Source organism: Haloferax elongans ATCC BAA-1513, assembly GCF_000336755.1.
In the GTDB taxonomy this organism is placed as follows: domain Archaea; phylum Halobacteriota; class Halobacteria; order Halobacteriales; family Haloferacaceae; genus Haloferax; species Haloferax elongans.
Map to the genome: position 1 here is coordinate 1 of NZ_AOLK01000021.1, position 113,768 is coordinate 113,768.

Sequence of the window (113,768 nt, forward strand, 5' to 3'; positions counted from 1 at the left end):
GAATCTGGGCTTCGCAAGGGGGCTTAAGTCGTAACAAGGTAGCCGTAGGGGAATCTGCGGCTGGATCACCTCCTAACGACCGAGACCACCCCGATGGGGTGGCTCACTTTCGATCTCCCGAGTTCGACGACGTCCGTTCGGACACCTTAGAACTACTAGGGCTGACACGGGCCCATAGCTCAGTGGTAGAGTGCCTCCTTTGCAAGGAGGATGCCCAGGGTTCGAATCCCTGTGGGTCCATGGTAAGCAGTACTCCACTCCGAAGTAATCGTTCCCCTTAAGTGTGGGAAGACACTCCGGAAGTATGGATACTGACGACTGATGCACCAACCCGCGCAAGCGCGGTTGGGAAGGGTCGAANTGATGAAACCGTGTGTACGTGCAATCCAGGCGTCCACTGGACCCGTTCTCCGGGTCACAGTGACATATATCAACTGGCTACTGTGCCAGCTGGTGGATAGCTCGGCTCGAGAGCCGATGACGGACGTGCCAAGCTGCGATAAGCCTCAGGGACCCGCATGGAGGGAAAGAACTGAGGATCTCCGAATGGGAATCCCCACAGCAATTGCCTAGCGCAATGGGGAACGCTCCGAATTGAAACATCTTAGTAGGAGCAGGAAAAGAAAGCAATCCGCGATGTCGTTAGTAACGGCGAGTGAACGCGATACAGTCCAAACCGAAGCCTTCGGGCAATGTGGTGTACGGACTACCCATAACGGACCTGGACCTTACGTGAAGTCTTCTGGAATGGAGCGTGATACAGGGTGAAAACCCCGTAACGTAAGAGACAGGTCCCGGGGTTGTTCCAGAATAGCGGGGGTTGGATATCCCTCGTGAATTTCGCAGGCATCAACTGCGAAGACTAAATACTCCTCGAGACCGATAGCGAACAAGTAGCGTGAGCGAACGCTGAAAAGCACCCCGAAAAGGGCGGTGCAATAGGGCTTGAAATCAGTTGGCGATAGAGCGACGTGGCATGAAAGGTCGTTCGACGAATGAACTGGGAGCGATCCCGTAGTAAGACTCGAACGAAGCCGATGTTACGTCGTACGTTTTGAAAAACGAACCATGGAGTGCATCTGACTGGCGAGTCTAAGGGGTGAACCCCCGGAGGCATAGGGAAACCGATACGGCCGCAGTCTTTGACCAGGGCCACCGTCTTCAAGGGCGGGGAGCCAACCGGATGCGACCCGAAACCAAGTGATCTACGCCGGAGCAGGGCGAAGCGTGGCGAAAGCTGCGTGGAGGCCCGTTAGAGTTGGTGTCCTACAATACCCTCTCGTGACTCTGGTGTAGGGGTGAAAGGCCCATCGAACTTGGCAACAGCTGGTTCCAACCGAAACATGTCGAAGCATGACCTCTGATGAGATAGTTCGTGAGGTAGAGCGACCGATTGGGAATCCGGACTCCGAGAGGAGTTCGCTTCCCTGTCAAACTCCGAACTTACGAACGTCGTCGACTCAGGGAGTCCGGTGTGCGGGGTAAGCTTGTGCACCGTGAGGGAGACAACCCAGAGTTAGGTTAAGGACCCAAAGTGTGGATTAAGTGCGATTGAAGATTGTCTCGAGCCCTAAACAGCCGGGAGGTGAGCTTAGAAGCAGCTACCCTCTAAGAAAAGCGTAACAGCTTACCGGCCGAGGTTCGAGGCGTCGAAAATGATCGGGGCTCAAATCCACCTCCGAGACCTAACAGCGCCCGTCAGGGCGATCTCGTAGGTTGGCATACTGTTTGGGTGGAAGCACGGGTGAGAACTCGTGTGGACCGAGCAGCAACGAAAATCATGGTCTCAGTAGCAGCGAGAGTCGGGTGTGAACCCCGACGGCCTTACGCGCAAGGGTTCCTCGGCACTGTCAATCAGCCGAGGGTTAGTCGATCCTAAGTCTAACCGTAATTCGAATTAGATGAAAGGGAAACTGGTTAATATTCCAGTACCTTCTTGCAGTGAAAGTCGACGCTTTAGGAAACACCGAGCGGGGCCTTCGCCCCGTCGAATCGTCGAAATCCGTGGAAGCCGTAATGGCACGAAGCGGACGAATGGCGAGACAGGGAAACTCGGCGGTACCTAGAGCCCGTGAAAAGACAAGCAAGAAGCTCGTACCGAGATCCGACACAGGTGCGCTGGCAGAGCAAGCCAAGGCCTGTCGGGATCAACCGACGTTAGGGAATTCGGCAAGTTAGTCCCGTAAGTTCGCGATAAGGGATGCCTGCTCTTGACCGAGCAGGTCGCAGTGACTCGGACGCTCCGACTGTCTAGTAACAACATAGGTGACCGCAAATCCGCAAGGACTCGTACGGTCACTGAATCCTGCCCAGTGCGGGTATCTGAACACCTAGTACAATAGGACGAAGGACCTGTCAACGGCGGGGGTAACTATGACCCTCTTAAGGTAGCGTAGTACCTTGCCGCTTCAGTAGCGGCTTGCATGAATGGATCAACGAGAGCGTCACTGTCCCAACGTTGGGCCCGGTGAACAGTACGTTCCAGTGCGGAGTCTGGAGACCCCCAAGGGGAAGCGAAGACCCTATAGAGCTTTACTGCAGGCTGTCGCTGAGACGTGGTCGCTAATGTGCAGCATAGGTAGGAGCCATTACACAGGTACCCGCGCCAGCGGGCCACCGAGGCAACATTGAAATACTACCCGTTAGTGACTGCGACTCTCACTCCTGGCGGAGGACACCGGTAGCCGGGCAGTTTGACTGGGGCGGTACGCGCTCGAAAAGATATCGAGCGCGCCCAAAGATTTCCTCACGCGAGTCGGAAACTCGTGGAAGAGCGCAAGAGCAAACGGAAGTCTGACAGTGACATTCCCAACGAGTGTCGCTGACGCGAAAGCGTGGTCTAGCGAACCTACGAGGTTCATTCATGGGACCCGTAGATGACAGAAAAGCTACCTTAGGGATAACAGAGTCGTCACCGGCAAGAGCACATATCGACCCGGTGGCTTGCTACCTCGATGTCGGTTCCCTCCATCCTGCCCGTGCAGAAGCGGGCAAGGGTGAGGTTGTTCGCCTATTAAAGGAGGTCGTGAGCTGGGTTTAGACCGTCGTGAGACAGGTCGGCTGCTATCTATTGGGGGTGTGAAGGAACTTGACGTGAACGTTCGTATAGTACGAGAGGAACTACGAATGGGTGCCACTGGTGTACCGGTTGTCCGAGAGGGCAGATGCCGGGCAGCTACGCACCACGGGGTAAGAGCTGAACGCATCTAAGCTCGAAACCCACACGGAAAAGAAGTTCCACTGAGGACACTCGTAGAAGACGAGTTCGATAGACTCGGGGTGTACGCAACGAGGCAACGAGTTGTTAAGCCCGCGAGCACTAACAGTCCAAGCCACATTCATACGCACTGAGACTCGGGAACGGGTCCAGGCGCAAACTGGATTGCACGTACACGCGGAGAGGAGATCAGGCCAGACCGATATTGGTATTGAGGCGGTTCGATTCCGTCAATCGGCATTACGGCGGCCAGAGCGGTGAGGTTCCACCCGTACCCATCCCGAACACGGAAGTTAAGCTCACCTGCGTTCTGGTCAGTACTGGAGTGAGCGATCCTCTGGGAAATCCAGTTCGCCGCCCCTATTCATANGTACCCATCCCGAACACGGAAGTTAAGCTCACCTGCGTTCTGGTCAGTACTGGAGTGAGCGATCCTCTGGGAAATCCAGTTCGCCGCCCCTATTCATACGAAGCCCACTGGACAGTCGTCCAGTGGGCTTTTTTCATTTACAGACGCGAGCGTGTGCACCAGCACACGCGCAGTGAGTCCGTGAGCGGCAGCACTCTCACGAGCGTCCCTGCCCTGGNTTCATTTACAGACGCGAGCGTGTGCACCAGCACACGCGCAGTGAGTCCGTGAGCGGCAGCACTCTCACGAGCGTCCCTGCCCTGGCTACTTGCGGACCAGATAGCTACACCATGAGCAGCAGCACCCGGGTACGCCCCCACGAACACGTGGGGCCCACCCGGTCGGTCGCACGGTCGGACACCGCCCGCCGGGCGGTGAGCGACGGTGACCGACAGCGACGACAAAGGTCACACCGATTCAGCCTCGAATCTGACCTGACGAGCGAAATCGCCAGACGGAAGCCGAATTCAATTCCGTTAAACGGCGTGAAATTCAGCGAAAACCGAGGATAGCGTTTCCCCCTTTTACCGTGGTGGGGTTCTCAGGGGGAGATGTAATGGACAGAATCAAACTCACAACGGTAGCCATGGTCGTCGCGATGGTAGCCGTCGCGATGGTTCCCGCGACGGTCGGTGCAGCGAGTGCCGAGGCGACACTCGATGTCGGTATCGCACAGGATGCCGAGACGGGGAACGCCACGGTGACCGTGACACAGAACGACTCGACTGTCGAGAACGCGACAGTCCTCGTCGAATCGAACGAGAACTACAGTGGAAACGGGACGTACGAGACGGACGCGAACGGGACAGTCGAACTCCCGAACCCGGAAGAGAAGGTGAACGTAACGGTCACTGCGACCGACGGGAACAACAGCACAACTGAATCCGCCACGCTCGTTCCGCTCGAAGCGTCGCTGGACGTGTCGGTCGAGGCAGACGACGCCAACGACACGGTGACGGCGGCCGTCACGCAGTACGGTGAGCCAGTCGAGAACGCGACGGTGCAGGTCAATGGGACCGACTTCGACAACAGCACGTACGAGACGGACGCAAACGGGACCGTCTCATTCGACGAACCGGTAAACGAGACCGACCTGAGCGTCGTCGCCACGTACAACGACCTCACCGCAGAGGCAACGGTCACGGCTGGTGGTGACAACCTTTCGGTCTCCGTATCGCAGGACGAGAATGCGACGGTCACTGTCACGGGCAACTACACCGATGCTGGTGGATACGAGACCGACAGTGACGGAACGGTCGAACTCGCGGCGCCGCTCCAGAACACCACCGTGGACGTTACCGCCGAGTACGACGGCCAGACCGCCGAAACGACGGTGGCGCTGCAGGGTGAAGTCTCGGAAGACGACCCCTTCGGGTCGCTGGTCAGTGCCTTCGTCGACCGCATCCAGGAGATGGGCACCGACGGACCGATGGGACAAGCCGTCTCTGACTTCGTAACTGAGAACAACCCGGGCAACGCCGACGAGAAGCGCCCCGACCACGCGGGCAAGAACAGCGAGGCACCAGGGAACTCGAAGAACGCGTCTGACAAGGACGACAAAGAACGCGGTCCGCCGGAACACGCCAAGAACGGGAAAGGCAAGGCGGACAGCGACTCGGACGACACCTCGACGGAGAGTTCAGCTGACGACGCAGAGGAGGAAGAAGAGAGTGAAGATAACGAAGAGGAAGAAGACAGCGAAGATAACGAGGACGAAGAAGACAGTAAGACCGACGACGGAACGTCTGGCGGTCCACCAGAACACGCTAACAACGACAAGTAACCGGGCATAACGACGGCGGGGCTGGGACGGCCGTTCCACGTCACGACGGATGCAACACACTACTCTAGTCAGAGGCACCCACATGGAGACGGCATCCACACCACTCCGTGGCCGTCCCGCAGCCGCCGGTTCTATTCTTACTCTTCTGTTCGAAGCTTGCGGACGTCCACATCCCCGAGCGAACTGAGTTTCGAGGGTGAAGCGTCGAGCCGTTCGACCGCAAGTTGCGCTCCGCGGACGACGAGTTCGTCGTCGACGCGAGCGGGCGTTCCGCTCGGATACCAAGCAGAGTCATCTGTCGCGGACACCACACCACGGAGTGAGTCTCGAAGCCGACGATGGGCAAAGAGTGTCGAGACGAACGCGAGCGATGCAGCGAAGGTAACCCCGTCGGTGTGGAAGTCGGTGCTCGTCGCCTCTCGACGGGCGGGTTCCAACGCACCAGCGATAGCGAGCGACTGTCGGGCGCTTGCTTCGTCTGTTAGCGCACGAGTGAGTGCGGCGTCCTGCATCTCGCGAATAGCCGACGACGTGTCGGAATCTGTCGTGGTCACAGTACTGGTAGAGTCAGAAGTGGGCTTACTCGGCGTCGAACACCGGTTCACGGAGGTCGTGAGCGACGACGGTCCCGTCGGGTGTGAGCGTGATACGACCGAGGAAGACCGTCTCGTCGACGGGATTGTGCGTAGCGATAGTTCGGAGAACCTGTTCTTGGTCGAGTCGTTCCCACGTGGCGCGCTCGACAAGTCGCTGGAACTCGTCGGGGTCGGTCCAGCCAGAGTCGATGTCGGATGGGACGTTCACCACGAATCGAAGTTCGGTCTCTGTGACGTGGACGCCGACGCCGAAGGTGTCCCCGCGGGCTGGTTCGTCGGCATCGGGCGAACGCTCTGTCGTCGTCTCGTCCCGGTCAGTCATTGTCGGGTGTCGGGGATGTGAGAACAAAGAGCCACCGGACGCGAAGCCACCAGATGCGGAGTCTTGGACGCAGCGTCTCTAAACGCGAAGTCAGGAGAATCGTCGAAACTGAACCGGCATCCTCTGGGGTCGATACCCCGGGGTCGCGTCTACAGAACCACCGTCTAACAGGAGTCTTGAGTGCTAATACCACGCAAACGCCGTCCAACGTCGAACCGTTATTAGCGTTCGAGCCACCAGTCCGACCAACGAATGAGTTACAAGATCGGTCTCGTCGGAAAACCATCCGTCGGGAAATCGAGTTTCTTCAACGCGGCGACGATGAACGACGTTCCGGAGGGGGCGTACCCATTCACGACTATCGACCCATCCATCGGCGAGGCGTACGTCCGCGTCGAGTGTGCAGCCCCCGAATTCGACGAATCGTGCACGCCCTCAGTCGGCTACTGTGACGATGGAATGCGCTACGTTCCCGTCAAACTCGTCGACGTTGCGGGTCTCATCCCTGGTGCCCACGAGGGGAAGGGTCTCGGAAATCAGTTCTTGACTGACCTCAACGAAGCCGACGTACTCGTCCACGTCGTCGACTTCTCCGGTGAGACGGACATCGAAGGCGAGGCCACAGAGGGTCACGACCCCCGCGAAGACATCGACTTCCTCGAAAACGAACTCGACATGTGGTATCTCGGCATTCTGGAGAAAGGAATCGACCGATACCGCTCGGGCTACCACGGCGAAGAGAAGGATATCGAAGTCGACCTCGCAGAGCAGATGTCGGCGTTCAAGACGAACAAAGACGAAATCAAGCAAATCATCCTCGCATTGGACATCGGCCTCGACCCCGACGAGTGGGACGACGAGGACAAAGAGGACCTCGCCCGCGAGATTCGCAAGCGCACGAAGCCAATCATCATCGCGGCGAACAAGATGGACAAGCCAGTCTCCCAAGAGAACTACGAGGAAATCACGTTGGACCCCGACTACGACCACCTGACGTTCGTCCCGACGAGCGCCCACGCCGAGAAGGCACTGAAGAAGGCCGAGGAGGGTGGCGTCGTCGACTACCGCCCCGGCGACAACGACTTCGACATCGTCGGCGACGTGAGCGAGGAACAGGAAGCAGGTCTCGAACAGATTAGAGAGTTCGTCACCGAGTACAGCGGTACGGGCGTCCAGCAGTCTCTCGAAACGGCACTGTTCGACGTCATGGGTGCGATTGCAATCTTCCCGGGAAGCGCGAACGGCAAGTCCGACACGCAGGGCGTCTTCCGTGACTGCTTCATCCTTCCCGAAGGCTCGACGACTGAGGACTTCGCGTACCACCTCCACTCTGACATCGGCGACGGCCTCCTCCACGGTATCGACTGCCACTCCAAACGCCAAATTGGCTCGGACCACGAACTCGACCACCGCGACGTGGTCGAAATCGTCTCGACCAACTGAACGCCCGCAAACATCGGCGGCAACCGCAACACCGTTATGCAATCAGACAAAGGAGCGGATATGGGTGAGGCCGAGGACCGACCAGCATCACTTGATGTTGCAATCGGTGGTCTGGGTGGTGAAGTGACGCTTGCAGATTTATTCCCGCCGTCGTGGGTCGACTCGCACTGCGATGCGACGTCTATCGACGAGTTCGTCGCCGCGAGCGGGTTCGAAGTCACAGACCAGGAATCGTTCGAGTCGATTCCCGACCACGAGTGGAACCGACACGTCGAATCGAACTCGACGTTCGACGACTGGGAGTCGATGCTCTCGGCAGGTGTAGAACACTACGTGAGTGAACGCAGCGAGGACGCCGACGAGGCCGCGGACGCACCAGACGACGAGCAGTCGCCGACGCTGAGCGTCTAGAGACGCGGCTCCACAGCAGACGACGAGTTCTCGAACTTCAGTCGCAGTTAGCTTCCAGACGCATCTTCGACCAGCGACGCGCCACGGTCGAGTGCAGAGTCCCACCAGTCGCACGCTTTCGCATCCGCCACCGACGACGGTGCTTGCGGGTCGTCGGGGCGGGCGCGAAGGTCGCGTGCCCACCACTCCACGTCGTGCCACGTGTCGTGTTTGTAGCCCACCGCATCGAACCGGCCGACGCGCTCGAAGCCCATCGACTCGTGAAACGCGATGCTAGCGGGGTTGGGTGTCGTAATCACGGCGTAGGCGGTGACGTAGCCTTGTCGTTCGAGAATCTCGAAGAGCGCCGTGTACAGACCGCGGGCGATACCTCGACGCTGGTACTCTGGGTCGACGTAGACTGACGCCTCGACCGCCCACTGATACGCATCCCGTTCGCGAACCGGACCGGCATAGGCGTAGCCGACGACGCTCCCGTCGAGTTCGCACACGAGCCATGGGTGGTGCGTCTTTTGTCGGAGTTTCGTCCGCAAGTCCTCGACAGTCGGTGAGTCGTAGGCGAAGGTAATCGCTGTCTCGTCGACGAACGGCGCGTAGATGTCTCGAATCGCAGGAAGGTCGGACTCCGTGGCGGCGCGGAGAAGAACTGCCATACTGCTGGTGTCGCGGGCGGACAGAAAGAAGCGACGGTGGCGGCTGGTTTGGCGGCCGTGTGCCCCCGGACAGTCACTCAGTCGTCGCCGATCGCGTCGGCATACTCGCGGGCCTGCTGGCGGATTCGGTCGGCGTTGGCGTGGACGTGTTCACCGTCGTCGTAGAGCACGTCGCCGTCGACCATGGTGAACACCACGTCGTCGCCGTGGGCAGAAAAGACGAGGTGAGAGAGTACGTCATGGAGGGGTGTCGCACGCGTCAGGTCGGTGGTGAGACCGACGATATCGGCTTTCCAGCCAGCGCGGAGTGCGCCGACACGGTCGAACCCGGCGGCGTTGGCTCCGTTTATCGTCGCCATCTGGAAGATGGTCGCGGCGGGCGTACTCGTCGGGTCGAGCGAGTCGACTTTCTGGAGGAGGCTCGCCTGCCGCATCTCCGTGAAGGGGTCGAGCGTGTTGTTACACGGTGGGCCGTCGTTACCGAGTGCGACGTTGATACCGCGGTCGAGGTAGTCGCGAATCGGTGCGATACCCGAGGCGAGTTTCATGTTCGACGACGGGCAGTAGGTGACGTGCGTCCCAGTCTCTGCGAGTACCTCGCGTTCGGAGTCGTCAGTGTGGACGCAGTGGGCGAGCACCACGTCGTCACCGGTTAGCCCCACTTCATCCAGCCAGTGAATATTTCGCATTCCCGTCTCGTCCTCGACGGTGGCAACTTCGTCTCGGTTCTCGCTCGCGTGGGTGTGGATACGGACGCCGTCGTAGGTGTCGGCGAGTTCTCGCGCCCCGCGGAGACAGTCTTCGGAACACGTGACGGCGAAGCGCGGTGTGACCGCATACTGGAGTCGCCCATCGAAGGTGTCGTGATAGCGTCGGATGAGCGCCTCCGTTTCGGCGAGTGCATCGTCGGTGTCTTCTTGGAGGCCGTCGGGGGAGTTCGAGTCCATGAGCACTTTCCCGAGTCGGCCGCGGATACCCATCTCACCCGCCGCTTCGAAGGCTTCGTCGGCGTGGCGGACGGACAAGTGGTCGACGACGCCGGTCGTTCCCGACTCGATACATTCGAGATAGCCGAGTTCCGCTGCGACGCGCATTCCGTCGGCGTCGAGCCCTGCTTCCATCGGGAGCACGTGGTCGAACAGCCAATCGAGCAGTGCAGTGTCGTCAGCAATTCCGCGACCGAGCGACTGGACCGAGTGAACGTGGCCGCCGACGAGCCCCGGTGCGACGATATCGAGTTCCCGGCGCTCGTGGTCTGGGTACGTCTCGACGAGCGTCTCCCGCTCGCCGACTGCGACGATACGGTCGCCCTCGGTGACGACTGCCCCGTCTTCGATGATAGTGGTCGCGTCCGCAACGACCGTTCCCGCGAGTAACATCCTCGTTCGGGTAGTAGAGCGAGGGGGAAATAGGTAGGGAATCGGCTCTGTCAGGGAGGAGCCTCGCTGGTCAGGTGCCGGTATCTTCCGTCAGGAATTCGAACCACGGTCGCTTGGCTCCCTGATTCGAATCCCTTCCTCCGCACTGTTGGAACCAGACACCGCTCGCTGTCGCTCGCGGGTCAGTGTTGGGAAAAGTGCTCCGTCAGGGATTCGAACCCTGGTCATCACCGTGAGAGGGTGATATGATTGGCCGGACTACACCAACAGAGCACGTTGGTACATACACTGTTATCGCGCGGTTTCGTAAAAGGTTGTCGCTTCAAATCGGCCGTGACACCCCCTGCCGTGTTGCGATTAGACGACTTTTACCCCCTCGCGATACACCGCTTCGACGGCCCGCCACGCGCTCGCGTCTTCGCTCGGGTCGGCGTCGAGGACGACTAAATCGGCCACGTACCCCTCGGCGACTTTCCCGACATCGTCGAGGCCGACCAAGTCGGCACCGTTGACTGTCGCGGCTTCCAGCGCCTCGGCGGGCGAGAGCCCGTATTCGACCATCAGTTCCATCTCGCGGAGGGCGTTCTGCCCGTGGTCGTTGAAGGGCGTTCCGGCGTCGGTCCCCATCGCGATTGTCACGCCCGCGTCGAGCGCGTGCTCCCACGCAACTTCGAAGCGTTCAGCGGCGTCTTCGGCCTTCGCGACAGCTTCTTCGGGGATTCCAGCCTCGACGCCCGCCTCGACGATTTCCCGGACGGCGGAAGCAGTCGGCACCCAGTAGGTGTCGTTCTCGACGAGCAGGGTCGCCGCCTCCTCGTCCATGAACATCCCGTGTTCGATGCTGGTGATACCGGCGCGAGCGGCGTTCTTGATGCCCGTCTCCCCGTGGGCGTGCGCGGCAGTCGGGATGCCTTTCGCGCTCGCTGCCTCGACGATTGCGCGCATCTCCACTTCGGTGAGTTCTGGCGCGCCGGTGATTGCACCCTCCGTGAGGACGCCGCCAGTCGCCATGCACTTCACCACGTCAGCACCGCGTTTGAGTTGCTCACGGGCCGCCTTTCGGACTTCGTCGGGGCCGTCCGCTTCGCGGCCGAACCAGTGGCCGTGGCCACCGGTCATGACGATATTTTCACCAGCAGCGTGGATTCGCGGGCCGTCAAGTTCGCCCGCGGCGACGGCGGCTTTCGCACTCGTTGCAACGTCACCCGGTGCACCGAGGTCGCGGACTGTCGTCACACCCGCAGCGAGTGTGTGTCGTAAGTTGGCGGCCGCGCGGTAGCAAGCACGCTCGGGTGGTTCGTGCTGGTAGTCTGCGACATCCGGTCGTCCGTCCATCATCAGGTGGACGTGTGCGTCTACGAGGCCGGGGGCGACGAACAGTCCCGTCACGTCTCGTTCCTCCCCATCGACCCGGTCGCCGACCGATTCGATTCTGCCGGTCGTCTCGTCGACGACGACGTTCGACTTTCGCACCCCATCTACGTCGACGACGGTCGCGCCGGTGAGTGTGAACATACCACTCATCACCCGTGCGACGATGTAAATACGAGGGTGTCGGCGAGTTGAGGTGAGAAGACGGTCGGGCGTGACTCAGGGAGAGACGACGTCGCCGACGACAACCTCGTCGCCGACGGCGAGCGTGTCGCCCCACGAGGAGTCCGGGACGCTCGTATTGACCATGAGACGGAAGTCGTGGTCGAACCAGTCGCCACCGGACCACTCGGGAAGCGTCTCGCGGCGGCGCGTCATGAACGTCGTTCGGAAGTCAGGGGTTTCCGCACCGGTATCCGGGTCGCGTGTCGGAACGACACAGCGCTGACAGGGGTTGACTCCTCGGAACGACACGTCTCCGACCTCGAATTCGACGGTCGTCTCACGAGTGTCGAACAGGTGGTCCTCCCAGAACGGGTCGGGTGCGTCGAGTTCGAGATTCGGGCGAAGGCGCCGGCGCATCTCGTCGGTATCGACGCCCTCGAACCACGACGCGACTGTTTCGATAGTCGCAGTCGAGATGACTGTCGGACCCGTTGCAGAGGTGTCGTCGGGGAATCCACCGGCCGTGTCGCGTCGGAGTTCGACGTCGTATCCGAAGTACGACGAGAGCCAACCGTCGGCCTCGTCGATGTGGCCGCGGTAGTCATCCAGCCCGGGCGCAGAGAGGTGAACCGTCCGGTCGTCGAGGTCGACCGAACTCCGAATTCGGTGGATTGCACGCTCTCGCTTCCCGTTGACGTAGTTTCCGTCGGCGTCGAAGATGGCGTACTCGCGGTCGCCACCGAGACCGCCGTTTTCGACGACGTCGGCGGTCTCGACGAACTCCGGGTCGAGTGACTTCACCGGGTAGACGGCGATTCGGTCGAGGGTCACACCGTGTGTCGTCTGTGACTGTCTAGCGGCGTCGTTCCCGTCCGTCATTTACTCCTCGTCAGGCTGCTCGTCTTCGTGCTCGTCGGCGACTTCGGCGAACACTTCGGCGACGTGCTCCGCAGAGACCGTCTCGTAGCCGTCTGCAGAGACCGTCGCGACGTCCAGTTCCTCGGCGGTCAGTTCTGAGTCAGACTCCGCGAGCGCCTGCAGCGCGAGAACGAGCCCGTCTTCGAGTGAGAGGTCGTCAGAGTAGTTGTCTTCGAGGACGGCCTGCACGTCTTCTCGGTGGCCGCCGATAGCGACCGCGCGCCACTCGTGAGGCGTTCCCGAGGGGTCGGTCGCGAACAGACGCGGTTTGTCGTCGTACCCACCGATGAGAAGGGAGGCACCGTACGGGCGCGTGCCGCCGTACTGCGTGCTCTCCTGTATGTTGTCGGTGATGGCCTTCGAGAGCGACTCGACGCTCATCGGCTCGCCGTAGCGGAGGCGCTCTGTCTGTGCCGTCTCACGGGCGAAATCGACGAGCTTGCGGGCGTCTGCGACGTGGCCAGCGCTGGCGGCTCCGAGCCCCTCGTCGATTTTGTGGAGTTTCTCGATGCTCCCTGCTTCCAGAAGCGGCGAACGGGCAGAGCGCCGAGCGGCGAGCACGACACCGTCTTTCGTCCGGACGCCGACGACGGGCGCGCCGCGTTTGACGGCTTCGCGGGCGTACTCGACCTGATAGATACGGCCGTCGGGGGAGAAAAGCGACGTCCCACGGTCGTACGCCTGTTTGTCGTTTCGGTTCATCGAAGAACCACCACTCGCACAGCGGCAACGTTCGTCATTACCCCGTGGTCCGTTCCCGAGGCGGAAAAAGCCTCCACACGCGGCAGGGGTGTGGGGTTCACGCGTCTGCGATTACTTCTCGACGACTGGAGCGTCGGGTGCGTTGGTTTTCACGCTCTGTATCCCCTGTTTGGCCTTCTGTTTCGATGCGTACCCCTCGCCCGAGTCGCCGAGGATGTTCCCGTTGTCGTGGACGAGTCGCCAGCGATACTTCTCTTCTGCGTCGACGTAGACTTCGAATCGAGCACCCATACCGACCCGTACGCCGTCCTCGGATATATGTTGTATGTCTGTCACCGTTCTGGTGACAGGGTGGTGTGCAATGGGCGTGAGAAAAGGCCGAGAGTTCGAATCGTCCTCATCCAGCAGACTATCTTGTATTCACGCGTGTGAAGTCCTGTAGAGCGGACATGCTCTTATCGTTCGAGTGCCGATAACCGAACGTATGAGCACCCGAGGGGAGAAACACTTCGAAGACACTGACGTACAGACCCGATTCGACTTCAAGAAAGAACAAAAATCGGCCTTCGAGGCTGAGAAGGGTCTGACAGCGGAGACGGTCAGAGTCATCTCCGAAGACAAAGGCGAGCCAGAATGGATGCTGGAGCGGCGTCTCCGCGCCCTCGAGCAGTTCCAGAAGATGCCGATGCCGAGTGGCTGGCCCGGCCAACCGGACCTCTCTGAGGTGGACGTGAACGCCATCATCCCGTACATCCGCCCCGACGTGGAGACACGGGGTGGCGTCCGCGACTGGCGAGACCTGCCGGACGACATCAAGGACACCTTCGACAAACTCGGTATCCCGGAAGCCGAGAAGAACGCGCTCTCTGGTGTCGGCGCGCAGTACGAGTCCGAAATCGTCTACCAGAACATGCGCGAGCAGTGGGAAGAAAAGGGCGTCATCTTCATGGACATGGACAAGGCCGTCCGCGAACATCCCGACATCGTCGAGGAGTACTTCATGACGAAGTGCGTTCCTCCGAGCGACAACAAGTTCGCCGCGCTTCACGGTGCCATCTGGTCTGGCGGCTCGTTCGTCTACGTTCCAGAGGGCGTCACTGTCGATATGCCCGTACAGGCGTACTTCCGCATGAACTCCGCGGGAATGGGGCAGTTCGAACACACGCTCATCGTCGCCGAGAAGGGCTCCGAAGTCCACTACATCGAGGGCTGTTCCGCACCCAAGTACGCCGTGTTCAACCTCCACTCCGGTTGTGTGGAGGTGTTCGTCGGCGAGGACGCACACGTGCAGTACTCGACCGTCCAGAACTGGTCGAAAAACACCTACAACCTCAACACCAAGCGCGCGCTCGTCGACAAAGGCGGCCGTATGGAATGGATTTCGGGGTCGATGGGCTCGAAAGTGACGATGCTCTACCCCGCGACGATTCTCAAGGGTCGCGGTGCCTCCGACAACCACATCACCATCGCCTTCGCCAGCGAAGGCCAGAATATCGACACCGGCGCGAAGGTCTACCACAACGCTCCCGAGACGAAGTCGACCATCGTTTCGAAGTCTATCTCCCGGAAGGGCGGCCGGACCAACTACCGCGGACTCGTCCGTATCGCACAGGGCGCGACCAACTCGTCGTGTTCCGTCGAGTGTGACGCACTGATGTTCGACAACGACTCGCTGTCGGATACGATGCCCCACATCGAAATCAACGAAAACCGGGTCGACGTCGCTCACGAGGCGACCGTCGGGAAAATCGGCGACGAGGACGTGTTCTACCTCCAGTCACGCGGTCTCGACGACGACGAGGCGAAGCAACTCATCGTATCGGGCTTTATCGAACCCATCACGAAAGAACTCCCAATCGAGTACGCAGTCGAACTCAACCGACTGGTCGAACTCGAAATGGAAGGCAGCCTCGGCTAGTCCGCCAACAGCACACCCCTCTCTTATCGGGCTTCGCACCGTCTAGGTAGCCATGTCCGCCACGTCGTACCCGGCGACCGCGGTACTCGCAGCGCTGTTCGTCGGTCTCGTCGTCGGCGCTGGTGCAGTCGCGTTCGCCACGCCAGCCGAACAGGTCGTGTCACCGACATCGTCAATCGCGGCCGCGACGGGATGCCTCGAAGCGGGTGAATCCGCGCCGACCTCGTGGGTCGGTCGCGCACCGGCAGGCGACCGGACGACGTTCGTATTCAACCGCACGTTCACTCACGACGCACCGAGCCTTCGAATCGAAGGTTCGGTCGAAGAACAGGCGGACGGCGTCTACGTCTATCGACTCACGACGAGTCCAGACGAAGACGGAGAGAAGACACCCAGCGAGGACTGCACCCCGAGAACGAATATGGATGCGGTCGCGTCGATTCCGAGCGACTACGAGTCGTTCACGGTAACGTTCGACGGCGAGGAGATGGTGACAATCGAGAACGACGGGTCGAACCCCCTCTTCAGAACGCTCGAAGGGTGAACGCGGGCGGAAAGATGCTGCCGCGTGTTATGCCTGCGGCCGTTTAAACACGAGCGCCGTCTGTCCACTTCCCGCACCCGCTCCGCGTGAGTCGGAGATGGTATCGACGAGTTCCCAGCCGTCGCCACCCAGCGAGTTCAGTGCGTCCTCCATCGGACCGGTGTCGCCGCTGAACAGGCCACCGTCGCTCGTTCGGATGATTTTGTACTCCCACTCGGTGTCGGTCGAATCTGTCATCGTTCGTCCTCTGTCCCGTCTCGGCGCTCGTATTCCACGAACGAAAATTCGTCGCGGTCGTCGCGGTCGGTTTCGGTCCACTCCTCGCTGTCCCACTCGGGGAAGTGCGTATCCCCTTCGTAGGCGGCATCGAGTTCGGTGAGGACGAGTTTCGACGCACGGTCGAAAAACTGCTCGTAGACGGTCGCTCCGCCGACGACGTAGACCGTCTCGACGCCCATCTTGGCCGCGGCGTGTTCCGCAGCGGCGACAGCCTCGTCCAGCGACGTGACCGTCTCCGCACCGTCCGGGAGGTCGATATCACGGCTCGTCAGGACGATGCTGTGGCGACCGGGCAGCGGGCCGTCTATCTGCCGAGCGATGCTCTCGTAGGTCGTCCGCCCCATGACGACTGGATGGCTCATCGTCGTCTGCTTGAAGTGCTTCATGTCCTCGGGGAGGTACCACGGCATGTCGTCGTCGCGGCCGATGACGCCGTTTGCGGCGACAGCGGCGACGAGGACGAACTGTGGGCTTCCCTCGGCAGTGCCACCCCCGGTAGCCGCACCCGTCATTCGGCCACCGCGAAGCGAATCCCCTCCGCCGGGTCGTAGTCACGGAGGACGATATCGTCGAACGTCAGGTCCGACAGCGGCACGTCGGCCACGTCGAGCGTCGGGCGCTCACGAGGTTCGCGCGAGGCCTGCAGGAGCAGCCCCGGCACGTGGTCGTAGTGTTCTTCGCCCTCGGCTTCCTCGGGCGCGGCGTCGAGAAGCCACTCGCGCACGTCGAGGTACTCTGCTCGCGACTCGACGTTCGCGAGCCGAGACTGGAGTTCGTCGAGATTGTCGCCGTACCACGCGCCGCGCTCGCCGGTCCCGCAGTAGACGTGTGCATCGACGATTGTGTGGGCGAACTTCCCGAGTTCGAATCCCTTGCGCTGGGCGACGATTTGGGCGAGAATCGCATACGCCGCGATATTGAACGGGATACCGAGCGCGATGTCGCCCGAACGCTGCGTCAGGTGGACGTTGAGCCGGTCGCCCTGCACGTTGAAGACGAACGTGTAGTGACACGGCGGAAGCGTCGAGACGGCGGCGTTCGCGGGGTGCCACGCGTTGATAATCATCCGACGGGAGTTGGGGTTCTCGTCGAGCGTATCGAGGACGTACGCGAGTTGGTCGAAGGTCCCTTCGTCGTTCATCCAGCGGTGGCTCTCGTCGGGCCACGCCTCGCCCGGCAAGCCGTCTTCCGGCACGGGGTAGCGTCGCCAGAAGCGCCCGTAGGCCGTGTCGAGGTGGCCCTCGTCGTCGGCCCACGCGTCCCAGATACCCGTCTCCTCGCGGAGGTTCCGAATGTGCTCTTCGCCGGAGAGATACCACAGGAGTTCGTGGATAAGCGAGTTCCAGCGGAACCCCGAGAGGTCCTTCGTCGTGAGAAGCGGGAAGCCCTTCTGGAGGTCCACTTCGTAGTGCTTCGAGAACCCGGAGATGGTGTCTACGCCCGTCCGATTGGGCTTGTACTGGCCGGTGCCGAGAACGTCCGTGACGAGGTCGAGGTATTGGCGCATTGGTAGGTGTCGGGGATGGCCAGAAACTGGCCACGTTGTGGTTGTCGTGAGTCGCGCGCCCACCTACAAAATCGAAACGGTGTGGGAAACATGAAAGACCCCACTCGCCCTACCCTGCCCTATGATTCGAAACCTCGCGCAGGGAGTGCAAGCCTTCACGAGTAACGTGTTCCTTGTCGAAGGCGAGACGACAGCACTCGTCGATACCGGTGCCAACTTCGATATCGTTCCCAAAATACGCGAGGTAACTGACAGTCTCGATACAGTCTACCTCACTCACACCCACCCGGACCACATCGGCAACGTCGACGCCGTTCGCGACGCGTTCGACGTCGAAACGTGGGGTTACGACACCGGCTACAACGCGGTCGACAACAGAATCGAAGACCGCGAGCGCGTCCAAATCGGCGACGACGTGTATCAGGCGGTCCACACGCCGGGGCACAAAAACGACCATCTCTGTTTCTACTCCCAGGGGTCTGGAATCTGCTTCGCGGGCGACCTCGTGTTCGCAAACGGCGCGTTCGGCCGCACCGACCTCGCGGAAGGCGACCGCGAGCGACTCGTCGAGAGCATCGACACACTGCGCGAAGTTGTCGGCGACGACCTCTCCGAGATTCACGTCGGCCACGGGCCGAGCATCGTCACGCGACCGCAGGACGACCTCGAACTCGCGGCGAAAGCGGCGCGAATGAGCCAGTAGCCACGTTCACTACCGGCGAGTGCCGCCCGTTATCGACTCGTGTACCCGCCGTCGACAGTCAGCGCCTCGCCCGTCGTGAACGACGCACCCTCCGAGCAGAGCCACACGACCGCTGACGCAATCTCGTCTACGTCCCCGAGGCGGTTCATCGGGTGCATTGCCTCGATTCCCTTGCGGGCTTCTGGGTCGTCGAGACCACCTTCCGAGAGGAGCGGCGTGTCGATAAAGCCGGGACAGACCGCGTTGACCCGGACGCCTTTCTGGGCGTACTCCATGGCCGCGGTCTTCGTCAACCCGAGCAGGCCGTGCTTGGCGGTGACGTAGGCACTGGCGTTCTCGAAGCCGACGCGCCCGAGAATCGACGCCATGTTGACCACGACGCCGCCGTCGCCGTCGAGCATCGCGGGAATCTCGTGCCTCATCGACCGCCAGACGCCGTGGAGATTCACGTCGATGACCTGCTCCCACTCGTCGAACGAGAGGTCCGCGGTCGGCTTTTGCGCTCCGCCGATGCCCGCGTTGTTGCAGGCGAAGTCGAGTCGTCCGTACTCCGAGACGGCCGTCTCGACCATGGCAGCCACCGCGTCCTCGTCTGTCACGTCCGTTTTGACGAACGTCGCCTGCCCACCTGCTTCTTCGATGTGCGAGACAGTCTCTTCGCCGCCCTCGATGTCGACGTCGGAGACGACGACACTCGCCCCCTCCCGTGCGAACGCTTCTGCGGTCGCTCGGCCAATCCCCGAGCCAGCACCGGTCACCACTGCTACCTTGTTGTCGAACTGAGCCATCGTCGGTAGAAAAGACACTCGCTTGATGAATAACCGTTCGCGAAAATCTCACTTCGAGAGAATGGGGTAACGAGAGTCGAGAGAACGGGCGACTGGACCGTGGTAGTGCGTTACTCTTCGTCTTCTTCGGGAATGACGTCCGGGTGGAGACCGAAGTACCCCGGTTCGTCGCCGCGTGGGTCGTTGATGACGAAGTCCGACTCGTTGGCGATAATCCACGGAATCGTCCACTCGACGAGCCGGTCTTCCGTCTCATCGTCGAGGTCGGTCGTCGGGTCGAGTCCCTGCAGCATCCGTGCAATCTCGGGAACTGTGTACATGTAGTCGGCGTCGAGAACGTCGACCGGGTCGTACAGAAGGTACCCATACAGCGCGTCGAAGTCGTCTTTCGGCTTCGGCATACACGTCGCTTCTCGGTCGACGGGGAAAATCCCGCCGACCCATCTTTCCGGTATGTTATCATATGGTTTATAAGACAACCTTTATCACACGATACGAGAGACTCGGAGGTAATGAGCGATGCAGCCTCCCGATTCGTCGAAGTCTTCCGGGAATTCGGCGGGGATGCGCTTCGGGACGTTTGGGTCTTCGACCGGAACGGGCACCAACCACTATACCTCAGGGACGACATCGAGTCGGCGATTTCCGACATCGACGTCTCCCACCTCGTCGACAACGAGCGATTTGGGTATATCACCCGGGACACCTACGAAGCACTCTACTACGCAGATTACAGCTACACCATCCGCGGCTTCGACGCGTTCGAGCAGTTCCGGACGTTCGTCGGCGACACGCCTGTCGGTGTGTTCGCGGGCTTCGACGTGACCGACACTGGACGAAACTTCGCGGCGCTGAACGACCGTATTCAGGATATCGCGGACGACCTCGACGTCGAGGAACTTCTCGAAGACTGAACCAGCGTCACGACTCGGAGTAGCAGACAGCAGGTAGCGTAGCGACGAACACGACGGCGCTTCGCGTCCGGTGCGAGCAGTCGAAAGAAATATCGGGGTTTTCTGGGCGTTACTCGAAGAGTTCGACGGCCTGCTCGTAGCGGGAAGCAGGTTCGTCCCAGTCGACGACCTCGAAGAACGCGGAGACGAAGTCACCGCGGGCCGGGCCGTAGTCGTGGTAGTAGGAGTGTTCCCAGACGTCGAGCGCCAGAATCGGGTGCGAGCCCCAGAGTGCGCCCTGGTCGTGCTTGTCGACGACGACGTTCCGAAGCTGGTTCGAGAACGAGTCGTACACCAGCAGTGCCCAGCCGCCAGCNGTGCGAGCCCCAGAGTGCGCCCTGGTCGTGCTTGTCGACGACGACGTTCCGAAGCTGGTTCGAGAACGAGTCGTACACCAGCAGTGCCCAGCCGCCAGCGGCACCCGCTGCGGCTTCGAATTCACCCTTCCAGGCTTCGTAGGAACCGAAGTCCTCCGCGATGCGGTCCGCGAGTGCGCCTTCCGGCTCGTCGCCACCCTCTGGGGACATGTTCTGCCAGAAGAGGTCGTGGAGAATGTGTCCACAGCCGTTGTGGGTGACATTGCGAAGTGCGCCAGCGGACGAGCCGAACTCGCCAGCCTCGCGGTTCGCTTCGAGCGTCTCTTCGGCGGCGTTCCAGCCGTTGACGTAGCCCTGATGGTGGGTGTCGTGATGCCACGTCAGCACCTGCTCGGAAATGTGTGGTTCAAGCGCGTCGTACTCGTACGGAAGCGGGTCGAGTTCGTANGGTGGGTGTCGTGATGCCACGTCAGCACCTGCTCGGAAATGTGTGGTTCAAGCGCGTCGTACTCGTACGGAAGCGGGTCGAGTTCGTAGCTCATAATGTATAACCTCCGTACTTTGGGTGGGACGGAAACATGTTAAATCTTGAGGAGTGGTGTGGTACCACAAGACACGGTCACACGGTCGCAGTCCGGTGATTTTTCGACTTTCGAGAAATAATTTCCACTCCGATTTTGGGGTCGATTACCTGTTCTTGTCAGCCCTCGAACGGAGTCGTTCGCCGCTCGTATTCGATTTCCCGTGCGACTCGATTGGCGACGTCGGCACCGAACTCGCGTTCGACCACGTGCAGCGACAAGTCGAGCCCGGAGGTGACGCCGCCAGCAGTGAGTACGTCACCGTCGTCGACGACGCGGGCCGAGACCACGTCGGCATCGGTGGCTCGGAGGTCGTCCAGCGCGTCGCCGTGTGCCACTGCTGGTCGTCCGTCGAGAATGCCAGCGCGAGAGAGTAGCATCCCGCCGGTACAGACGCCAGCGACGGTCGCCCCCGATTCGTGAAGCGCCGCAATCGCCTCTGGAATGTCGCCTTTCTCGGCTTCGGCCCACGCACTCTGTTCGGCACGGGAGTTCCACCCGCCGCCGGGGACGACGAGAAGGTCTGGGTCGTCTGCGTCGGGGTCGAGAACCCCATCGACGCCGACGCGCATCCCGTGGCTCGCGGTGACTGTGTCGCGGTCGTCGAGCGCGACGAGTCTCGCCGTGCAGTCCGCACCGAATGCGCCGGCGTTCTGGAACACTTCGAACGGGGCGACAGCGTCGAGTTCGTCGAAGCCGTCGTAGAGGAGAATCGAGACGTGCATACCTCGGCAATCGGTTCGAACCGAGTTAGCCGTTCGTGCTGCGGCGATGGTAGTTCCCCGCGTTGTGACGACGGTCTACTCAGTCGTCGCCGCGTGCGGTCTCGAACATCGAAAGCGCCATCTCTCGTCGGTCGGCGTGGTCCACGATTGGGTCCGGGTAGTCGGGTGCAACCCGGTTTCGTTCCGTCTCGCTCAACTCGTGCCACTCGTGGATGGCGTTCGCGCTTGCCTCCCGCAGCTCGGGGACGTACTGCTTGATGTACTCGGCGTCCGGGTCGTAGCGCTCGCCCTGCGTCATCGGGTTGAAGATACGGAAGTACGGCTGGGCGTCGGTCCCCGTCGAGGCGGCCCACTGCCACCCGCCGTTGTCGTTTGCAGTGTCGTGGTCCGAGAGATACTCCCGGAAGTGCGCGTAGCCGTGTCGCCAGTCGCACAGCAGGTCCTTCGTCAGGAACGACGCGACAATCATCCGAACGCGGTTGTGCATGTACGCCTCTTCTCGAAGTTGACGCATCCCGGCGTCGACGATAGGGTAGCCGGTGTGTCCCGATTTCCACGCCGCCAGCTCCTCGGGGTCGTCGCGCCACTGGATGTCGTGTTCGTACTCTTTGTAGTTCTCGGAGACGACGTTCGGGTTGAACCACAGGACGTGGCTGTAGAACTCGCGCCACGCGAGTTGCGATTGGAACTCCTCGACCGACTCGTCGCGATCGCCACCCACGCCTTCTCGGGCGGCCGCTGTCTTCGCGAGCACCTCACGGACGCCAATCGTCCCGAACTTGAGGTCCGTCGAGAGGCGCGATGTCCCACCGCGTGCGGGAAAGTCCCGGTCGTCGGCGTAGCGGTAGATGTCGTCTTCACAGAAGTCAGCCAGTCGCGCTCGTGCCGCCTCGGTTCCCGCGGAAATCACGTCGGCGTCCGGGGCGTCGAACCCGAGGTCAGAAAGCGTCGGTAGCGACCCGACCGTGACGTTCTCGACCGACGAGACGGCCGATTCGAGCGTCTCTGCGTCGGCGAGGTCGGTCGCGTCAGGGTCAGGAAACGGGTCTGGTTTGTCGCGGTCGCGCCACTTCTTCCAGAAGTAGGTGTACACCGAGTAAGGGTCGCCCGCGTTCGTCGTGATACTGCCCGGCGGGAAGATAATCGCGTCGTGGACTGTCTCGCGGTCGATTCCCGCCTCGTCGAGTGCGAGCTCCACGGCCTGGTCCCGCTCTTTGGCGAGTCCCGAGTAATCGACGTTCCAGACGACGCGCTCGGAACCGAGCGCCTCGGCAACGGCGGGGACGAGAGACCGGGGGTCGCCACGAGCGACGAGGAGGTCACTTCCCCGACCCCGATACGACGCCCGGAGTTCGGCGAGCGCGTCGAGCATGTATCGGACCCGAGGCGCCCCCGCGTGTTCGAGAACTGCGTCGTCGAACACGAACAGCGGAGCGACGACGTCCTCGTCCTCCGCGGCGGCTGTCGCGAGTCCGCGATTGTCGGCCGTTCGCAGGTCCCGCCGGTGCCAGTGCAGTTGCATATCCGCGCCTCAGGACGGACTGCACCTGAATGTGTCGGCGGTCGTGGTGGTATGCAGTTCCAAACGCGAAAAATGGTGGCCTACTCGGTGTGAGACAGTGCGTATCTGTCGAGGTAGTGACTCGGTACTCAGATGGTATCTTCTCAGAATACCTATGCAGTCTGACATTCGTACCTAATAGTACGTTATCTCCCGATTTCAGGGAACACCGCACGTTTATATTCTGGATATCTGGTGTACGCTGTCCATACCTATACGGCTACAGAACCTCGTAGCTGACATGTCCGGGCGTCAGCATTCTGTGGAACTGGACGTTCTCCAGCCCCCGCTCCGGGCGGCCGAATTAATTCCGCTCGTGGTCCTCGCGTTCCTCTGTGGGGTTCTCGGGTGGCTCGTCTGGGAACCGCTCGGAGTGTTCCTCGGCGTTCTCCCACCGGCCGTCGTCTTCGGGTTTGCGTACCAAGATAGTCGGAAATCAGCCCCACCGGGACTCCCTGCACCCGACTCGACGACACCACTCGCACTCGATGGCCGCGTCGACCTCACCGCGTCCCTTCGCGCTGCCAACGTGTTCTCCGCAGAGTCTTCGGAGACGCCGTCGCTATCGGAGCAGTTCCGGTCGAAGTGGCGAACGAACATGGTCGAGATGGACGACCGTGAACACGACGTAGACGCGCTGGCTGACTTGCTCGGCGTCTCTCACTCGCGTGTCGAACTCGTCTGGGACGAACGCGGATTGGTCGCTCGTCTCGACGACGGTGAAATCGGCCGCTGGACGTCCCGTGCCGCGTTCGTCGCCGACTTGACGGCCGTCACGACGTTCCGCCGACAGTACCCCGCGTGGTGGCGACTCTCCACACCGGACCGAAACCGCGTCCTCGGGGCGCTCAGGCTCAGTCTACAGCAGTGCCCGACGTGTGATGGCGACGTGTTCGTCGAGAAGGTACGGACGAACGGCACCACGTACCGTGTCACGGCGACCTGCCGAGGATGTGACGCTGAACTGTTCGACGCCGAGATGTCGGGCTCGGATAGCGGGGTCTCGGAGACCGAACCGAACAGAGGCCCGGCACAGAACCCGTCGAGCTGAGTTCCTACGGCAGCGGGTCGATGCTCTCTCGCCGCCCGTCGAGTACCGAAAACGAGTCGCCGCGTCGACGTTCGAGCCATCGTAACAGCCGCTCGGCCCACGCTAACTTTCGCGCTTTCTCCGGGCCGACAGTCGGGTCGTCGAAGTCCCAGCCAGCAAATCGCAGTTCGTCGGCACCGAGTTCGTCGGCGATGAACGCCGCACGGTCGCCGTCAGTAAACCCACCCCAGTTGACGACTGGACCGACTGGCTCGGCCTGCGTCGTCGCGAGGACGTGGTCCGCGTCGAACTTCGGCACCCACTCGCGAAGGGTCGGGATGTTATCGCCGTGGGCGGCGACAGCCACGGGCGTCCCGGCCTCGGTCAGTTCGACCGCAGTCTCGGGGTTTTTGTCCACGTCGGTCACCATCAAATCGAGGTCGAAGCCTGCCTCGCGCACCACGTCGGCGGCGGTCGAGGCGGCGACGACGATGTCAGCACCCTCGAGTCGGTCGAGGTCGTCGGCGAGTCCCGGTGCTGCACCGCAGATAACGACGGTTTGACCGGCCCAGCTCAGTCGGCCGCGGTCGAACGGAGTTGCGAGAGATGCGAGAACGTCGCGGGCGCGCTCGTCGCCGTCGCGGTCGTAGCCGAGGTCGTCAAGAATCAACTGGTAGACCGGGTTCCACGTGGTGAATTTCATCGCTGTCGCTCGGGTGTGTACGTCATAGCTGTGGCTCAGGAGTGTAACTGTATGGGCCGGAATGGCACTCGTGTACCCCTACCCGCGTGCCCTTCCGGCGTCCACAGGACCGTTTTAGAGTCGGATGGTATAAGTTTTCTCTTAGTCGAACGGTCAGCGTCGGACGAGGGTCTGACGATTGGACGATTCAGGTCGCGTGTGACGCCCTGCGTCGGCATCGTCCTGCCGGCCAGTATCGTCTCGTCCCGCTTGGGTGAGAACCGTCTCGTCAGTGCACATGAGGCCTATTGAGTGTTCATAGCAACCACTTAGTAACTATCTGGTCTGCTTGAAAGCAAGTTGGCGTCTGTGGGCTGACGCCACGAATCCTCATGACTGGCGATGGACTCCCAACGGTACTCACCGTCGACGACGAGCCTTCCTTGACAGCGCTCTACGAAGCGTGGTTACGGGACGAGTACAGTGTGTACACCGCCACGTGTGGCGATGACGCGCTTCAGCTCGTCGAAACACATGACGTCGACATCGTCATGCTCGACCGAGAGATGCCCGGCCGAAGCGGAGAGGCCGTCCTTGAGGAACTCCGTGCTCGCGGCTACGACTGCCCGGTCGTGATGGTCACTGGTGTCGAACCCGACGTGGACATCATCGAGATGCCGTTCGACGATTATCTCGTGAAACCGGTCGGGCGCGAAGGGCTCATTTCGACCGTCCAGAACCTACTCACTCGGCAGTCGTACGACGAGCACGTCCGCGAGTTCTTCGCGTTGGCCCGGAAGAAAGCCGTGCTCGAAGCGGCCTGTGACGGCAGTTCACTCTCTCTGTCGGACGAATTCACCGAACTGAAAGCCGAGTACCGTGCCGCCCGCCGGCGTGCTGACGCCGCCCGTGACGACCTTCTCACCGAGGAACTCGGCGAGGTAGTACTGCACCACTGATGACGACGCGTGGAACCGTCTGGTGATGAAATCGCGTTTCCTTCCCCGGTTCGTGAGACAGCGGTACGCTGTCAAATTCGTTCTCGTCCTCGGCGTCGTGGCGTTCGCGATTGCGCTCGTCGGCGGGTACTCGTACGTCCACGCCAACGACGTCATCGGCGACGAGACGCGGACAGAGATGGTTGCGGACGCAGAGATTCAAGCACAGAACCTCGACGAGTGGCTCACTCGAATGGAGGTGCAGATGCGTTCGCTCTCGGAGTCTGCGGCCTTCCAATCGGGCGACGAGCGTGATATCAGTCTCTATCTCTGGTCGGTGGTCGAACGCGACAGCGACATCGACGCGGCCTACTATATCGACACGAGAAACGAGACCGTCATCACGGGGACTGGAAGCGCCAGTATCGCCTCGGCCGAGTCGGTGACGAAGTTCTATGGCCGACAGGAGTTCACTGCGCTGGCGCAACGAACGCAGGGTGACGTGGTCATTTCCGACCCGTTCCGTCCCTCGCCGGACGCCGCGCCGGTCATTCTCTTTGCGACGGCAATCCCATCCGAACCGAACCGCGCGGTCATCGCCGTTGCGAACCTCGAATCGCTCTCTAAAGCACACCTCCACGACAACGCCGACGGTCGGTTCGTCGTCGTCGACCCCGAGGGAACCGTCGTCCTCGCCGAAGACGAATCACGGATACTGAGTTCCGACAGTTTGGACGGGGCACAGTACGGTGACACCTCGGGGTACCTCTCGGGCGTGTCGCTCCAAGAGACGTCGACCGAGGTCGGCTATGCTCACCTCGACGCACACGCGTGGGTCGTCACGTCTCGCGTCCCGACGGACTCGGCCTACGCGCTCCGGACAGACATCCTCACGCAGATTCTCGCGACCCTGTTGGTCGTCGGCATCGGTGCGGGCGTCATCGCCGCCACCATCGGTCGTGACACCGTCGACGCGGTGCAGACGCTGGCTGCCAAAGCGACTGCACTCCGCGACGGTAACCTGGACGTCCCCATTGAGCGCGACCGAGAAGACGAGTTCGGCGACCTCTACGAGGCGTTCGACGTGATGCGAACGTCGCTTCGAGACCAGATTGTCGAGGCTGAGCGAGCGCGACGAGAGGCGGAAGACGCCAGAGAAGAGGCATGGGCCGAAAAGGAGGCCTCCGAGCGTCGCCGCCGACATCTCGAACGAACTGCCGAGACCTACGCGCAGGTGATGCAGGCCTGCGCCGACGGCGACCTCACGGAACGAATCGACCCTGACGACGAAAGCGAGGCGATGGCGGTCGTCGGCCGGTCGTTCAACGAGATGATGGACGAAGTCGAGGCGCGCAACGAGCAACTGAAGACCGTCTCACACGTGCTCTCGCACGACCTTCGAAACCCACTCAACGTCGCAATCGGGCGCGGAGAACTCCTCGAAGAAGACGCCGCGAACGACCACGTCGGCCCGCTTTTGGAGTCGCTCGACAGAATCGACGCCATCATCGACGACGCGCTGGTTCTCGCGCTGCAAAGTCGGGTCGAGGACACGCTTCCGGTGACGTTACACGACGTCGCCCAGCGGGCGTGGTCGCACGTCGATACCAAGGACGCGACACTCACCGTCGACGAATCGCTTCGATTCGCGGCCGACCCGAACCTCGCCGGCCACGTCTTCGAGAACCTCTTTCGGAACGCGGTCGACCACGGTGGTCACGACGTGAGTGTCCGAATCGGGGCGCTCTCTGAGACGCACGGCTTCTACGTCGAAGACGACGGTCCCGGAATCGACCCTGCGGACCGAGACGAAGTTCTCGAACCGGGCTACACGACCAACCGTGCCAACGGTGGCACCGGATTCGGCCTCCCAATCGTCGTCCAGGTGGCCGACGCCCACGGCTGGACCATCAGCATCGAGACGGCTACTGACGGTGGCGCGCGCTTCGAGTTCACCGACGTGGCCGACGTCGAAGCGAACGTCGGGAGCGCAGCCACCACCGTATGACCGCATTGCATTCAGCAATCGGACGTGACACCTTCGCCCGCCAAAAATGACCGACTCGACACCCACAGACCCCTCGACACGATGCACAGCGTACGTCAATCGCCGGACAGCCCTCGGAACGCTCGGGTCGCTCGGACTCTCCGCACTCACGGGCTGTCTCGGTGGCGAAGCGAGCAGTTCCCCAAATCAGTCCACGACGACCGCGACGACCGCGACCCCAGAGAACCTCTCTGGACGCATCCGAATTGCCGGAAGTAGCACTGTCTACCCGCTGACGCTCGCCGTCGGTAACGCGTTCATGAAGAAGCACCCCGAAGTCACCGTCTCGGTCACATCGACCGGGACCGGCGGCGGATTTGCGGACTTCTTCTGCTCGGACCGAACCGCCATCAACGACGCGAGTCGAGCAATCGCCGACGACGAAGTCGCCGCGTGCGAGCGCGCAGGTGTCGAGCCGATTGGCTTCCAAATCGCTATCGACGCCATCACGGTCGTCGTCAACCCCGATGCCGACTGGGTGGACTGCGTCACACTGGACGAACTCGCCGACATCTGGGGCGTCGGCGGTGCGACGACGTGGAGTGACGTCCGACCGGAGTGGCCGGACGAACCGCTTGACCTCTACGGCCCGACGACCGCCTCGGGAACGTTCGATTACTTCGGTGAGACTGTCCTCGGGCCCGACACCGACCAGCGGACCGACCACGAGACGACAGAGCAGGACAACGTCATCGCCCGGAACGTCAGCAACTCCACGTACTCGATGGGATACTTCGGACTCGCGTACTTCCTCCAGAACAAGGACGCGGTGCGAGCGGTCTCCATCGACGAGGGTTCGGGGTGCGTGTCGCCGTCGCCGGACCACGCCAAGAGCGATACGTACGGAGCGCTCTCTCGGCCGCTGTACATCTACGTCGCCGCGGACGAACTTTCACGCCCCGAAGTCGCCGCGTTCGTTCGATACTACCTTCAACAGTCCATGACGACGGTCCCCGCGGACGTCGGGTACGTCCCCGTGACCGAGCGAATGGCCACGGCGAACCTCGACACGCTCGATGGGTTCCTCTCGAAGTCGTGACCGGCATCACGCTCTTTTTATCCGTTGCTCGGTAACGCTGGCTTATGGCGAAGGTCAGCGTTGGACTCCGAGGATGGCGATTCGAGGAGTCAGAGATATTCTCTGAAGAGGGTGAGTTCAAACCGCTCGACGAGATTCCCGAAGACGCCCGCGAGCGTCTCGTTCGACTCGTGAATCTCGTCGAAGAACCGTGCGACGCCTGCTATCTCGTCCACGGCGACGAGGAGATTCAACAGTGTCGGCAGGCGGCTATCGTCTACGGCGAACCCGGCGAGGAGGTCCTCCTGTGTTCCCAACACGAACCGGACTTCCTCTATTGGTTCCGCGAGGAAGGCGGCCGCGAACTGGCGGGCGACGATATCTTCGCAGACGCCTTCCACGAGTGGTTCGTAGACGACGGCCGCGCCCCCGAGGGCTACGCAGGCATCGACCACGTCGAAACCGACCCCGACGACCTCCCGTCGCCGCCGGACGCGTCCGAGATTCAGCGTCGTCTCGAAGAGGGCTTCGAGGGCGAACGAATCAACCTGCGTGATTACGGCCCGCAGGACGACGATTCGACTCCCCTCGAGGAAGGCGACCTCGACGATATCGACCTCGACACCGACTACCCGACCAAATGAGCGACGACGCAGCCTCGACCCCGACGGCTGGCGACGACTCGGACCACGAGTTCGTCGTCGTCGTGGTCGAACCCGAGACGCCCGGCAACGTCGGTACCATCGCTCGGGCGATGAAGAACTTCGGTATCTACGACCTCCGTCTCGTCAATCCGCCGCCGTTGGACCCCGACGGAGAAGCCTATGGGTTCGCCGGACACGCCCGCGAAGACGTGCTTCCGAACGCGACCGAGACGACCTTAGAGGAGGTCGTCGAGGAGTTCCACACCATCGGAACGACCGCCGTCTCTCACGAGGACTCCACCCGACACGTCCGCTACCCGTTCAAGACGCCCGCCGAAGTCGCCGACTCATTGGAGTCGGTACAGACCAAGACGGCACTCGTCTTCGGCCGCGAGGGGACCGGCCTCGACAACGAGGAACTCGGGATGCTCGACGAGGTGTGCTGTATCCCGGCTGACCACCGCTACCCCGTCTTGAACCTTGGACAGGCGGCGACCATCCTCATGTACGAACTCCGTCGCTTCACCGTCGACGAGATACAACTCCCCGACGTGGAGCGAGAGCGTGCTTCCGAGGCCGAAATCGACGTCGTCTACCGGTTCTTCGACGACCTGCTCGACGCCATCGACTACCGGGAACACAAGCGCGAGAAGACGTCGCAGATGATGCGACGACTCGTCGGCCGCGCGCACCCGACAGAGCGCGAGGCGGCCACGCTCACGGGTGTCCTTCGCCGCGCCGCAGAACACGTTCGGAATCCCGAGCGCTTCCGCGACGACGACTGACCTCGCTCCGGATTACTCCGATTCTCGGCGGACGAACATCACGAGGCCGACGAACGAACAGACCTTCTCCACCTCGCCTGACTCGCGCTCTGCGTAGGTCGTCGTCCGAATCTCGGCGAGTCCGCGGTCGTCCGTCTCGGGCGTCAGCTCTAGCACTTCGTTCTCGATAGTGAGCGTGTCGCCAGGATAGACCGGTTTCCACCAGCGGAGTTCGTCAACGCCCTTCGCGCCGAGAGCCGCGGAGTCGTTGAGGAAGCCGTCCACGAGGAGGCGCATCGTCATTGCGGTCGTGTGCCACCCGCTGGCGATGACGCCGCCGTACATCGACTCGGCTTCCGCCCGCTCGGGGTCGGTGTGGAACCACTGCGGGTCGTACTGCTCGGCGAACTCCAGAATCTCGTCTCTGGAAACGTCGTAGTCGCCGAATTCGTAGATATCGCCGACCGTGAGGTCTTCGAAGAATCGCATATGACTCGCTTCGGACGGCAGTGTCGAGAAAGTAGCGGTGTGTCGAGAACCCCAACGCCCGACAACTGTTTGCGACATGCGCTCGTAGGTAGTCCCGAGATGGCCTCGCCCGCAGGTCGCTCGCGCTTCCAGATGGTTCTGGTGGGAGTGACCGTCCTCGTGTTTTATCTCACGCTCAGCGCCCTCAGCGCCTTTGCAGTGGTGACGCTGTGGCGACTCCGCCCTGACCCCGTGACGGGTGCGCTGGTCGGCGTCGGCATCGCGGTCGTACTCGGCTATCTGAGTTTCCGCTTCGGGACGGTACGACTTCTCAGTCAACTCGACGCCCGTGACCTCTCGCCGATGGAGGCACCCAGTGTCTATCGCCTCCGCGACCGCTTGTCTGAACAGATGGGAATCACGCCGCCGTCACTGAAACTGGCGCACTTTGCGGCCCCGAACGCGATGGCGCTCGACCCAGTCGGCCGCGACGTGGTCGTCCTTGACGCGGCGCTGTTTCGATTGCTCGACGGCAACGAGTTCGAGGCGCTGTTGGCGCACGAACTCGCGCACCTCGAACGAAAAGACAGCCTCGTCCAGTCGCTCGTCGCAAGCATCATCCAGACTGCCGTGGGCGTCGGGTTCTTCGTCGTCTCACCAGTGACGTTCCTAACGACCGGTATCGCGCTCGGGACCGCGTGGATTCGCGGAACGCCACGCGAATGGGACAAGACGATTCCGGGGCGGTTCCGACGACTCCTCGATACGTTCGTCGGTGCGTTCGGCTTCGGCCTGACAGTTCTCGTTCGCTTGCAGGCACGCAAGCGCGAATTCGCCGCCGACGCCAGAGCCGCGGAGGTGACAGGTAAGCCGCTTGCCCTCGCGTCGGCGCTGCGGAAACTGGAACGCGCATCCCGACCGAAATGGGGCATGTCGCCGCTGTGGGTCTACGGCGAAGTCGAGGTCGACGACCCCGTGTCGGACCTCCTTTCGACCCACCCCGCGACCGACGAGCGCGTAGAGCGCCTGCAAGAGATGGCCGACGAGTCGATGACGCACATCGAGGTGGAGTAACGTGCCCGGAACGCCCGACCCTGTGCTCGGTAGTCAGCTACTGACGTACACCCTCGCATCAGTCACCAGTCTCGTGTTGGTCGCCGTGGTGTATGCAACCCGGAGACGAATCGCCCGCAGTTGGGTACCGCTGGCACTGCTCGGGTTCGGGTATGCCACCGTGACGCTCTCGGTCTGGGCAGTTGCCCGGCTTGCGACCGATGCGCTTCCCTCTGGAATCATCGAAGACCCCCTTTCGGCGGCCGGGTTCATCGCGTTCTCGTTCGCGGTGCTCGCCGGGTTCGTCGTCGTTGCGGCCGGGTTGTACGCGCGTCGTGGTCTCCTCGTGCCGCTCGTCGGTCTGTTCGGCTTCACCGAACTCGTCTGGTGGTCGTTTCTGCACGTTCGCGGCGAGACCGACGCACTCGGGATGTTTGCCCTATTCGGGCCGGTGCTCGTCGTTGCCCTCCTCCTCGCGGCCGTTTTCGAGTACGTCGCTCGGACGCTCTGGAATCGGGCGACTCGCGGTGGCGACCGCTCGATGACGTGAGAACGCAGCAAAAAGGACGACTGCGCGGCCCCGGCGTTAGGATCGCTTTTGAATCTCTTCGCGGAGCACGTCGCTCACGACGCCACCGTCGGCCTTGCCGCGGAGTGCGCCCATTGCTTCGCCCATGAGGGCGGAGAACGCGCCCATGCCTTGTTCTTCGACCTGTCCGGCGTTACGCTCGACGACTTCCGCGATTGCCTCGCGGACTTCGTCTTCGGAGACGCCCGAGAGTCCGGCCGCTTCGACCGCTTCTTCGGCCGTGTGGTCCGGGTTGTCGGCGATAGTTTCGAGGACTTCGTTGACGCCCTCTTTCGCGAGGTCGCCGTCTTCGACGAGATGCATGACGGCGAGCAGGTGGTCGTCGGTGATGTTCTCGACCGCGACGTCGTCGCGGCGGAGTTCGGTGAGCGTCGATTCGAGGAGCCCCGCCGCGAACGTCGCGTCGATGCCCTCGTCGACCGCCTGCTCGAACAGCGGCATCTTGCGGCCGTAGGCCACTTGGTCGGCGAGTCCCGCGTCGAGACCGAACTCGTCCTGATAGCGGTCGACCTTCTCGGTGAGGAGTTCGGGCGTCTCCACGTCGCTGGGGTCGAGGTCGACCGGGATGACGTCCGTCTCGGGGTACATCCGGGCCGCGCCGGGAAGCGGGCGAAGGTAGCGCGTCGTGCCGTCGTCGTTGGCACCGCGGGTCTCTTCGGGGACTTCCTCGATTGCGACTTCGGCGCGGTCGGCCACCGCCTCGATGGCGAGGTCGGCCGTTTCGGGGTCGTCGGCGACGATTGCGACTGCGTCTTCGGGACCGGCATCGACTGCCTCGCGGAGCGCGTCGACTTCGTCCTCGGTGACGCCGTAGGCGGGGAGTTCGTCGGTGTGGAAGATGCCACCCGCGCCGTGGCGCTTGGCGTGGTCGGAGAACTCGGTTCCGAGGCGGCGGTCGGGCTGGAGTTCGCGGCCGACGAGGCCATCGAAGCCAGCGAGACGAACGCCCATGACCTTCCCACCGGAGTCGAGCGCGCCGCGGATGACGCCGGAGTCGGAGTCCTCGAACACGTCAGTCACGTCGGTCACGTCGCCGACGGCGGCCTCACGAGACCGCAGTTCGTCGCGAATCTCGATGAGTTCGGCCTGTCGGCCGACTTCGAAGCGGACGATTTCGTCGATTTGGTCGAGGGCCTGTACACCCTTGATTTCGACGCGTGCGCCCTCTTCGATGGAGACGTTGACGTCCTGGCGGATGGTGCCGAGGCCGCGCTTTACTTTACCGGTAGAGCGCAGGAACATCCCGATGGTCTCGGCCGCCTCGCGTGCCTGCTCGGGCGAGGAGATGTCCGGGCCGGTTCCGATTTCGACGAGCGGGATGCCGAGGCGGTCGAGACTGAAGAGGACGCCGTCGTCGCGCTCTTCGATGCGCTGGGCGGACTCCTCTTCGAGCATGATGTCGACGATAGAGACTGGACCCTCGCTCGTCTCGATTTCCCCGTCCTGCGCGACGAGCGTGGTGCGCTGGAAGCCGGAGGTGTTCGAGCCGTCGATGACGAGTTTGCGCATCACGTGCGCTTGGTCGACCACCTGCATGTCGAGCAGTTCGGCGATTTGCATCGCCACGGTTCGCGCCTCGACGTCGAGTTCGTGCGGCGGTTCGTCGTCTTCTTCGACCAGACAGGTCGTGTCGTAGGCGAGGTACTCGAACTCGCGGTCGACACGGCTCTCTTCGAGGGCAGCTTCGTCGAGTTCGCCGAGTTCACTCTTCGTCGGGTGGAGGAAGCGCGTGAACGTCCGTTCCGCTTCGTCGGGCTCGCGAAGTGCCGTCGGACAGCTACAGAACAGCTTCGTCGCAGTGTCGAGTTGCTGGTGAATCTCCAGCCCCGCGACGAGTCCGAGGTCCTCGTAGTCGTACTCGCTCATTGGTACTCCCTGTGACCGCGGGACTAAAAAAGGAATCAGTCTGCCGTCAGAGACGGCGAAGTCCCTGACCTATGCCCTCGACTTGCTCACACTCTGGGCAAATATATGTCCAACCATCGTTTGTCGCTCTCCCCTCCGCGAAGACGGCCCCACAACCTCGACATTCCAACATGTCTCGCCCATGGGCCCGCTGCTGTTGCAGTCCGGGCATATCTCTATAGACGTAGAATTAAGGCTTGAAAATACCGATTTCCGCGATTTCCTGTGAAAATCTTGTTCGATGACGATTGTCACGGCAGCGCTGTGTAGTGATTGTTGGCCAAATACAGAGTAAATCTAACGTCGTTCAGATTCGTATTTGTCCTCTACTCCAGGCATGCTAACCACTAACATAGTGGTTTATGGCGTTCCTAAAATATCAAAAAGTTAGAATTTAATCTATTGAGTTCTCAGTCGTCGCCGAGAATACCCGGGTGGGTCATCTTCTCGGGGTCGAGAACCTCGTCGGCTTCCGCTTCCGTGAGGTAGCCTTCGTCGATGGCGACCTGTCGGACCGTCTTGCCTTCGGCGAGTGCCCGTTTCGCGACCTTAGAGGCCTTGTCGTAGCCGATAGCCGGGTTGAGGGCCGTCGCGAGCGCCATGGACTGTTCGACCTGCTCTGCGCAGTGTTCCTCGTTGGCTTCGAGTTTGGCGACGAAGCGCTCGGCGAACACTTCCGAGGAGTTCGCGAGGAGTTTCGCCGATTCGAGGAAGTTGTGCGCGAGCACGGGCTTGTAGAGGTTAAGGTCGATTTGACCCTCGGCAGCACCGGCGGCGACGGCGGCGTCGTTGCCGACGACCTGCTTGTGGACCTGATTGACCGCTTCGGCGACGACCGGGTTGATTTTGCCGGGCATGATGGACGACCCGGGCTGGTTTTCCGGCTGTTCGAGTTCGCCGAGACCGTTGCGTGGGCCGGAGGCGAGCAGGCGGAGGTCGTTGGCAATCTTGTTGAGCGAGCCAGCGACAGTGCGGAGTGCACCGTGTGCCTCGGACATCGCGTCGTGTGCGGCCTGCGCCTCGAAGTGGTTGTCGGCTTCGCGGAACTCGACGCCGGTCTCTTCGGACATGTACTCAGCCGCCTTCGCGGGGAACTCGGGGTGCGTGTTCAGTCCCGTCCCGACGGCGGTGCCGCCGAGTGCGAGTTCGCCGAGGTGGTCGCGGACGTTCTTCACGCGCTTGATACCCTTCTCGACCTGCGTGCGGTAGCCGCCGAACTCCTGTCCGAGACGGACGGGAGTCGCGTCCTGCAGGTGCGTGCGGCCGGTCTTGACGACGCCGTCGAACTCGTCTTCCTTGTCGGCGAGCGCGTCGGCGAGCGTCTCCAGTGCGGGGATGAGGTCTTTCTCGACCGCTTCGAGCGCCGAGACGTGCATCGCGGTCGGGATGACGTCGTTCGAAGACTGGCCGAAGTTGACGTGGTCGTTCGGGTGGACGGCGCGGTCGCCGATTTCCTTGCCCATGATTTCGGCGGCGCGGTTGGCGATGACCTCGTTTACGTTCATGTTCGACGAGGTGCCCGAGCCGGTCTGGAAGACGTCGACCGGGAACTGGTCGTCGAGTTCGCCCGCGATGACTTCGTCGGCGGCAGCGACGACCGCCTCGGCGACGTCCTCGTCGATCATGCCGAGGTCACGGTTCGCCTGCGCGGCGGCCTTCTTGACGACGCCCAGTGCGCGCACGAAGCGTCGCCCGAACGTGATTCCCGAGATGGGGAAGTTCTCGACCGCGCGCTGGGTCTGTGCGCCCCAGTACGCGTCGACCGGTACCTCCATCTCCCCGAGACTGTCCTGCTCGATACGGAACTCGTCGTTACCCATGCGTGGGCGGTCTGCGCGGCGTCAGGTAAAATCCATTGGTCTGTGCCGTTCGTTCACACGAAATCTGAGAATTTACTAATATCTGAATAATTATTTATTCTTGGTGTATCTTGGCGCTGTCTGACGGTTTCACTGACTAATATTAATTACTCATGAAAATTTACTCAGTTCCGAATTACAAATTAGAAAGATTTAAGTAGCCGAATCTAAACCGTATGTGTAGAGCTGTCACGGTTCAAAAATCATGACTGATACACCAGACACAGACGGACTCTCTCGACGCACGTATCTGAAAGTAGCAGGAGGAGCGGGCAGTGCAGCGCTTCTGGCCGGGTGTACCGGCGGTGGAAACGACGATTCGGACGCCGAGGCAACCGATTCGGACGGCGGAAGTTCCGGTGACTCGGAGACGACAGAAAGCGGCGGCGAGGGAAGTTCCGGTGGCAACGCACTCGAAGTGCAGCACTGGTGGACCGGCGGCGACGGTGGTGCCGCCATCCAGGCGCTCTTCGAGGGCTTCAAAGAGAAGTATCCGGACATCGAAGTGACGGAGAACCCGGTGGCTGGCGGGGCCGGACAGAACCTCCACGCAGTCATCAAAAAGCGCATCCTCAACAACGACCCGCCGAGTTCGTGGCAGGCGTGGCCGGGTGCGAACCTGCAGCCGTACACGGACGCCGACAAGCTGGCCGACATCGAAGAGTCGGTGTGGGGCCACAACGACATGAAGAACGCCTACCTCGACGGGCCGAAGAAGGCAGCCAAGCCCGCAGGGGAGTTCGTCACGGTCCCCCTCAACATCCACCGGCTGAACAACCTCTTCTACAACGTCGAAGTCGTCGAAGACGCCGGTGTCGACCCAGCGAGCATCGACTCGCCGAGCGCACTCGTCGATGCCATGGCGAAAGTCGAAGAAGCCGGCTACGTCGGCATGGCCCAGCAGACGAAGTCTGCATGGTCCACCGGCCAGCTCTGGGCGCAGGTGCTCCTTGGCGAGTTCGGTGCGGACGTGTACGCCGACGTGACGGCGGGTAACGTCGAAGCGAACGCCGAGGCAGTCAAAGAGTCGCTCAAAATCGTGAAGCAGTACTCCGAGTACTACCCGAACGACGCCGGGTCCATCTCGTGGCAGGACGCCAACTCGAAGGTCATCGAGGGCGACGCGGCGTTCTTCCACCAGGGCGACTGGGCTGCGGGGATGTACCGCGGACAGGACGGCTTCGAGTACGAGACTCACTGGAACCAGGTTCCCTTCCCGGGGACGAAGGGCGTCTACGCGCTCAACATGGACTCGTTCCCCTTCCCGGCGAACAACCCGTCCCCCGAGGCGACCAAGAAGTTCCTCCGCTACGTCGGCTCCGTCGACGCGCAAAAGCGGTTCAACCCCAAGAAGGGCTCTATCCCGCCGCGCACCGACGTTCCGAAGGACGCCTTCGGTCCGTTCCTGCAGAGCCAGATGGACGACTTCGCGAACTCCGACGCCCAGCCGCTGTCGATTCAGCACGGACTCGCTGTCAGCCCCGACGCGCTCACCGGATTCGGTGACGCCATGTCGTCGTTCATCTCCGGCTACGACGTTGAGTCGGCCTACGCCGACCTGAAGGCGGCGTTCGAATAGGCGACTTCCTCCCTTTCCACTTTCATCATGTCACTCAACACCCTCAAGCGACTCCTAGGCCGCGACGGCAGCGGGGGGAGTGGGACTGGCCCTCTCCCCGACGATATCGCGTCGCTCCGGGGCGGCATCCAGTCGGCGGTGTCGTCGCTCCGCGAGAGCGAGGCGGTTCGCTCCGCGCCGTTCTGGCTCCCGCCGTTCCTGCTGATGGGCTTTTTCGTCTACGGCGCTATCGGCTGGAACGTCATCATCTCCTTTACCGACTTCGCGGGGCTGCAACTGCCGACGTACGACCCCACGGCGTTCGACCTGGAGATGTACCGTCGCGCCCTCTCTGACGGCCAGTTCTGGCTCGCGACGCGGAACACGTTCGTGCTCCTCGTCTCGTTTACGGGACTCTCGCTGGCCGGTGGCCTCGGACTCGCCATCCTCGTCGACCGGGGCATTCGCTTCGAGAACTGGTTCCGAACCATCTACCTGCTGCCGTTCAGCCTGTCGTTCGTCGTGACGGCGGTGTTCTGGCGGTGGATGTACAACTTCGATTCGGGCGTCATCAACGTCTTCCTTCGGGGAATCGGCCTCGATTTCCTCGCGTCGAAGTGGCTCGCTGGCGGCGTCGAACTGGGCGCGCTCAGTGCGATTCCGCTCGTTCCCGAGACGCTGCAGTTCAAGCTCTTCGCCGTCATCTTCGCGCTGCTCTGGCAGTTCAGCGGCTACGCGATGGTCGTGTATCTCGCTGGATTGCGGGCGATTCCCGACGACCAGTACGAGGCCGCGCGGGTCGACGGCGCATCGACGGTGCGGATGTACCGCCGGGTCATTCTCCCGCAACTTCGCGCGTCGACCGTGAGCGCCGCCGTCGTCCTGATGGTGTTCGCGCTCAAGGCGTTCGACTTCCTGTACGTGATGTTCGGGAACAACCCCGGCCCCACGGCAGACATCCTCTCGACGATGATGTACCGACAGGCGTTCGCCGCGAACGAGTGGGCCTACGGCTCTGCTATCGCCGTGGTCCTGTTCCTCGTGGCGCTGGCGGTGGTCGCACCATACCTCTACGGTGAGTACCGGCGGGGTGAACTATGAGCGTCCGCGACGACATCGCCGACCAACTCGGTGTCGACCTCGAAGGGTTCGACCCGATTCGAGTCGTCCTTTACGGGACGCTCGTCGGCCTCGTGGCGTTCTACCTCTCGCCCCTCGAATCGGGGCTGATGACCGCGCTGAAGACCGAAGCCGAGTTCGCCACGTCGCCACCGTTCGTGCCGCCGACGGCGGACGGCTTCACGCTCGAACCCTTCAGCGTCGCCATCGACACGCTCGCGTCGGCCATCCTGAACAGTATCATGCTCGCGGTTCCGGCGACGATTCTGTCGGCCCTGCTCGGGAGCTTCGCGGCCTACGGCCTCACGAACTTCGAGTGGCGCGGCCAACTCGGCGTCGTCACGCTGTTCATCGCGGGTATCTTCATCCCGTACCAGGCCGTGCTGATTCCGCTGTCGCGGCTCTGGGCTATCGTGAACACGAAGGAGTTGCTCGCGCCCATCCTCGACATCACGCTGTTCTCGGTGCAGGTGCCCGTCCTCGGAACGGTCGAACTCGCGACGCACCCGCACTACGCGAGCATCATCAACCTCATCATCACCCACGCGGCGTACGGGATTCCCATCACGACGCTCCTGTTCCGGAGCTACTACAAGAAGCTCTCGACGGAGATGCTGGAGGCGGCACGCCTCGATGGCGCGAGCGCCTTTACGGTCTACCGCCGTATCGTGCTCCCGCTTTCGACGCCGATGTTCGCGGTGACGCTCATCTACCAGTTCACGCAGATTTGGAACGACCTGCTGTTCGCGCTGGTCATCATCCCCTCGGGGTCCGGCCCCGCGGCGGTGGCGACCATCGCGCTCAACGAACTGACGGGTGGCATCATCCAGACGTTCAACACGCAGATGGCCGGTGCCTTCGTCGCCGCCCTGCCGACGTTGCTCGTCTACATCCTGTTCGGCGACAAGTTCGCCAAGGGGGTCGCAGGCGAAGCATGAACGCCGCGTCCACCCACTCCAGCGTAGCACCGCAGACGACCACCACGACACCAACACAGACCCATGGCTGACCTCACACTCGACCACGTATCGAAGTTCTTCGACGACGACGGCTCGAAGGTTGTCGCCGTCGACGACGCCTCGGTGACTATCGAAGACGGGGAATTCCTCGTCCTCGTCGGTCCCTCGGGGTGTGGCAAGTCCACGACGCTCCGAATGATTGCCGGCTTAGAGACCGTCTCCGAGGGGCAGATTCGCCTCGGCGACGACCGCATGGACAACAAACCGCCCCGCGACCGGGACATCGCGATGGTGTTCCAGTCGTACGCGCTCTACCCGCACATGTCGGTTCGGGGCAACATGCGATTCGGCCTCGAAGAATCGACCGACATGGCCGACGGCGAAATCGACTCGCTCGTCGAAGAGACCGCCGAAATGCTCGGTATTGACGACCTCCTCGGTCGCAAGCCCGGCGAACTCTCCGGCGGGCAGCAACAGCGCGTCGCCCTCGGCCGCGCCATCGTCCGCGATCCCGAAGTGTTCCTGATGGACGAGCCGCTGTCGAACCTCGACGCGAAACTCCGTTCGCAGATGCGGACGGAACTCCAGCGCCTGCAGGAAGACCTCGGCGTCACCACTGTCTACGTCACCCACGACCAGACGGAGGCGATGACGATGGGCGACCGAATCGCCATCCTCAACGACGGCGAACTCCAGCAGGTCGCCACGCCGCTGGAAGCCTACCACCGCCCGGCGAACCGCTTCGTCGCGGGCTTTATCGGCGAACCGTCGATGAACTTCTTCCAGATGGAAGTCCACGGCGACACCCTCGCCGACGACTCGTTCACCTACTCGCTGTCGCCCGAGTCGGAGGATGCCGTCTCGGGAAGCGAGCACGTGACGCTCGGTATTCGCCCGGAAGACGTGGAACTCGTCGCCGACGGCAGCGCCGACCACACCTACGAGACGACCGTGGACGTTGTCGAACCGATGGGCAACGAAAACGCCGTCTACCTCGACTTTGGCGACGAATCCCGCTTCGTCGCGACTGTCGGTGGGATGCGCCGTGTTGAGGCGGGTGAGACCGTCTACGCCCACATTCCCGAAGACGCCGTTCACCTGTTCGACGCGTCCAGCGGTGACGCACTCAAAAACCGGTCGCTGGAGTCTGTCGAGTTAGCGGAACCTGAACCGCAGGCGTAGACGCTCGGGTCGAACGCTTCTTTTCGAGGCCGGGGGCGGGTTTACGGCAAGAAGACGAGGACCATGCCAGCCATACTCAACGCTGCTGCGAGAACCGCGCCCCACACTGTCCACGTGGGAAGAGTCTCTGGCCTGCTCCCGGTCGCAAGCTGATACCCGGTCGAGACGACGAGTCCGACCCCGGCGACGACGAACAGCCCGGCACTGATGCTCATCGACCCACCACGGAGCGTTTGGAGACCGTTAACTGCGAGACTCACGCCGACGATACTCATCGCCACCTGATGCAGTACAACTCTGTCCACGAGTGACACCTGACACCCTCGTGTCAATATTCTTGTGTTCGCCCGTCCTACAGACTCACTCCTACGGACTCACTCCTCTCGTGCCTCGTACTCCTCGGGCGTGTAGGTCTTCAGTTCCATCGCGTGGATGTCCGTCGTCATGTGGTCGCCGAGGGCGTCGTAGACGAGTTGGTGCTGCTGGACCAGTGGCTTTCCTTCGAACGCGGGCGAGATGACGACGGCGGCGTAGTGGTCGTCTTCGTGATTCTCGTCGTAACTCCGCGGGCGAGAGACAGTCGCGTCGGCGTCTTCGATGTTCGACTCGATGAGTTCCTCGATGTCTGCGATATCCATACGCGTATTCGGGGCGGGCGGCGGCAAAAAGCGTCCGGGAACGTCGGTCGCGTTGCCGACCCATCGTGGCACCGAAAACGCACTCCGCCTCGTTTGTTTAGTGATATTATATGTGAGAAAATAGCGTGTGTGTTTCGAGACAGTCTATCGACCGATATGTTCCCACATTTTCGCTTTTAATAATCACAGCAGGACACTTATCGCGCCGACGCCGGTGCATCATCTCATGCAACGCTCACGTCAACTGGACCGACTGTTACCGTCGACAGTTCGGGACAGTTTTCTGCGGAAACTCGCACTCGGCTTCGCGGTGACGGTCCTCGTCGTGGCCGTCGCAGGCGGGGTGACATATCTCACAGTCTCGGACGAACTAACAGAAAACAGACAGGCAGAACTGAAGGCCACGGCCGGTCAGCAGGCCGAGCAGACTCAAAGTTGGTTCCGCGAGCGCGCCCAGTCGGCGCGGATGCTCTCGCAGTACGAAATTCTCTGGAACGGTGACCACGACGAGATATCCCAGTTCTTCACCAAAGAGCGCTCGAAACTCCCCGACGACGTCCACGCGATTCACTTCGTCAACACCGAGACGAATACGGTCGTCGCAAGTTCGTCGAAGGTCCGCCGCGGCGGCAGCGCGATTCCGAACGACGTGGACTTCGTCACCGGGTCGCTGACCGTCGGGGACCACGACCCAACCGCGACGACCGAGGTGTACGAACGCCCCGGAACCAAACTCGTCTCGTTCGTGAGCGCCGTGCCGGGCCTCGCAGACCGCGCAATCGTCGTCGAAGCCGACATCACGGGCCTCACGCAGTCGTTCGAGACGCCCGCCGAAGGGAGTTTCACGTCGCTCGTCTCGACGAACGGCGCGGTCGAAGCCGGAACTGGCTCGCTCGCGGGCGACGACTACCCGGCGTCGGAATTTGAAATCCTCGCGGCCGCCTTCGAAGGCAACCGCGGCGTGAAGACCGTCGCAGCGAACAGCGTCATCGACGAGCGCCACCTCGTCGCCTATGCCCCCGCCGGCGACCACATGGCCGTCCTCGTCCACGTCCCCACAGCGAGCGCGTACTCGCTCGGCCGAACCGTCGGGCTTCTCGTCGCCGCACTCGTCTTTGTCTCGGTCGTCACACTCGCCGGCTTGGGTGCGGTCGTCAACGCGAACACCGCAAAACCGCTCGAACAGCTCTCCGGGCGCGTCGACCGGCTCCGCGATGGCGACCTCGATGTCGACCTCCCGACGTGGCGAACCGACGAACTCGGGGCTGTCGTCGCTGGCATCGACCAACTCCGGACCGACCTCGCCGAGCAGCGCGCTGACGCCGAGGATTACGGCGAGCGAATCAGTCGCGCCGCCGACGGTGACCTTTCGGTTCGACTGCCGACCGACTCGACCAGCCAAGACATGCGCGTCGTCGCCGAATCGTACAATGAGATGATGGAGGCGGTCGAATCGACCGTGGACTCGGTCGCCGAGTTCGGTACCGAAGTCACGGCCCGCAGCAACGACGTGGCGCAGGCGACCGCCGAAGTCAGAGATGCCGCCGACCAAGTTGCGCGCTCGGTCGAGCAGATTTCGAGTGGGGCCGAAGAGCAGACCGACAACCTCGTCGCACTCTCCGGTGAGATGGACGAACTCTCGGCGTCGGTCGAGCAGGTCGCGGCCTCCGCGGGCGACCTCGCGGCGCTTTCGGCCGAGACCGCAGACCGAACCGAGACTGGTATCGACGCCGCCTCCGCCGCCCTCGACGGGATGGACGACATCCGCGACGAGACGGCCAAGACGGTCGAAGAGGTCGAAGCTCTCGACGAGCGCCTCGCCGAAATCGAATCTATCTCCGACGTTATCTCCGGTCTCGCCGAGCAGACGAACATCCTCGCACTCAACGCCTCTATCGAGGCGGCACGGGCGGGCGAAGCGGGCGAAGGCTTCGCCGTCGTCTCCGAGGAGGTCAAGCAACTCGCCGAGGAGAGCCAAGAGTACGCCGCGACGATTGCGGAACTCGTCTCTGACCTCCAAGACCAGCGGGCCGTCGTCGTCGAGCGTATCGACCAGATGCGGGAACGCGTGACCGACGAGTCCGAGGCGGTCGAAGAGGCGATTTCGTCGCTCGACGGCGTCGTCGACCGCGTCGAAGAGACACACCACAGTGTCGCCGAAATCGACAACGCGACGGACCAGCAGGCCGAAACTACACAGGAAGTACTCGGGATGGCAGACGAAGTCGCCAGCATCGGCGAGGAGACGACGAGCGAGGCCGAAAGCGTCTCCGCGGCCGTCGAAGAGCAGGCCGCCAGATTGCAAGAAGTCGCCGGGGTCGCAACCGACCTCGTCGAGAGCGCGGCCGACCTCGACGACGCGCTTGCACAGTTCGACGTGGATGCGTCGGTTGGTGGCGCCGAACTGGACGCGTCGGTCGGTGACTCCGAACTGGATGCGTCCGTCGGTGAGACAGAACGCTCGATAACTGACGAGACCGAGGAACCTGTCGACGCGCCGCCAGCGGCAGACGACTAACTCATTCCCACCACTCTCGTTTCTTGCTTCTCGCTTCTCGATTCGTCTCGCGAGCGTCGGCTTCGCTCCTCGGTACGGAGGTTTTTATTGGATGCCGCCTCAGCACGACCTGTGACAGACGGGACGACTCCGCTCTCGGCCGCACTCCACGACGCCGAGCGCGTGCTGGAGGACGAACACGACCGACTCATCACCGTCGTCGGGCAGTGCGCAGACGCCGTCGCCGCCGAGTGGGACGGCGACTCGGTGACCGACCGTGACAGCGTCGTGCCGCCGTTCGCCCGGGCACTCGATGGGTCGGGTGCGCTGTCGAGACTCCCGCGTGCGCTCGCAGACGCGGTGACTGCGGCAGGCCGACCGATGCCAGCGCCGCCCGTCGCGGCCCCGCCGTACGTGGCCGTGACTGGAGAGGGCGTCGTGTTGCGGGCGACGGTCGGCGACGAGCGACTGGTGATTCGTCTCCGAACCTTCGATGTCGTTCCGGGTGACCCGACACGCTACGTCAGACGGGATGGCGTGTCGGTCGAACTCGAAGCACACTGACGGTCGCCGTCGAAACGGTCGCCTCGTCCCCGGTGCTCGTTGGTCGGTTGCGTTGTCTCCTCGTGCAATTACGGAAGTGCGAGGAGAAAGCCCCGTCCTTTAGGGCGGGGATGAATCCGACATAATTCTCCACAACCAACGTTCGATTGCAGGGTTGGATATTCCACACTGTGTAATCCATACGTTCAAGTAACTACTCTAACATAGGTTACGTATGGCGAAACAGGCCGTCACCCGCACCTACACTGCTTCCATACGGAACCAGCAACAGGTGTCAGACGACCTTGATTCGCTCGGGTTCTCAGCCTCGAAACTCTGGAACGTCGGACGGTGGACGTGTGACCGCGTATGGTCTGAGATAGGTCACATTCCCGGTCATAACGAACTCACCTCGTACCTGAAGTCGCACGAACGCTACGATGACCTGCATTCTCAGTCAAGTCAGCAAGTCCTTCAAGAACTCGCTGAAGCGTTCAACGGCTGGTACACAAAACGACGCAACGGAGACACGAGGGCAAACCCACCGAAGTACCGCAAACACAACGACGAACACCCCCGTTCAACGGTCACGTTCAAAGCCGCCGGATTCAAACTCGACACCAAGTACGAGAGAGTCCGCCTCAGCAAAGGCTCCAACCTCAAGGACTACTGGTCGGACTTCATCCTCTGCGAGTACCAGACTCGCCCCGACGTTGACCTCTCCACCGTAGAGAGCGTCCAACAGGTTCGAGCGGTTTGGACTGGTGACGAGTGGGAACTGCACTTCGTCTGTAAGGTCGAAATCGAGGTTGCTGAATCTCCCGGTGAGAAGACCGTGGGTGTTGACCTCGGTATCAACAACTTTGCCGCGCTCGCCTACGAAGACGGTCACAGCGAACTGTACCCGCTCAACTGCTTGAAACAGGACGACTACTACTTCAGCAAGCGAATTGCTCGGTGTGACGACTCGGACTCAGAGCAAGCCAATCGGTTGAACCAGAAGAAGTCGGCTCGCCGCACTCACTACTTCCACACCCTCTCCAAGCACATCGTTGAACGGTGTGTGGGCGAGGGTGTTGGAACGATTGTGGTGGGCAACCTCTCCGGCATCCGCGAGGACGAGGAGAACGACGAGTCGGAGAATTGGGGCAAGCACGGCAACCTTGACTTGCACTCGTGGGCGTTCGACCGCTTCACCTCGATGCTTGAGTACAAAGCCGAGATGGAAGGCATCGTGGTGGAACGGGTGTCTGAGAGAGACACATCCAAATCGTGTTCGTGTTGTGGCCGGAAGCGTGACGCGAACCGTGTTGAACGCGGGTTGTACGTCTGTGATGGGTGCGGGATGGTGGCGAACGCTGACGTGAATGGTGCTGAGAACATTCGACAGAAAGTATCTCCGAGTCTCGCCTGTGATGGGGGAGATAGGAGTAACGGCTGGTTGGCACAGCCTTCGACGTACCTGTTCGATTCAGAGAGCGGATGCTTCGCACCGCGAGAACAGGCAACGTCGTAAACCACAATATCCCAACAGCGGTCGGGAATCCTCGCGCTTCAGCGCGGGGAGGATGTCAAATCTGGTAGCGACGAACGTCGTCTCGCGGTGGGGCCTGTGACTGCCCGGTCATCTCCTCGTAGGTCATCCCCGAGAGGTACTCGTCGTAGGTGACGTCGTAGCCCTGCCGGAGGTGGAAGTCCAGTTGGCCACGGTCGAGCGACGACTGAAAGAGGACGTGAATCGCTCGCCGAACGAGTTCGTCGGTGTCTTCGGGGTCGAACAGCGCGACGAGCATGGCGAGTTCGTGGCGCGTCTCACGGTCCAGCGACACGTCGAGGTCGCTGCCGAGGTCGCTGTAGGCATCTTGCACGTCGTCGGAGAGTTCGTCGAGCGTCATCGCCCGTGGATGGGGTAGTCACGGCCATACGAGTTTCGACCGAGCTGACGGCGTGCCGACACGCATTCGCGGACCGAATTTGGTAGAGAGTCGAAAGAGAGTTTGTAGTGACTTAATCCAGAGTGTGGTGAGATGTTAAAAAAGTAATATCCCCGGACAACGGCTCCTTTCACTCGACGATGACGACTCACAGCACACGACGGCGATTCCTCGTCGCGGCAGGCGTCGGCGGAGCCACGCTTCTCGCAGGATGTACCGGGACCACCGATGGCGGCAGTGGCGGCGACGGTGACGATACCATGGCCGACGAGACGACGATGGAACCGACGACCGAGATGGACTCGGGCGATGGGATGGCAACTGACCCGATGTCGGCACCGCGAGCGACGATAGACCGGTTCAGTGAGGCCGCCGGGACACTGATGGTCCGGACCGACGAGAACGGCCTGCCCGGACCCGACGAAGCAATCGACTTCGACCAGGGACCGTTTATCACGCAGGGACTCGGCCCCGACGGCTCGGTCGTTCGATACTACAACTTCGACGTCCAAACGACCACCCCTGCTCCAATCTACGTCCTCTTCCGTGAGGGCGAAGACACGCCCGTCTCCGGGCAACTCAACGTCATCGACGCGATTCCGGGTGACGAGGGCTACAACGACTTCTGGCAGGTCCACAAAGTGACCGTCCCCGACGAGTACGTTGCCAACACCGTGACTAGTCTGGCAGATATCGGTGACGCCGGATACGAGACCGAAGCGACCGAGATGCTCGTCAATTGCCCAGTCGTTCCCGACGGTTCCACGGCGTCCATGCGCTACGACGACGGCGACGCAGGGCTCGTCGAGGGCTGGTACAAAGGCGAAGTCGTCTCCTACTTCCAGTTCACTGAGGCACCGCTCAGTGTGAGCGACGGAAGCGTCCCACTCTCACCAATCTACGTCGCGTTCAACGTGAACCCCGGCGAGGACGGCGGCGGTCCCGCGTCTGGTTTCATGACCGAGGAAGGAAGCGACCAGACTCACAACGTCGTGGCCACGGTCCCGGGCGACCAAGGTTACTCCCCGCTGTGGTTCGTGAACATCTACGACAACGCCGAGTTCGGTAGCGTCTCCGACCTCGATTCGGCCACCGACGCGGAACAGCTCGCCTCCGGGGCAGCCACGGTCAACTGTCCGGTCGTCTCGGTTGAATAAGAGACAACACCGGAGCCCCCAGTCAGGCAGCCATCATCGCCACGGCTAAACGCACCCCGTCCTAAGCCGGGTCGATGAGCGACGAGGAGTCCGCACTCCCATCGGACCTCGACCGAGAGGCGGTCCGCACGGCGCTGGTCGAGTGGTACGAAGACGACCACCGCGACTTCCCGTGGCGGCGGACCGAAGACGCTTACGAGATTCTCGTCTCGGAGGTGATGAGCCAGCAGACGCAACTCGGCCGCGTGGTCGAGGCGTGGGAGGCATTCCTCGACGAGTGGCCGACGGTACAGGACCTCGCAGCGACCGACCGCGCCGACGTGGTCGCGTTCTGGACGAGTCACAGCCTTGGCTACAACAACCGTGCGAAATACCTTCACGAGGCGGCCCAACAGGTCCGAGACGACTACGACGGCGCGTTTCCAGAGTCGCCCGACGAACTCTCCGAACTCATGGGTGTCGGCCCGTACACCGCCAACGCAGTCGCTTCGTTCGCGTTCAACAACGGGGATGCTGTCGTGGATACCAACGTCAAACGCGTGCTTCACCGCGCGTTTGCAGTCCCGGACGACGACTCGGTGTTCGAGGTGGCTGCCACAGAACTGATGCCCGATGGGAAATCGAGAGTCTGGAACAACGCCATCATGGAACTCGGTGGCGTCGCCTGCGGGAAGACGCCGACATGCGATGAATCGGGCTGCCCGTGGCGACGCTTCTGTCACGCCTACGAGACGGGCGACTTCACCGCGCCCGACGTGCCGACTCAGCCGAGTTTCGAAGGAAGTAGACGCCAGTTCCGCGGGCGAGTCGTCCGCGTTCTCGGCGAGTACGACGAGTTGACGCTGGACGAACTCGGGCCGCGTGTCCGAGTCGACTACGGCGGCGACCACGGACGCGACTGGCTTCGGGGACTTCTCGAAGACCTCTCGGACGACGGCCTCGTGGACTTCGAAGACGGCGACAGTGGAGCCGTCGCATCACTGAAGCGGTAATTGCTGTTCAGTTTCCTTCTGGTCGGTTACGATTCGAGTTCGGGGGAGTCGGGAAGGAGTCTCACCGTTTCTGAGTAGCGGCGGTTGCAACTAATTTTTGACAACCAGATTGAATACGGTCACTGACAACTTATTAATATGGACCCATTCGGTGACGGAGCGCTCGACAATCAGTGGGAAGACGAACTCTCGATTGTCGAATATGCGCTACAGATTACTGACACCGTCATCTGGGTGTGGGACCTCGAATCGGACGCTATCTCCCTGTACCCTCCGTCACAGACGACGTTCGGAGATATCAGTGATTTCACCGAGCTTCTTCGCCACATCCATTCCGCAGACCAGTCTGAGGTCATCGGTGCGTTAGAGACGGCACTCGGAGAGACGGGAACCTACTTGACCGAATTTCGCCTCGTCAGGGACGAAGTTTGTTGGGTTCGGGCGAAGGGAGTCGTCGAATACGACGATTCTGGGACGCCAACACGAGTGGTTGGTGTCAGTAAGGACGTGACCGACCGAGTGCAGCGAGAGCAAGCGTTCACCCGTCTCGGCGAACACGTCGAAGAAGCGGAGACGATTTCCGATATCGGTGGGTGGGAACTGGACCTCGAAACGAACGAACTACTCTGGACTGACGGGGCGCGGCGGATACACGATGTTCCCCCCGAATACGAACCGTCACTGAGCGAGGCGCTCGAGTTTTACCATCCGAACGACAGACCGATTCTTGAACAGGCAATCGAGGACTGCCGAGAGTATGGAGAACCGTACAACGTCGAAATTCGGTTGATTACTGCCGAGGGACGCGAGCGCTGGGTCAACTGCCGAGGGGAACGAACCCAACGCGGAGACAGCAAGATTCTCCGAGGTGTGATTCGCGACGTCACCGAGTGGAAGATTCGCGACCAACGCCTCATGGTGTTGAATCGCATCCTCAGACACAACATTCGGAATTCACTCGGGGTCGTGATGGGGAACGCCGATTTACTTCGCGAGGACCTCGACACGCTCGAACAGAACGACGAACTCCCAGTCGAGGAGGTGCCGTTCTCCGTCGCCGAGGCACAGTCTCGCGCGTCGAAGATTAAACGAAACGCGGAACAGCTGGCCGAGATTGCAGAGCGAGCACGTCGGTTGAGTCGCATCCTCGAACGTAATCCGCCCATGAATGACGTGCCAGTATGGCCCTTGGTAAATCGGGTTGCTTCGGCGTTCGAAGCCCAGTACCCGACTGCGTCGGTTCGGGTCGAGGGACGTGACGTTAGCGTTCGTGGGGACACAGAGTCACTCAAACTGGCACTCAACGAACTCCTCGAAAACGCAATACACCACACCCAAAAGCCGTGCCAAGACGTTGGAATCACGATTTCGAAAGAGACGGCAGACCGCGTCGAAATCACCGTGGCAGACACTGGGCCGGGGATACCCACCGTAGAACAGGAGGTCCTCGAGAAAGGCTTCGAGGAGCCGTTGATGCACGGCCACGGAATGGGTCTTTGGATGGTCAACTGGTTGCTCGTGAGATTGGGCGGGAGTATCTCCATCGAAGAGAACGACCCGACGGGAACCGTCGTGACGCTCACACTTCCGGCGGCACCGAGTAGTTGAGAAGCCAACTGCTAACGCCGTACCCTGGGTGCAACCCAGTCGTAATCAAAGCGTAACCTAAACGAAACCCGCTTGTAACTTGCTTGTAACCCGGTTATAACCCAATTGTAACTCGCTTGCAGTCCACTGATGTCTCACCTGCGACCTCGTCGTAACCTGACCTACGGGACCTTCAGATACGCGTCACCCGCCGCTTGTCGCGTTGCGAGTTCACCGACGCCCGATGGAACGACGACCACGTCGTCCACAACCGACGCCGAGTCGATATCTCGATTCTGAAGCGAGTTCCGACAGACACAACAGCGAACACCGTCTTCGAGCAGTCCCTCGACTCTATCGCGGACGGGCGTTCCCTCGACGAGGAGGTGAACTGCGTCGCCGTTCGCGACGAACGTGACGGTCTCTGTCTCGACTGTCTCGTCGGCGAGGAGGTTCTGCGCGTTCGAGAGCGCGTGTTTCCAGTCGTGGACGTCGCCGCTGGACACGTGAAAAATGACGTTCATAGGCTCCATTCGTCGGCCAGCGGCGTCTCTGTTGCGCCCGTGCGGTGATGCGCCACATGCCGACGCCGTTTTTATCCCGCCACTGCTGGCACATAGTATGACGCAGACACACGTGGTCGCCATCGCTGGCAGCCTCCGAGACCACAGTTACACTCGTTTCGCCCTCCAGTACGCCCTCGACGGTGCCGAATCCGCGGGTGCGACGACCGAACTCGTGGATCTCCGCGAGTTCGACCTCCCGCCGCTGAACGCCGACCTCGACGAGCAGGGCGACTCGGCCGAACTCATTCGCATCGTCGACGAGGCGGACGCCGTCATCCTCGGCACGCCCGTCTACCACGGGTCGTACTCCGGCGTCCTCAAGAACGCCCTCGACTACTGCGGATTCGACGAATTCAGTGAGAAGACCGTCGGCGTCCTCGCCGTCGCCGGGGGGTCGTTCCCGGTCACGGCGCTCGAACATCTGCGTTCTGTCTGCCGCGCGCTGAACGCGTGGGTGCTCCCGCACCAAGCCGCCGTCCCGCGCGTCTCGTCGGCGTTCGACGGCGACGAACTCCTCGACGAGAACCTCGTCGAGCGCGTCGAGCGACTGGGTCGTGACGCGGTCAACTACGCGAACATCGAACCCGAGCCAGCGACGTTCGAGAGCACGGAAAACGTCGGCGGCGACGACTAACACTGAGCGCTGGCAGCGGCGACTAACACTGAGAACGTCGGCAGCGACGACGAAAAAGAAGCGACAGGGCGCAGACGAGGACTATCCCTGCACGTCGGTGCCGTCACCGAAGAAGGTGTTGTCGTTGCGGAGCGTCGTGTTGTTGTAGGTCGAATTACCGTCGCGGATGCCCACGCCGCCCGCGGGAACCTCGAACAGGTTGTCTTCGATTGTCGTACTCGACCCGAAGAGTTCGAGCTGGGCGTACGGCGCGCCGGAGATGTCCGTCAGGAACATGTTCCGAGCGATTTCGCCGCCGTCGGCCTCGAAGCCCATCGTAAGCTTGCTCGTGCTGTCGATTTCGCCGCCGAAGTAGTTGTCGACGAACGTGATGTTCTGACTCTGTGTTCCGCCGGATGCGGCACCGTTGATGTAGGCCATGAGGCTCGGTGCGCCGTCGAAGACGTTCCTCGAAACCTCGATATCGCTGTAGTCGCCGGGTTGGAGCGTCCCGAGGTTGTTGCCACCGTTCCCGATGAGGCGGTTACAGATGATGGAGATGTCGGACAGCGTCGCCGCAATGTCCAGTGCACCCTGCGTCGAGGACAGTCCGTCGATGGTGAACCCTTCGACCGTCACGTCAGAACTCGTGACGTTGACAACGACGTTCGGGGCCCCACCCGGTTCGGTGCTCCCGTCGCCGACGATTTTCGTGTACTCAGCGCCGTTCTTCGAGAGGAGTGTGAGCGGCTTGTCGATGACGAGGTCGCCAGTGTACGTCCCGTTCCGCACCTCGATGACGTCGCCCGAAGACGCGGCGTCGATGGCCGCCTGAATCGAATCACCGCTCGTGACGACGGTGTCTGCACTCCAGACTGGCCGCTCTTCGATATCGACGATGACGTCGAACTCGGCTCTGTCGCCTTGGGCGTCGTTGCCGAGGTCGGGCACCATCCAGTCGATGTACATGGTTGCGGTGGAACCGGCACGGAGGATGCTGCCAGTCATCCGCGAGAGGTCGTCGAGCACCGACAGTGGTGCCGGGCCGACCCCCGGAACCTTCACGCCGTTTTGTATCACACCGACTTCGACCCAGACGTACTGGTCGAGTTCTCCGGGGTTGCTCGTATCTCCCGACTCCGACTCGGGATTCGCACCTTCGAAGTTCTCGACGTTCTCGATGCCAAAGCCGAGTTTCCCGTGTGTCGACCCGGTATTGCTCAGCGTGGCCGTTCCGCTTCCAGAGGACCCGGAGCCAGCCGAACTGATGTTGATAGTCTCCGAGACACTGTTTTGGCCGTCGACCTTCAGGTTCAGCGTGCCGGCCGTAATCGTGTTGTCGGCACTGGATTCTGTGTCACTCAGCAACGCGTACGTTCCTGTCCCGAGCGCACCTGCCGCGAGCCCGATGCCCGCCATCCCACCGAGGAGGGTCCGCCGAGAGAGGGTGATGTTGTCGTCTGTCATTGTTGTACTCCATCGCGGCGCTCATCTCGGCAACCGCGACCGTGTGTTCCGTGACCGTGTCACCGGATTGTTATGAACTGGAAGAATTTCACAAATCCTCAGGTAACGTTCGAGTAGGTGTCTGCAAACTTCAGCGCCGGACGAACGACGTCACCGAGACACTGTCTGTGAGTTAAGCTGTTCGTACTGCGGAGACGGTCGCCACAGATGAACAATCGTTTTGACCCTCCTCGTCTCCCTGTCGTAGTATGCACGCCATCACGCAAAGCGGGTGGATCGAAGTCATCTCGGGGTCGATGTTTTCGGGGAAGACGGAGGAGTTGCTCCGACGACTCCGCCGGGCGGAAATCGCCGGACAGGAAGTCGCCGTGTTCAAGCCCGAACTTGACGACCGATACGGGGAGACGACCGTTGGGTCACACGTCGGTCGGTCGTGGGATGCGAGCGTCGTCCCGTCCGAGGGCGACGGCATCTGGGAGATTCACGAGCAACTGAACGGCGAAGACGTCGTCGCTATCGACGAGGCAAACTTCTTTTCGACCGAGTTGGTGGCTGTCTGCGAGCAGTTGGCTGCGGACGGAAAGCGCGTCCTCATTTCGGGTACAGACCAGACGTTCCGGGGCGAACCGTTCGAACCACTCCCACAGTTGATGGCGCTCGCGGAGTACGTCGACAAACTACAGGCGATTTGCACCGTTTGCGGTGAGCCCGCGACGCGCAACCAGCGACTTATCGACGGCGAACCCGCCCACGTCGACGACCCGACTATCCTCGTCGGTGCCGAGGAGTCCTACGAGGCACGGTGCCGGAACTGTCATACGCTCCGGCGGAACTAGAGGCTAGTGTGACTACTTGGGTCGAAGTCCCTGCAGAGGGACGTGAACGTGGTGTCGTCGGCCTCCTCAACGCGTGGGTCGCCGTGCTCGCCCGTCCCCGGAAGTTCTTCCAAGACGGTGTCGCACCCGGCGACCAAGCCCCGGGACTGGTCTTTGCGATTGCCGTCGCGCTCGTCTATCAGGGACTGCAGTTCGTGCTCTCCCCGTCGACGATTCCGGCCATCGAGGGTGGGGCCGCCGTCTCGGCTATCGTCGCACTCCTCGTCGTCGCGCTCTTCGTCGCACCGCTGCTTCTCCACCTCACCGCGGCCATTCAGACGGCGCTTCTCATTCCACTTCTCTCTCGCCGGGCGGGTGTGAGCGAGACGGTACAGGTCATCGCCTACGCTGCCGCACCCTGCGCGCTGGCGGGAATCCCAGTTCCGGCCGTGCAGACAGTATGTGCACTCTACGGTGCGGGGCTTCTCGCGATTGGTATCAGTGTGGTACACCAAACGTCGCTTTCGAAGGCACTTCTCGCAACTGCTGTCCCGTCCGGCGTGGTGTTTGGATACGCGTTCGGCGGGTTTCGGGCACTTTCAGCCCTTCTCGACGGCGTTTTGGTCCTCTGAACGTCTCGATTCGCTCTTCGAACGACCCGGATACGCGCGTATGTATCTCCCGAGCGTTTTTCGACAATCGTTTTAGTAAGGGGTTGTTTGCTCAACGCAATGGATTGGATTACGCACGAGGAGGACGTCTGGTTCGAGTTCCGGGGCAATAGCCCCCACCAGCTCGTCCCCGGTCGATTTTACAAAGGCACCGTCGACGGCTACGCCGACTTCGGTGTCTTCGTCGACCTCGCAGCCAATGTCACTGGTTTACTGCACCGTAGCGAACTCGACCGCCGCCTCGAAACGCTCGATTGGGAGCCCGGCGACGACGTGTTCGTTCAGGTGAAGAACGTCCGCGACAACGGTAACGTCGACCTCGCGTGGTCGATTCGCGAGACCGAGTCTGAGTTCCGCGGCGCTCGCATCCACGACCCCGACGGCGACGCCGACGGCCAGCCCGTCGAAAGCGAGCGCGACGACAGCGGCCCGAAGCCCATCAAGAAGCGCCCGCAGTCGGGCAACCGGACGCGACCCGCTGGCGCAACCTCCGAAAGCAAGACGGCAACCGAATCTGAGGCGTCCGAAGCCGACGCTTCTGAAGCCGCCGAGGCCGAGACCTCCGAAACTGCCGACGTCGAAGCGGCCACCGACGATTCGACCACCGACGAACCGGTCGACGAAGACAGTACGCCCACCGCTGCTGACGTGGTCGGCACCGTCGCAGCAACCGAGACGGCCGAGCAGGAAGCAGCCACGGAAGCCGCCGAGGCCGAACCCGAAGAAGCCGAAGCAGCCGAAGTGGAACGCGAGCGCACTGTCCTCGAAGACATCGACGACCACGTCGGCGAAGACGTTCGCGTCGAAGGCGAAATCGTCAGTGTCCGCCAGACCGGCGGCCCGACCGTCTTCGAACTCCGTGACGAGACGGCTGTCGCCGACTGCGCCGCCTTCGTCGAAGCGGGCGTCCGCGCCTACCCCGAAGTCGACGTTGGCGACTTCGTCCGCATCGACGGTGAGGTCGAACGCCGCCGCGGCGAACTCCAAATCGAGACCGAAGACCTGCACGTCTTCGACGCAAACGAGGCCGAGACGGTACAGCAGCGTCTGGCTGACGCCCTCTCCGACGAGGCGCGCCCGGACGCCGTCGCACCGCTCGCGTCCCACGAACCGGTCGCCGCCGTCGGCAAGTCGCTGCTCGACGCTGCCGAAGCGATTCGCCGCGCTGTCCTCGAATCGCGCCCCATCGTCGTTCGCCATACGGCCACCGCAGACGGCTACGTCGCCGGTGCCGCCGTCGAGCGCGCCGTGCTCCCCCTCATTCGCTCGGAGCACCCACGCGACGACGCCGAGTACCACTACTTCACTCGCCGTCCGCTCGAAGAGGCCGTCTACGGCATGGACGCCGCGACGAACGACGTCTCGCGCATGCTCGAAGACCGCGACCGTCACGACGAGAAGCTCCCGCTCGTGCTCCTTCTCGGCGCGGGTTCGACGAGTGAGTCCCTCGACGGACTCGGTCTTCTCGGTGTCTACGGTGCCGAGCGCGTCGTCGTCGACGCCGCACCCGCAGACGAGGAAGTCGCAGGCGAAGTTGACGTGCTCGTCAACCCTGCCCGCGAAGGCTCCGACGCGAACGACCTCTCGGTCGGCGCACTCGCCTCGACGCTCGCCGTCGCCGTCAACGAAGACGTCCGCGACGACGTGTCGCATCTCCCCGCAGTGAGCTACTGGGAGCACTGCCCCGAGCAGTACCTCGACCTCGCCGCCGACCACGGCTTCGACGCCGACCGCGTCCGCGAACTCCGCGAAGCGGTCGCCCTCGAAGCGTACTACCAGTCGTACCAGGACAAGCGCGAACTCATCGCCGACCTGCTGTTCGACGCCGACGAGGGCCTCGCCGGACACGTCTCCGAGCAGTTCCGCATCAAGCTCGAAGACGAAGTCGAGACGGCGCAGGCGAACATCGAATTCCGCGACGTGGAGGACATCTCCGCCGCGGTCCTCGACGCCGACGCCTACAGCCACCGATTCGACTTCCCGCCGACGAGCCTCCTCGCCGACGAACTCCACCGCCGCAACCGCGAGGGTGACAAGTTCGTGACGGTCGTTCTCGGCACCGACGAACTCTACGTTCGCAGCACGGGTCATCTCAACCTCCGCGCCGTCGTCGAGGCGGCCGCCGAGAAGGCCCCCGCAGCAGGCCTCGCCGCCGCGGGCATCCGCGAAGGCCGCATCGAGTTCCTGACCGGCGCGCGCGACGAGGCGCTCGAAGCCGTCCTCGCCGCCGCTGCCGACCAGTTCTAAGCGACAATCCAGACTCCTCCTCGTTCGTTCTCGACGGAGGACCGCGACTTCGACACTCGCGAGCGACACGCTTATCCACGAAACGACCCGATTCGCGCCCATGAGCCGTCACCACGTCGCCACCCGGGAGGTGTGTCCGTGAGCGCCGAAACCGAAACCGAGTCCGAGGCGTTCGAGCGGACCTGCGAGGCGCTCGTCGAGCGTATCCTCGCGGGCGAAATCGACCGCGACGACCTCGAATCGGCGAAGCTCGACGCCTGTTCGGAACACTCCTCACCGAAGGTACCGAAGAACGCCGAGATTCTGCAATACGCTCCGAAGGACCGCCGCGAAGAGGTCAAAGAAGTCGTCCGCCGAAAGCCCGTCCGAACCGCCTCGGGCGTCTCGCCGGTCGCAATCATGACCTCGCCGCACATGTGCCCGCACGGGAAGTGTCTCTACTGTCCCGGTGGCCCCGCCAGCGAGTTCTCGTCGTCGCAGTCGTACACCGGCCACGAACCCGCGGCCGCCCGCGGCGTCCAGAACGACTACGATCCCTACGGGCAGGTCACGCTCCGTCTCGAACAACTCCGACACATCGGCCATCCGGTCGATAAGGTCGAACTCATCCTCATGGGCGGGACGATGACCGCGCGAAGCCACGACTACCAGGAGTGGTTCGTCAAGCGCGCGCTCGAAGCGATGAACGACTACAACCTCGACAAAGAGCCGGAACCCGCCGAGGACCAGTCGTTCGCGCCCGACCCGGAGGATGTCGAGTTCAAGTACGTCGAGGACGTTATCGCCGAAAACGAGACGGCCGACATTCGCAACATCGGGACGACCTTCGAGACGAAGCCCGACTGGTGTGACCCCGAGCAAATCGACCGGATGCTCGATTTGGGCGCGACGAAGGTCGAAGTCGGCGTCCAGACGACTTACGAACGCATCAACCGCGAGATGCACCGCGGCCACGGCGTCCAAGCGTCTATCGACGCCAACCGTCGCCTGCGCGATTCGGCGTTCAAGGTCGGCTTCCACATGATGCCCGGCCAGCCTGGGATGACCAAAGAGATGTGTATCGAGGACTTCCGCCAACTGTTCGAGAACTCGGACTGGCGGCCGGACTACCTCAAAATCTATCCGACGCTCGTCGTCCGCGACACCATCACCTACGACATGTGGCGGCGCGACGAGTACGACCCGCTGGACAACGAGGAGGCCGCCGAAGTCGTCTCCGAGGTCATGGGCATGATTCCGAAGTACACCCGACTCCAGCGCGTCCAGCGCGACATCCCTGCGGACTTCATCGACGCCGGTGTCTGGAAGTCCAACCTTCGGCAACTTGCCGCCCAGCGCGCCGAAGAGAAAGGCATCGTCACGCGCGACATCCGCGCCCGAGAAGTCGGGATGAACGAGGCCGACCCCGACCCAGAGCGCGTCGAACTCGACGTGATGACCTACGAGGTTGCGGGCGGGACGGAACACTTCATCTCGTTCGAGGACCCCGTCGAGGACCTCCTCATCGGCTTCTGTCGTCTTCGGTTCCCCGGCAACCCGGTTCGCCGCGAACTCCAGAACTCGGCGCTCGTCCGTGAACTCCACGTCTATGGGTCCGAGGTCGGAATTGGCGGCGAGGGCGACTGGCAGCACAAAGGCTACGGTCGCAAACTGCTCGCCCACGCCGAAGAACTCGCCCGGGACGCTGGCTTCGACAAGATTTCGGTCATCTCCGGTATCGGCGTCCGGCAGTACTACAGGCAGAAGCTTGGGTACTATCAGGACGGTCCATACGTGTCGAAGCGGCTGTAAGGTGCCGAATCGGTTGTAGAGTCGGGCGGTTTTTTCCTCCAGGTTTTGCGGGACGAGCGAAGCGAGTCACGGAAAAAGTGGGACTGGTAGCTGTTCTCTCAACTTCGATTTCAGCAGTTGTAATTCACGCCACAACCGTGAGGGGTCGGGCCTCCCCTTGTTCTCACCGTTGATTCTCCTCCGCCACGCTTTTCATTTTCTCGCCCAAGTAGACGGTAGTATGGCTGAGCCGCTGGGGGCGGGCGGGGGCATCGTATCGTGGGTCGAGAACCTTCGGTCCACGCTGGCGCAGTTCGTCTCGACCGAGGAACGAATCGGCATCTCTGCGGCGATAGTGACATTGGCGCTGGGGCTGGCGCTGTATCTCGCCCCGCGAGTCGTCTCGCGGGCGGCCACGGAGCTCCACGACCGGGTGCTCGAACATCCGAGAGTCCCCGACGCGGTCTACGACGTGGCGTGGATGTTCCCGGCGACGGTACTCGTCAGGACGCTCCAACTCACCATCTTCGTCGGTGTCGGACTCGCGCTGTTGCTGCTTTGGGGCTACGACGCCGCAGCACTCACTGTTGCGGCCATCATCGCGAGGGCACTTCCGAACGTCGCCAAGCTCGCGACGACGGCCTTCCTCCTCGGCGGTGCGTTCATCGGCACGAACGTCCTCGAAGACAGACTCGAATCCTATGCGAACTCGGTCGACCACATCAACGCCCACCAGCAGGGCATCGTCTTCCGTGTGTTGCAGGTCGTGGTCCTCCTCGCAGCCGGGATGGCGACCCTCACAGTTTGGCAGTTCGAACTCGACGGCCTCCTCGTCGGTGCCGGGTTCCTCGGCATCGTCGTCGGTATGGCCGCCCGTCAGACGCTCGGCTCGCTCATCGCGGGTTTCGTCCTCATGTTCTCGCGCCCGTTCGAACTCGGCGACTGGGTGGAAATCGACGACGCCGAGGGTATCGTCACCGACATCACCATCATCAACACGCGGTTGAGCAACGCCGACGGCGAGACGGTGGTGTTCCCGAACGACCGCGTGACGAACGCGAAGATTACTAATCGAACGAAGCGAAACCGGCTTCGACTCAGGCTGAACGTCGGTATCGACTACGAAGCCGACATCGAGCGGGCCGAGGAAATCGCGAAAAACGCGCTCACGGACCTCCAGTTCGTCGAATCGGTGCCGGAACCGCAGGTGATGCCGACGACGTTCGGCGACTCGTCTATCGGTCTCCAGGTTCTCTTTTGGATTACGAACCCCTCGGCACCGCGCCGGATGCGCGCCAAGGCCGAGGTACTCAGAGGTGTCAAGACGGCGTTCGACCGCGAGGGTATCAAGATTCCATACCCGCAGCGAGAACTGCTCGCTCGCGAAGAGGCGTCGGGGTTCAAAATTCGGGGAGAAGGGCCGAAGACGGAACCGATGGAGTCGCAGTCGATGTCGTCTCGTCCGAACGACTGACTGTCTCACTCGGCGTCGAACTGCCCGTTTTACTCCGCGTCGAACTGGTCGAGGTTCTGGGCGAGGGCGTCGGCAGCCGCGCGCTGCTCGTCGGTCACCTCGACGATATCCTCTGAGATGTTGGTTATCTGCTGTGCACCGCTGTTAACGTCTTCGAGCGTCGCCGTGACGGCCTCGACGGCGTCGGCCTGGTCGTCGGCCGCCCGCGAGAGTTCGGTGATGCCATCGGTGGCCTCCGCGACGTCTTCGGTCGCGTCGCTCAGCGAATCGACCGTCTCAGACATCGCTTCGTCGGCTTCGAGAACGTCTTCGTGGGTCTCTTCGACGAGGTCGACCGTCTTCGTCGCGCGCTCTTGGATAGCGGTGATTCGGTCAGCGATGCGCTCGGTGTGGGATTGCGTCTCGTCGGCGAGCGATTTCACCTCGCCAGCGACGACGGCGAAGCCTTCGCCTGCTTCGCCTGCGCGGGCGGCCTCGATGTTGGCGTTGAGCGCGAGGATGTTCGTCCGGTCGGCGATGTCGGAGATGACGGCTGCGACTTCCTCGATTTCGGCCATCTCGTCTTCGAGGTCTGCGACAGTGTCGACGAGGTTGTCGCTCCGCCGTTTCACTTCGTCGGTGACCTGCTGGGTCTCCTTGGTCGATTCGAGTGACGATTCGATGTTGTTGCGGGCGCGTGAGGACGCTTGTGCGACCTCGGTCGAACTTGCCGCGACCTCTTCCATCGTCGCGCTGAACGACTCCATCTCGTCGCGAACAGAGGAGACTTCAGCCCGCTGTTCGTCGGCCTGCGATGCAATCTCTTTGGCAGCGGACTCGGCGCTGGTGACGTTCGACGTGAGTTGGGTGGCGTGGACCTCCACGTCGCCGACGAGGCGTTCGAACCGGTCTGCCATCTCGTTGACTTCGTCGAGGATGCGCAGGAGTTCGTCGTCGACGTGCTGTGCTGCGTCGAGGTCGTAATCGACCCGTTTACCTAAGTTCCCCTCACCGAGTGCGATGAGCGTTTCCGTCACTTCTGAGACGAGGTTCTGGAGTGCTTCCCGTCGTCGAAGCTGCTCACTCTCGTCTTGGACCACTTCGACGACTGCATCGAGGTCTCCGTCGTCGTCGAAGATTGGGATTGCCTTGAACGAAATGTGGATCGTCTCTCCGGCCCCATTTTCCATCGTTCGCTCGTCGGTGTAGACGATACCCGCAGGCGTGTCTTTGCGAACGACATCGTATTCCTCGTCGGCACTTCTCGGGGTGTCGAACACCTTTCCTGCGAGCGTCTTGGCGACTCCGTCGTCCTCGTACGTGACAGTTTTAGCGGCCTCAGATTCCGGGGCTCCGATAACGTCTTCTCTCGGTATCTGGAGAACCGCGGACGCCGTCTCGTTCCACTCGGTGACGATTCCATCACCATCGAGAACGAATATCGGCATCGGTAATGCATCCAGAACGGTGTTTCTTTCTGACCCCGAGTCGTCATCGCGTCCTTGCGATTCAGAACTCGAAACTGCCCCCACGACGAGTGACGAGAGCGCACTAAGCATGCTTCAGTCACGTGTGACCGACAGTATATAGATAGCTCTCCAATTATCAGAACTAATTTTTCAAAGATATTGGCTTATTGTCACCTATCTGCAGAGACGGTCCACTCAGAGTTCTTTCGCCATCTTCACGTGCGGGATTCCGGCCTCGTCGAACACGTCACTGGTGGTTTCGTAGTCAAGCCCGTGGTAGAACCCCTCCGCTGACGTCTGGCCGTGGAGGACGAGTTTGTCGAACCCCTGATTTTCGGCTTCGATTTCGAGTGCCTCCATCAATCGGCGTCCCCAGCCTTCGCCGCGAACTGATTCGAGAACGGCGACTCGTTCGACCTTCCCGACGCCTGCTTCTGCTTCGCGGAGGCGCGCCGCACCGACTGGCTCACCGTCTCGGTAGCCGACGAAGTGAATCGCATCGGCATCTGGCTCGTCGTACTCGTCCCACTCCAGTTCCTCGTCGACTCCCTGTTCGTCGACGAAGACGGTCTTTCGGACCGAGAACGCGTCTTCGAGTTCGTCGGCGGTGGTCGCGACGCGGACTGCTGTGTCGCTCATACCCGGTGCTTCTTCGGGTGACTACCTGACCGTTGCGGAGGGACCAGACTCACCACCGTCACCTAACGCCCACCCCAAGCGGTAGACGAGAGTCCCCACGGCGAGCGTGAGAAGCACCCAGCTGACGAGGAGTATCATCATGAAGCCCGGTCCGAACCCACCGATAGGGAGCATCGGCATAACGAACATGGTCGGTGCGGCAACGATTGCAAGGGCAAGCAGGCGTGTTCCTCTGTCTCGCCGCGCAGCGTACCCAAACGGGAGGAACAGCGTCACAATCACTCCGAACGAAAGGCTGCTCGGAACGGGCCAGAGTTCGGAGACGGGAGTCGCAATCGAGACGGCCGCCGCAACGACAACTGGCGGACCGACGGTCGCGGCGACGAGACGCCGGAACGTGAACACCTCCGGGCGTCGCAGAGCGATGGCACCAAGCGCAACGAATTGGAGACCGAGGGTCCACGAAACCGCGCTAAGTCCACCACTAAACATCCCGAGGGCGACGAGACCGGCTATCCACACGATTCCGAGTCCCGCGACGATGGCAGCAAGCGTCCGGCAGGAATCGACAGTCGCGTCGCGTCGGCGCGTGTAACGCTGGACAGCAAGAACGCCGAAAAGCATCAGAAGCGTTGGAACGAGGGCGCTATACAACAGGTCAGAGAGGAGGTACGGAGCCGAGTCTGCGGCGATACTGGCGTAGGCGGCGGCCTGCGTTCCGAGACCGTTGTTGGGTCCGAACGCGAGGTACGTCGTGTAGTCGATAGGCTGGTAGTCCCCGTCTTCTGTGCTCCACGTCGCTGTCCCGTTTTCTGTGTCCGCCCCCGGTGGGTCGTTGACGAGAACGGTTCCTTCGGGACCGCTGACAGTGAACCGGTCGGCGTCGACGTAGACGTGTCGTGTGTCCCCGTCGGCGTTGAAGTAGTCCACGAGGAGCACGTTGCCGTAGCCTCGAGACGTCATCTCGGGAACGTCGAACGTGACGACGACGGTCTGGCCGTCCATCTGCATCGAGAGGTTCCGGGGGTCGTCCACGAACTGCCGGTGGCCGTCGAAGCTCTCTCGAACCACACTTTCGAGGAGGGCCGGATCGTCTCGGAATGTCGCTGCGGCTGTCTCGTCTATGACGGTTCGAGCCGTCCAGTGGCCGGTTCCCGACTCGTCGACTCGAACGTGCAGGTTGCTCGACTCGACGGTGAGGTTCACACCGGCATCGTAGGCAGCTCCACTGAAGGAGTCGCTACAGACGCCGCAGACCGGAACTGGTGGTCGACCAGCGGTTGCCGGCCCAACAACCGCCGGAAGGACGGCGCTGACGACGAGGAGGGCGAGAAAGATTCGGCGGGGGGTCATCTACCCGAAACGTTTCGGTTGGTCTACAAGTGTTTTCTCCCTTTCGCGAACCTGCCGAAACGACATCCCTTTTCCCTCGCCGCGAAAAGGCGAGTCCATGGACCCGAAGCGGGAACTCACGAGCGTCGACCTCGCGGCCCTCGTCACCGAACTAAACCGGTACGAGGGAGCGAAAGTCGACAAGGCATACCTCTACGGGGACGACCTGCTTCGCCTCAAGATGCGGGATTTCGACCGCGGGCGACTCGAACTCCTCGTCGAAGTGGGCGACATCAAGCGCGCCCACCTCGCCGCACAGGAACACGTCCCCGACGCACCCGGGCGACCGCCGAACTTCGCGATGATGCTTCGGAACCGCCTCAGCGGAGCCGACTTCGCGGGCGTCGAGCAGTACGACTTCGACCGTATCCTCACGTTCACGTTCGAACGCGGCGACGAAAACACGAAAATCGTCGTCGAACTGTTCGGACAGGGGAACATCTCCGTCCTCGACGAGACGGGCGAAGTCGTCCGCAGTCTGGAGACCGTTCGTCTCAAGTCGCGGACGGTTGCCCCCGGCGCGCAGTACGAGTACCCCGCCTCTCGACTCGACCCGCTTTCGGTCAGCCGCGACGCGCTCGGCCGAAACATGGACGAGTCCGACACCGACATCGTTCGGACGCTCGCCACCCAGCTCAACCTCGGCGGTCTGTACGCCGAAGAGCTGTGTACACGTGCGGGCGTCGACAAGACGCTCGACATTTCGGACGCGACCGACGAGGACTACGACGCCGTCTTCGANTGAAGAGCTGTGTACACGTGCGGGCGTCGACAAGACGCTCGACATTTCGGACGCGACCGACGAGGACTACGACGCCGTCTTCGACGCCATCGTCGACCTCCGCGAGCAGGTTCGCGCCGGTGAGTTCGAACCCCGTCTTTACCTCGACGACGACGAAAACGTCGTGGACGTGACGCCCTTCCCGCTTCGCGAACACCAGAACGAAGGGCTCGACGAGGAAGCCTACGACTCGTTCAACGAGGCGCTCGACGAGTACTTCTTCCGTCTCGACCTCACCGCCGACGAGCAACAGGACGTCGGGTCGAACCGCCCGGACTTCGAGGCACAAATCGCCAAACAAGAGCGCATCATCGAGCAGCAGGAAGGCGCTATCGAGGGCTTCGACGAGCGCGCGGCCGCCGAGCGCGAGCGCGCCGAACTGCTCTACGCCAACTATGACCTCGTCGACGACGTCCTCTCGACGGTTCGAGACGCGCGCGAGGAAGGCGTCCCGTGGGACGACATCGCCGACAAACTCGACGCCGGTGCCGAACAGGGAATCCCGGCCGCCGAAGCGGTGACAAACGTCGATGGCGCGGAGGGAACCGTCACCATCGAACTCGACGACTCTACTATCACCCTCGATGTGTCGATGGGGGTCGAAAAGAACGCCGACCGCCTCTACACCGAGGCCAAGCGCATCCAAGAGAAGAAAGAGGGTGCGCTCGCGGCCATCGAAGACACCCGCGAGGAATTGGAGGAGGTAAAGCGCCGCCGCGACGAGTGGGAGGCGGACGACGACGAAGACGACGCGGAAGACGAGGAGGAGCAAGAAGAGACAGACTGGCTCTCGTTGCAGTCGGTCCCAGTCAAATCGACCGAGCAGTGGTACGAACAGTTCCGGTGGTTCCACACCTCGGACGGCTACCTCGTCGTCGGCGGGCGCAACGCCGACCAAAACGAGGCGCTCGTCAAGAAGTACATGGACAAACACGACCGGTTCTTCCACACGCAGGCGCGTGGGGGGCCAGTCACGCTGTTGAAGGCGACCGGACCGAGCGAAGCCGCGAAGGAAGTCGACTTCCCCGAGTCGTCGCTACAAGAGGCCGCACAGTTCGCTGTCTCGTACTCCTCTATTTGGAAAGACGGCCGCTTCGCCGACGACGCGTACATGGTCGAACCGTCGCAGGTGTCGAAGACGCCCGAGTCGGGCGAGTACATCGAAAAGGGGAGCTTCGTCATCCGCGGCGACCGAACCTACTACAACGACGTTGCGGCCGAAGTCGCTGTTGGCATCCAGTGCGAACCCGAGACGCGAGTCGTGGGCGGACCACCGTCAGCCATCGAGACGTGCGCCGAGACGATGCTCAGACTCAAACCGGGACAGTATGCCCAAAACGACGCCGCGAAGATGTGCTACCGACGACTGCGCGAACACTTCGCCGACACGTCGTTCATCCGGAAAGTCGCATCCCCCGACCTCATCCAGGAATTCCTGCCGCCGGGCGGAAGCGACATCGTTGACGACTGAGACGGCCGCAGACGGCGGACCGGCGCCGTCGTTCAGGCGTAATTGACAATTATATCTCGGAATCTGGTACAACATTATATACTTTCTCGTCGTAACGTTCCCCCGAGCGCATGCAATAGCCCAGCAGAGCAGTCGGTACAAGACTGGCAACGCCAGCGCAGTCGCGAGAGACTGGCTTAGACAGTCGATATCAGACTCGTGGGTGGGTGGCGGCGCTTGGTGATTACCGATGCTATCAGAATCCATCAATTATCCGCGTAACGATGACGGCTGGGTCAAAACAGTCCTCATCGGCGGAGTCCTCGGCTTGTTGAGCTTCCTCATCGTCCCGACGTTCGTCGTCATCGGATATCTCCTCCGAGTTATTCGTGCGACGATGCACGGCGACGAAGAACCACCCGTATTCGACGAATGGGGTGACATGACGATAGACGGCCTGAAAGGGTTCGCTATCGCACTCGTCTACGGGCTTATCCCCGCCATCATCGCCGGTGTCTTCGGCTTCGCGGGCATCATGGGCGCAGTCGCCGGTAACGGCTCGCAGACGGCAGGTATCTTCGGGGGCATCGTCGCCCTCGTCGGCCTCCTGGTCGCGTTCGTTCTCGGGCTCTTCGCCGCCTACGTCATCCCGGCGGCGCTGTCGAACTACGCTGAGACCGGCCGCATCGGTTCGGCGTTCGACTTCGGGACGCTCCGGCCAATCCTGATGTCTGGAAAGTACGCGACGGCGTGGCTCATGGCCTTCGCCGTCCTGTTCGCGGCGTCCTTGGCCCTCAGCGTGCTGAACGTCATCCCGCTCTTGGGACAGTTGGCCAGCTTCCTGCTCGGCCCGTTCGTGACGTTCTACGCCGCGGTGGCCGCCTACTACATCATCGGCACGACGTGGGGCGAACTCCACGACGTCGAGATGGTGGACGAAGGCGAGACCCCTGGCGAGCAACCAGCCGTCTGAGCTACCGACCTGATTTTCTTTTGCGACGGAATATCTAAGCCGATAGGGACACGACTCCACGACGTCATGCTCTCCGACGCGCTGTGGTTTCTCAAACGAAGCGACGACTGGCTTGCGACGACAATCATCGGTGCAATCCTCTCACTTCTCTCGGTCCTGATTCTCCCCGGAATCGTCCTGCAGGGGTACTACGTGAGAACCATGCAGGCCGCCACTCGTGGCGACGAGTCGGCACCCTCGTTCACTGACTGGGGTGGGCTGTTCGTGGATGGCTTGAAACTGTTCGCCGTGACGTTCGTGTGGTCGCTCCTCGCTATCATTCCCTCGGTCGCCTTATTCGCCATCGTGGGTGCCGGGTCAGTCGCCGTCTCGGAAGCGGCGTCAGCCCCTGGCGCAGCACCGAGTACGGCGGGAAGCCTCGGTCTCGGAATCGTCGGACTGGTTGGTATGCTGCTCGTCACCGGACTCTCGCTTCTCGTCAGCTACCTCGTCCCCGCCGCAGGGGCAAACTTCGCTATCAACGGCTCGCTCCGTGCCGGGTTCGACGTTCGGACGATTCTCAAAGGCGCGCTCACCAGTGAGTACGCCATCGCGTGGGTTCTCGCAATCGTCGTCGCTATCGTGCTCGGAATGGTTGGCAGCGTTCTCGCAATCATCCTCGTCGGCTTGCTCGTCCTGTTCTACGCGCAGGTCACGACGTACTATCTCTGGGCACGCGGCTTTGCGGACGGCGTCGGCACGCAATCTGACTGGTAACCCGCGATAGCAGGACTCTTTTCTGTTCCGCGACGACGCGACATATATGCGCATTTCGAGCCGCGGTCGGGGCGAAGAGGGGCGCGAGCGAATCACGCTCGTCCCCGAGAACGTCGACGACCTCTGGCACCTCTCGTACGTCCTCGAACCGGGCGATTTGGTCTCCGGCGACACGACTCGCCGCATCCAGCGCGACGACGACCAGATGCGTGACACCGGCGGCGAGCGCGAACACCTCCACGTCACTATCGAAGTCGAAGACATCGAGTTCGCGCGCTTCGCCAATCGCCTCCGCGTCGGCGGCGTCATCACCTCGTGTTCCCGCGAGGACCAACTCGGCCACCACCACACGCTCAACGTCGAAGAACGCGCCGAGATAACCATCGAGAAGCACTTCAAAGCCGACCAAATCGACCGCATCGAGACGGCCGAAGAAGCCGCCGAGAACCCCGACGTGGCTATCGCGACAGTCGAGGAAGGAGCAGCATACATCCACACCGTCGCCCAGTACGGAACCGAGGAGTACGCCTCGCTCACCAAACCGACCGGGAAGGGCGAGTACGCCCGCCCCCGCTCAGAGTTGTTCGACGAACTCGGCTCTGCACTCTCACATCTCGACGTGGACGCGATTATCCTCGCCGGGCCCGGATTCACGAAAAACGACGCGATGGATTACTTCGAGGACAACCACCCCGAAGTCGCAGAGACCATCGTCACCACCGTCGACACCGCGGGCGTCGGTGACCGCGGCGTCCACGAAGTGCTCAAACGCGGCGCTGTCGACGACGTGCAGAAACAGACGCGAATCGCTGAAGAGGCGAACCTTATCGACCAGTTGATGGAGAACATCTCGACGGGCGCGAAAGCCGCCTACGGGGTCGACCAGGTTGCTGAAGCCTCCGACTACGGAGCCATCGAGCACCTGCTGCTTCTCGATTCGCGCCTCCGTGCCGAACGACAAGGCGAAGGCGACTGGGATATCGACGTGAACGACATCATCGACTCGGTCGAGCAGAAAGGCGGCGAGGTGACGGTCTTCTCCGCCGAGTTCCAACCTGGCGAGCAACTGAAGAACCTCGGCGGCATCGCCGCGATTCTCCGGTACCGACTGCAGTAGTCGCGTTCGCGTTCACGTTCGCTTGAGTAATCGTTTAGCCCTCGAAGCCCAAGTCCTAGCGTGGCTTGGGGTACGATACCAAAGACCATAAAACGGGTCGATAGGTGGCTCGACCAGGTGTTTTTCGCCGCCTGGGAAGTGTCGGTACTGGTCATCCCGACACTCTGGATGCTCTTGGCCGCGACGCCCCACGAGGCGGTTTCGCTGTCGGGGCTGACGGCCCTCGGAGTGAGTTCGCTGGCGGTCGGTACCTTCAGGGGTGAGTACGTCTCGACTGGGTCGTGGCCGCGGCCCGGCCACCTCTCCACGCTCCCTGTCCGCTCAGCCTACTACAGCCTCGTGGTCGGCGGAACCTCGCTCCTCGGCGCGGCCGCACAGGTCGAGTTCGGAGCGTTTTGGCTCGGTATTCTCGTGCCCACCGTGGTCGCAACCGGGTCGCTGTCGCTTCTTCCTGCTGTCGTCGATACTGTCGAGCGCATCGCGAGAGCATCAGTGTGAGGCAGTTTACTGATTCCTTGCTGGCGGCCCCAACGAACTACGAGACGAGAGATATAGCATCGGTACTGCGACAGCGGGATGCTATTTTTTGAATCTGTCAAAAAGACACAAAGATTATTGCATACTAGTCAAAATCTGGATCGCATATGACAACGAAAGTGGTCAAACATTCTGAAATAGCGTGCACTGATGGGAGAATCCGATGAGGCGAAAAGCCATCCTCAGAGACGGAGTTCTCGTTCCATCGTTGCTCGTAGCTGTCGGCTTCGCTCTCAGCATTCTGGGAGTCCTGCCGTTCGAATTGTTCCTGCTTATCGCACTCGGCGTCGGAGTGCTCTGTACTGCGCTCGTGTTCGGCGCGGAGTCGCACGTACAAACTGCGGCGTACAGCGCCACAGTCGGTGGAAACAGCGACCCATCGAAATACGAGGAGGAGCCAGTGAGATGGGTCCGATTCGGGCTGGCTATGGCCGGACTCTCCGGGTTGAGCGTCGTCTTACTCGCCGTTCTCGCGCAACTGTAGCGCCGCTCCGACCCGGAGCGCGAGACCGAGGCACAGCACGGTTCCGACGAGTGCTGAAACGAACGTCCCCACGTAGGGGTCGAGGCCGGGAACCGTGTAGTCCGGCAGGAGCCCCGGATTGAGAGACAGCGCCGCCGCGGACGCGCCGGTCATCTCCGCCGCAACGTCGAGCGGTTCGGCGTAGCCGACCTGCGATGCAGCCCACGCAAAGACGGGTGTGGCGGCGACAAGTGCGCCGATGACAGCGAGCGGTCTTCGATTCGAGTCGTCGGCCGCGAACGAGCGCACGCTCATGCGGCGACGCCTCCCTCGACTGTCTCGGAGTCGACTGCGTCGAGTCGGTCGACGAGTCGAACGCCGACGAGTGTGAGGAGTGCCTCACCGACGCCGAGAACTGCGTGACCGCCAGCCATGACCGTCACGACCGAAATCAGCTCAGAGCCAAAGGCGGGCGACAGACCGAGTTGGATGCCCGCCGCGAGGGCGGCGAGGGTGATGCTCGCCCAGCCAGCGAGGACGATTGCACCGGACTCGTGGTACGCAGAAGCGACCCGGTAGACTGCGTAGCCGCCGAACACCTGTACGATCGCCATGTTCCAGACGTTCGCACCGAGTGCGAGCACGCCACCGTCGGCGAAGACGAGCGCCTGAACCGCGACGACGAGCGCGACAGAGAGCGCCCCGAGGTACGGGCCGAGCACGATAGCCGCCAGCGCACCACCGACGAAGTGGGCGCTCACGCCGCCGGGAAGCGGCCAGTTGAGCATCTGCGCCGCGAAGATGCTCGCGGTGACCATTCCGAACAACTGCGTTTGCCGCGGAGTCACGGTTCCGCGAAGTTTTCGAGCTGCGTAGGCGAGGACGCCTCCCGACGCGATGATGAACGCCACCGCCATCCATGGATGAAGAAATCCGTCTGGTGTGTGCATGTCTGGCCCACGTTTGGAACCTGATTTAAAAGGTGTTTTCTTCTGTGAGACTTCTGCCCACTGTTCTTCGCCCAGCGTTCGCTCCTCCCTACTCGTCAGCCGCACCACTCCAGGCGTCGTTTGCTACTCTCCGGTGAGTGACTCGCTCGCGGGTGAGAACTCGATTGTCGTTCCGAGTCCGTCCTCGGCGGCTTTCTCGTACAGCAGGTACGCGGCAGCGACCGTCTCGATTCCCGTGCCGCCGCTGTCGAAGACGGTAATCTCGTCGTCGTCGGTTCGGCCCGTGGCCCGGCCGGAGACGACCTCGCCCAGTTCGGCGTGGATGTGGTCCTCGTCGACGACGCCCGCGTCCATGGCGGCGAGGAACGACCCCGCGTCCATCGTCGCTCGCTCTCGCAGGTCGGGGACGTACGTCGCGCGTTCGATGGTCGTCGCGTCGAGTTCGCGCTTGTCGGGGTGGTACTGCCCCATTGCGGTGACGTGCGTCCCGGGTTCGAGCAAGTCGCCATCGAAGACCGATTCGCTCGCGGTGGTCGCGGTGATGACGATGTCCGCGCCCTCGACCGCGGCGGCGCTGGAGGCGACGGCGGCGACGCTGGCGTCGAGTCGGCGGTCCATCTCTCCGGCGAACGACTCGCGGCTCTCTTTGGTCGGCGAGTACACCCACACAGAATCGAGGTCGCGGACGGCGGCGACTGCTCGCAACTGGCCGCGGGCCTGCGCGCCGCTTCCGATGAGTGCGACTGAGGTGGCGTCATCGCGGGCGAGCGCATCGACCGCGACTCCGCCCGCCGCGCCGGTCTTGAACGGGTTCATGCTCGCGCCATCGAGGAGGGCGAGCGGTTCGCCGGAGTCGGCGTCGAAAAGCGGCGTCATGAACCACGCGTCTTCCGCGCCGAAGCCGGCAGAGTACATGTAACCCCCCATCGCGCCCGTTTCGGGGAGGACTGCGGCGTAGGTGGTAAACATCCCCGGCGGGTCGCGGTTGAGAAGCTTCGTTCGCGGTTCGGCGGGAGCGCCCTCACCGCGTTGTCGATACCCTTCGCGGACAGCGTCGACGTATTCGGCAGGCGTCGCCAGGCCGTTCACGTCGTCGCTCGTGAGGAACAATGTCTCTGTCATGTTTGGCGAGACGTGGCCTGCGGCCAAAACCCTGCGGGCCGACCCGGTGGTCGGTCAGCACGGCCTGTGAAATTAGTCTGCGTCGAGAACAGCGGGACCGGATTCCGCGCGACTCGCGCGAGCGGTGTGGCTTGCGTGGTCGGAGTGTCGTCGGACTGGGGCGGGCGCGGACGGACCATTCACGAAGAGGGCGTGGCCAGTCAGCAGCGCTGCGACACCAGCGGCCATCGGAACTGCCGCGGTCAGCTGTAAGCCAACCACGACGAGGGAGCCGGTGATTCCAACGAGCGCGAGTGGGATGAGCCCAAGAATGTAGTCGTAATATCCGGTCATAATATACACTAACATACGGATGTAAGTGGTATAATTCTTTCCCATAGATGACTGATATTCCATTCGTGACTTCGACATCACATTCTCATAACTTATGAGAAAATAATCGGCAGACATCGTCGGGGTGAATTACTGATGAGAATATCAGATTCTGATATACCCCGGTCGTGAACGCTCCTCGAACACCCAATTGATGGTTCTATGACTTTCTCACACGCACCCAGTCGCAGTGTTGCGTGAGTTCCTCGTCGCGCGAACCGTCTGTCACTCGAACTCCCTCCCGCTCACACTCTCTGCGCGCAGTCTGCCGCGACTCCACATGATTATCCGTGTCGGACTCGTGCGAGAGCGTGTGAATCGCAACGACCGCGCAATCGTCGCACTGGTGATGCTCGCTCACGGGATGGTCCACACCTACGAACTGTCGATTCCCATCTTCGTCTCCATCTGGCTCAGCGAGTACACCACCGTCGAACTCGGTCTTGCAGCCGTTCCGGTCACGACTGCGTCGCTCGGCGTGATGGTCGGTCTCGGCTTCGCGCTGTTCGGCCTCGGCGCACTCCCCGGCGGCGTCCTCGTCGACCGCGTGGGCTCGAAACGCCTCATCGTCGCATGTCTCGCCGGAATGTCAGCCTCGTTTGTTCTCCTCGCGGCAGCCCCGAATCTCGTCGTCGTCGCACTCGCCCTCATCCTCTGGGGTGCTGCGGCGAGCGTCTACCACCCCGCGGGTCTCCGACTCATCAGTACCGGCGTCGAAGAACGCGGCACTGGATTCGCCTATCACGGCATCGCCGGCAACCTCGGAATCGGCTTCGGGCCGTTTCTGACGGCACTGTTGTTGCTGTTTTTCGACTGGCAACTCGTCGCGGGCGTCCTCGCAATACCGGCGCTCGTCGCGGCCGTGTTCGCGACCCGCGCCGACTTCGAAGAACAGGCGGCTGTCACGGCTGCTGACGGCGGAGCTGGAACCTCGGCCGACAAGTCTTCGACTGGCGTCTCATCGCTCGGTGAGTTCTTCACCGAGTCGAGAGCCCTCTTCGCGAGCGGGTTCGCGCTCGTCTTCGCGGTGGTGATGTTCTCCGGGCTGTACTACCGCGGCGTGACGACGTTCCTCCCGGACCTCATCGACAGCGTGCTCGACATCGACCCGGTTCCGCTCTCTGCGCTTCTCCCCACCGCACTCGTTCCCGGGTCGGCCGCCGGCGCACCCACACTCGAACTGGAACTGTACGTGTACGCCGGACTTCTCACTATCGGCGTCGTCGGCCAGTACGTCGGCGGCAAGCTCACCGACCGTATTCCCACCGAGCGCGGGCTCGTCGTCGGGTTCGCTGCGCTCGCAGTCGTCGCCGTCGCCTTCCTGCCCGTCGCGAGCCTCGGCGTCGCCCCACTGCTCGCAATCTGTGCGCTCCTTGGGTTCTTCCTGTTCATGGTTCAGCCGTTCTATCAGGCCACGGTCGCCGAATACACGCCCGCGGGCCTCCGCGGTCTCTCGTACGGGTTTACCTACCTCGGTGTGTTCGGCGTGGGCGCACTCGGTGGTGCAATCGCCGGGTTCGTCCTCGACGTTGCGAACTCGACGACGCTCTTTTTGGTCCTCGCTGGGTTCGCGGCGGCCGCGTCGCTGCTCGGTGTGACGTTGTTGCGGAAGCGGGCCACACCCGCGTGAAGCGGGGGGCCGAGAAGGCGATTGTTCGGACGAGTGTTTTCAGACGATGCGGAAGTAGATGGTGCGCCAGAGACTGATGGCGACCGTCCCGAAGACGAGCATGACGCCGATGAAAATCGGTTCTGCGCCGCCTTCGAAGAGGGGCGTCCATCGAATCACCGCGCCGAGGACGGCTGCGATAAGCCACGAGCGAATCGCAAGCGGGACGGCCGACTTCGCCGATTCGGCGGCACCCGGCGAGTACGCACCCAGAATCGGGGCGATGAGTGCCCACGCGATGATGAACGGAACGGAAGTGAGCACCCAGCCGACTGGGTCAGTCGAGAGGTACGACACACCGTTGTGCTGAATCACGCCGACGGTCACGAGGAGGAAGATGGCGAGGATGTCGCCCACGGCGAGTGGTAACGCCCCGGCATCGAGTCGCTCCTCAAGGAAGGACGTCGAGGTTGCCATACGCGACGATACGTGGCACCCCTAATGGCTCTCCCGCTTTTTCCCGACGACCGTGTACTCGAAACCTGTGTCGAGCACGGCAGCTTCGAACTCCGCGCCGTCGAGTCGCCCGGCGAGTTCGTTCGGGCTGACAAACGACGACCCGAATCCGATAGCTCGCTCTGCGAACGCGAGTCCGCGGCCTCGAATCGTCTCGGGATTGAACTCCCGAACCGCAAACACCCCACCGGGCGCGAGGACGCGATAGACTTCTTCGACCACCGTTTGCTGGTCCGGCATGTGGTGAAAGGCGTCCACGACAGTCACCGCGTCTACGGAGTCGTCGGCGAAGGGGAGCGAGCGAGCATCGCCACGGACGCAGTCGAGACCGCGACTCCGTGCCCGAGCGAGCATCTCCTCTGACAGGTCGAAGACGACCCGTTCCGGCACGTCGAGTGCGAGTGTCGCGCGCCCCGACCCGCCGCCGATGTCGACGACGCGCTCGACCGGGCGAGACGCTCTGTCGAGCGCGAAATCGAGGGGTTCTGCGTCGGCGGCTGGCATCACGAGGTCGTACAGGGGAGCGAACCTGTCGAAAAACCGGATGTCGCCGGGACCGTGCATGGTTGCTCGTGGGTCGCCGTCGGCAAGGTTCTTGCGCGTCGCGCCCTCTCGACAGGTATGGACTTCGTCATCCTCGGGTGGCCCGAGGACGGTCCCCGACTCCGCCTCGACTACCGCCGGTTCTCGTATGCGGGCAAGTTCACGCCACCGAAGACGGGAAAGGCGGTCATCCGCGGCCCCGACGAGGAGCTTCCGCCGCTCGACGACGACCGACCCGCACCCTCGGGTGGCCCCGACTCGGTCGGTCCGCTCGCTGAGGATGTCGTCGCGGCGGTCGCGTTCAACGAAGACCGGACCGACCCGACGACGCTTTGGTTTCGGTACGTCACCGTCAGACACGACAGACGGGGCGAAGGCCTCGGTCCCGAGTTGCTTCGGAAGACCGCCGCGGCGGCAGCGGAACGCGGGTACGAGACGGTTCGAATCGCGACGAACAACCCCTTCGCGTACGAGGCGTGCCACAAAGCCGGGTTCGCGTTTACCGGCCGCGAGACGGGACTCGCCGAACTCGTGTTGGAGCGCCCCGCCGGAGAACCTGCCTCGGTCTCACGAGAGCAGTATCAGTCGGGACTCGACCGCTACCGCGCCCGCGACCTCGGGGAAGACGAATCGGCGTTTCTCGCGGCACGTGACGGTGCTGCCCCACCAGCCGTCGGGAGTCGGTAAACTCGCACGATTCAAACCCCCGGCTCCCGAAGGCCGAGCAAATGGGAAACGCAGACCTTCGAACGCTCGCCGCTCTCTCTGAGGTGTCGTTCGACGAGGTTGCCGGGAGCGTCGTCGCCGTGGACGCCCACAACTGGCTGTATCGCTATCTCACGACGACGGTCAAGTGGACGAACTCCGAGAAGTACACCACGAGCGAGGGCGAGGAAGTCGCGAACCTCGTCGGCATCGTTCAGGGGCTCCCCAAGTTCTTCGAACACGACCTGACGCCAGTGTTCGTCTTCGACGGCGGCGTCACGGAGATGAAAGACGACGAGGTCGCAAAGCGCCGCGAACAGCGCGAGAAGGCCGAAGCACGTCTCGAAGAGGCTCGTGAAGCCGGTGATGCGGTCGAAGCCGCCCGGATGGAAGCCCGCACGCAACGACTCACAGACACGATTCAGGAGACGAGTCGCGAACTCCTCCGCCTCCTCGACGTGCCGGTGGTCGAAGCCCCCGCCGAGGGCGAGGCACAAGCGTCCTACATGGCCCGCAAGGGCGACGCCGACTACGTCGGCAGCGAGGACTACGACACGCTCCTGTTTGGTGCGCCCTACACGCTCCGCCAACTCACGAGCAAGGGCAACCCCGAGTTGATGGACCTCGACGCGACCCTCGATAAACACGACATCACGTGGGAGCAACTGGTCGATATTGCCATGCTTTGCGGCACCGACTTCAACGAGGGAATCTCGGGCGTCGGCCCGAAAACCGCGGTAAAGGAAGTCAAGAAACATGGTGACCTCTGGGCTGTCCTCGAAGCCCGCGGCGACAGCATCCCGAACGCCGACCGGGTCCGTGAGTTTTTCCTCGACCCGCCGGTCACAGACGAATACGACTACGACATCGACATCGACCCCGACGTGGCCGCGGCCCGCGAGTACGTCACCGAGACGTGGGAGGTCGACCCCGACGAGGTTCGGCGGGGATTCGAGCGCATCGAAGACTCGGTCGTCCAGACGGGACTGGACCGCTGGACGTAGGGCTGGAATCACCTCGAACGTAACGACAAGACAACACGTTTAGGCCGGTCGATTTCGACTGCTGTCGTATGTCCCCGGACGATATCCCGTCCCCCTCCACTGAGAACTCCTCCACTGGCGACCCTTCCGACGATTCGTCCCCTTCGGGCGATTCGCCACCTGACAACGATTCTTCCTCTCCCGACGACACCCCACTCGTCCATTCACGCCGACAATTCCTCGGCCTCCTCGGCGGCGGGAGCGCAGTGTTCGCTGGTATGAGTTGGTTCGCCCCGACGTGGCTCCCGGACCCCATCACCGACCAGTTCGTGATTCACTATCCCGAACCCCCAGCACACGTCTGGCGACCCGACATGTCCGACGAGCACGCGGACAAGGCGGTCGCCCGACTCGAACAGATTGTCGAACAGGCACAAACGCTGAAAGAGCGGGGCGACCCCGACTCGATTCCGAGACGGCTACAGATGCATCTCCGCCAAGGTGACCCCACTGGCGGGTGGTTAGAGTCAGCTAAATCGGCGTCGAACACACACGAACGACTGTCCTACGCCACCATCGGCATGATGTTTGCGGGCGAAACCGTCGGTGCTGCGAAGGCCGTCCTCGACGAAGTCGACCCCGAGGAACTCGTCGAACGTGGCAAGCGTATTCAGTCGCGCGCCGAAGACGTGCTCGATTCCTTCAGCGACTACGCTGTCTCGGACCCGACGCGGGACCTCGCGTACCTCTATTTCGTCGAGCAGAGCCTCGCGTCCGCTCGATTCCAGTCGCGTCACTGGGAGCGATTCGTCGGTGAGAACGACTACACGAACGACGCAATCGCGGATACGTACGCCTCGTATCTGCAAGCTGAACAGCACCTCGACGACGCTCGATACTACCGCGAGCTGTACCGCGAGAACCTCGGCGACCAGACGGAACCGTTCGCCGACGCACTTGCAACGTCGCTGACGACACTCACCCAGTCGATAGCGGCGCTGCCGTCACACGTAGAGATGCGCGAACGAGTCGAAGACGAGCGCGACCTCGACCAGCAGACACCGTACGGCGCGGCCCGCTGGGAACTGCTTTCGATATGTTTCGACGGTGATTATCAGTTCAACTACGGTCCTGACGGTCATCGCCACGGACACACCGTGCAGCGCCTCGTCGAGACGGCCAACGCACTCCTTGGCCGACGCGCCCACGAGTTTGCACTCGACGAACTCGACGTAGACCCGGACGACACCAATTACGACTCCGGTCGAACGTTCCGAGCGAAACGACGCGCGGTTCGTCAGTTCAACTCGGTCAGAAAGACGTACGATTCGCCGTTCGCGGGAGTTCTGGCTCAGGATGCCGCAGAGCTGATTCACGCTGGTGAACTCGGAATCGACATGGCTGACGGGACGTTCCCGATGTGGCGGAATCGCGTGGAATCGGCGACCTACTATCTCGCCAGTGAAGGGCAGATGCGCGCCTTCGACGAGGTCTTCCAGAGCATTTTCGATGGCTCGTGACGACTCGGTCAACTTGCGACAGCGACTATCTTCTGTACGGAGTTGACCACTGTCCAACACGTTTAGGCCGGTTCGTTTGGAAATCAGGTGTATGTCCCCCGACGACTCTCCCTCCACTCCTTCCGACAGTCCTTCCGATTCCACTCCCTCTGACGACCCTTCTCCCTCCGACGGCTCCTCATCACTCCTTTCGCGCCGACAGCTCCTCGGCCTCGTCGGTGGCGGGAGCGCAGCGTTCGCTGGAGTGAGTTGGTTCGCTCCCTCGTGGCTCCCAGACCCGGTGACAGACACGCTAACGACGCTGTACCCGGACCCATCGAGTAACTACGTCTGGCGGCCGCCCGTCAGTGACAACCACGCCGACGAGGCAGTGGCCGAACTGGAGGAGGCAGTCAAACAGGCGAACGAGTTGCGCTCGCGTATCGACATCGACTCAGTCCACGAGGACCTCAAATTCTACCTCCGTGCCGACCCAGCGGGTGGGCATCTCCAATCCGCAAAAAGCGACCGTAACAACCGGGATAAACTCCACCACGCGACGACAGGCATCCAGTACACGGGCAAGTCAATCGGTGCCGCGAAGGTCGTCCTCGACGAGGCTGACCCCGAAGCGGTCGTCCAGCGTGGCCGCGACCTCCGCCAATCAGCAGACGACATTGCCAACTCCATCTCCGAGTACCGCGTCTCCGATGCGGGCCGCGACCTCGCGTACCTCTACGCAATCGAGCGACGACTCATGTTCGCCCGGCTGGAGTCGCATCAGGGTGGAATCTTCACCGGCGGCACGGCCGACGCCGACGAGTACGACGCCCACGACATCGCAGGTACCTGGGGGTCGCACCTCCAAGCGAAGCAGTACATCCGAACCGCCCGACACTACCGAGACCAGTACCAATCGAACCTCGGAAGCCAACCCGCGTCGCATCGGAGCCGTATCCGAAACGCCCTCGACGACTTTCTGGCCGAAATCGAGAAGTATCCGACCCGCGGAGAAATGCGCACCACCGTCGAAGAGGAACTCGACGACGACGACCGTTCCCCCTACGGCGTGGCCAGATGGGAGTTGTACATGCTCTGTTTCGACAACGACTTCCGCGTGTTCGAAAACAGTCTCGACCGTGACTTGCTCGCGCTTCGAGCCGTGGGCACCGGCGACGCCTTCCTCAAACGTCGGGCATACGACTTCGTGCTCTCCGAACTCGACGTGGACCCGGACGACACTGGCTATGATTCCAGCCGGTCGTTCCGTGCGAAACGCCGGGCGATGCGCCAGTTTCGAACGACCACCGACGAGTACGATTCGAACTTCGCGGGCGTCGTCGCAAGCGAGGCGGCGAGCCTTATTCGCGGTGGCGACGTCGGCCTCGAAATGGGAGACGGGCCACTGTGGCGGGAACGCGTCGACTCGTCTGTGTACTCACTCGTCGCCGAAGGGATGCTCCGCAATCTCGGCGAGGTCGTCGACCCGCTCACGTGATTCTGCGCAGTCGTCTCCCAATCCACCGCGCGATTTGAAGTTCCCAACAGCTTAGTAATCGATGCTCCTGAACCCCTTTGCATGTCTCCCAGCGATGCGTCTTCTCTCTCCTCTGATGACTGGTCTGTTCTCTCGCGTCGCCGTCTCCTCGGTCTTCTCGGTGGTGGCAGTGCAGCACTCGCTGGTCTCGGGTCGTTCGCGCCGACGTGGCTTCCGGACCCCATCACCGACTCCCTCACGACTGTTTTCCCCGGTCCAGAGACCAACCACGTCTGGCGGCCGCCCATTAGTGACGGCCACGTAGACGAGGCGGTCGCAGCGCTGGAAGTCGCCGTCGAACGGGCGCAGGACTTACACTCCCGCCTCGACCCCGACGAAATCGACGACCCGGACCTCCGAGCATTCGTCACCGACGCCCCATCGGACCGAGTCGTCGAATCGGTCACAGACGAACAGCACAACTGGGAACGGCTCGTTTCGGCTACGCACAGGATAAAGTACGTCGGTGAGGCGATTGGTTATGCGAAGTTCGCACTCGGTGAGGAGGACCCAGACGCGCTCTTCGAACGCGGCCGCGAACTTCGGCAGGGCTGGGAAACCATCGCCGATTCCATCTCAGCGTATCGAGTCTCCGACGCGGGCCGTGACCTCGGATACCTCTCCGCTATCGAACGTCAACTCTCTTCTGCCTATTTCACGGCTCACTGGAACGAGGGCCACGACAGTGACGAGGGGTCCGAACCGATGAGCGAGTACACCCACCACGACATCGCCGTGGCGTGGGGGGCGCACTTGCAGACGGAGCAACGCCTCAGGAACGCCAGACGGTATCGAGCACAGTACCGGGTGAACCTCGGCGACGACACCCGCTCTGTCCGTGACCGACTCCACGCTGCCCTTCAAGACATGCTGGCGGAGATAGAACAGTATCCGATTCAGAGCGAGTTGGTGGCACAACTGCGCGAAGAGTTTGGCGACGGCGAAGACACTCCGTACGCGGTCGCCAGATGGTAACTGTTCAGGCTGTGTTTCACTCATACGTTCCCTGTTTTCACCGACGACTTCCGGAAGGACCTGCTCGCATTCCGCGCGGTAAGGGTCGGACAGGGATTGCTCGCCCGGCGTGCACACGAGTTCGCGCTCTCGGAACTCGACGTAGACCCGGGCGACACCGGCTACGACTCCGGCCGAACGTTCCGCACAAAACGCCGGGCAGTGAGCCAGTTTCGAAAGAGTCGGAACGAGTACGATTCGAACGTCGCGGGCGTCGTTGCCAGCGAGGCGGCGAGTCGAATCCACACCGGTGACAGCCGACTCGACGACTCTCCAACGTGGCGAGACCGACTTCGGTCCGCAACGACCTTTCTCGTCGCCGAAGGGATGCTCCGCAATCTCGGCGACGTGGTCGAGCCACTCGAACAGGGCTGAAAAAGCAGAGAAGAACCGGCCGTCGGCTTACGACACGTCCTCGATAGCGTCGAGGAGCATGTTCGCGCCGATGTCGATTTCGCGCTCGGTCACGTCGAGCGGCGGGAGGATGCGGAGCACGTCGTAGCCACAGGCGAGCGTCAGGAGTCCGCGCTTGAGGGCGGCTTCCTGCACGTCGTCGCGGCGCTCTTTGGTGTCGAATTCGACGGCGAGGAGGAGGCCCTTGCCGCGCACGTCGGTGACGGTTTCGGGGGCATCGTCTCGAATCGTCTCTTTGAACTGGCGGCCGCGGACGACGGCGTTGTCCAGCAGGTTGTAGTCCTCGATTGCTTCGAGGGTGAACACGCCCTGCATCGACGAGAGGATGTCACCCGCACCCCACGTCGACGAGAGGCGACTCTTCTCCGACGGGAAGACATCCGAGTTCGAGATGGTCGCACCCACGCGGAGACCCTTCGCGCCGGTGATGACGTCGGGTTCCATCGGGTAGTGGTCCGACCCCCACATCTCGCCGGTGCGGCCCACACCGGTCTGAATCTCGTCGGCGATGAGTGTCAGGTCGTAGTCGTCGACGACGGCGGCGAGTTCGTCGGCGAATCTGTCGGAGGGGAAGCGGTAGCCGCCTTCGCCCTGAATCGGCTCGACGATGATGTAAGAGACTTCGTCGGCATCGACGTTGCCTTTCTTGGGGTGGAGCTTCTTCCGAAGCGCCGACATCGTCGATTCGGGGTCGGGGAAGAAGCCACACGTACACGTCCCGTCGCCGCACGACTGGTCGGAGCAGAACGGCACGTCGAAGACACCCGAAATCTCGGGGTAATCGCGGCGGTAGACGGACTTCGAGCGGTTGAGCGAGAGCGCGCCGAGCGTCCGGCCGTGGAAGGCACCGTCGAAGGTGATGCCGTACTTCTGACCGCCGGAGTTGTCGTAGCAAATCTTGATGGCGTTCTCGACGGCCTCCGCGCCGGAGTTCGAGAGGAAGACCGTATCCATCCCGTAGTGGCTCGTGATGTCCGTCAGTTTGTCCATCAGTGCGGAGGGACCGGGGATGTCTTCCTCACCGGGGTCGGACCCGTCGCTGACGTAGAAGTCCTGGCCCGCGATTTTGATGGGGTCGACGAGGTCGAACTCCTCCATGCGGTCCATAATCTTCGGGTTGTTGTACCCGAGGGGTGCGGCGGCAACGTGACTAGTGAAATCGAGGAGGACGTTCCCATCGACGTCGGTACAAAACGGCCCTTCGGCCTCCGAAGTGATGTCCCAGACGAAGTCGTAGACGTACGTACTCGGTGCAGCATTCGATTGGTGGTAGTCGGCCCACTCTCGGGCGCGTTTGCCCGGCATCGACTCGACGTGTGGTTCCACCGTCTCTCGATCCATGCGCCTCGGTACGAACACCCATGTGTTAAGATATTCGTTATCAATAGGGCAAAATCAGCGGGAGGTCGTCGCTGTCGGTTGGTTTCAACATGGGGTCTCTCGGAGCATACGACCGAGAAGACTTGGCTAAAAAACTACGTGTCGGGCGCACGATAGGCTTTTGGCCGTTCCGTGTTCGTGATTGGGTATGGCTCTCCGTGACATCGAACGTTCCCGCATGATGTGGTGGGTCCTTGCCCTTCTCCTCGCCGGCGCGCTCACCTACGTCACCTACTCGTTCGTGGGGACGTTCGTCTTTGGACTCTTCATCTACTACGCGACGCGTCCCATCTACCGTCGGATTCGTCGCCGTGTCGGGCCACCGAGTCTCGCGGCGGCAGTCGCACTGTTCGCACTCGCACTCCCTGCATTGGGGCTCGTCGTCTACGCGGCGACGATTGCGCTTCGTGAGTTCTTGAAGTTCGCCGACCAGGTTGCGGCCGACGACATCGGATTCGACCCCGCGGCGTACGGTATCGACCCGAAACTGCTCGAAAGCATCGCCAGTCCGCAGGCGCTTTTGGAGTACGAATTCGAGTCGCTTCTCACGCCCGAGGCGGCCCTCTCGGTCTTTGACTCGCTCAGTGTCGCCGCCAACACGTTCGCGTTCCTCGGCGTCGGCGCGATTCACCTCTTCGTCATGATTGCACTCGCGTTCTACCTCCTCCGCGACGACCACAAACTCAGTCGCTGGGGACGGTCGATGTTCGGTGACGACAGCGGTATTCTCGAAGCGTACGTGCGCGCGGTCGACCGCGACTTCAACAATATCTTCTTCGGCAACATCCTCAACGCGGTGCTCACCGGAACCATCGGTGTCATCGCCTACTCGTTGCTGAACGTCGCCGCACCGGCAGGCGTCAACATCCCCGCACCAGCACTCGTGGGATTGCTCGCGGGCGTTGCCAGTCTCATTCCCGTCGTCGGGATGAAACTCGTCTACATTCCTGTTGCGGGGTATATGGGACTGCAGTCCGCACTCGTCAACCCACCGGGGCTCTGGTTCGTCGTCCTCTTTGCGGCCGTCTCGTTCGTCATCGTGGATACGATTCCAGACCTCGTTCTCAGACCGTACGTCTCGGGGCGGAGTCTTCACGTCGGGGCAGTCATGATTGCGTACACGTTCGGCCCATTGCTGTTCGGGTGGTACGGCATCTTCCTCATGCCGATGATACTCGTGTTGCTCGTGAACTTTAGCCGTCTCGTGCTGCCTGAACTGCTCGCTGGCAAGCCGATTCGACCGTACATGGTTGACCCCGCGTACCTCATTGAGTCGCACACAGTCGAACCAACTGCCGGCGATGACGCTGCTAGCGATGACTCGGACGATGTGGCAGAGACAGAACGTGAAAACGCCGATGAGACACCTGCAGACGTCGCAGACTCGCGTCGCGACGACGACGGGCGACCGAGTCGGGACTCTCGGTCCCCGTCAGACACGAGTCTCGACGGCTGACGGCCTCAGGCTTCGAAGTCTTCCGGGATGTAGTCGGCTTCCCACTCGCTGCGGGCCTGTATCTCGCGACGACCGCGACGGGTGAGTGTGTAGTAGTTCGTTCGGCGGTCGATCTGTCCTTTGTCTACGAGACCCTTCTCGACGAGCGTGTCGAGGTTCGGGTACAGGCGACCGTGGTGAATCTCCTTCTCGTAGTATGCTTCGAGTTCTTCTTTTATGGCGAGGCCGTGGGGCTCTTCGAGACCCGCGATGACATACAGCAGGTCTCGCTGGAATCCTGTCAGGTCGTACATCGGTAAATTCGAGATGTATGTTACTGTCTGATTCAAATAAGCATGTCGGCATTGACTCGGAATTGGCGGGATATGCGGCCAGATTCACCGGAATAAAACTGTTCCGCTAGTGTTATTGGATTTACTAGTTCGCATCTATCGTCTTCTCGTCAGTCGGATATGTTCACGTTCGGATGACTTTGAGATTCGCAAGCATAGTCCTTCAATTGCTGGCGCCCGCGAGTGAGAGAACAGGGTCGATTCCAGTCACTGTCTGGGAGGGGTTCTGGTCACTGTCGGCACTCACAGAGCCGAGTACGAGCCACGACTCAGACAGACTCGTGAATCCCGACTTCGAGCGACTGCTCTGTCGGCCCGTGGGCGCGACGAACGTCCCTGTGAGTCGTTGTGTCGTGTGTACCTACTACAATACCAGTAGCTCAGAACAGACTGATTTCGTCGAGAAGGAAAGCACGCCGTGCCGAAAACCGGCACGGCGCGCCGCCCTGAATTGGTCCCCGCTGACGCTTCGGCCCTCCAAAGCGAAGCGTCACTTTCGGGTACTGTTCCGTTTTACTTAAACATAACGACGCATGCCAGTCAATGACAACGCGACGAAACATATTCGCTCGTGGTATCTATTCTGCCGAATCACAAATTGTCAGTAATTTACATGTGTTCTTCTTCGAGGACCCATCCGAGGGCCCGTTTGTAGTGAGACATAAGCTTCCGAACTCCCTCGTGTCGCATCTCTTCGGATTCGAGTTCTTCTTTCAGGAACTCGTACTGCTCTCGGACCTCCGATTCACTTCGCATACTCCCTTCCTGGGACGCCACGTGTATGTCAGTTTCCCTCTTTTTTCACACAACTGTCGTTGCCGCTGTCCGCCGGTTTTGCTCGCTCCTCCGAGTGACATGTTCGCATAGGTGTAGAAATAGTAATCATTATAGATTGTCAGTTCAATTGTCAGCCGTATGTTCCTCCTCCCCGCCATCCTCCTCGGAAGCCTCCTCGGGACGGGCGGCCTTCTCATCGCATACGACCCGACACCACTGTGTGACTTCCGGGACTTCGCACGTGGACCCGAGCCTCTCGACCAGCATGGACTCTTTCTCTGGCGATGTAGCGGTCTCGCGATTGCTGCCGTCGGTCTCTGTCTTTCGACTCTCGCACTCCTCGCCTGAGTGTCGCCGTGTTTTTGCGGTCCCGGGACGAACTTGGACGCATGGAGATTCGTGGAGAGCGAGAATGCAAATCCTGCGGCCGGCAGTGGTCGTACTTCGAGACCGGGAGCGTGTCGTGTCCGTCCTGCGGGGGCATGAAAAGCGTCGGTGTCGGCGACAGAAAGCGTCACACGTCGTCGCCCGAGACACTCGATTTGTCTCCGCACCGAACCGCGGTCAGCGACACCACGATTCGCGACGCTGCGCCGGAGTTGAAAGCCGACCTTCGAGACTACATTCGCCAAGTTGGCTTCATTCACGGTGGAGAACTGCGTCCGTTAGACGACGAAACGCTCGTCGCGTACGAACTCCTCCACGCTGTCGACGTTGTCGCGCGGTCAAACCGACCGACCGACGACGAACAGTTGTACGTGCTCGACTTACTCCGCGGAGCCGACACGGGCGACCGCCCGGCTCCCGGTGAGGTTCCTGACTCGCTGGCCGACGCCCGGGGACTCGCGTACGCCGACGCCGTAGACGACTACCGCCGCGACCTCTCGGTGTGGCTGGACGACCACCCGAACACTGAGGTTCGAACGACGCTCGGCACGCTCTCGAACTACGTCAAGCGAGCGGAGGCACTCGACGGTGCGATGCCACTCGACGAGTCTGAGACACTGGTGCTCGCGACGCGCGACATCTACACGAGCATCGTCGACGACGACCTTGACGCGCTGGCCTCGGCCCGCGACCGACTCGCATCGCTACTCTGACAGCCGGAGTGCGCAACTCCCTACACACCTGTTCACCGAACGTTTTTGCCACCGGCCGACCCTCTCCCGACGATGACTGCCGGATTCGACATCCACGAGGTTCGGCACCGCGTGAAGATGCTCCGCGACACCGGAGACACGATGCTCGTCGAGAACCGGGAAGCGGTCGCCTGCCCCGCGTGTGGAGACCCTTTCTCGCGGTTGCTCATCTCCGAAAAGCCAGCACACAGCTTCGACCCCGACCCGGGGACGAGGCTCTGTGTCCGGCGCGAGGACGGGCGACTGCTCGTCTCGACACACGAGTGAGCACGCGAGAAACGCAGCCCGGAACCACCCGTCTTCGGTGTCCAGAATCAGACGTACCGGTGCTCAGAACTAGCCGTCCCAGTGTCCAGCATCAGCTGTCTCGGAGAAACGAAAGCAGCCCGCGGTCGAGTGTGTCCTCGGGAAGCGTCTCGAACCACGACACGTCGGTTATCGACTCGTCTTCGAGCCCCGGGTCGTCGGTGAGGGTTCCGCTGACGGTCGCGTCGTAGATTGCGAACCGGAAGCTCACCGCGTCGCCGTCGTAGCAAAGTCGCTGTTCTGTCACCACTCGAAGCGACCCCACGTCCGCATCGAGACCAGTCTCTTCGGCCAGTTCGCGGACGAGCGCCTCCCGTCTGGTCTCGCCGGACTCGACACCGCCACCGGGGAGTAGCCACTGGCCGTCCTGCCGAACGAGAAGCACCGACCCACGTTGCTCACAGAGCGCGCCGACGCCCCATTCGAGCCCGTCGTCGATTCGTTCGCGGGCGCTCTCGAAGCCCTCGGCGTCGAGGTCGTGGCGATTCTGTCGCCTGATGACGCCGTCTTCGTCTCTCGTCCACTCACCTTCGATTTCGGTGGACACGTCTCTGACTCTCGCGTGTTCAGGGAAGGTCGACGTCGACGTCGGCGGATTCGGCGGCCGCTTTCACCGTGTTCCACAGGAGCATCGCGCGCGTCATCGGACCGACGCCGCCGGGAACGGGCGTGATGGCGCTCGCCTTCTCTTTCGCGGAGTCGAAGTCGACGTCGCCGACGAGTTCGTAGCCCTTCTCGTTGTCCGCATCGACGCGGTTGACGCCCACGTCGATGACGACGACGCCATCAGAGAGCATGTCGCCAGTGACGAGTTCGGGGACGCCCGTGGCGGCGACGACGATGTCGGCCTCGCGGGTCTTCTCGGCGAGGTCCGTCGTGCGAGAGTGACAGACTGTGACCGTGGCGTTTCCGCCCTTGGCCTTCTGGATGAGCAGGTTCGCCATCGGCTTGCCGACGATGTCGGAGCGACCGACGACGACCACGTCGGCACCCTCCGTCTCCACGTCCACAGCGTCGAGGAGCTTCTGGACGCCGTGGGGCGTACAGGGCTTGAAGCGGGCGTCACCTGCGACGAGTCGGCCGACGTTCTCGGGGTGGAAGCCGTCGACGTCCTTCGCGGGGTCGATGCGGCGGAGAACAGTCCGGTCGTCGACGTGGTCCGGCACGGGCATCTGGACGAGGATGCCGTGAACGTCGTCGTCCGCGTTCAGGTCGTCGACGAGCGAGTAGAGTTCGTCGGCGGGCGTCTCGGGGTCGAGTTCGTAGTCGAACGCCTCGATGCCGACTTCCTCGCAGTCGCGCTGTTTCATCGCGACGTACGTCTCGCTCGCGGGGTCCTCGCTCATCAGCACCGTGGCGAGACCCGGCGTTACACCGGCGTCCGCGAGAGTGTCGATGGCGTCGGTCAGGTCGGACCGAATCTCCTCGGCGACCTCGTTGCCGTCGATGATGGTCGTCATTGATGCAGACACCGTGCCCCGCGCATTTCAAAGATTCGGAATCGTGCGTATTCTGCGTTTCAAAATGGAGTAAATATACACGAGTGTGAGTATCTTGGCCAGTTCTCACCCGCCGAACAACAGGTTCACGGCAGCCACGGCGACCCCGGCCAACCCCATTCGGAGACCGGCGACGTACCATCGCTGGTCGGAAATCGACCCCATGTACGCCCCGAAGGTGAAGAGAATCGCCGTACCGAGCGCCACGGACGCCACTGTTGCAGTCAGCATCGTAAACACCGACCCGACGGCGAGAAACGGGAGCAGTGGGACGAGGATACTGACGAGAGGCCCCAGACCGCTCGCGGTGGCGTTGATAGCTCTCGCGGCCGTCTTGTCTGCTTCGACCGCCGTCCCGCTGAGGTCGGTCAACATCGCGTCTTCGATGCGTCCGAGTTCGGCTAGCTTCTCTGCTCGCTCTATCTCCCAGACGCTCCAGACGCCCGAAGTCGTGAGACCGACGGCGGCACCGAGACCGATTTTGACGACTGTCGTTCCGTCTGAGACGCCGGTGAGGAACGCACCGATGACGAGACCGATGCACGTCAGGGCACCGTCGAAGCCGTTCGAGACGAGATACCGTCGGGAGATTGCCTTGACGCGCTCTTGCCGAAGCAAGACGACGAGTCGGCGTGGCGTCACGGCGGCAACCAGTCCTGCGGTTGGTCGCGCGGTTCGACCATCTCTTCGCCAGCGACGACTTCGTCGATGGAGTGGACCGTCCCACCGAGACTTTCGATTCGTCGTTCGACTTCCTCGTCGTCGATAGCCTCGCCCTCGACGACGAGCCTGATGTTCTGCACCTCGCGGTCGGTTTCCAGAAGTGACGCGTTCACCCCGACGACGCCCGAGGCGGACGAGACTTGGCGGGCGAACTCAACCGTCGATGGCGAGTGCGGTTTCAACACGTCGAGGACGAGACGGCGAATCGGTGCCATTGTGTGCCGAGGATACGCTCCGGCGAGTAATAGTGTTATTCAGCGGAGGATTTCCCTCGGTTCAGCACTCAGCACCCTCGAACGAACTCGGCTCCGAACCCTGTCGCTCCGCGCGGACCGCGCCCGTTTCGAGGTTCACGAGCATCGCTTGCCCGCCGTAGCCGTGGGCCTGGTCGTGCCCGCGGACGACGACGCACGTCGTTCCCTCGGGAATCGAGATGGTCTCAGAGCGCGTGAACTCTTTCGTTCCGTGGGCGTGCAGGAGTTCGCGCTTCCCGAGTTCAGTTCCGTCGAGCGATTCGACAACCCACCAGTTCGCGTAGCCACTCTCTCCATCATCGTCGTGCAAGAGTGTCACCGAGAAGCGATAGTCGCCGCCCACCCGCTCGAATTCGACGCCCATCACGTTGGCCTCGCGGAGGTCGAGGTCGTCAGCGTCGGTGTCTGCTTGTCCTCCACCGGTGTCTGTGCGCCCGCCGTCTGTGACTGCTGTCGTGGTCTCGTCGGTCATGGTCCCGTCTCCACCCTCACTTGGTGACACACACCCAGCCAGCGCGGCGAGGGAACCAGCGAGCGCGCTGAGGAGTCTGCGCCTGCGCATTGGGTACTGAACGTACGCACCGACGTATCAAAAAGACGGGTCGGTACGTCGAGGCGGACGCACGACTCGTCAGGGTGTGAAAAAGAATCGAGAATGGGGACTAGCGCTTACTCGTACAGCGGGTGGTCGTCGCAGAGTTCCTGCACGCGCTCGGAGACCTCGGCGAGCACGTCCTCGTCGTCGTGGTTGTTGACGACTTTCACGATGAGTTCGCCGACTTCGCGGGTCTCTTCTTCGCCGAAGCCGCGAGTCGTGAGACCGGGCGTGCCCGCGCGGATGCCACTCGGGTTGAACGCCGAGCGCGTCTCGCCGGGGACGGTGTTCGCGTTGAGGACGATACCCGTCGATTCAAGGGCGTCTTCTGCGTCGCCACCGGTGAGGTCCGGGTGGGAGTCGCGCAGGTCGACGAGGACGAGGTGCGTGTCGGTGCCGCCGGAGACGACGGTGAGACCGTGGTCCTGGAACGTCTCAGCGAGGACTTTCGCGTTGTCGACGACCTGTTGGGCGTACTCCTCGAATTCGGGCTGGAGCGCCTCTTCGAAGCCGACCGCTTTGCCGGCGATGTTGTGCATGAGGGGGCCGCCCTGCCCGCCGGGGAAGACGGCGGAGTCGATGTCGGAGGCGTATTCGTCTTTGCACATGATGATGCCACCGCGACCGGCGCGGATGGTCTTGTGCGTCGAACCGGTGACGAAGTCGGCGATGCCGACCGGCGACGGGTGGACGCCTGCGGCGACGAGGCCCGTGATGTGGGCGATGTCGGCGAGGTGCAGCGCGTCGACGGAGTCGGCGACGTCCTGAATCGTCTCCCACTCGACGGCGCGCGGGTACGCGGAGTAGCCGGAGACGATGATGTCCGGTTCGAACTCCTCGGCCTTTTCAGCCAACTGGTCGTAGTCGATGTAGCCCGTCTCGGCGTCGACTTCGTACTGCTCGACGTCGTAGAGCTTGCCCGTGAAGTTCGCGGGGTGACCGTGGCTCAGGTGGCCGCCGTGGGTCAAGTCGAGCGAGAGAATCTTGTCGCCCGGTTCGAGCATGGCGAGGTAGACGCCCATGTTCGCCTGCGTGCCGGAGTGCGGCTGGACGTTGACGTGTTCTGCGCCCCAGAGTTCTGTGGCGCGCTCGATAGCGAGGTTCTCGACCTCGTCGGCGTACTCACAGCCAGCGTAGTAGCGCTTGCCGGGATAGCCTTCTGCGTACTTGTTCGTCAGGGCACTCCCCTGCGCTTCGAGGACCGCTTTGCTGACGTGGTTCTCGGACGCAATCATCGCGAGCGTGTCGCGTTGGCGTTCGACCTCGCCTTCGAGGGCATCTGCCACTGCGGGGTCGACGTCGCGGACGTGGCTGTAGTCCATGTTGTAGTATCAATCACAATCAGCGCATAAATGTGTCCTCTTTGGCCACGCTTTCCGGTGTCGTATTACAAGTATGTGCACAAATTAGGCGTCCAAACCGTGTCACACATGCACGAACAAGCCGAACTGCCCTGCTTACCTTTCGGTCCGGGACGGCGTTCGAGACGGGACGATTTCCCGCTGTTCGACCTCCTTTTCTCTGTGGTCTGTTCCGCTGCGTTCACCTTCTCGGACAGTGGTTTTCGCCCTCTTAACTAGACGTAAAATTTCTGAATCGGTTTGCTCAATTCTCCCAAGAGATAGTTGTTACAATGCGATAACTGAGACGTTCCGATAGTACGGTTACGTTAATATTAAATATATTACCCGCGATATTGAGTATATGGCTATTCGTTCTAATCTGCTCGCAGAGGGGGTAGAGGATATCATATCCTCTGTCCTCTCTTCGACGGCAGACGAGGTCCTCGTGGTAAACCCAACCGCCGAGGTTATCGAAGGGCTCGTCACTGTGGCGACGAGTCTCGAAGACGGCGACCACCCGACGATTCGACTCGTCGCAGACGAACCCGTCCTGAAAGACGTCATGGACGACTTCATCGTCGCGTCGAACGCTGCCGACCTCATCGTCGCGGAGACGCTCTCGCTTCGGACCGCACAGGACGACGTCGAAAACACACTGTTCGTCACGCCGAACTCGGTCGTCGCGCTCGTCGGCGCGGGCGGCAAAGTCGCCGGACTCGTCACCGACGACGAGTCGTTCGTCGAGACGGCGTTCGAAGCACACCAGGAACGCTGGGAGGATGCCCCGGAATTCAAGCTTCGGACGCCGGCGCTCTCGCGTGTCCGCGAAACCCTCGCCGAAGACATCAACGAAGAGACGTTGACGGACTTCGACGCTGTGCTCGGTTCGCTGTCGTCGGCCCGTGGCGACGGCGACGGCCTCGACGAAGTGACCATCTCGCTTCTCGTCGCCGCCCGCAACAACGTCCTGCTCTACGACATCTCGAAGTGGGGCGAAGACGTCGGTATCGCGAGCAAGGCGACGTTCTCTCGCACGAAGACCAAACTCGAAGACACCGGTCTCATCGACACCGAGAAAGTCCCCATCGACGTGGGTCGTCCGCGCCTGCGCCTGAAACTCGGCGACGACCGACTCGCCGACGCGGAAAACGACGAACTCGCGGGCATCGCACAGGAACTGCTCGAAGCCTAACCGGCTGTCGAGACCCGCCGCTTTTTCTCCTCGCCGTCCCTCGTCGCGGGCATGAACATCGGACTCGTCGGGAGCGGTCCCGCCGCCGAGTCGATTCGCGCCGCGTGTGCCGACATCGACGCCTCGGTCACCGAGACAGACGCAGATGCGCTCGACGACTTCGACCTCGGGTTCGTCGTCGCACCGACTGGCCACGACGCGTTTGCTGCGGCAGACGCGACCGCAGAACGGTGGTTGGCAGTCGAAGTCGGTGGCGTCGGTGGGCACGCAGTCCCCGAACTCGACGCTGCGGTGTCGGCATTCGACCCCGCCAGTGGCGGCTTCGACGACCTTCGTGCTCGCGTCGCATCGACCACTGAGTCGAGCGGCCGCCCATCGGGCGGTAGAGCAGCGGTTCGCCTCGCCGGTGCTATCGCCGGTCGCCGCGGTGTGTCGCTTCTCTCGGGCGATGACATCGCGGGCACCGTGGTCGAAGTGCCCGGGCGCGAGCGCTCGTTCTTGCCCACTCCGTCTCCGACCGACCGGGACCGGGCTCTCAGACGCGACTTCCGGGCGGTCGAGCTGGACGACGCGCTCTCGCGGGCGGAGTTGGCCGTCGACGACAGACTCGGCATCGTCACGCAGGTCGGCGAGCGAGAGTCGTTCCCAATTCCGTACTACGTCGCGCAGACCGCCGACACGACGACCTATAGCGACACCCGTGCGGCGGAGTTCGCTGGCGGCGCTGCCGCCGGGTGGGACGAAGCGTACATGAAGGCGCTGGGCGAGGCGCTCGAACGCTACGCTGCGGGCGTCTATCGCGCGAGCGAGTTCACGGTCGCACCCGCTTCGTCGCAACCGGGTGCCGTCGCGCCGAGTCGCTTCGTTCGTCCCGACTCCTATCGCGACCCCGACCCAGGCGAGTCGATTCAGTGGGTTGCGGGCGAGCACCTCGAAACGGGTGACCGCGTTTCGCTCCCCGCAGAGTTTGTCCACTACCCGCCGCCGACAGAGCGTCACAAGCCGTCGATTACGACGGGGCTCGGACTCGGAAACTCCGGGACGGAGGCACTGCTCTCTGGACTCTACGAGACTATCGAGCGCGACGCGACGATGCTCGCGTGGTACTCGACGTTCGAGCCACTCGGACTCGACGTCGACGACGAGGCGTTCGAGACGCTCTCTGCACGGGCCCGTTCCGAGGACTTGGACGTGACTGCACTGCTCGTGACACAGGACATCGACGTGCCTGTCGTCGCTGTCGCAGTCCACCGCGACGACGAGTGGCCGAAGTTCGCCATGGGGTCGGGCGCAAGTCTCGACCCGAATGACGCCGCGCGGTCCGCACTCGCCGAGGCGATTCAGAACTGGACCGAACTCCGTGGGATGGGCCCCGAGCAGGCGGCAAAGCAGGGTGGCGCAATTGGAACGTACGCCGACTTCCCAGAGCCTGCACAGGACTTCGTCTCGCCGGACGCGACGATTCCCGCGTCGTCGGTGGGTCCAGATGCGGTTCCAACAGGGGAAGACGAACTCGACGCAGTGGTCGAACGCGTGACCGACGCCGGTCTCGACGCCTACGCGGCACGCATCACGCCGCGAGACGTGGAGCAGTTAGGATTCGAAGCCGTGCGGGTGCTGGTACCGGAAGCGCAACCGCTGTTCATCGGCGAGCCCTACTTCGCCGAGCGTGCCGAGTCCGTCCCGCGCGACCTCGGCTTCGAACCACAGTTGGACCGCGAGTTCCACCCGTTCCCGTAGAAAACAGTCGCTCACTGAAAATGGGCTGACAGCCAGCACACGACTCCTCGCGCGGCGGTGTGCCGGACACCCGCTGGCCGCCGCGCGGTAACAGTCACATCGTGGTCGGTCTGGCTGCGGATTCGTATATGAATCTCCGGGGCAGAAAGCGAAAGCCGAGATGGTGCGTGTGGTCGAGAAAAGAGTCGGCTACCGTTTAGACGCCGAACGTCGCACGGAGCATGTCACGCGTTCCGGGCCCGAGGCCGACCGCGAGGACGGCGATGAGCAACAAGATTGCGTAGCGCGGACTCTCCTCGAATATCTGTTCGTCGAACACCCAGATGACTGCCGTGGCGGCGACGAGTTTGACGAGCAGGAACGGCCACGCGTCACCGGTGATGGCGAGAACTGAATCGGGAAGCGTCGAGGCGGTGATATCGACGACCGCTTGATTGACCGGGTGTTTGGGGATGAGGTTGTTGCCAGCGCCGATTGCGGTCATCCAGTTGAGGCCGACCACGTTGGCGACGCCGTCGACAGCGTGGCCCCAGAGGACCATGAGCCCGATTTTTCCGGTCCCCTTGTTCACGTCGGGTGCGAAGCGCTCGATAAGCCACCACGCTGCGGCGGCGGCGACGGTCGACCCGAGGAGGATGACGACCAGAACCTGCGGGTAGAACGTCGCACCCTGCGAACCGGTCAGGCCGGCCCACAGGAGGTACGCGAGACTGACCGCGAGAACTGCGACACCCGCACCGAACAGGGGTTTCACGTAGTCGTCGATGAGGCCCGAGCGTTCGGCGGTGACGCTGCCGACGACCGCGACGAGCGTGATTGCGAAGACGGTCACGTAGATGACCGGGCTGATGATGAGCGTGTTCACGGGGTAGGTGATGAGGGCGTCGGCCACGCCGGGGGTGTCGTTCGCGTCCTCGATGACGCGGAACGCGCCGCCGAAGAACATGAACGGGACGAGCGAGAAGAAAAACCGCGGGTCGTCGCCGATGTCGAGGCGGCGAAGGAGGAAGACGACACCCGTGAGTGCGATGATGAGCGTCACCATGTAGCCGACTTCCGAGACGAGCGTGTAGCCGGGGTATGCGACGGGTTCGACGGCGGCCGCACAGGCCGATGCGCTATCGAGGTACTGTGTGATGCCCTCAGCGCGGGTGGCACATACTGCCGAGTTCGCGTCTGCCTGTACTGGGCCCCAGAAGTAGTGCCAAATGAAGCCGTCGTAGACGACGCGAGGGAACGCGAGCGACCCGCCGACGAGTGCGACGAGGATGGCCACGACACCGACGCCCCAGAGGCGCTCGGGGTCGAGACCGGTTCGCTCTGCTACCGTTGCCATAGCCAAATCCCCGACGCCGGGACTGTTTAGGGTTCCGGTCTTTCGCACGCGCGGCGCACTGGCCACGGAACCCCGCTCGTGGCTTCAGCCTTCGTCGTCGGGGTCCTGAATCGGCAAGACGGGGTCGTCGTACTCGGTTCCGAGGATGACCATCGTCTGCGACCGAGAAAAGCCCTTGAGCTCTGCGACGTGGTCGAACATGAGTTCGCGAAGCGCGTCGGTGTCCTCGGCGTAGATTCGGAGAATCACGTCCCACTCACCGGTCGTCAGGTGAATCTCTTGGACGCCCTCGATATCGCGGAGTTGCTGAAGCGCCTCCTTTTCGTGGCCTTGTTTGACGCGAAAGCCCACTAGCGCCGAGGTACCGAGGCCGACTTCCCGAGCGTCCACACTCGCGTGGTAGCCCTCGATGACGCCGGCGTCTTCCATTCGACCGACTCGGTCGTGGACCGTCGCGCTCGACATGTCGATTTGGCGGGCAATTTCACTGAACGGAGTCCGTGCATCCTCCATCAAGATACGGAGAATTGCCCGGTCCGTATCGTCGAGTTCCATGCCACCCCTTTCACGGGGGGCCAACTTCCCCCTTGCGGATGTGATACATTAAGACGTCAACGAAATGACGATGGTCGTTCGCTATGATTCTATCTCACGTGCCGCATCGAGCAGCGTGTCGTGGATGTGGCCGTTCGACGCGACGAGTCCCTGTGAGTCGTGTCGCCACTCGTTGCCTTCGAGGTCGGTGACAGTGCCGCCAGCCATTCGGACGAGGTGGACGCCAGCGACGGAGTCCCACGGGTTCGCCTGCTTGTTCGTGACGACGCCGTCGAGCGCACCGTCGGCGAGGAACGAGAGTACGACTTGCATGCTTCCGTAGCGTCGGATGTCGCCGAATCGGGTGACGAGCGCCTCTGTCGCCGCCGCGTACTCGTCGCGGGCGTCGAAGTCCCACCAGAAGGTCGGACAGACAGTACACGTCTCGGGGTCGTTGCGTTGACTCACGGAAATCTGTTGGCCGTTTCTGTAGGCACGCTCACTGTCGGCGGCGTAGAGGTCTTCCATCGCAGGCAAGGAGTTCGCCGCCGCAACCGGTTCGCCGTCCAGCACTGCCGCGACGGATGTGGCCCAAACCGGGACATTTCGGACGAAGTTGTTCGTCCCGTCGATAGGGTCGACAATCCACGACGCGCCGCTGTCTGGGACTTCCTTCAGCTCGTCTTCTTCCTCGCCGACGATGGCATCGTCGGGGTATGCCCCACGAATTCGTTCGACGACCCGTTTCTGGGCGTCGCGGTCGGCTTGGGTGACGACGTCCGTCTTTCCTCCCTTCTTCTCTACGTCGATACCCGTACGGAACGCTCGGCGGGCGACTGCGCCGCCGTCGCGCGCTGCTCGTTGTGCTCGGTCTGCGCGAGCATCGAAATCGTCCATGGAGGAGACAGTGACGGGAAGCCGCCTATATCCACCGACCGATGTCCGACTGCGCCCACCGACCCCATCGCCTGCGACCATCGAACCTGACGCAAGCCTCCCGTACTTCTCCCATGCTTAACAGGCTCGCCAGTCTATCTTTGCTTCGTGAGCAACACCGCTGACCTCCCAGCGTCCGTCCGAGAGCCCCTCGCGACAGCACTCCACGAGGCGCGGGACGCAGTCAGGAGTGGGGACGTCGAGACTGCGTACGACCGGCTGAATACGGTCTCGCGAATCCTCCGAGCCAAGGTTCCACCGGGGATGACCCACGACCGATTGGTCCACGGGGTTGCGGCGGTCGAACGAACCGCCGCGGACGAACCGCTCGTGGCGTCGGAGTACCTCCGAGCGATGAAATCGATAGTCGAAACGGCAGAGGAATAGTCGTAGCCGCAATTCAAACGTCGCAGTGGTCACTCGGGAGCCGAAACGCTGGGAGTCGAGACGTTCGTCGTCGTGTACGAACGCGCCGCTCGCGGTGTAGAAATCGAAGAACGCCAGAAATCGCAATTAGAACCCGGACGGAAGACGTTTTCCACAACCCTCACGGCCTTTTTCGGCTTGCGCCGACTTCCCGAACTCCGATTTCTCGTGGTCCGGTACTTGGCCTTCCTGCCACTCGCTTGCAGAGTGGATAACGGGGCTGATTCGGTTCTTCTTCGACACTTTGACCTCGTCTTCCTATTACGAAAGACTCGGTGTTCGTGCCGATTCCATTCCTCCCCATCTGGCGATGGGTACCATCGTCGATGCCTTTCACACCGCCCGATAGATTCGGTTTGGTCATCCGGTGCGTCCTTGCGCTTCCGGCAACCTTACAGTAGGGCGAGTAACATAATGAATATTTCTGATAAACTCTGGTACGTCGCGTCCGATTGAAACTCGTCCGTGCGTGAATGTCGCTCGTTGGAGGGTAGTTGCGGTGTGTCTACTGACTATCCTGTGGGCTCTCATCCTCGTTATGTTGGCTGATTTTCACCAGAAACGTGGTCTGTTCGGTTGGTGCTTCGAACACCTAGCGAGCGTCACGAACACCGGTAGAAGAGCGAGGGGAGGTATTTGAACCACGGTCTTTACGCTCCCTGATTCAACTCCCTCTGGACACACATGGCACTCGTCACGTTGTTTCTCGGCACAAGTGCGAGGGGAGGGATTTGAACCCACGGACCCCTACGGGAGCGGATCTTGAGTCCGCCGCTTTTTCCTAACTTAGCTACCCTCGCGCGTATGGAAGTTGGTCCGGGTGGCCGCTAAAACGTTGCGAATCGTCAGACGACGGTTCCGACCATCTGGACGACGACCATCCCCCCGGCCAAAATGCCACCAACGCCCGCGAGACCGCTGCCCTCGAACGCTGTTAGGCGGGGTCCCACGCACACGACGCGCCGGTGGTGAGTTCCTCCTCCGTGAAAAGCCCGCGGCGGAGAGAGCCGTCACCGATGGAGTTACCGGACCACACGTCGGTAGTACCCGTATGGACGAACACACCCGCGACCCGAGTGTTGCCCCGCCGCTCGGGAACCCCACGGGGTGGAACGAAGATATTCGGATGTGGGACCACGCGACCCTCCGCAAAGCCGTCGAACACGGTGTCAGATTGTTCAACGCCGGTGACTTCCACGAGAGCCACGACTGCTTCGAAATCGAGTGGTACAACTACGGCGCGGGTACCACCGAAAGCGCGTTCCTCCACGGAATGGTGCAGGTCGCAGCGGGCGCGTACAAGCACTTCGACTTCGAAGATGACGCGGGGATGCGGTCGCTCTTCGGGACGTCGCTGGACTACCTTCGAGGGACGCCCAGTGACTTCTACGGCGTGGACGTAGACGACGTTCGAGAGACGCTTCGAACCGCGCTCGACGACCCGACCGTCCTCCACGGGTGGCAGATTAGCATCGATGGCCAACTGGCGACTGCGTACCCGGCAGACTACGAATATGTCGAGGAACTCGACCACTGAGGTGGTACCGACACCGAATTCATTTTCCCCGACACTTGAGGGTGAATTTCCCGTATCACAGAATGTAAAACTCCATTAGCCTCCGGTTCTTGAACCCAGCAATGCGTATCTACGAACTCGGTGACGGCACCCCGGACGTGTCTGTAATCGGGTCGATTCACGGCGACGAGCCGTGTGGCGCACGAGCAATCGAGCGACTCGTCGCCGAGGACCCCGATGTCGAACGTCCGGTGAAGTTCATCATCGCGAACGAAGAAGCACTCGACGCTGACGTTCGGTATCTCGACGACGACCTCAATCGCGCGTTCCCGGGCGACCCGAACGCGGACTCTCACGAGCGACGCCTTGCCCACGACCTCGGACGCGAAGTTCGCGGGACGACTGCTTTCTCTATCCACTCTACACAGTCGTACGCCGACCCCTTCGCAATCGTCGACACCGTCGATGCCATCTCCCGGTCGATTCTCCCGCACCTCCCAGTCGACGTGGTCGTCGAGACGAACAACTTCGCAGAGGGGCGACTCATCGAACACGCCCACACCGTCGAGGTCGAAGCCGGACTACAGAAGTCAGACGAGGCGGCCAAGAACGCCTACTGGCTCATCCGCGCGTTCCTCACGGCGACGAACGTGCTCCCCGCGCCCGCTGTCGCGAGTGACGGCGGAAACGATGGTGGCGACGGCGACGAGGCTTCCGACAGCCCAGTTTCGAGAGACGACCGTCTCCGACTCGGAGCCCCGGAAGAAAACAGCCTCGAGGTCTACCGTCTCCTCGAGATGATTCCGAAACCCGCCGCCAAAGAGTACGAAGTGCTCGCAACGAACTTCGAACCCGTCGAAGGCGGGCAGCCGTTCGCCCGCGCCGACGGCGAGACGTTCGTCGCCGACCGCGACTTCTATCCGATTTTGCTCTCTGCGTACGGCTACGCCGACATCTTCGGGTACGCCGGTGAGAAGGTCGGAACGCTCCCGTAGGCAACGTTTCGCTCTCGTCTCGACTGAGCGTTTTGGGGTCTCTCAGTCGAGAATTTTCCTCGCCGCTTCTTCGACCGACGCGACACGCTCCGGTGGCTCTTCGGGACCGTCGGTTCCGACGTGGAACGCCTCCCAGCCAGCGTTGCGCGCGCCCACGATGTCTTCGTCGTACGTGTCACCGACGTAGACGTAGTTGGCTGCCGAAAGCGACTCCTCGGCAGTCCTGAAGATAGCTGGGTCTGGTTTTCGGGCGGCCACGTCGGGGTCGTTCGACACCACGACGGCGTCCACAATCTCGTCGAGTCCATGCGCTTCGAGCTTGGCGTGCTGCATCTCCAGTGCCCCGTTCGTGAGAATGCCGGTCGGTCGCGCCGCCGCGACGCGACTGACTGCCTCGTGGGTGGCGTCTGGAACCGTCGTCGCCGCGAGTTCTGCCTCGTGGTATCGGGAGACGAGTTCTGCTGGCTCGGCGTCCACGTCAAACTCCTTGACGACGGCCTCGAACCCTGCGCGGTAAGGTGTCGTCGAAAGGTGGTCGAACGCGTGGAGGAGACCCTCTACGTACTGTTCGTACGCGCCGTCGGGAGCGTTCGGAAGCGCTCGCTCGAAGATAGTCTCGAAGTCGTCGGTGTACTGCAAGAGGGTCAAATCGAGGTCGAAGAAGACGGCAGTCGTCATACACGACGCGTCTGCACCGTGGCGTGTAAATGCTCTGTTGTTCCCGGTTGGTCTGTGCTGCTCACTCGTCGGTCTGTCCCCTTACTCGTCGGTCTGTCCCCTTACTCGTCGGCCGCCTCGAACTCGACGAGCGTCAGGTTCCGGTCGAGGTAGCAGTTGTCGTGCGGCGGGTCGCCGACGACCTCGGCGATGCGGTACTCCTGGTCGAATTCTGCCCCGTCGGGGACGCAGTACTGGTGGCTGGGGCACTCGGTGTGAGGACACGGCCCCTGTAGACTGGCCTTGCTTCCGGCGTAGGCTCCCTTCGACGGGACGTTTGCCCGGACGGGAGCGGGTTCGACTTCGACGGCGCGAACGCCGACATCGTGGGCGGCGCAGTCGAGAACCTGCGTGTTCTCCCGCACGTCGACGACGCGGTAGCGAACCCCTTCAGTGAGGTTGAGACACTGCCGGCGGTACGGACACCCTTCGCACGCGCTCGACTCCCCTTGATAGACGAACTCGGTCCCCGTGTCCGCGAGGCGAGTGCCGATGAGTGTGACAGCGGTCATAGTGTGTGATTCATTCGCGGGGTGATTAAGGCTCTCGTCCGGTCAGTTCGTCGAGCTTCTCGAAGTACTCCTCGCGCGGAAGTTGGTAGGCAGCCCGGTAATCGACCTCTCCGTCGGCGAATCGGCGTGCGATGTCTTCCGCGCCGTCGAGCGCCGCCTCGCGAGAGTCGAACTCTTCGGCGACGGCCTCGATTTGCGGCTCTAAGAAGAGGACGGCGTGCCACGTCTCGGTCGAAATCTGTGACGCACCGGGGCGATTCGCCCGCGACCCGTTCGACACGAAGATAGTCGGGAGACACTCCGAAGGGAACTCCTCGCCGTCGAACACGTCGGGGCGATACGCGAGAATCCGCCGTCCCTCGTGTTCGTCGTTCCAGAGCGTCCACCCGTCGGGCAGGTCGGTCATACAGGCGCTATTCGCTCAGTATCCTAAGCCTTCTCGCTCTGTCGAAGCCTGTCAGCGAAACACGGAGTCACCCCACTCATCGGCATCGTTCTCATCAGTCACCAGTCACTATGGCAACAGAAAAGGGCCCCTTGACGCGGCGAATGTGGACTTCCCTAGCGATTCGTTGGCAGAAGAACCTAGCAGAGTGCGAGAAAGTGCATGATATTCCTGATTTGGTGCTTCCCAGACAACAAAGTAACACCAATAACGACCAGAAAATCACGACATGAACGTTTGCTGATTCGATTAATGGGTCTGCCAGCGAACTGAATCGCCGATTAAACCGACATACATCGCACGAATGAAGGGTCACCATTTGTGGTATGAATATGGGATCACCCATATTCGAGACACTTCAGTTACTCATCTCGGAGAAAGCGTTATATGCTAACGTCTCTCAGTATTAATCAGTCTCGGTCACTGGACCGAGCGAATCGCACCGCGCATCCTCACCCGTAGATTCTGTCGCCCGTCGTCGCCCCGTCGTGAGCGCGGAGCGGTGGCGGTGCCCCAACAACCCCGTCCCCGTAGTCCACGGCTACGTGTCGTCGAAGGCGTTGGGGTGTCGTCTGCGACCCGTATACCGGGCGCGTCGCCATTGGACCGTCTTTGAACGGTTGGTCCGTCGAGGCTCCACGAACAATGACCGGCGAAATAGAAACACTCGCAGACCTGAGCAAACACTACAAAGACTCCGTCCCCTCGGACCTCCGCGAGGCGAAGAGTTTCCAGTGGTACCTCGAAGAGGTCTACGACGATCCAAAGATCGCTCGCAACGCCCACCAACGCGTGGCGGACATGTTCGACTTCTACGGCACCCGTTACGACGAAGACGCGGGCGTCGTGGAGTACCTCATGGCCTCCGAAGACCCGCTCCACGATGGAGAAAACGTCTTCTACGGCCGCGAAGTGCACGAGTCGATACACGAGTTCGTCAACAAGGTGAAATCCGGGGCTCGCGGCCTTGGCCCCGAAAAACGCATCAAACTCCTCCTCGGCCCCGTCGGCTCCGGGAAGTCACACTTCGACTGGATCTCGCGACGGTACTTCGAGGACTACACGATGCGCGACGAGGGACGCATGTACACCTTCAGGTGGTCGAACCTCGGCGACGTCATCCGTGACCAGGACCCTGCCGACGACGTGGTCCAGTCGCCGATGAACCAAGACCCGCTCGTGTTGCTCCCCCAAGAGCAGCGCGACATGGTCATCGAACAACTCAACGAGAACCTCGACGCACCGTACACCATTCGGAACGACCAGGCGCTCGACCCCGCCTCGGAGTTCTACATGGACCGTCTCTTGGGACACTACGACGACGACCTCGAAGAAGTCGTCGAGAACCACATCGAAATCATCCGCCTCGTCGCCTCCGAGAACAAACGGCAGTGCGTCGAGACGTTCGAACCCAAAGACAAGAAGAACCAAGACGAGACCGAACTGACCGGCGACGTCAACTACTCGAAACTCGCGGTGTACGGCGAATCCGACCCGCGGGCGTTCGACTACTCCGGGGCGTTCTGTAACGCCAACCGGGGTATCTTCTCCGGCGAGGAGCTGCTGAAACTCCAGCGTGAGTTCCTCTACGACTTCCTGCACGCGTCGCAGGAACAGACGATTAAGCCGAAGAACAACCCGCGAATCGACATCGACCAGGTCATCGTCGGCCGGACGAACATGCCGGAGTACAGAGAGAAGAAGGGCGACGAGAAGATGGAGGCGTTCAACGACCGGACGAAACGCATCGACTTCCCGTACGTCCTCGAATACGAACAGGAAGCCGAAATCTACCGGAAGATGCTCCGCAACGCGGACGTGCCCGACATCCACGTCGAGCCGCACACCCTGGAGATGTCCGGCCTGTTCGGCGTCCTCACGCGCATCGTCGAACCCGACTCCGACGGCATCACGCTCGTCCAGAAGGCGAAGGCCTACAACGGCGAGTTGGACGACGGCGACGACATCGACGTGCGCAAACTGCGCGAAGAAGGCGAGTCGAAAGCTGACATCGGTGAGGGCATGGACGGCGTCTCCGCGCGGTTCATCGGCGACGAAATCGCCGAGGCAATCATGGATTCGACCCATCGCGGTCGCTCCTACCTCTCGGCGCTCTCGTCGTTCACTCACCTCGGTGAGAACCTCGAAGGTCACGGGTCGATACCCGAAGAGAACCTCGAACGCTACCACCGCTACCTCGAAATGGTTCGCGAGGAGTACAAAGAGCGCGCCATCGAAGACGTTCGGCACGCACTCGCGTACGACCTCGACGAGATTCGCCGACAGGGCGAGAAGTACATGGACCACGTCATGGCCTACATCGACGACGCGACGGTCGAAGACGAACTGACCGGCCGCGACCAGGACCCAGACGAGAAGTTCCTCCGGGCGGTCGAAGAGAAACTCAACATCCCCGAGGACCGCAAGGACGACTTCCGACAGGAGGTCTCCAACTGGGTCTCTCGCCGTGCCCGCGAAGGGACGTCGTTCGACCCACAACAGAACGACCGACTCCGCCGCGCGCTCGAACGCAAGCTCTGGGAAGACAAGAAACACAACATCAACTTCTCGGCACTGGTGAGCGCGAACGAACTGGACGACGACGAACGCAACGCGTGGATAGACGCCTTGGTCGACCAGGGCTACTCGCGCGAGGGAGCACGTGAAGTACTCGAGTTCGCTGGTGCGGAGGTGGCCAAGAGCGAACTGGAAGGCTAAACCAATGCGAGATTACATCCGCACCGCGGACGAGACGCTCAAAGGCACCTACGAGGAGCCGATGAGCCTCGCCGCGTACGTCGAGGCCGCCTTCGAGTCACCCTCGATTGCCTCGCACGCATCGAAGTACCTGCTGGAAGCCATCGAGTCGATGGGGACCAGAACCGTCATCGAAGAGGGCGAAGAAAAAGAGCGCTACAACTTCTTCGACGACCCCGCCAACGACGGCGAGCACGCGGTCTTCGGCAACACGGACGTGTTGAACGCGTTCGTCGACGACCTGCGAACCATCGCCGCCGACCGCGGCAAAGCCGAGAAAATCGTCTGGTTCGACGGGCCGACTGCGACGGGCAAATCCGAGTTGAAACGCTGTCTCATCAACGGACTCCGTGAGTACTCGAAGACCGACGAGGGGCGGCGCTACACCGTCGAGTGGAACGTCGCCAACGCCACCGATACCCGTGGCCTGTCCTACGGTGGCGAGTTCGAGTCAGACGACGAAGACTGGTACGAGAGTCCGGTGCAAGCCCACCCGCTTTCGGTCTTCCCGTCGGACGTTCGAAAGGGACTGCTCAGAGACCTCAACCGCAACAACTCGGGCCACATCCCCATCAGCGTGGACGAGGAACTCGACCCATTCTGCCGTGAGGCGTACTTCTACCTCGAAGAGCAGTACCGCCGAGCCGGGAAGATGAACCTGTTTTCGGCTATCTCCGACCCGAAGCACCTCCGGGTGAAAAACTACGTCGTGGACGTGGGACGCGGTATCGGCGTCCTCCACTCCGAAGACGACGGGTCGCCGAAAGAGCGACTCGTCGGGTCGTGGATGCCGGGGATGCTCCGCGAACTGAACTCTCGCGGGCGGAAGAATCCGCAGGCGTTCAGCTTCGATGGCGTTCTCTCGCAGGGTAACGGACTCCTGACTATCGTCGAGGACGCGACGCAGCACGCGGACTTGCTCCAGAAACTGCTGAACGTCCCCGACGAGGGGCGCGTCAAACTGGACAAGGGAATCGGGATGGACATCGACACCCAACTGGTCATCATCTCGAACCCGGACCTCGACGCCGAACTCGACAAGTTCGCAGACAGGAACGGTCGCGACCCGCTGAAGGCGCTCAAGCGACGGCTGAACAAACACGAGTTCCGCTACCTGACGAACCTCTCGTTGGAGGCCGAACTTATCCGCCGCGAACTGACCAACGAGACGAGCGTCTGGACCGAAGCACCCGAGGTGCTGGCCGAAATCGTCGCCGAGGCAGTCACGCTGGACGTTCGGAAAGGTCCGGGCGAGGTCTACCACCGAGAACTCGCACCGCACGCAATCGAGGCGGCGGCGCTCTACAGCGTCGTCACGCGCCTCGACCCGGAAGACGTGCCGCACGACCCGGACCTCGAGTTGAACCTCGTGGACAAGGCGCTGTTGCTCGATCGTGGCTACCTGCAGGTCGGCGACCAGCGCCGCGAGGTCTCCGGATTCGAGTTCGTCGGCGATTCCGAGGGAACCCACGGGATTCCCGTGACGTTCACTCGGGACGTCATCGCCGACTTGCTCCACGACCGGGTGGAGCGTCACCACCCTGACCTCGACGTCGCGTCGGTCGTGATGCCGACCGACGTGCTCGATGCGATGCTCGACGAGTTACCCGACGCACCGGTGTTCTCGCGGGCCGAGGCCGCCGAGTACGAGGGCCGAATCGAGATGGTCGAAGCGTACATCTTCGAACAGCAGGAAAGCGACGTGCTCGACGCGCTCCTCGCGGAGAAGGGCGTCGAGCGCGAGACGGTCGAAGAGTACGTCGAACACGTCTACGCGTGGGCCTCCGAGGGCCAAATCGAGACCGAGCACGGTCTCGTCGACCCGGACCCGCTCCTCATGAAACTGTTCGAGACGGAGCATCTCGGTCGGTTCTCCGAGGACAACTACGACGGGAACGACCCCGACGACGACGTCGAAGAATTCCGTCACGAGAAGGTCATCACCGCGCTCAATCGCTACGCGTGGGAGAACCGTAACGAAGGCTTCGAAGTCAGCGACGTCGACCTGACCGAGATTCCCGTCATCCGAACCGTCTTGGAGACGCACGACTGGGACGACGTCCGCCGCCTCTTCGAGGACCTCGACCCGCGCCAGTGGGACGACCCACCGGCGAACACCGAGACGGAGGTCGTGAAGAAACGGACCATCGAAGAGATGAAGAAACGCGGCTACTCCGCCGCATCGGCCGAACTCACGAGTCGCGCCGTCATGGAGCAGGTGAGCACCCAATGGGACTGAGAGACGACCTCGAACGATTCCGTGAAGTGGGCGAAGAGCGGCGCGAGGACCTCAAGGAGTTCATCTCCTACGGCGACCTCGGCGCATCAGGGTCGAAAGACATCAAGATTCCAATCAAGGTCGTCGACCTCCCCGAGTTCAAATACGACCGCCTCGACATGGGCGGCGTCGGACAGGGGAAAGGCGGGACGCCCGACGTGGGCCAGCCACTCGGCCAACCCCAACCCGCTCCCGGTGAGGGCGACGAAGGCGACCCCGGCGAAGAGGGGGCCGAACACGAGTACTACGAGATGGACCCCGAGCAGTTCGCCGAAGCGCTCGACGAGGAACTCGGTCTCGAACTCGAACCGAAGGGGAAGGAAGTCATCGACGAAATCGAGGGCGACTTCACCGACGTGACTCGCACTGGCCCCCACAGCACGCTCGACTTCGAGCGCCTGTTCAAAGAGGGGCTGAAGCGAAAGCTGGCGACCGACTTCGACGAAGACTACGTCCGCGAAGCGATGAAAGTCGAAGGCACCTCACCGGACGACATCTACCGCTGGTCGCGCGAGAACAATATCCTCGTCTCGCTGGCGTGGATCGAAGACGAGTGGACTCGGATTCCCGACGACGAGCGCGAGACGTGGGCCTCCTTCGAGGAGATGGAAGAAAACGTCGAGCGCACGACGACCGTCCAGCGAATCCGCCGCGATGGACTCAAAGAGATTCCGTTCCGGCGTGAGGACGAGCGCTACCGCCACCCCGAAATCATCGAGAAGAAGCGCTCGAACGTCGTCGTCGTCAACATCCGCGACGTGTCAGGGTCGATGCGCGAGACGAAACGCGAACTGGTCGAGCGCACCTTCACGCCGCTGGACTGGTATCTCACGGGCAAGTACGACCACGCCGAGTTCGTCTACATCGCCCACGACGCTGAGGCGTGGGAGGTCGAACGCGACGAGTTCTTCGGCATTCGCTCGGGTGGCGGGACGCGAATCTCGTCGGCCTACGAACTGGCGAAGGAAGTGCTCGACGAGCGCTACCCGTGGCACGAGTGGAACCGCTACGTCTTCGCCGCTGGTGACTCCGAAAACTCGTCGAACGACACCAAAGAGCGGGTCGTCCCACTCATGGAAGAGATTCCGGCGAACCTCCACGCCTACGTGGAGACTCAGCCCGGTGGCACCGCCATCAACGCAACGCACGCCGAAGAGGTCGAACGACTCCTCGGCGATGAAGGCAACGTCGTCGTAGCATACGTCTCCGAACCAGACGACGTGATAGACGCAATCTACCGCATACTCAGCACGGAGGCGACAGTAGAATGACTTCCAGACGACACCGCAGAGACGCACAGCGAGAGGCCGCCCGCCTCGACGAACCCGTTCGCGAAGCGGGTGCACTCGCGAAGAAACTCGGATTGGACCCCTACCCGGTGAACTACTGGGTCGTCAACTACGACGAGATGAACCAGCTCATCGCCTACGGTGGCTTCCAGAACCGCTATCCGCACTGGCGATGGGGGATGACCTACGACCGACAGCGCAAGACCGACCAGTTCGGCATGGGCAAGGCGTTCGAAATCGTCAACAACGACGACCCCTCGAACGCGTTCCTCCAGGAGTCGAACTCGCTGGCCGACCAGAAGGCGGTCATTACCCACGTCGAGGCGCACTCGGACTTCTTCAAGAACAATCAGTGGTTCGGGTTGTTCTCCGACGAGGGTGACTTGAACGCCGCAGCGATGCTCGAACGTCACGGCGAGACCATCGAGCGGTACATCGAGTACCCCGACGTGAGTCGCGACGAGGTCGAGAAGTTCATCGACGCCATCCTCTGTCTCGAAGACACCATCGACCAACACCGGTCGATTCGCGAAGCGGCCGAAGACAGAGACGAGCGCATCCCTGACGACATCCGCGACCAACTCAAGAACCTCAACATCTCCGAAGACGTCCGGCGCGAGGTGTTCGACGACGAGTGGGTCGACCGCGTCGAAGAAGCAGAGCGCGAGGCCGCGAAGATAACGGCCCCGCGGAAAGACGTGCTCGCGTACATCCGCGAACACGGGATGCGTTACGACGAAGAGACTGGCAAGGCCGAGGAGATGGAGCCATGGCAGAAGGACGTCCTCGACATGCTTCGCGAGGAGGCGTACTACTTCGCCGCCCAGAAGATGACGAAGGTGATGAACGAAGGCTGGGCTGCCTACTGGGAGTCACTCATGATGGGCGACGAACGGTTCGCCGGCACGGACGAGTTCATCACGTACGCCGACCACCAAGCACGCGTCCTCGGGTCGCCCGGTCTCAACCCGTACAAACTCGGCAAGGAACTCTGGGAGTACATCGAGAACACGACGAACCGCGCCGAGGTTGCCGACAAACTCCTCCGCGTGAAGGGCATCACGTGGCGTAACTTCACCGAGGAAATCGACTTCGACGAGGTACAGCGTCTTCTCGCAACCGACCCGGTTATCGATAGCGTGTCGCGCGAGACGCTGGACGACCTCGTCGAACTCGGCCCAGACGACCCCCGTGTTGACCACAAGATGCTCGACCGGGCGCTGTCGGGCGACGAGTCGGTCGACGTTGATACCTATCCGTGGAAGGTGCTCTCGTACGAAGGGCTCGCAGAGCGTCACTACTCGCTCGTCAAACCGCAGAACCGTGGCTTCATCAGTCGCATCCGGCGGTCCGAACTCGAACAGCTGACGCGGTACATGTTCGACGACACCCGCTACGACACCGTCGAAGAGGCGATTGCGGATGTCGACAAGACGGTCGGGTGGGACCGAATGCGCGAGATTCGCGAGAGTCACAACGACGTGACGTTCCTCGACGCGTTCCTCACCGAGGAGTTCGTCCGGTCGAACCACTACTTCGCCTACGAGTACTCACAGTCGTCGCGGCAGTTCCGCGTCTCGTCGACCCAGTACGAAGACGTCAAGAAGAAGCTCCTCTTCCAGTTCACGAACTTCGGCAAGCCGACGGTTGCTGTCTACGACGGCAACTTCGACAACCGCGGAGAACTGCTCCTCGGGCACCAGTACAACGGCGTCGTCCTCGACATGGCGCAGGCGAAAGGCGTGCTCGAACGGGTCTATCACCTCTGGGGCCGCCCGGTCAACCTGATGACCATCACCAAGGAGTTCGACGACCACGAGGTCGAAGTTGCCCGTCGCCGCGGGCGTGAGCCGACGCCGACTGAGCACGCGATTCGGGTTCGGTACGACGGCGAGGAGTTCGAGATGCACGACCTCGACTCGGACCTCGAAGAACGAATCGCCGCGGGAGAAATCGACTACGACACGAAGCCCGATGACTGGCTCTAACCGGGGCGATGACGACTGCTGACCAGTCTGCCCATGACAGGCTGGACGCAGGTGAGATTCACGATGTCCTTCGAAACAACCGCCGGCGACTCGTACTCGAACAACTCCGAGAACGAGAGGGGTCGAAGACTGTCGGCGACCTCGCCGAGCACATCGCCGAGGTAGAGTCCGGCGAGTCGCCGCCGCCGAAGAACGTCCGCCAGAGTGTCTACATCTCGTTGCACCAGACGCATCTCCCGAAGCTCGACACACTCGAAATCGTCGACTACGACTCGGTGGGAAAGGAGGTCTCCCTCGCGGAACACGCCGCCGAACTCACGCCCTACTATATCGACGGCGAGGATTCGAGACCGGCGGCCGCGCTGACGTTCGCATCGTGTCTCGCCGGACTCGCACTCGTCGTCGGCGAGTGGATGGGCGTCCCACTCATCTCGTGGGTCGACCCTCGACTCGTCGCGCTCGTTTCGCTCGCGTTCGTCGCGGTCGTCACGGGCGTCGAACTCCGCGAGTGGACGCAAAACAAGGCCTGACACCAGCGCCCGAAGCAACCCACTCGAACGGCCACTCAAGTTCACTCCATCCTAAGCGCCGCCGTCGATGTCTTCACACACCGCCCTCGTCTGGTTCCGCCGCGACCTTCGACTCCACGACAACGAGGCACTCGTCGACGCCTGCGGTGCCGACCAGGTCGTCCCAGTCTACTGTTTCGACCCTCGGGACTACGGACAGCAGTCTTACGGCGGCCCCGGCTCGTTCGACTTTCGAAAGACCGGGTTCCACCGGCTTCGATTCCGCCTCGAATCGGTCGCCGACCTTCGGTCGTCGCTCCGTGACCGCGGCAGCGACCTCGTGGTTCGAGTCGGTCGTCCAGAGGCGGTCCTCCCAGACGTTGCCACCGCGGTCGGTGCCGACAGCGTGTCGATGCACACGTGGCCGACGCCGGAAGAGCGGCAGGTCGAATCGGCGGTCCAGCAGGCACTCGACGACGTGGGAGTCGAATCACGGCGGTTCTGGGGGCACACGCTGACGCATCCAGACGACCTTCCGATGGACCTCGACGCCCTCCCGGACACGTACACGACGTTTCGGAAGGCAGTCGAGAACGACGCCAGCATCCGCGAGCCGTTGCACACCCCAGACCTTCCGGCACGTCCCGATTCAGTACCTGAGCCGGGAGCGATACCAGCGCTCTCAGACCTCGACGGGGACGTGTCGAATGCGGCGCAGGTGGAAGACGAGCCCCTGGCTTCCCCCAACGACGAGCAGGCTACCTCCCTGTTCGAAGGTGGCGAGACGGCCGGCCGCGAGCGCGTCGAGTCGTACATCTGGGAGGGAGACCACCTTCGGGAGTACAAAGAGACGCGAAACGGATTGGTCGGACTCGACTACTCCTCGAAGTTCTCGCCGTGGTTGAACGAAGGCTGTCTCTCTCCGCGGTACGTCCAATCCGAGGTCGAACGCTACGAGGACGTGCGCGTGTCGAACGACTCGACCTACTGGCTGACGTTCGAACTGCGCTGGCGCGACTTCTTCCAGTTCCAGACCGCCAAGCACGGAGGCGAGTTCTTCCAGCGAAGTGGCATCCGAAACCGGACCGATATCGACTGGCGAGACGACGACGCGCAGTTCGACCGCTGGGCCGCGGGCGAGACTGGGATTCCCTTCGTCGATGCGGCCATGCGCGAGTTGAACGCGACCGGCTACGTGTCAAACCGGGCGCGACAGAACGCCGCGTCGTTTCTCGCGAACAACCTCAGACTCGACTGGCGGCGCGGTGCGGCCTACTTCGAGACGCAACTGGTCGATTACGATCCCGCCTCGAACTACGGCAACTGGGCGTACATCGCAGGCGTCGGCAACGACTCGCGCGACCGGTATTTCGATATCGTCGCGCAAGCCCGCCGGTACGACGCAGACGCCGAGTTCGTGACACACTGGCTTCCCGAACTCGCCGACCTCCCGCCCGAGTACGCCCACGAACCGTGGAAACTGACCGACGCCGAGCAAGCCGACTACGGCGTCCAGTTGGGCATCGACTATCCCGAACCGATGGTCGACCTCGACGTGTCCTACGAGAAACTGGACTGAGAGGGACAAGAGAATTCAGCGACGTCGACCAAGCCCTCTCTCCACCTACACCCGCCACGGGTCGTTTCGACTTCCACTCGTCAGGACCATCCCACCGACGAGGAGCGTCACGACGAGGAATGCGATAAGCGAGAGACGCGGGATAGTCAACAGCCCGCCGAGCATCGGGTACTGGATGGACGCACACGGGCCGCCGATTGTGCAGGTCGCTCCGGGCGCGACTTGCAGATATGTGTGATAGCCGGAAATCGCCACACCACCGAGCGAGAGCGGCAGCACAGACTTCCACACACCCTCTTGTTCTTCGACCGCGGCGACGCCGAGGACCACCACCAGCGGGTACATCAGAATACGCTGGTACCAACAGAGGTCACACGGCGTCAATCCGAGGCCGAGACTGAAGTAGAGACTCCCTGCAGTCGCAGCGAGCGCGACGAGTGTCCCTGCGGTGAGAATCGCCCGCGTCGAGTCACTCATTCGGCTTGCCCCCCGCTCAATATGGTTGCGACGCTGGGCATCGGTCCTCGGTTCGACTCCGGCCGGTAGTGGGCGCGGCTTAGTCTCGGGCTTCGATTCATGCGTGTGGTCGACTCTGCCACAGGATAGAACGGGGGGAACCTCAAGCCATCGGCTCTTCATGTTGGTTACGTTGTACGAGCGGCCGTCGCCACACCGGGGGACGACCGGTGGGCGACTCTTCTGTGGCCTGCTCGGGTACAGAACGTGCACCGAACCAGTGCGCTTGGATTGCTGTCTCAGGGGGCCATGAATGTTGTGACAGCGGAGAGTCACATGAGGACGACGAGCCAGCCGCCGATTGCCCCGGAGGTGACGAGGAGTGCGCTCTTCCGTGCAACCGGCGCGAGGAGAGTGCGGTCGATACTTGCAGCGAGGAGTATCTTGACGAAGATGCTCGCCGCCGTCCCTGCCAGTACCCCGACGACGGCGGTGGTACTCCCGATTTGGCCACCGCCGTAGAGTGTGACGACCGTCGTGACGACCGACCCACTGGAGACGAAGCCGCCGAGGAAGCTCGTCACGACGAACCCGGCCGTGCCGAACATCTCTTGTGCGGCCGCCGAGGCGAGAAGCACCACGAGGAAGAACAGCCCGAATCGGAGTGCACTCTTGAGGCTGAACGGCGACTCGAACGCCACGTCGATGTCGACATCCCACTCTCTGGAGTACAGCGCGTAGCTCACCCCGACGAGGCCGATGAGTCCGAGCGGGAGTCCGACCTCCAGTGCGATTTCGGGGGCGAACACGACGATGAGCGACAGGTTTCGAATCGCCATCGCCGCGTCGGCCATCAGAATCGCACCGACAGCGAGCGGTCGAATCGACGGGTTGCGCTCTGTTCGACCCGCAATCTCCCCGATGACGGCCGTAGAGTTCACCAGCCCACCGAAGAAGCCCGTGATGGCGATACCGCGTTCGCCGTAGCGTTTGATGATGACGTAATTGACGAACCCGATGGCACTCACGGCGACGACGAGCAGCCAGACTGTCTGCGGTCTGACGGCGTCCCACGGCCCCAGTGGGCGGTTCGGAAGCAACGGGTAGACGACGAACGCGATGATGGCTAACTCGATGGCGCTCCGAACCTCGTCGGTCGTCAGGCGATGGGCGAACCCGTGGAGTTCCCGACGGAGGACCAACAACAGTGACGACGTGAGTGCGACGACGACACCCTCGATGACGTAGCCGGCAACCACCGCGGCACCGACTCCGTAGGCCACGAGCAGCGAGGTGGACGTGGTCAACGACAGGCTCACGCCGTCGTCATCGTCGTCTTCGGCGGCTACGACCGGGTCGACATCCTCGGTGTCAGCACCCACGTCTGCGGCGGGTCTTCCGTTCCATTCGACGAGGCCGCGTCCGCCGAGCAGCGCCGCTTGTACGACGACGAGCAGTCCGCCAATCGCCAGGACGATACCGCTGTCGAGGACGACTGCGAGACCGCCGATGAGACTCGTCAGTGTGAACGTCCGCATTCCTGCGGTCTTCTTCGACCGCTCGCGTTCCAGACCGAGGAACATCCCCAACGCAGCCGCGATGAACAACCGCGAGACGGTGGGGTCGATGGAGAACGCTTCCTGTTCGAGCATCACGTCTCACCAACCGTGGGGGTCGGCAGTAACCGACAGAGGGCCATACTATATAGTCTATTTATTATGCATGCCTAAAAGTATGTTTCATGGTATCAAAGTGGTCGGTTGGGTGTGGAGGGTCGCTTATCGAAGCGGGGCGCAGAAGTCTCTCAGAGGTTTGTGCTCGTGAGAAATGCTTGGTAGGGGATTTGAACTTCACTCGCAGCAAGCTGCTCGCTAGTTCAAATCCCCAGTGTCGCGTTCACACTCACAA

The 113,768-nt window shown here is 62.1% G+C and carries 111 protein-coding genes, 3 tRNA genes, 3 rRNA genes and 2 pseudogenes; 63 read left to right on the forward strand and 56 right to left on the reverse strand.

Annotated elements, in window-relative coordinates:
• The 5 genes from C453_RS12800 to C453_RS12820 all read left to right on the forward strand — a co-directional run.
• A 16S ribosomal RNA gene (locus tag C453_RS12800) occupies positions 1–74 on the forward strand; the annotation flags it as partial.
• Positions 75–168: 94 nt separating this feature from the next.
• Positions 169–240 (forward strand) — tRNA-Ala (locus tag C453_RS12805).
• A 189-nt stretch (positions 241–429) separates the two neighbouring features.
• A 23S ribosomal RNA gene (locus tag C453_RS12810) occupies positions 430–3,341 on the forward strand.
• A 117-nt stretch (positions 3,342–3,458) separates the two neighbouring features.
• Positions 3,459–3,580, forward strand: a 5S ribosomal RNA gene (gene rrf / locus C453_RS12815).
• Between the two features lie 602 nt (positions 3,581–4,182).
• On the forward strand, positions 4,183–5,409 hold the full coding sequence (locus tag C453_RS12820; protein WP_008325020.1) for a hypothetical protein: 1,227 nt from the start codon (positions 4,183–4,185) through the stop codon (positions 5,407–5,409).
• A gap of 137 nt (positions 5,410–5,546) precedes the next feature.
• On the opposite strand, the gene C453_RS12825 is transcribed toward C453_RS12820, so the two are convergent.
• Both C453_RS12825 and C453_RS12830 read right to left on the reverse strand, forming a co-directional pair.
• Positions 5,547–5,921, reverse strand: coding sequence for a hypothetical protein (locus C453_RS12825; RefSeq protein ID WP_049907699.1), 375 nt, complete (start codon positions 5,919–5,921; stop codon positions 5,547–5,549).
• Positions 5,922–5,988: 67 nt separating this feature from the next.
• Entirely contained in the window at positions 5,989–6,327 is a 339-nt protein-coding gene (locus C453_RS12830; protein ID WP_008325022.1) for a hypothetical protein, read from the reverse strand.
• A 252-nt stretch (positions 6,328–6,579) separates the two neighbouring features.
• Here C453_RS12830 and C453_RS12835 point away from each other — a divergent pair, with 252 nt between their 5' ends.
• Both C453_RS12835 and C453_RS12840 read left to right on the forward strand, forming a co-directional pair.
• Complete coding sequence (locus C453_RS12835; RefSeq protein WP_008325023.1) at positions 6,580–7,770, forward strand: redox-regulated ATPase YchF; 1,191 nt, start codon at positions 6,580–6,582, stop codon at positions 7,768–7,770.
• A 60-nt stretch (positions 7,771–7,830) separates the two neighbouring features.
• The gene (locus C453_RS12840) at positions 7,831–8,181 is read left to right on the forward strand and encodes a hypothetical protein (RefSeq protein WP_008325024.1); all 351 of its coding nucleotides are present in this window, start codon (positions 7,831–7,833) and stop codon (positions 8,179–8,181) included.
• Between the two features lie 47 nt (positions 8,182–8,228).
• Here the strand turns inward: C453_RS12840 and C453_RS12845 are convergent, their stop codons facing one another.
• From C453_RS12845 to C453_RS12875, 7 genes are all read right to left on the reverse strand, one after another.
• Complete coding sequence (locus C453_RS12845; protein WP_008325025.1) at positions 8,229–8,834, reverse strand: GNAT family N-acetyltransferase; 606 nt, start codon at positions 8,832–8,834, stop codon at positions 8,229–8,231.
• Positions 8,835–8,911: 77 nt separating this feature from the next.
• Entirely contained in the window at positions 8,912–10,213 is a 1,302-nt protein-coding gene (locus C453_RS12850; RefSeq protein WP_008325026.1) for a 5'-deoxyadenosine deaminase, read from the reverse strand.
• 198 nt (positions 10,214–10,411) lie between these two features.
• Positions 10,412–10,486, reverse strand: a tRNA-Glu gene (locus tag C453_RS12855).
• Positions 10,487–10,570: 84 nt separating this feature from the next.
• On the reverse strand, positions 10,571–11,728 hold the full coding sequence (locus C453_RS12860; protein WP_049907687.1) for a metal-dependent hydrolase family protein: 1,158 nt from the start codon (positions 11,726–11,728) through the stop codon (positions 10,571–10,573).
• Between the two features lie 75 nt (positions 11,729–11,803).
• On the reverse strand, positions 11,804–12,628 hold the full coding sequence (locus C453_RS12865) for an MOSC domain-containing protein (RefSeq protein ID WP_008325028.1): 825 nt from the start codon (positions 12,626–12,628) through the stop codon (positions 11,804–11,806).
• On the reverse strand, positions 12,629–13,369 hold the full coding sequence (psmA, locus tag C453_RS12870) for an archaeal proteasome endopeptidase complex subunit alpha (RefSeq protein WP_008325029.1): 741 nt from the start codon (positions 13,367–13,369) through the stop codon (positions 12,629–12,631).
• Between the two features lie 111 nt (positions 13,370–13,480).
• Positions 13,481–13,660, reverse strand: a complete 180-nt coding sequence (locus tag C453_RS12875) for an HVO_2922 family protein (protein ID WP_008325031.1) — start codon at positions 13,658–13,660, stop codon at positions 13,481–13,483.
• A gap of 193 nt (positions 13,661–13,853) precedes the next feature.
• Between C453_RS12875 and sufB the strand changes: the two genes are divergently transcribed.
• Entirely contained in the window at positions 13,854–15,287 is a 1,434-nt protein-coding gene (sufB, locus tag C453_RS12880; RefSeq protein ID WP_008325033.1) for a Fe-S cluster assembly protein SufB, read from the forward strand.
• 52 nt (positions 15,288–15,339) lie between these two features.
• Positions 15,340–15,831, forward strand: coding sequence for a hypothetical protein (locus tag C453_RS12885; RefSeq protein WP_008325035.1), 492 nt, complete (start codon positions 15,340–15,342; stop codon positions 15,829–15,831).
• A 27-nt stretch (positions 15,832–15,858) separates the two neighbouring features.
• Here C453_RS12885 and C453_RS12890 read toward each other — a convergent pair whose 3' ends face one another.
• Genes C453_RS12890 through thyA form a run of 3 tightly spaced genes read right to left on the reverse strand, consistent with a single transcriptional unit; the run spans position 15,859 to position 17,617 of the window.
• Positions 15,859–16,068 carry a DUF4177 domain-containing protein gene (locus C453_RS12890; RefSeq protein WP_008325037.1) on the reverse strand — a complete coding sequence of 70 codons (210 nt, stop codon included), beginning with the start codon at positions 16,066–16,068 and terminating at the stop codon, positions 15,859–15,861.
• Positions 16,065–16,622, reverse strand: coding sequence for a dihydrofolate reductase (locus C453_RS12895; RefSeq protein ID WP_008325039.1), 558 nt, complete (start codon positions 16,620–16,622; stop codon positions 16,065–16,067). Before C453_RS12895 ends, C453_RS12890 begins: the two co-directional genes overlap by 4 nt.
• Positions 16,619–17,617 (reverse strand): thymidylate synthase, encoded by a 999-nt coding sequence (gene thyA, locus C453_RS12900; protein ID WP_008325040.1) that lies wholly within the window; start codon positions 17,615–17,617, stop codon positions 16,619–16,621. Before thyA ends, C453_RS12895 begins: the two co-directional genes overlap by 4 nt.
• A gap of 121 nt (positions 17,618–17,738) precedes the next feature.
• On the opposite strand from thyA, the gene C453_RS12905 reads away from it, so the two are divergent.
• Positions 17,739–18,320, forward strand: coding sequence for an MBL fold metallo-hydrolase (locus tag C453_RS12905; protein ID WP_008325041.1), 582 nt, complete (start codon positions 17,739–17,741; stop codon positions 18,318–18,320).
• A gap of 29 nt (positions 18,321–18,349) precedes the next feature.
• Here the strand turns inward: C453_RS12905 and C453_RS12910 are convergent, their stop codons facing one another.
• Together C453_RS12910 and C453_RS12915 are read right to left on the reverse strand one after the other, a co-directional pair.
• Complete coding sequence (locus C453_RS12910; protein ID WP_008325042.1) at positions 18,350–19,108, reverse strand: SDR family oxidoreductase; 759 nt, start codon at positions 19,106–19,108, stop codon at positions 18,350–18,352.
• A 110-nt stretch (positions 19,109–19,218) separates the two neighbouring features.
• Entirely contained in the window at positions 19,219–19,509 is a 291-nt protein-coding gene (locus C453_RS12915) for a DUF5827 family protein (RefSeq protein WP_008325043.1), read from the reverse strand.
• 111 nt (positions 19,510–19,620) lie between these two features.
• Between C453_RS12915 and C453_RS12920 the strand changes: the two genes are divergently transcribed.
• Positions 19,621–20,022 (forward strand): DUF7522 family protein, encoded by a 402-nt coding sequence (locus C453_RS12920; RefSeq protein WP_008325044.1) that lies wholly within the window; start codon positions 19,621–19,623, stop codon positions 20,020–20,022.
• Positions 20,023–20,131: 109 nt separating this feature from the next.
• Here the strand turns inward: C453_RS12920 and sod are convergent.
• From sod to C453_RS12935, 4 genes and pseudogenes are all read right to left on the reverse strand, one after another.
• A pseudogene (gene sod / locus C453_RS21015) lies at positions 20,132–20,777 on the reverse strand (superoxide dismutase [Mn]).
• A complete protein-coding gene (locus C453_RS21020) occupies positions 20,759–20,920 on the reverse strand; it encodes a hypothetical protein (protein WP_083881604.1) in 162 nt (53 codons plus the stop codon). Before C453_RS21020 ends, sod begins: the two are co-directional and overlap by 19 nt.
• Before the next feature lie 158 nt (positions 20,921–21,078).
• On the reverse strand, positions 21,079–21,684 hold the full coding sequence (locus C453_RS12930) for a DJ-1/PfpI family protein (protein ID WP_008325046.1): 606 nt from the start codon (positions 21,682–21,684) through the stop codon (positions 21,079–21,081).
• Between the two features lie 79 nt (positions 21,685–21,763).
• A complete protein-coding gene (locus C453_RS12935; RefSeq protein WP_008325047.1) occupies positions 21,764–23,206 on the reverse strand; it encodes a cryptochrome/photolyase family protein in 1,443 nt (480 codons plus the stop codon).
• Positions 23,207–23,486: 280 nt separating this feature from the next.
• Here C453_RS12935 and C453_RS12940 point away from each other — a divergent pair, with 280 nt between their 5' ends.
• The gene (locus C453_RS12940; protein WP_049907688.1) at positions 23,487–24,296 is read left to right on the forward strand and encodes a hypothetical protein; all 810 of its coding nucleotides are present in this window, start codon (positions 23,487–23,489) and stop codon (positions 24,294–24,296) included.
• 4 nt (positions 24,297–24,300) lie between these two features.
• On the opposite strand, the gene C453_RS12945 is transcribed toward C453_RS12940, so the two are convergent.
• Positions 24,301–24,978, reverse strand: coding sequence for a 6-hydroxymethylpterin diphosphokinase MptE-like protein (locus C453_RS12945; protein WP_008325054.1), 678 nt, complete (start codon positions 24,976–24,978; stop codon positions 24,301–24,303).
• A 371-nt stretch (positions 24,979–25,349) separates the two neighbouring features.
• Here C453_RS12945 and C453_RS12950 point away from each other — a divergent pair, with 371 nt between their 5' ends.
• From C453_RS12950 to C453_RS12970, 5 genes are read left to right on the forward strand one after another with little or no spacing between them, the layout of a single operon-like run.
• Positions 25,350–25,916 (forward strand): response regulator transcription factor, encoded by a 567-nt coding sequence (locus C453_RS12950; protein WP_008325056.1) that lies wholly within the window; start codon positions 25,350–25,352, stop codon positions 25,914–25,916.
• Between the two features lie 25 nt (positions 25,917–25,941).
• A complete protein-coding gene (locus C453_RS12955; protein ID WP_008325058.1) occupies positions 25,942–27,903 on the forward strand; it encodes a HAMP domain-containing sensor histidine kinase in 1,962 nt (653 codons plus the stop codon).
• 46 nt (positions 27,904–27,949) lie between these two features.
• Positions 27,950–28,981, forward strand: a complete 1,032-nt coding sequence (locus C453_RS12960; RefSeq protein ID WP_008325060.1) for a PstS family phosphate ABC transporter substrate-binding protein — start codon at positions 27,950–27,952, stop codon at positions 28,979–28,981.
• Positions 28,982–29,025: 44 nt separating this feature from the next.
• Positions 29,026–29,604 carry a hypothetical protein gene (locus C453_RS12965; RefSeq protein ID WP_008325062.1) on the forward strand — a complete coding sequence of 193 codons (579 nt, stop codon included), beginning with the start codon at positions 29,026–29,028 and terminating at the stop codon, positions 29,602–29,604.
• A complete protein-coding gene (locus C453_RS12970; protein ID WP_008325063.1) occupies positions 29,601–30,389 on the forward strand; it encodes an RNA methyltransferase in 789 nt (262 codons plus the stop codon). The genes C453_RS12965 and C453_RS12970 overlap by 4 nt, the downstream gene beginning before the upstream one ends.
• Positions 30,390–30,401: 12 nt before the next feature.
• Here C453_RS12970 and C453_RS12975 read toward each other — a convergent pair whose 3' ends face one another.
• Complete coding sequence (locus tag C453_RS12975; protein WP_008325064.1) at positions 30,402–30,857, reverse strand: MaoC family dehydratase; 456 nt, start codon at positions 30,855–30,857, stop codon at positions 30,402–30,404.
• A 132-nt stretch (positions 30,858–30,989) separates the two neighbouring features.
• On the opposite strand from C453_RS12975, the gene C453_RS12980 reads away from it, so the two are divergent.
• A complete protein-coding gene (locus C453_RS12980; RefSeq protein ID WP_049907700.1) occupies positions 30,990–31,910 on the forward strand; it encodes a M48 family metallopeptidase in 921 nt (306 codons plus the stop codon).
• 1 nt (position 31,911) lies between these two features.
• Positions 31,912–32,439 (forward strand): hypothetical protein, encoded by a 528-nt coding sequence (locus C453_RS12985; RefSeq protein ID WP_008325066.1) that lies wholly within the window; start codon positions 31,912–31,914, stop codon positions 32,437–32,439.
• Between the two features lie 36 nt (positions 32,440–32,475).
• On the opposite strand, the gene gatE is transcribed toward C453_RS12985, so the two are convergent.
• The 3 genes from gatE to C453_RS12995 form a co-directional block, all read right to left on the reverse strand.
• Positions 32,476–34,344 (reverse strand): Glu-tRNA(Gln) amidotransferase subunit GatE, encoded by a 1,869-nt coding sequence (gatE, locus tag C453_RS12990; RefSeq protein WP_008325067.1) that lies wholly within the window; start codon positions 34,342–34,344, stop codon positions 32,476–32,478.
• A gap of 46 nt (positions 34,345–34,390) precedes the next feature.
• A complete protein-coding gene (locus tag C453_RS20915) occupies positions 34,391–34,555 on the reverse strand; it encodes an HVO_2901 family zinc finger protein (RefSeq protein WP_309138735.1) in 165 nt (54 codons plus the stop codon).
• Positions 34,556–34,793: 238 nt separating this feature from the next.
• Positions 34,794–36,203 (reverse strand): class II fumarate hydratase, encoded by a 1,410-nt coding sequence (locus tag C453_RS12995; RefSeq protein ID WP_008325068.1) that lies wholly within the window; start codon positions 36,201–36,203, stop codon positions 34,794–34,796.
• A 244-nt stretch (positions 36,204–36,447) separates the two neighbouring features.
• On the opposite strand from C453_RS12995, the gene C453_RS13000 reads away from it, so the two are divergent.
• The 4 genes from C453_RS13000 to C453_RS13015 all read left to right on the forward strand — a co-directional run bounded on the left by C453_RS13000 (position 36,448) and on the right by C453_RS13015 (position 41,060).
• Positions 36,448–37,821: an ABC transporter substrate-binding protein gene (locus C453_RS13000; protein WP_008325069.1), complete on the forward strand. Its 1,374-nt coding sequence runs from the start codon at positions 36,448–36,450 to the stop codon at positions 37,819–37,821.
• Between the two features lie 27 nt (positions 37,822–37,848).
• Positions 37,849–38,901, forward strand: coding sequence for a carbohydrate ABC transporter permease (locus C453_RS13005; protein WP_008325070.1), 1,053 nt, complete (start codon positions 37,849–37,851; stop codon positions 38,899–38,901).
• A complete protein-coding gene (locus C453_RS13010) occupies positions 38,898–39,857 on the forward strand; it encodes a carbohydrate ABC transporter permease (RefSeq protein ID WP_008325071.1) in 960 nt (319 codons plus the stop codon). Before C453_RS13005 ends, C453_RS13010 begins: the two co-directional genes overlap by 4 nt.
• A 63-nt stretch (positions 39,858–39,920) precedes the next feature.
• The gene (locus tag C453_RS13015) at positions 39,921–41,060 is read left to right on the forward strand and encodes an ABC transporter ATP-binding protein (RefSeq protein WP_008325072.1); all 1,140 of its coding nucleotides are present in this window, start codon (positions 39,921–39,923) and stop codon (positions 41,058–41,060) included.
• A 41-nt stretch (positions 41,061–41,101) separates the two neighbouring features.
• Here C453_RS13015 and C453_RS13020 read toward each other — a convergent pair whose 3' ends face one another.
• Positions 41,102–41,365, reverse strand: coding sequence for a hypothetical protein (locus C453_RS13020; protein ID WP_241430766.1), 264 nt, complete (start codon positions 41,363–41,365; stop codon positions 41,102–41,104).
• Positions 41,366–41,434: 69 nt separating this feature from the next.
• Positions 41,435–41,698 carry a BolA family protein gene (locus tag C453_RS13025; protein WP_008325074.1) on the reverse strand — a complete coding sequence of 88 codons (264 nt, stop codon included), beginning with the start codon at positions 41,696–41,698 and terminating at the stop codon, positions 41,435–41,437.
• A gap of 226 nt (positions 41,699–41,924) precedes the next feature.
• On the opposite strand from C453_RS13025, the gene C453_RS13030 reads away from it, so the two are divergent.
• The 3 genes from C453_RS13030 to C453_RS13040 all read left to right on the forward strand — a co-directional run bounded on the left by C453_RS13030 (position 41,925) and on the right by C453_RS13040 (position 46,254).
• Complete coding sequence (locus C453_RS13030; protein WP_008325075.1) at positions 41,925–44,216, forward strand: methyl-accepting chemotaxis protein; 2,292 nt, start codon at positions 41,925–41,927, stop codon at positions 44,214–44,216.
• 111 nt (positions 44,217–44,327) lie between these two features.
• Entirely contained in the window at positions 44,328–44,759 is a 432-nt protein-coding gene (locus C453_RS13035; RefSeq protein WP_008325076.1) for a hypothetical protein, read from the forward strand.
• 214 nt (positions 44,760–44,973) lie between these two features.
• The gene (locus C453_RS13040; protein ID WP_008325077.1) at positions 44,974–46,254 is read left to right on the forward strand and encodes an RNA-guided endonuclease InsQ/TnpB family protein; all 1,281 of its coding nucleotides are present in this window, start codon (positions 44,974–44,976) and stop codon (positions 46,252–46,254) included.
• A gap of 55 nt (positions 46,255–46,309) precedes the next feature.
• Here C453_RS13040 and C453_RS13045 read toward each other — a convergent pair whose 3' ends face one another.
• Complete coding sequence (locus tag C453_RS13045; RefSeq protein ID WP_008325078.1) at positions 46,310–46,633, reverse strand: hypothetical protein; 324 nt, start codon at positions 46,631–46,633, stop codon at positions 46,310–46,312.
• 179 nt (positions 46,634–46,812) lie between these two features.
• Here C453_RS13045 and C453_RS13050 point away from each other — a divergent pair, with 179 nt between their 5' ends.
• The 3 genes from C453_RS13050 to C453_RS13060 all read left to right on the forward strand — a co-directional run bounded on the left by C453_RS13050 (position 46,813) and on the right by C453_RS13060 (position 50,429).
• On the forward strand, positions 46,813–47,829 hold the full coding sequence (locus C453_RS13050) for a hypothetical protein (protein ID WP_008325079.1): 1,017 nt from the start codon (positions 46,813–46,815) through the stop codon (positions 47,827–47,829).
• A 74-nt stretch (positions 47,830–47,903) separates the two neighbouring features.
• Positions 47,904–48,821, forward strand: coding sequence for an HhH-GPD family protein (locus C453_RS13055; protein ID WP_008325080.1), 918 nt, complete (start codon positions 47,904–47,906; stop codon positions 48,819–48,821).
• A gap of 138 nt (positions 48,822–48,959) precedes the next feature.
• Positions 48,960–50,429 (forward strand): PAS domain-containing sensor histidine kinase, encoded by a 1,470-nt coding sequence (locus tag C453_RS13060; RefSeq protein WP_008325081.1) that lies wholly within the window; start codon positions 48,960–48,962, stop codon positions 50,427–50,429.
• A 161-nt stretch (positions 50,430–50,590) separates the two neighbouring features.
• On the opposite strand, the gene C453_RS13065 is transcribed toward C453_RS13060, so the two are convergent.
• On the reverse strand, positions 50,591–50,932 hold the full coding sequence (locus tag C453_RS13065; RefSeq protein WP_008325082.1) for a DsrE family protein: 342 nt from the start codon (positions 50,930–50,932) through the stop codon (positions 50,591–50,593).
• 97 nt (positions 50,933–51,029) lie between these two features.
• On the opposite strand from C453_RS13065, the gene C453_RS13070 reads away from it, so the two are divergent.
• Complete coding sequence (locus C453_RS13070; protein WP_008325091.1) at positions 51,030–51,608, forward strand: NADPH-dependent FMN reductase; 579 nt, start codon at positions 51,030–51,032, stop codon at positions 51,606–51,608.
• A gap of 81 nt (positions 51,609–51,689) precedes the next feature.
• On the opposite strand, the gene C453_RS13075 is transcribed toward C453_RS13070, so the two are convergent.
• Positions 51,690–53,054, reverse strand: coding sequence for a SipW-dependent-type signal peptide-containing protein (locus C453_RS13075; RefSeq protein ID WP_008325092.1), 1,365 nt, complete (start codon positions 53,052–53,054; stop codon positions 51,690–51,692).
• A gap of 248 nt (positions 53,055–53,302) precedes the next feature.
• Between C453_RS13075 and C453_RS13080 the strand changes: the two genes are divergently transcribed.
• The 5 genes from C453_RS13080 to C453_RS13100 all read left to right on the forward strand — a co-directional run bounded on the left by C453_RS13080 (position 53,303) and on the right by C453_RS13100 (position 60,031).
• The gene (locus tag C453_RS13080) at positions 53,303–53,890 is read left to right on the forward strand and encodes a thymidine kinase (RefSeq protein WP_008325093.1); all 588 of its coding nucleotides are present in this window, start codon (positions 53,303–53,305) and stop codon (positions 53,888–53,890) included.
• Positions 53,891–53,973: 83 nt separating this feature from the next.
• Entirely contained in the window at positions 53,974–54,501 is a 528-nt protein-coding gene (locus tag C453_RS13085; RefSeq protein ID WP_193788069.1) for a YIP1 family protein, read from the forward strand.
• A 99-nt stretch (positions 54,502–54,600) separates the two neighbouring features.
• Positions 54,601–56,787, forward strand: coding sequence for a DHH family phosphoesterase (locus C453_RS13090; RefSeq protein WP_008325095.1), 2,187 nt, complete (start codon positions 54,601–54,603; stop codon positions 56,785–56,787).
• Between the two features lie 132 nt (positions 56,788–56,919).
• Positions 56,920–58,578, forward strand: a complete 1,659-nt coding sequence (locus tag C453_RS13095) for a tRNA uridine(34) 5-carboxymethylaminomethyl modification radical SAM/GNAT enzyme Elp3 (RefSeq protein ID WP_008325096.1) — start codon at positions 56,920–56,922, stop codon at positions 58,576–58,578.
• Between the two features lie 220 nt (positions 58,579–58,798).
• Positions 58,799–60,031, forward strand: a complete 1,233-nt coding sequence (locus C453_RS13100) for a mechanosensitive ion channel family protein (RefSeq protein ID WP_008325105.1) — start codon at positions 58,799–58,801, stop codon at positions 60,029–60,031.
• A 29-nt stretch (positions 60,032–60,060) separates the two neighbouring features.
• Here the strand turns inward: C453_RS13100 and C453_RS13105 are convergent, their stop codons facing one another.
• The 3 genes from C453_RS13105 to C453_RS13115 all read right to left on the reverse strand — a co-directional run bounded on the left by C453_RS13105 (position 60,061) and on the right by C453_RS13115 (position 63,471).
• Positions 60,061–61,569 carry a methyl-accepting chemotaxis protein gene (locus C453_RS13105; protein ID WP_008325106.1) on the reverse strand — a complete coding sequence of 503 codons (1,509 nt, stop codon included), beginning with the start codon at positions 61,567–61,569 and terminating at the stop codon, positions 60,061–60,063.
• Between the two features lie 105 nt (positions 61,570–61,674).
• Positions 61,675–62,118, reverse strand: a complete 444-nt coding sequence (locus C453_RS13110) for a GNAT family N-acetyltransferase (RefSeq protein WP_008325107.1) — start codon at positions 62,116–62,118, stop codon at positions 61,675–61,677.
• A 21-nt stretch (positions 62,119–62,139) separates the two neighbouring features.
• Positions 62,140–63,471, reverse strand: a complete 1,332-nt coding sequence (locus C453_RS13115) for a hypothetical protein (protein ID WP_008325108.1) — start codon at positions 63,469–63,471, stop codon at positions 62,140–62,142.
• 97 nt (positions 63,472–63,568) lie between these two features.
• On the opposite strand from C453_RS13115, the pseudogene rqcH reads away from it, so the two are divergent.
• The 6 genes and pseudogenes from rqcH (at position 63,569) to C453_RS13145 (ending at position 69,608) form a co-directional block, all read left to right on the forward strand.
• A pseudogene (gene rqcH / locus C453_RS13120) lies at positions 63,569–65,762 on the forward strand (ribosome rescue protein RqcH).
• Positions 65,763–65,991: 229 nt separating this feature from the next.
• Positions 65,992–66,714, forward strand: a complete 723-nt coding sequence (locus C453_RS13125; RefSeq protein ID WP_008325109.1) for a DUF4013 domain-containing protein — start codon at positions 65,992–65,994, stop codon at positions 66,712–66,714.
• A 66-nt stretch (positions 66,715–66,780) separates the two neighbouring features.
• The gene (locus C453_RS13130) at positions 66,781–67,470 is read left to right on the forward strand and encodes a DUF4013 domain-containing protein (protein WP_008325110.1); all 690 of its coding nucleotides are present in this window, start codon (positions 66,781–66,783) and stop codon (positions 67,468–67,470) included.
• A 46-nt stretch (positions 67,471–67,516) separates the two neighbouring features.
• On the forward strand, positions 67,517–68,587 hold the full coding sequence (locus C453_RS13135) for an mRNA surveillance protein pelota (protein ID WP_008325111.1): 1,071 nt from the start codon (positions 67,517–67,519) through the stop codon (positions 68,585–68,587).
• Between the two features lie 117 nt (positions 68,588–68,704).
• Positions 68,705–69,085 (forward strand): hypothetical protein, encoded by a 381-nt coding sequence (locus C453_RS13140; protein WP_083881605.1) that lies wholly within the window; start codon positions 68,705–68,707, stop codon positions 69,083–69,085.
• A gap of 202 nt (positions 69,086–69,287) precedes the next feature.
• Positions 69,288–69,608, forward strand: a complete 321-nt coding sequence (locus tag C453_RS13145; protein ID WP_008325113.1) for a hypothetical protein — start codon at positions 69,288–69,290, stop codon at positions 69,606–69,608.
• Here C453_RS13145 and C453_RS13150 read toward each other — a convergent pair.
• The 4 genes from C453_RS13150 to C453_RS13165 form a co-directional block, all read right to left on the reverse strand.
• Positions 69,582–69,902, reverse strand: coding sequence for a PDGLE domain-containing protein (locus tag C453_RS13150; RefSeq protein ID WP_008325114.1), 321 nt, complete (start codon positions 69,900–69,902; stop codon positions 69,582–69,584). The genes C453_RS13145 and C453_RS13150 overlap by 27 nt on opposite strands.
• Positions 69,899–70,537: an energy-coupling factor ABC transporter permease gene (locus tag C453_RS13155; protein ID WP_049907690.1), complete on the reverse strand. Its 639-nt coding sequence runs from the start codon at positions 70,535–70,537 to the stop codon at positions 69,899–69,901. Before C453_RS13155 ends, C453_RS13150 begins: the two co-directional genes overlap by 4 nt.
• Before the next feature lie 123 nt (positions 70,538–70,660).
• A complete protein-coding gene (locus C453_RS13160) occupies positions 70,661–71,659 on the reverse strand; it encodes an ornithine cyclodeaminase family protein (protein ID WP_008325116.1) in 999 nt (332 codons plus the stop codon).
• Between the two features lie 72 nt (positions 71,660–71,731).
• On the reverse strand, positions 71,732–71,992 hold the full coding sequence (locus C453_RS13165; protein WP_008325117.1) for a hypothetical protein: 261 nt from the start codon (positions 71,990–71,992) through the stop codon (positions 71,732–71,734).
• A gap of 325 nt (positions 71,993–72,317) precedes the next feature.
• Here C453_RS13165 and C453_RS13170 point away from each other — a divergent pair, with 325 nt between their 5' ends.
• The gene (locus tag C453_RS13170; protein ID WP_394295328.1) at positions 72,318–73,661 is read left to right on the forward strand and encodes an MFS transporter; all 1,344 of its coding nucleotides are present in this window, start codon (positions 72,318–72,320) and stop codon (positions 73,659–73,661) included.
• Between the two features lie 39 nt (positions 73,662–73,700).
• On the opposite strand, the gene C453_RS13175 is transcribed toward C453_RS13170, so the two are convergent.
• On the reverse strand, positions 73,701–74,117 hold the full coding sequence (locus C453_RS13175) for a DUF3054 domain-containing protein (RefSeq protein ID WP_008325119.1): 417 nt from the start codon (positions 74,115–74,117) through the stop codon (positions 73,701–73,703).
• Positions 74,118–74,138: 21 nt separating this feature from the next.
• Positions 74,139–74,720 (reverse strand): class I SAM-dependent methyltransferase, encoded by a 582-nt coding sequence (locus tag C453_RS13180; protein WP_008325120.1) that lies wholly within the window; start codon positions 74,718–74,720, stop codon positions 74,139–74,141.
• A 57-nt stretch (positions 74,721–74,777) separates the two neighbouring features.
• On the opposite strand from C453_RS13180, the gene C453_RS13185 reads away from it, so the two are divergent.
• The 6 genes from C453_RS13185 (at position 74,778) to C453_RS20700 (ending at position 80,812) form a co-directional block, all read left to right on the forward strand.
• On the forward strand, positions 74,778–75,386 hold the full coding sequence (locus C453_RS13185; RefSeq protein WP_008325122.1) for a GNAT family N-acetyltransferase: 609 nt from the start codon (positions 74,778–74,780) through the stop codon (positions 75,384–75,386).
• A gap of 41 nt (positions 75,387–75,427) precedes the next feature.
• Positions 75,428–76,408, forward strand: coding sequence for a flap endonuclease-1 (gene fen, locus C453_RS13190; RefSeq protein WP_008325123.1), 981 nt, complete (start codon positions 75,428–75,430; stop codon positions 76,406–76,408).
• 68 nt (positions 76,409–76,476) lie between these two features.
• Positions 76,477–77,907 carry a hypothetical protein gene (locus tag C453_RS13195; RefSeq protein ID WP_008325124.1) on the forward strand — a complete coding sequence of 477 codons (1,431 nt, stop codon included), beginning with the start codon at positions 76,477–76,479 and terminating at the stop codon, positions 77,905–77,907.
• 91 nt (positions 77,908–77,998) lie between these two features.
• Positions 77,999–79,384: a hypothetical protein gene (locus C453_RS13200; protein WP_049907691.1), complete on the forward strand. Its 1,386-nt coding sequence runs from the start codon at positions 77,999–78,001 to the stop codon at positions 79,382–79,384.
• A gap of 81 nt (positions 79,385–79,465) precedes the next feature.
• The gene (locus C453_RS13205; RefSeq protein WP_241430772.1) at positions 79,466–80,398 is read left to right on the forward strand and encodes a hypothetical protein; all 933 of its coding nucleotides are present in this window, start codon (positions 79,466–79,468) and stop codon (positions 80,396–80,398) included.
• A gap of 96 nt (positions 80,399–80,494) precedes the next feature.
• Complete coding sequence (locus tag C453_RS20700) at positions 80,495–80,812, forward strand: hypothetical protein (protein WP_241430774.1); 318 nt, start codon at positions 80,495–80,497, stop codon at positions 80,810–80,812.
• Between the two features lie 27 nt (positions 80,813–80,839).
• On the opposite strand, the gene C453_RS13210 is transcribed toward C453_RS20700, so the two are convergent.
• On the reverse strand, positions 80,840–82,192 hold the full coding sequence (locus C453_RS13210) for a class-III pyridoxal-phosphate-dependent aminotransferase (protein WP_008325126.1): 1,353 nt from the start codon (positions 82,190–82,192) through the stop codon (positions 80,840–80,842).
• Positions 82,193–82,412: 220 nt separating this feature from the next.
• Here C453_RS13210 and C453_RS13215 point away from each other — a divergent pair, with 220 nt between their 5' ends.
• Positions 82,413–83,687: an AI-2E family transporter gene (locus C453_RS13215; protein ID WP_169316553.1), complete on the forward strand. Its 1,275-nt coding sequence runs from the start codon at positions 82,413–82,415 to the stop codon at positions 83,685–83,687.
• A 5-nt stretch (positions 83,688–83,692) separates the two neighbouring features.
• On the opposite strand, the gene C453_RS13220 is transcribed toward C453_RS13215, so the two are convergent.
• Together C453_RS13220 and C453_RS20450 are read right to left on the reverse strand one after the other, a co-directional pair.
• Positions 83,693–83,980, reverse strand: coding sequence for a PadR family transcriptional regulator (locus C453_RS13220; RefSeq protein ID WP_007543649.1), 288 nt, complete (start codon positions 83,978–83,980; stop codon positions 83,693–83,695).
• A 648-nt stretch (positions 83,981–84,628) separates the two neighbouring features.
• A complete protein-coding gene (locus C453_RS20450; RefSeq protein ID WP_007543647.1) occupies positions 84,629–84,775 on the reverse strand; it encodes a hypothetical protein in 147 nt (48 codons plus the stop codon).
• 159 nt (positions 84,776–84,934) lie between these two features.
• Here C453_RS20450 and C453_RS13225 point away from each other — a divergent pair, with 159 nt between their 5' ends.
• The 3 genes from C453_RS13225 (at position 84,935) to C453_RS13235 (ending at position 86,202) form a co-directional block, all read left to right on the forward strand.
• Positions 84,935–85,144 carry a hypothetical protein gene (locus C453_RS13225; protein WP_008325129.1) on the forward strand — a complete coding sequence of 70 codons (210 nt, stop codon included), beginning with the start codon at positions 84,935–84,937 and terminating at the stop codon, positions 85,142–85,144.
• A gap of 41 nt (positions 85,145–85,185) precedes the next feature.
• Positions 85,186–85,896 carry a DUF7117 family protein gene (locus tag C453_RS13230; RefSeq protein ID WP_193788067.1) on the forward strand — a complete coding sequence of 237 codons (711 nt, stop codon included), beginning with the start codon at positions 85,186–85,188 and terminating at the stop codon, positions 85,894–85,896.
• Between the two features lie 72 nt (positions 85,897–85,968).
• Entirely contained in the window at positions 85,969–86,202 is a 234-nt protein-coding gene (locus C453_RS13235; RefSeq protein WP_008325133.1) for a DUF7385 family protein, read from the forward strand.
• 91 nt (positions 86,203–86,293) lie between these two features.
• On the opposite strand, the gene C453_RS13240 is transcribed toward C453_RS13235, so the two are convergent.
• The 6 genes from C453_RS13240 to glyA all read right to left on the reverse strand — a co-directional run bounded on the left by C453_RS13240 (position 86,294) and on the right by glyA (position 90,634).
• A complete protein-coding gene (locus C453_RS13240) occupies positions 86,294–86,788 on the reverse strand; it encodes an NUDIX domain-containing protein (RefSeq protein WP_008325136.1) in 495 nt (164 codons plus the stop codon).
• A 19-nt stretch (positions 86,789–86,807) separates the two neighbouring features.
• Positions 86,808–87,701 carry a bifunctional methylenetetrahydrofolate dehydrogenase/methenyltetrahydrofolate cyclohydrolase FolD gene (gene folD / locus C453_RS13245; protein WP_008325138.1) on the reverse strand — a complete coding sequence of 298 codons (894 nt, stop codon included), beginning with the start codon at positions 87,699–87,701 and terminating at the stop codon, positions 86,808–86,810.
• 105 nt (positions 87,702–87,806) lie between these two features.
• Positions 87,807–88,382, reverse strand: a complete 576-nt coding sequence (locus tag C453_RS13250) for a VIT1/CCC1 transporter family protein (protein ID WP_008325139.1) — start codon at positions 88,380–88,382, stop codon at positions 87,807–87,809.
• A complete protein-coding gene (locus tag C453_RS13255; protein WP_008325143.1) occupies positions 88,379–88,678 on the reverse strand; it encodes a DUF211 domain-containing protein in 300 nt (99 codons plus the stop codon). The genes C453_RS13250 and C453_RS13255 overlap by 4 nt, the downstream gene beginning before the upstream one ends.
• A 61-nt stretch (positions 88,679–88,739) precedes the next feature.
• Complete coding sequence (locus tag C453_RS13260) at positions 88,740–89,279, reverse strand: hypothetical protein (RefSeq protein WP_008325145.1); 540 nt, start codon at positions 89,277–89,279, stop codon at positions 88,740–88,742.
• Between the two features lie 107 nt (positions 89,280–89,386).
• Positions 89,387–90,634, reverse strand: a complete 1,248-nt coding sequence (gene glyA / locus C453_RS13265; RefSeq protein ID WP_008325146.1) for a serine hydroxymethyltransferase — start codon at positions 90,632–90,634, stop codon at positions 89,387–89,389.
• A gap of 382 nt (positions 90,635–91,016) precedes the next feature.
• On the opposite strand from glyA, the gene tbsP reads away from it, so the two are divergent.
• The gene (gene tbsP, locus C453_RS13270) at positions 91,017–91,847 is read left to right on the forward strand and encodes a transcriptional regulator TbsP (protein ID WP_008325147.1); all 831 of its coding nucleotides are present in this window, start codon (positions 91,017–91,019) and stop codon (positions 91,845–91,847) included.
• A gap of 51 nt (positions 91,848–91,898) precedes the next feature.
• Positions 91,899–93,587 (forward strand): YcaO-like family protein, encoded by a 1,689-nt coding sequence (locus C453_RS13275; protein WP_008325148.1) that lies wholly within the window; start codon positions 91,899–91,901, stop codon positions 93,585–93,587.
• A 196-nt stretch (positions 93,588–93,783) separates the two neighbouring features.
• Here C453_RS13275 and C453_RS13280 read toward each other — a convergent pair whose 3' ends face one another.
• The 3 genes from C453_RS13280 to C453_RS13290 all read right to left on the reverse strand — a co-directional run bounded on the left by C453_RS13280 (position 93,784) and on the right by C453_RS13290 (position 96,354).
• Complete coding sequence (locus tag C453_RS13280; RefSeq protein ID WP_008325149.1) at positions 93,784–94,923, reverse strand: DUF63 family protein; 1,140 nt, start codon at positions 94,921–94,923, stop codon at positions 93,784–93,786.
• A gap of 84 nt (positions 94,924–95,007) precedes the next feature.
• A complete protein-coding gene (locus C453_RS13285; protein ID WP_008325150.1) occupies positions 95,008–95,478 on the reverse strand; it encodes an Lrp/AsnC family transcriptional regulator in 471 nt (156 codons plus the stop codon).
• 81 nt (positions 95,479–95,559) lie between these two features.
• Positions 95,560–96,354 (reverse strand): inositol monophosphatase family protein, encoded by a 795-nt coding sequence (locus C453_RS13290; protein WP_008325151.1) that lies wholly within the window; start codon positions 96,352–96,354, stop codon positions 95,560–95,562.
• A gap of 147 nt (positions 96,355–96,501) precedes the next feature.
• Here C453_RS13290 and C453_RS13295 point away from each other — a divergent pair, with 147 nt between their 5' ends.
• On the forward strand, positions 96,502–96,780 hold the full coding sequence (locus tag C453_RS13295; protein WP_008325152.1) for a hypothetical protein: 279 nt from the start codon (positions 96,502–96,504) through the stop codon (positions 96,778–96,780).
• Positions 96,781–97,535: 755 nt separating this feature from the next.
• On the opposite strand, the gene C453_RS13300 is transcribed toward C453_RS13295, so the two are convergent.
• Positions 97,536–97,619: transfer RNA gene (locus C453_RS13300), tRNA-Leu, on the reverse strand.
• Positions 97,620–97,870: 251 nt separating this feature from the next.
• Here C453_RS13300 and C453_RS13305 point away from each other — a divergent pair.
• Both C453_RS13305 and C453_RS13310 read left to right on the forward strand, forming a co-directional pair.
• Positions 97,871–98,356 (forward strand): DUF309 domain-containing protein, encoded by a 486-nt coding sequence (locus C453_RS13305; protein WP_008325155.1) that lies wholly within the window; start codon positions 97,871–97,873, stop codon positions 98,354–98,356.
• 101 nt (positions 98,357–98,457) lie between these two features.
• Positions 98,458–99,330: a M14 family metallopeptidase gene (locus tag C453_RS13310; RefSeq protein WP_008325158.1), complete on the forward strand. Its 873-nt coding sequence runs from the start codon at positions 98,458–98,460 to the stop codon at positions 99,328–99,330.
• 42 nt (positions 99,331–99,372) lie between these two features.
• On the opposite strand, the gene C453_RS13315 is transcribed toward C453_RS13310, so the two are convergent.
• From C453_RS13315 to C453_RS20235, 4 genes are all read right to left on the reverse strand, one after another.
• Complete coding sequence (locus tag C453_RS13315; RefSeq protein WP_008325160.1) at positions 99,373–100,008, reverse strand: HAD family hydrolase; 636 nt, start codon at positions 100,006–100,008, stop codon at positions 99,373–99,375.
• Positions 100,009–100,109: 101 nt separating this feature from the next.
• A complete protein-coding gene (locus tag C453_RS13320; RefSeq protein WP_008325161.1) occupies positions 100,110–100,559 on the reverse strand; it encodes a UPF0179 family protein in 450 nt (149 codons plus the stop codon).
• Positions 100,560–100,584: 25 nt separating this feature from the next.
• Entirely contained in the window at positions 100,585–100,965 is a 381-nt protein-coding gene (locus tag C453_RS13325) for a DUF5820 family protein (RefSeq protein WP_008325162.1), read from the reverse strand.
• 491 nt (positions 100,966–101,456) lie between these two features.
• A complete protein-coding gene (locus tag C453_RS20235; protein WP_160163406.1) occupies positions 101,457–101,606 on the reverse strand; it encodes a hypothetical protein in 150 nt (49 codons plus the stop codon).
• A 43-nt stretch (positions 101,607–101,649) separates the two neighbouring features.
• On the opposite strand from C453_RS20235, the gene C453_RS13330 reads away from it, so the two are divergent.
• The 6 genes from C453_RS13330 (at position 101,650) to C453_RS13355 (ending at position 111,404) form a co-directional block, all read left to right on the forward strand.
• A complete protein-coding gene (locus tag C453_RS13330) occupies positions 101,650–103,722 on the forward strand; it encodes a PrkA family serine protein kinase (protein ID WP_008325163.1) in 2,073 nt (690 codons plus the stop codon).
• 4 nt (positions 103,723–103,726) lie between these two features.
• Positions 103,727–106,000, forward strand: a complete 2,274-nt coding sequence (locus C453_RS13335; RefSeq protein ID WP_008325164.1) for a PrkA family serine protein kinase — start codon at positions 103,727–103,729, stop codon at positions 105,998–106,000.
• Positions 105,991–107,310, forward strand: a complete 1,320-nt coding sequence (locus C453_RS13340; RefSeq protein ID WP_008325165.1) for a YeaH/YhbH family protein — start codon at positions 105,991–105,993, stop codon at positions 107,308–107,310. The genes C453_RS13335 and C453_RS13340 overlap by 10 nt, the downstream gene beginning before the upstream one ends.
• Positions 107,307–109,316 carry a SpoVR family protein gene (locus C453_RS13345; protein ID WP_008325166.1) on the forward strand — a complete coding sequence of 670 codons (2,010 nt, stop codon included), beginning with the start codon at positions 107,307–107,309 and terminating at the stop codon, positions 109,314–109,316. The genes C453_RS13340 and C453_RS13345 overlap by 4 nt, the downstream gene beginning before the upstream one ends.
• A gap of 8 nt (positions 109,317–109,324) precedes the next feature.
• Positions 109,325–109,846, forward strand: a complete 522-nt coding sequence (locus C453_RS13350; protein ID WP_008325168.1) for a DUF7344 domain-containing protein — start codon at positions 109,325–109,327, stop codon at positions 109,844–109,846.
• 67 nt (positions 109,847–109,913) lie between these two features.
• Positions 109,914–111,404, forward strand: coding sequence for a DASH family cryptochrome (locus tag C453_RS13355; RefSeq protein WP_008325169.1), 1,491 nt, complete (start codon positions 109,914–109,916; stop codon positions 111,402–111,404).
• Positions 111,405–111,449: 45 nt separating this feature from the next.
• Here C453_RS13355 and C453_RS13360 read toward each other — a convergent pair whose 3' ends face one another.
• Both C453_RS13360 and C453_RS13365 read right to left on the reverse strand, forming a co-directional pair.
• Complete coding sequence (locus C453_RS13360) at positions 111,450–111,881, reverse strand: disulfide bond formation protein B (RefSeq protein ID WP_008325170.1); 432 nt, start codon at positions 111,879–111,881, stop codon at positions 111,450–111,452.
• Positions 111,882–112,192: 311 nt separating this feature from the next.
• Positions 112,193–113,512 carry an MgtC/SapB family protein gene (locus tag C453_RS13365; protein ID WP_008325171.1) on the reverse strand — a complete coding sequence of 440 codons (1,320 nt, stop codon included), beginning with the start codon at positions 113,510–113,512 and terminating at the stop codon, positions 112,193–112,195.
• Between the last annotated feature and the right edge of the window lie 256 nt (positions 113,513–113,768).

Bases quoted from the DNA above. Each gene is read 5' to 3' on its own strand.
- C453_RS12820 (WP_008325020.1), top strand. From the start codon at position 4,183: ATGGACAGAATCAAACTCACAACGGTAGCCATGGTCGTCGCGATGGTA.
- C453_RS12825 (WP_049907699.1), bottom strand. From the start codon at position 5,921: ATGCAGGACGCCGCACTCACTCGTGCGCTAACAGACGAAGCAAGCGCC.
- C453_RS12830 (WP_008325022.1), bottom strand. From the start codon at position 6,327: ATGACTGACCGGGACGAGACGACGACAGAGCGTTCGCCCGATGCCGAC.
- C453_RS12835 (WP_008325023.1), top strand. From the start codon at position 6,580: ATGAGTTACAAGATCGGTCTCGTCGGAAAACCATCCGTCGGGAAATCG.
- C453_RS12840 (WP_008325024.1), top strand. From the start codon at position 7,831: ATGGGTGAGGCCGAGGACCGACCAGCATCACTTGATGTTGCAATCGGT.
- C453_RS12845 (WP_008325025.1), bottom strand. From the start codon at position 8,834: ATGGCAGTTCTTCTCCGCGCCGCCACGGAGTCCGACCTTCCTGCGATT.
- C453_RS12850 (WP_008325026.1), bottom strand. From the start codon at position 10,213: ATGTTACTCGCGGGAACGGTCGTTGCGGACGCGACCACTATCATCGAA.
- C453_RS12860 (WP_049907687.1), bottom strand. From the start codon at position 11,728: ATGTTCACACTCACCGGCGCGACCGTCGTCGACGTAGATGGGGTGCGA.
- C453_RS12865 (WP_008325028.1), bottom strand. From the start codon at position 12,628: ATGACGGACGGGAACGACGCCGCTAGACAGTCACAGACGACACACGGT.
- psmA (WP_008325029.1), bottom strand. From the start codon at position 13,369: ATGAACCGAAACGACAAACAGGCGTACGACCGTGGGACGTCGCTTTTC.
- C453_RS12875 (WP_008325031.1), bottom strand. From the start codon at position 13,660: ATGGGTGCTCGATTCGAAGTCTACGTCGACGCAGAAGAGAAGTATCGC.
- sufB (WP_008325033.1), top strand. From the start codon at position 13,854: ATGAGCACCCGAGGGGAGAAACACTTCGAAGACACTGACGTACAGACC.
- C453_RS12885 (WP_008325035.1), top strand. From the start codon at position 15,340: ATGTCCGCCACGTCGTACCCGGCGACCGCGGTACTCGCAGCGCTGTTC.
- C453_RS12890 (WP_008325037.1), bottom strand. From the start codon at position 16,068: ATGACAGATTCGACCGACACCGAGTGGGAGTACAAAATCATCCGAACG.
- C453_RS12895 (WP_008325039.1), bottom strand. From the start codon at position 16,622: ATGACGGGTGCGGCTACCGGGGGTGGCACTGCCGAGGGAAGCCCACAG.
- thyA (WP_008325040.1), bottom strand. From the start codon at position 17,617: ATGCGCCAATACCTCGACCTCGTCACGGACGTTCTCGGCACCGGCCAG.
- C453_RS12905 (WP_008325041.1), top strand. From the start codon at position 17,739: ATGATTCGAAACCTCGCGCAGGGAGTGCAAGCCTTCACGAGTAACGTG.
- C453_RS12910 (WP_008325042.1), bottom strand. From the start codon at position 19,108: ATGGCTCAGTTCGACAACAAGGTAGCAGTGGTGACCGGTGCTGGCTCG.
- C453_RS12915 (WP_008325043.1), bottom strand. From the start codon at position 19,509: ATGCCGAAGCCGAAAGACGACTTCGACGCGCTGTATGGGTACCTTCTG.
- C453_RS12920 (WP_008325044.1), top strand. From the start codon at position 19,621: ATGAGCGATGCAGCCTCCCGATTCGTCGAAGTCTTCCGGGAATTCGGC.
- C453_RS12930 (WP_008325046.1), bottom strand. From the start codon at position 21,684: ATGCACGTCTCGATTCTCCTCTACGACGGCTTCGACGAACTCGACGCT.
- C453_RS12935 (WP_008325047.1), bottom strand. From the start codon at position 23,206: ATGCAACTGCACTGGCACCGGCGGGACCTGCGAACGGCCGACAATCGC.
- C453_RS12940 (WP_049907688.1), top strand. From the start codon at position 23,487: ATGTCCGGGCGTCAGCATTCTGTGGAACTGGACGTTCTCCAGCCCCCG.
- C453_RS12945 (WP_008325054.1), bottom strand. From the start codon at position 24,978: ATGAAATTCACCACGTGGAACCCGGTCTACCAGTTGATTCTTGACGAC.
- C453_RS12950 (WP_008325056.1), top strand. From the start codon at position 25,350: ATGACTGGCGATGGACTCCCAACGGTACTCACCGTCGACGACGAGCCT.
- C453_RS12955 (WP_008325058.1), top strand. From the start codon at position 25,942: ATGAAATCGCGTTTCCTTCCCCGGTTCGTGAGACAGCGGTACGCTGTC.
- C453_RS12960 (WP_008325060.1), top strand. From the start codon at position 27,950: ATGACCGACTCGACACCCACAGACCCCTCGACACGATGCACAGCGTAC.
- C453_RS12965 (WP_008325062.1), top strand. From the start codon at position 29,026: ATGGCGAAGGTCAGCGTTGGACTCCGAGGATGGCGATTCGAGGAGTCA.
- C453_RS12970 (WP_008325063.1), top strand. From the start codon at position 29,601: ATGAGCGACGACGCAGCCTCGACCCCGACGGCTGGCGACGACTCGGAC.
- C453_RS12975 (WP_008325064.1), bottom strand. From the start codon at position 30,857: ATGCGATTCTTCGAAGACCTCACGGTCGGCGATATCTACGAATTCGGC.
- C453_RS12980 (WP_049907700.1), top strand. From the start codon at position 30,990: ATGGTTCTGGTGGGAGTGACCGTCCTCGTGTTTTATCTCACGCTCAGC.
- gatE (WP_008325067.1), bottom strand. From the start codon at position 34,344: ATGAGCGAGTACGACTACGAGGACCTCGGACTCGTCGCGGGGCTGGAG.
- C453_RS20915 (WP_309138735.1), bottom strand. From the start codon at position 34,555: ATGCCCGGACTGCAACAGCAGCGGGCCCATGGGCGAGACATGTTGGAA.
- C453_RS12995 (WP_008325068.1), bottom strand. From the start codon at position 36,203: ATGGGTAACGACGAGTTCCGTATCGAGCAGGACAGTCTCGGGGAGATG.
- C453_RS13000 (WP_008325069.1), top strand. From the start codon at position 36,448: ATGACTGATACACCAGACACAGACGGACTCTCTCGACGCACGTATCTG.
- C453_RS13005 (WP_008325070.1), top strand. From the start codon at position 37,849: ATGTCACTCAACACCCTCAAGCGACTCCTAGGCCGCGACGGCAGCGGG.
- C453_RS13010 (WP_008325071.1), top strand. From the start codon at position 38,898: ATGAGCGTCCGCGACGACATCGCCGACCAACTCGGTGTCGACCTCGAA.
- C453_RS13015 (WP_008325072.1), top strand. From the start codon at position 39,921: ATGGCTGACCTCACACTCGACCACGTATCGAAGTTCTTCGACGACGAC.
- C453_RS13025 (WP_008325074.1), bottom strand. From the start codon at position 41,698: ATGGATATCGCAGACATCGAGGAACTCATCGAGTCGAACATCGAAGAC.
- C453_RS13030 (WP_008325075.1), top strand. From the start codon at position 41,925: ATGCAACGCTCACGTCAACTGGACCGACTGTTACCGTCGACAGTTCGG.
- C453_RS13040 (WP_008325077.1), top strand. From the start codon at position 44,974: ATGGCGAAACAGGCCGTCACCCGCACCTACACTGCTTCCATACGGAAC.
- C453_RS13045 (WP_008325078.1), bottom strand. From the start codon at position 46,633: ATGACGCTCGACGAACTCTCCGACGACGTGCAAGATGCCTACAGCGAC.
- C453_RS13050 (WP_008325079.1), top strand. From the start codon at position 46,813: ATGACGACTCACAGCACACGACGGCGATTCCTCGTCGCGGCAGGCGTC.
- C453_RS13055 (WP_008325080.1), top strand. From the start codon at position 47,904: ATGAGCGACGAGGAGTCCGCACTCCCATCGGACCTCGACCGAGAGGCG.
- C453_RS13060 (WP_008325081.1), top strand. From the start codon at position 48,960: ATGGACCCATTCGGTGACGGAGCGCTCGACAATCAGTGGGAAGACGAA.
- C453_RS13065 (WP_008325082.1), bottom strand. From the start codon at position 50,932: ATGAACGTCATTTTTCACGTGTCCAGCGGCGACGTCCACGACTGGAAA.
- C453_RS13070 (WP_008325091.1), top strand. From the start codon at position 51,030: ATGACGCAGACACACGTGGTCGCCATCGCTGGCAGCCTCCGAGACCAC.
- C453_RS13075 (WP_008325092.1), bottom strand. From the start codon at position 53,054: ATGACAGACGACAACATCACCCTCTCTCGGCGGACCCTCCTCGGTGGG.
- C453_RS13080 (WP_008325093.1), top strand. From the start codon at position 53,303: ATGCACGCCATCACGCAAAGCGGGTGGATCGAAGTCATCTCGGGGTCG.
- C453_RS13090 (WP_008325095.1), top strand. From the start codon at position 54,601: ATGGATTGGATTACGCACGAGGAGGACGTCTGGTTCGAGTTCCGGGGC.
- C453_RS13100 (WP_008325105.1), top strand. From the start codon at position 58,799: ATGGCTGAGCCGCTGGGGGCGGGCGGGGGCATCGTATCGTGGGTCGAG.
- C453_RS13105 (WP_008325106.1), bottom strand. From the start codon at position 61,569: ATGCTTAGTGCGCTCTCGTCACTCGTCGTGGGGGCAGTTTCGAGTTCT.
- C453_RS13110 (WP_008325107.1), bottom strand. From the start codon at position 62,118: ATGAGCGACACAGCAGTCCGCGTCGCGACCACCGCCGACGAACTCGAA.
- C453_RS13115 (WP_008325108.1), bottom strand. From the start codon at position 63,471: ATGACCCCCCGCCGAATCTTTCTCGCCCTCCTCGTCGTCAGCGCCGTC.
- C453_RS13125 (WP_008325109.1), top strand. From the start codon at position 65,992: ATGCTATCAGAATCCATCAATTATCCGCGTAACGATGACGGCTGGGTC.
- C453_RS13130 (WP_008325110.1), top strand. From the start codon at position 66,781: ATGCTCTCCGACGCGCTGTGGTTTCTCAAACGAAGCGACGACTGGCTT.
- C453_RS13135 (WP_008325111.1), top strand. From the start codon at position 67,517: ATGCGCATTTCGAGCCGCGGTCGGGGCGAAGAGGGGCGCGAGCGAATC.
- C453_RS13145 (WP_008325113.1), top strand. From the start codon at position 69,288: ATGAGGCGAAAAGCCATCCTCAGAGACGGAGTTCTCGTTCCATCGTTG.
- C453_RS13150 (WP_008325114.1), bottom strand. From the start codon at position 69,902: ATGAGCGTGCGCTCGTTCGCGGCCGACGACTCGAATCGAAGACCGCTC.
- C453_RS13155 (WP_049907690.1), bottom strand. From the start codon at position 70,537: ATGCACACACCAGACGGATTTCTTCATCCATGGATGGCGGTGGCGTTC.
- C453_RS13160 (WP_008325116.1), bottom strand. From the start codon at position 71,659: ATGACAGAGACATTGTTCCTCACGAGCGACGACGTGAACGGCCTGGCG.
- C453_RS13165 (WP_008325117.1), bottom strand. From the start codon at position 71,992: ATGACCGGATATTACGACTACATTCTTGGGCTCATCCCACTCGCGCTC.
- C453_RS13175 (WP_008325119.1), bottom strand. From the start codon at position 74,117: ATGGCAACCTCGACGTCCTTCCTTGAGGAGCGACTCGATGCCGGGGCG.
- C453_RS13180 (WP_008325120.1), bottom strand. From the start codon at position 74,720: ATGCACGGTCCCGGCGACATCCGGTTTTTCGACAGGTTCGCTCCCCTG.
- C453_RS13185 (WP_008325122.1), top strand. From the start codon at position 74,778: ATGGACTTCGTCATCCTCGGGTGGCCCGAGGACGGTCCCCGACTCCGC.
- fen (WP_008325123.1), top strand. From the start codon at position 75,428: ATGGGAAACGCAGACCTTCGAACGCTCGCCGCTCTCTCTGAGGTGTCG.
- C453_RS13195 (WP_008325124.1), top strand. From the start codon at position 76,477: ATGTCCCCGGACGATATCCCGTCCCCCTCCACTGAGAACTCCTCCACT.
- C453_RS13200 (WP_049907691.1), top strand. From the start codon at position 77,999: ATGTCCCCCGACGACTCTCCCTCCACTCCTTCCGACAGTCCTTCCGAT.
- C453_RS13205 (WP_241430772.1), top strand. From the start codon at position 79,466: ATGTCTCCCAGCGATGCGTCTTCTCTCTCCTCTGATGACTGGTCTGTT.
- C453_RS13210 (WP_008325126.1), bottom strand. From the start codon at position 82,192: ATGGATCGAGAGACGGTGGAACCACACGTCGAGTCGATGCCGGGCAAA.
- C453_RS13215 (WP_169316553.1), top strand. From the start codon at position 82,413: ATGTGGTGGGTCCTTGCCCTTCTCCTCGCCGGCGCGCTCACCTACGTC.
- C453_RS13220 (WP_007543649.1), bottom strand. From the start codon at position 83,980: ATGTACGACCTGACAGGATTCCAGCGAGACCTGCTGTATGTCATCGCG.
- C453_RS20450 (WP_007543647.1), bottom strand. From the start codon at position 84,775: ATGCGAAGTGAATCGGAGGTCCGAGAGCAGTACGAGTTCCTGAAAGAA.
- C453_RS13225 (WP_008325129.1), top strand. From the start codon at position 84,935: ATGTTCCTCCTCCCCGCCATCCTCCTCGGAAGCCTCCTCGGGACGGGC.
- C453_RS13230 (WP_193788067.1), top strand. From the start codon at position 85,186: ATGGAGATTCGTGGAGAGCGAGAATGCAAATCCTGCGGCCGGCAGTGG.
- C453_RS13235 (WP_008325133.1), top strand. From the start codon at position 85,969: ATGACTGCCGGATTCGACATCCACGAGGTTCGGCACCGCGTGAAGATG.
- folD (WP_008325138.1), bottom strand. From the start codon at position 87,701: ATGACGACCATCATCGACGGCAACGAGGTCGCCGAGGAGATTCGGTCC.
- C453_RS13255 (WP_008325143.1), bottom strand. From the start codon at position 88,678: ATGGCACCGATTCGCCGTCTCGTCCTCGACGTGTTGAAACCGCACTCG.
- C453_RS13260 (WP_008325145.1), bottom strand. From the start codon at position 89,279: ATGCGCAGGCGCAGACTCCTCAGCGCGCTCGCTGGTTCCCTCGCCGCG.
- glyA (WP_008325146.1), bottom strand. From the start codon at position 90,634: ATGGACTACAGCCACGTCCGCGACGTCGACCCCGCAGTGGCAGATGCC.
- tbsP (WP_008325147.1), top strand. From the start codon at position 91,017: ATGGCTATTCGTTCTAATCTGCTCGCAGAGGGGGTAGAGGATATCATA.
- C453_RS13275 (WP_008325148.1), top strand. From the start codon at position 91,899: ATGAACATCGGACTCGTCGGGAGCGGTCCCGCCGCCGAGTCGATTCGC.
- C453_RS13280 (WP_008325149.1), bottom strand. From the start codon at position 94,923: ATGGCAACGGTAGCAGAGCGAACCGGTCTCGACCCCGAGCGCCTCTGG.
- C453_RS13285 (WP_008325150.1), bottom strand. From the start codon at position 95,478: ATGGAACTCGACGATACGGACCGGGCAATTCTCCGTATCTTGATGGAG.
- C453_RS13290 (WP_008325151.1), bottom strand. From the start codon at position 96,354: ATGGACGATTTCGATGCTCGCGCAGACCGAGCACAACGAGCAGCGCGC.
- C453_RS13305 (WP_008325155.1), top strand. From the start codon at position 97,871: ATGGACGAACACACCCGCGACCCGAGTGTTGCCCCGCCGCTCGGGAAC.
- C453_RS13310 (WP_008325158.1), top strand. From the start codon at position 98,458: ATGCGTATCTACGAACTCGGTGACGGCACCCCGGACGTGTCTGTAATC.
- C453_RS13315 (WP_008325160.1), bottom strand. From the start codon at position 100,008: ATGACGACTGCCGTCTTCTTCGACCTCGATTTGACCCTCTTGCAGTAC.
- C453_RS13320 (WP_008325161.1), bottom strand. From the start codon at position 100,559: ATGACCGCTGTCACACTCATCGGCACTCGCCTCGCGGACACGGGGACC.
- C453_RS13325 (WP_008325162.1), bottom strand. From the start codon at position 100,965: ATGACCGACCTGCCCGACGGGTGGACGCTCTGGAACGACGAACACGAG.
- C453_RS20235 (WP_160163406.1), bottom strand. From the start codon at position 101,606: ATGGCGACGCGCCCGGTATACGGGTCGCAGACGACACCCCAACGCCTT.
- C453_RS13330 (WP_008325163.1), top strand. From the start codon at position 101,650: ATGACCGGCGAAATAGAAACACTCGCAGACCTGAGCAAACACTACAAA.
- C453_RS13335 (WP_008325164.1), top strand. From the start codon at position 103,727: ATGCGAGATTACATCCGCACCGCGGACGAGACGCTCAAAGGCACCTAC.
- C453_RS13340 (WP_008325165.1), top strand. From the start codon at position 105,991: ATGGGACTGAGAGACGACCTCGAACGATTCCGTGAAGTGGGCGAAGAG.
- C453_RS13345 (WP_008325166.1), top strand. From the start codon at position 107,307: ATGACTTCCAGACGACACCGCAGAGACGCACAGCGAGAGGCCGCCCGC.
- C453_RS13350 (WP_008325168.1), top strand. From the start codon at position 109,325: ATGACGACTGCTGACCAGTCTGCCCATGACAGGCTGGACGCAGGTGAG.
- C453_RS13355 (WP_008325169.1), top strand. From the start codon at position 109,914: ATGTCTTCACACACCGCCCTCGTCTGGTTCCGCCGCGACCTTCGACTC.
- C453_RS13360 (WP_008325170.1), bottom strand. From the start codon at position 111,881: ATGAGTGACTCGACGCGGGCGATTCTCACCGCAGGGACACTCGTCGCG.
- C453_RS13365 (WP_008325171.1), bottom strand. From the start codon at position 113,512: ATGCTCGAACAGGAAGCGTTCTCCATCGACCCCACCGTCTCGCGGTTG.